This is a genomic window from Nocardioides aequoreus, assembly GCF_000720335.1.
GTDB lineage: Bacteria > Actinomycetota > Actinomycetes > Propionibacteriales > Nocardioidaceae > Marmoricola > Marmoricola aequoreus.
In genome coordinates this window covers 54,464-166,429 of the sequence record NZ_JOJN01000007.1, presented here as the reverse complement: position 1 = coordinate 166,429, position 111,966 = coordinate 54,464, and the positions used below count along the sequence as shown (strand labels likewise).

112 protein-coding genes and 1 other RNA gene (2 of these 113 only partly in view) are annotated in these 111,966 nt (G+C 73.6%); 70 read left to right on the top strand and 43 right to left on the bottom strand.

Annotated elements, in window-relative coordinates; translation table 11 throughout:
- Together IG63_RS0114045 and IG63_RS0114040 are read left to right on the top strand one after the other, a co-directional pair.
- Window positions 1–733: the 3' portion of a phospholipase D-like domain-containing protein gene (locus IG63_RS0114045; protein ID WP_030484985.1), read on the top strand. Its footprint begins 638 nt before the window's first position; only the last 733 of its 1,371 coding nucleotides appear in the window; the start codon falls outside the window, past its left edge; it ends in the stop codon at window positions 731–733.
- Between the two features lies 1 nt (window position 734).
- Window positions 735–1,934: a hypothetical protein gene (locus IG63_RS0114040; protein WP_051706824.1), complete on the top strand. Its 1,200-nt coding sequence runs from the start codon at window positions 735–737 to the stop codon at window positions 1,932–1,934.
- On the opposite strand, the gene IG63_RS20820 is transcribed toward IG63_RS0114040, so the two are convergent.
- From IG63_RS20820 to IG63_RS0114025, 3 genes are read right to left on the bottom strand one after another with little or no spacing between them, the layout of a single operon-like run.
- Entirely contained in the window at window positions 1,931–3,538 is a 1,608-nt protein-coding gene (locus IG63_RS20820; RefSeq protein ID WP_036195563.1) for a class I SAM-dependent methyltransferase, read from the bottom strand. The two genes, IG63_RS0114040 and IG63_RS20820, sit on opposite strands and share 4 nt — an antisense overlap.
- Entirely contained in the window at window positions 3,535–4,725 is a 1,191-nt protein-coding gene (locus IG63_RS0114030; protein WP_030484983.1) for a hypothetical protein, read from the bottom strand. Before IG63_RS0114030 ends, IG63_RS20820 begins: the two co-directional genes overlap by 4 nt.
- Window positions 4,726–4,733: 8 nt before the next feature.
- Window positions 4,734–5,012 carry a DUF6752 domain-containing protein gene (locus tag IG63_RS0114025; protein WP_245604437.1) on the bottom strand — a complete coding sequence of 93 codons (279 nt, stop codon included), beginning with the start codon at window positions 5,010–5,012 and terminating at the stop codon, window positions 4,734–4,736.
- 164 nt (window positions 5,013–5,176) lie between these two features.
- Between IG63_RS0114025 and IG63_RS0114020 the strand changes: the two genes are divergently transcribed.
- The 6 genes from IG63_RS0114020 to IG63_RS23855 all read left to right on the top strand — a co-directional run bounded on the left by IG63_RS0114020 (window position 5,177) and on the right by IG63_RS23855 (window position 14,255).
- Window positions 5,177–5,929 (top strand): phosphocholine cytidylyltransferase family protein, encoded by a 753-nt coding sequence (locus tag IG63_RS0114020; protein WP_030484981.1) that lies wholly within the window; start codon window positions 5,177–5,179, stop codon window positions 5,927–5,929.
- A gap of 5 nt (window positions 5,930–5,934) precedes the next feature.
- On the top strand, window positions 5,935–6,972 hold the full coding sequence (locus IG63_RS0114015; protein ID WP_211249329.1) for an iron-containing alcohol dehydrogenase family protein: 1,038 nt from the start codon (window positions 5,935–5,937) through the stop codon (window positions 6,970–6,972).
- A gap of 174 nt (window positions 6,973–7,146) precedes the next feature.
- Complete coding sequence (locus tag IG63_RS0114010) at window positions 7,147–9,189, top strand: glycosyltransferase (protein ID WP_051706818.1); 2,043 nt, start codon at window positions 7,147–7,149, stop codon at window positions 9,187–9,189.
- A complete protein-coding gene (locus tag IG63_RS0114005) occupies window positions 9,182–10,195 on the top strand; it encodes an ABC transporter permease (protein ID WP_051706816.1) in 1,014 nt (337 codons plus the stop codon). Before IG63_RS0114010 ends, IG63_RS0114005 begins: the two co-directional genes overlap by 8 nt.
- A 1-nt stretch (window position 10,196) precedes the next feature.
- The gene (locus IG63_RS0114000; protein WP_030484977.1) at window positions 10,197–10,976 is read left to right on the top strand and encodes an ABC transporter ATP-binding protein; all 780 of its coding nucleotides are present in this window, start codon (window positions 10,197–10,199) and stop codon (window positions 10,974–10,976) included.
- 171 nt (window positions 10,977–11,147) lie between these two features.
- The gene (locus IG63_RS23855; protein ID WP_051706813.1) at window positions 11,148–14,255 is read left to right on the top strand and encodes an FG-GAP-like repeat-containing protein; all 3,108 of its coding nucleotides are present in this window, start codon (window positions 11,148–11,150) and stop codon (window positions 14,253–14,255) included.
- On the opposite strand, the gene IG63_RS0113990 is transcribed toward IG63_RS23855, so the two are convergent.
- Complete coding sequence (locus IG63_RS0113990) at window positions 14,237–14,995, bottom strand: TIGR03089 family protein (RefSeq protein WP_051706811.1); 759 nt, start codon at window positions 14,993–14,995, stop codon at window positions 14,237–14,239. The genes IG63_RS23855 and IG63_RS0113990 overlap by 19 nt on opposite strands.
- Window positions 14,996–15,035: 40 nt before the next feature.
- Here IG63_RS0113990 and IG63_RS0113985 point away from each other — a divergent pair, with 40 nt between their 5' ends.
- Entirely contained in the window at window positions 15,036–16,124 is a 1,089-nt protein-coding gene (locus IG63_RS0113985) for a mannose-1-phosphate guanylyltransferase (RefSeq protein WP_030484974.1), read from the top strand.
- 33 nt (window positions 16,125–16,157) lie between these two features.
- Here the strand turns inward: IG63_RS0113985 and IG63_RS0113980 are convergent, their stop codons facing one another.
- Genes IG63_RS0113980 through cofD form a run of 3 tightly spaced genes read right to left on the bottom strand, consistent with a single transcriptional unit; the run spans window position 16,158 to window position 18,964 of the window.
- Window positions 16,158–16,892 carry a DUF3105 domain-containing protein gene (locus IG63_RS0113980; RefSeq protein WP_030484973.1) on the bottom strand — a complete coding sequence of 245 codons (735 nt, stop codon included), beginning with the start codon at window positions 16,890–16,892 and terminating at the stop codon, window positions 16,158–16,160.
- A gap of 3 nt (window positions 16,893–16,895) precedes the next feature.
- The gene (cofE, locus tag IG63_RS0113975; RefSeq protein WP_051706809.1) at window positions 16,896–17,867 is read right to left on the bottom strand and encodes a coenzyme F420-0:L-glutamate ligase; all 972 of its coding nucleotides are present in this window, start codon (window positions 17,865–17,867) and stop codon (window positions 16,896–16,898) included.
- Window positions 17,864–18,964, bottom strand: coding sequence for a 2-phospho-L-lactate transferase (gene cofD / locus IG63_RS0113970; protein WP_084597167.1), 1,101 nt, complete (start codon window positions 18,962–18,964; stop codon window positions 17,864–17,866). The genes cofE and cofD overlap by 4 nt, the downstream gene beginning before the upstream one ends.
- A 147-nt stretch (window positions 18,965–19,111) precedes the next feature.
- On the opposite strand from cofD, the gene IG63_RS0113965 reads away from it, so the two are divergent.
- Window positions 19,112–19,372 carry a WhiB family transcriptional regulator gene (locus IG63_RS0113965; RefSeq protein ID WP_030484970.1) on the top strand — a complete coding sequence of 87 codons (261 nt, stop codon included), beginning with the start codon at window positions 19,112–19,114 and terminating at the stop codon, window positions 19,370–19,372.
- 13 nt (window positions 19,373–19,385) lie between these two features.
- Here IG63_RS0113965 and IG63_RS20810 read toward each other — a convergent pair whose 3' ends face one another.
- Window positions 19,386–19,826 (bottom strand): metallopeptidase family protein, encoded by a 441-nt coding sequence (locus tag IG63_RS20810; RefSeq protein ID WP_051706807.1) that lies wholly within the window; start codon window positions 19,824–19,826, stop codon window positions 19,386–19,388.
- A 50-nt stretch (window positions 19,827–19,876) separates the two neighbouring features.
- Between IG63_RS20810 and IG63_RS0113955 the strand changes: the two genes are divergently transcribed.
- The 12 genes from IG63_RS0113955 (at window position 19,877) to IG63_RS0113900 (ending at window position 32,087) form a co-directional block, all read left to right on the top strand.
- Window positions 19,877–20,233 (top strand): DUF3499 domain-containing protein, encoded by a 357-nt coding sequence (locus IG63_RS0113955; RefSeq protein WP_030484968.1) that lies wholly within the window; start codon window positions 19,877–19,879, stop codon window positions 20,231–20,233.
- Between the two features lie 20 nt (window positions 20,234–20,253).
- The gene (locus IG63_RS0113950; protein WP_030484967.1) at window positions 20,254–21,615 is read left to right on the top strand and encodes a phosphomannomutase/phosphoglucomutase; all 1,362 of its coding nucleotides are present in this window, start codon (window positions 20,254–20,256) and stop codon (window positions 21,613–21,615) included.
- A complete protein-coding gene (locus IG63_RS22220; protein ID WP_084597163.1) occupies window positions 21,612–21,782 on the top strand; it encodes a Trm112 family protein in 171 nt (56 codons plus the stop codon). The genes IG63_RS0113950 and IG63_RS22220 overlap by 4 nt, the downstream gene beginning before the upstream one ends.
- Before the next feature lie 49 nt (window positions 21,783–21,831).
- Window positions 21,832–22,851 (top strand): SIS domain-containing protein, encoded by a 1,020-nt coding sequence (locus IG63_RS0113940; RefSeq protein WP_030484966.1) that lies wholly within the window; start codon window positions 21,832–21,834, stop codon window positions 22,849–22,851.
- A 140-nt stretch (window positions 22,852–22,991) separates the two neighbouring features.
- On the top strand, window positions 22,992–24,422 hold the full coding sequence (gene ahcY / locus IG63_RS0113935; RefSeq protein ID WP_030484965.1) for an adenosylhomocysteinase: 1,431 nt from the start codon (window positions 22,992–22,994) through the stop codon (window positions 24,420–24,422).
- A gap of 15 nt (window positions 24,423–24,437) precedes the next feature.
- Entirely contained in the window at window positions 24,438–25,157 is a 720-nt protein-coding gene (gene mtrA / locus IG63_RS0113930; RefSeq protein WP_211249328.1) for an MtrAB system response regulator MtrA, read from the top strand.
- Window positions 25,135–26,808, top strand: a complete 1,674-nt coding sequence (mtrB, locus tag IG63_RS0113925) for an MtrAB system histidine kinase MtrB (RefSeq protein WP_084597161.1) — start codon at window positions 25,135–25,137, stop codon at window positions 26,806–26,808. Before mtrA ends, mtrB begins: the two co-directional genes overlap by 23 nt.
- Entirely contained in the window at window positions 26,805–28,523 is a 1,719-nt protein-coding gene (locus IG63_RS0113920; protein WP_030484962.1) for an LpqB family beta-propeller domain-containing protein, read from the top strand. Before mtrB ends, IG63_RS0113920 begins: the two co-directional genes overlap by 4 nt.
- Window positions 28,524–28,602: 79 nt before the next feature.
- Window positions 28,603–29,313, top strand: coding sequence for a ComF family protein (locus IG63_RS20805; RefSeq protein ID WP_051706804.1), 711 nt, complete (start codon window positions 28,603–28,605; stop codon window positions 29,311–29,313).
- 168 nt (window positions 29,314–29,481) lie between these two features.
- A complete protein-coding gene (gene hpf, locus IG63_RS0113910; protein WP_030484960.1) occupies window positions 29,482–30,102 on the top strand; it encodes a ribosome hibernation-promoting factor, HPF/YfiA family in 621 nt (206 codons plus the stop codon).
- 7 nt (window positions 30,103–30,109) lie between these two features.
- Window positions 30,110–30,799, top strand: a complete 690-nt coding sequence (locus IG63_RS0113905) for a response regulator (protein WP_051706802.1) — start codon at window positions 30,110–30,112, stop codon at window positions 30,797–30,799.
- Window positions 30,800–30,860: 61 nt separating this feature from the next.
- Complete coding sequence (locus IG63_RS0113900) at window positions 30,861–32,087, top strand: winged helix-turn-helix domain-containing protein (protein ID WP_030484958.1); 1,227 nt, start codon at window positions 30,861–30,863, stop codon at window positions 32,085–32,087.
- A gap of 88 nt (window positions 32,088–32,175) precedes the next feature.
- On the opposite strand, the gene IG63_RS0113895 is transcribed toward IG63_RS0113900, so the two are convergent.
- Window positions 32,176–32,940, bottom strand: a complete 765-nt coding sequence (locus IG63_RS0113895) for an SDR family NAD(P)-dependent oxidoreductase (protein WP_245604436.1) — start codon at window positions 32,938–32,940, stop codon at window positions 32,176–32,178.
- 108 nt (window positions 32,941–33,048) lie between these two features.
- Here IG63_RS0113895 and secA point away from each other — a divergent pair, with 108 nt between their 5' ends.
- Entirely contained in the window at window positions 33,049–35,835 is a 2,787-nt protein-coding gene (gene secA / locus IG63_RS0113890) for a preprotein translocase subunit SecA (RefSeq protein WP_030484956.1), read from the top strand.
- Window positions 35,836–35,951: 116 nt separating this feature from the next.
- Here the strand turns inward: secA and IG63_RS21615 are convergent, their stop codons facing one another.
- Together IG63_RS21615 and IG63_RS21610 are read right to left on the bottom strand one after the other, a co-directional pair.
- Window positions 35,952–36,491, bottom strand: a complete 540-nt coding sequence (locus IG63_RS21615) for an Rv3235 family protein (protein ID WP_051706800.1) — start codon at window positions 36,489–36,491, stop codon at window positions 35,952–35,954.
- On the bottom strand, window positions 36,488–37,021 hold the full coding sequence (locus IG63_RS21610) for a LysM peptidoglycan-binding domain-containing protein (RefSeq protein ID WP_051706799.1): 534 nt from the start codon (window positions 37,019–37,021) through the stop codon (window positions 36,488–36,490). The genes IG63_RS21615 and IG63_RS21610 overlap by 4 nt, the downstream gene beginning before the upstream one ends.
- 181 nt (window positions 37,022–37,202) lie before the next feature.
- Between IG63_RS21610 and IG63_RS0113870 the strand changes: the two genes are divergently transcribed.
- Window positions 37,203–37,745 (top strand): hypothetical protein, encoded by a 543-nt coding sequence (locus IG63_RS0113870; RefSeq protein WP_030484954.1) that lies wholly within the window; start codon window positions 37,203–37,205, stop codon window positions 37,743–37,745.
- 20 nt (window positions 37,746–37,765) lie between these two features.
- On the opposite strand, the gene IG63_RS0113865 is transcribed toward IG63_RS0113870, so the two are convergent.
- On the bottom strand, window positions 37,766–38,005 hold the full coding sequence (locus IG63_RS0113865) for a helix-turn-helix transcriptional regulator (RefSeq protein WP_030484953.1): 240 nt from the start codon (window positions 38,003–38,005) through the stop codon (window positions 37,766–37,768).
- Between the two features lie 68 nt (window positions 38,006–38,073).
- Between IG63_RS0113865 and IG63_RS0113860 the strand changes: the two genes are divergently transcribed.
- Together IG63_RS0113860 and IG63_RS0113855 are read left to right on the top strand one after the other, a co-directional pair.
- Window positions 38,074–38,727, top strand: a complete 654-nt coding sequence (locus IG63_RS0113860; protein ID WP_036195644.1) for a hypothetical protein — start codon at window positions 38,074–38,076, stop codon at window positions 38,725–38,727.
- 4 nt (window positions 38,728–38,731) lie between these two features.
- Complete coding sequence (locus IG63_RS0113855) at window positions 38,732–39,976, top strand: CpaE/TadZ family protein (protein ID WP_157210178.1); 1,245 nt, start codon at window positions 38,732–38,734, stop codon at window positions 39,974–39,976.
- On the opposite strand, the gene IG63_RS0113850 is transcribed toward IG63_RS0113855, so the two are convergent.
- Both IG63_RS0113850 and IG63_RS21605 read right to left on the bottom strand, forming a co-directional pair.
- Window positions 39,927–41,216, bottom strand: coding sequence for a hypothetical protein (locus IG63_RS0113850; protein ID WP_030484950.1), 1,290 nt, complete (start codon window positions 41,214–41,216; stop codon window positions 39,927–39,929). The two genes, IG63_RS0113855 and IG63_RS0113850, sit on opposite strands and share 50 nt — an antisense overlap.
- Window positions 41,217–41,233: 17 nt before the next feature.
- Window positions 41,234–41,701 carry a hypothetical protein gene (locus IG63_RS21605; RefSeq protein WP_157210177.1) on the bottom strand — a complete coding sequence of 156 codons (468 nt, stop codon included), beginning with the start codon at window positions 41,699–41,701 and terminating at the stop codon, window positions 41,234–41,236.
- A 92-nt stretch (window positions 41,702–41,793) separates the two neighbouring features.
- On the opposite strand from IG63_RS21605, the gene IG63_RS0113840 reads away from it, so the two are divergent.
- From IG63_RS0113840 to IG63_RS0113820, 5 genes are all read left to right on the top strand, one after another.
- Window positions 41,794–43,248, top strand: a complete 1,455-nt coding sequence (locus IG63_RS0113840; RefSeq protein WP_084597215.1) for a WS/DGAT/MGAT family O-acyltransferase — start codon at window positions 41,794–41,796, stop codon at window positions 43,246–43,248.
- Window positions 43,248–43,604: a DUF6912 family protein gene (locus IG63_RS0113835; protein WP_030484947.1), complete on the top strand. Its 357-nt coding sequence runs from the start codon at window positions 43,248–43,250 to the stop codon at window positions 43,602–43,604. Before IG63_RS0113840 ends, IG63_RS0113835 begins: the two co-directional genes overlap by 1 nt.
- Window positions 43,605–43,673: 69 nt before the next feature.
- Window positions 43,674–46,943 (top strand): M4 family metallopeptidase, encoded by a 3,270-nt coding sequence (locus IG63_RS0113830; protein WP_030484946.1) that lies wholly within the window; start codon window positions 43,674–43,676, stop codon window positions 46,941–46,943.
- Between the two features lie 50 nt (window positions 46,944–46,993).
- Complete coding sequence (gene pruA, locus IG63_RS0113825; RefSeq protein ID WP_030484945.1) at window positions 46,994–48,625, top strand: L-glutamate gamma-semialdehyde dehydrogenase; 1,632 nt, start codon at window positions 46,994–46,996, stop codon at window positions 48,623–48,625.
- A complete protein-coding gene (locus IG63_RS0113820) occupies window positions 48,622–49,134 on the top strand; it encodes a DinB family protein (RefSeq protein ID WP_030484944.1) in 513 nt (170 codons plus the stop codon). Before pruA ends, IG63_RS0113820 begins: the two co-directional genes overlap by 4 nt.
- Before the next feature lies 1 nt (window position 49,135).
- Here the strand turns inward: IG63_RS0113820 and IG63_RS0113815 are convergent, their stop codons facing one another.
- Window positions 49,136–49,567 (bottom strand): VOC family protein, encoded by a 432-nt coding sequence (locus IG63_RS0113815; protein ID WP_030484943.1) that lies wholly within the window; start codon window positions 49,565–49,567, stop codon window positions 49,136–49,138.
- Window positions 49,568–49,641: 74 nt separating this feature from the next.
- On the opposite strand from IG63_RS0113815, the gene IG63_RS0113810 reads away from it, so the two are divergent.
- Complete coding sequence (locus tag IG63_RS0113810; RefSeq protein WP_030484942.1) at window positions 49,642–50,232, top strand: TetR/AcrR family transcriptional regulator; 591 nt, start codon at window positions 49,642–49,644, stop codon at window positions 50,230–50,232.
- Window positions 50,233–50,247: 15 nt separating this feature from the next.
- Here IG63_RS0113810 and IG63_RS21600 read toward each other — a convergent pair whose 3' ends face one another.
- On the bottom strand, window positions 50,248–50,772 hold the full coding sequence (locus IG63_RS21600) for a DUF2505 domain-containing protein (protein ID WP_051706789.1): 525 nt from the start codon (window positions 50,770–50,772) through the stop codon (window positions 50,248–50,250).
- A 47-nt stretch (window positions 50,773–50,819) separates the two neighbouring features.
- Between IG63_RS21600 and IG63_RS0113800 the strand changes: the two genes are divergently transcribed.
- From IG63_RS0113800 to IG63_RS0113775, 6 genes are all read left to right on the top strand, one after another.
- Window positions 50,820–51,653, top strand: a complete 834-nt coding sequence (locus tag IG63_RS0113800; protein WP_030484940.1) for a tryptophan 2,3-dioxygenase family protein — start codon at window positions 50,820–50,822, stop codon at window positions 51,651–51,653.
- A 66-nt stretch (window positions 51,654–51,719) separates the two neighbouring features.
- Window positions 51,720–56,561, top strand: coding sequence for an NAD-glutamate dehydrogenase (locus IG63_RS0113795; RefSeq protein WP_030484939.1), 4,842 nt, complete (start codon window positions 51,720–51,722; stop codon window positions 56,559–56,561).
- Between the two features lie 194 nt (window positions 56,562–56,755).
- Window positions 56,756–56,929, top strand: a complete 174-nt coding sequence (locus tag IG63_RS22725; RefSeq protein WP_157210176.1) for a hypothetical protein — start codon at window positions 56,756–56,758, stop codon at window positions 56,927–56,929.
- Window positions 56,926–57,177 (top strand): hypothetical protein, encoded by a 252-nt coding sequence (locus tag IG63_RS0113785; RefSeq protein ID WP_030484938.1) that lies wholly within the window; start codon window positions 56,926–56,928, stop codon window positions 57,175–57,177. The genes IG63_RS22725 and IG63_RS0113785 overlap by 4 nt, the downstream gene beginning before the upstream one ends.
- 264 nt (window positions 57,178–57,441) lie before the next feature.
- Entirely contained in the window at window positions 57,442–58,362 is a 921-nt protein-coding gene (locus tag IG63_RS0113780) for a DUF222 domain-containing protein (protein WP_030484937.1), read from the top strand.
- Window positions 58,363–58,373: 11 nt separating this feature from the next.
- Window positions 58,374–58,574, top strand: coding sequence for an HNH endonuclease signature motif containing protein (locus IG63_RS0113775; RefSeq protein ID WP_157210175.1), 201 nt, complete (start codon window positions 58,374–58,376; stop codon window positions 58,572–58,574).
- Between the two features lie 7 nt (window positions 58,575–58,581).
- Here the strand turns inward: IG63_RS0113775 and IG63_RS0113770 are convergent, their stop codons facing one another.
- The 3 genes from IG63_RS0113770 to IG63_RS0113760 form a co-directional block, all read right to left on the bottom strand.
- The gene (locus tag IG63_RS0113770; protein WP_051706786.1) at window positions 58,582–59,166 is read right to left on the bottom strand and encodes an HdeD family acid-resistance protein; all 585 of its coding nucleotides are present in this window, start codon (window positions 59,164–59,166) and stop codon (window positions 58,582–58,584) included.
- Window positions 59,167–59,245: 79 nt separating this feature from the next.
- Window positions 59,246–59,389, bottom strand: coding sequence for a hypothetical protein (locus tag IG63_RS22720; RefSeq protein WP_157210174.1), 144 nt, complete (start codon window positions 59,387–59,389; stop codon window positions 59,246–59,248).
- The gene (locus tag IG63_RS0113760) at window positions 59,376–59,864 is read right to left on the bottom strand and encodes a beta-class carbonic anhydrase (RefSeq protein WP_030484934.1); all 489 of its coding nucleotides are present in this window, start codon (window positions 59,862–59,864) and stop codon (window positions 59,376–59,378) included. The genes IG63_RS22720 and IG63_RS0113760 overlap by 14 nt, the downstream gene beginning before the upstream one ends.
- A 75-nt stretch (window positions 59,865–59,939) precedes the next feature.
- On the opposite strand from IG63_RS0113760, the gene IG63_RS0113755 reads away from it, so the two are divergent.
- On the top strand, window positions 59,940–61,334 hold the full coding sequence (locus IG63_RS0113755) for an amidase (RefSeq protein WP_030484933.1): 1,395 nt from the start codon (window positions 59,940–59,942) through the stop codon (window positions 61,332–61,334).
- Window positions 61,335–61,436: 102 nt separating this feature from the next.
- Complete coding sequence (locus IG63_RS0113750; RefSeq protein WP_084597159.1) at window positions 61,437–62,342, top strand: DNA-formamidopyrimidine glycosylase family protein; 906 nt, start codon at window positions 61,437–61,439, stop codon at window positions 62,340–62,342.
- Here the strand turns inward: IG63_RS0113750 and IG63_RS0113745 are convergent.
- The 3 genes from IG63_RS0113745 to ku all read right to left on the bottom strand — a co-directional run bounded on the left by IG63_RS0113745 (window position 62,272) and on the right by ku (window position 65,187).
- Entirely contained in the window at window positions 62,272–62,844 is a 573-nt protein-coding gene (locus IG63_RS0113745) for a class F sortase (protein ID WP_051706784.1), read from the bottom strand. The genes IG63_RS0113750 and IG63_RS0113745 overlap by 71 nt on opposite strands.
- Window positions 62,841–64,106, bottom strand: a complete 1,266-nt coding sequence (locus IG63_RS0113740) for a hypothetical protein (RefSeq protein ID WP_030484930.1) — start codon at window positions 64,104–64,106, stop codon at window positions 62,841–62,843. Before IG63_RS0113740 ends, IG63_RS0113745 begins: the two co-directional genes overlap by 4 nt.
- A gap of 106 nt (window positions 64,107–64,212) precedes the next feature.
- A complete protein-coding gene (ku, locus tag IG63_RS0113735; RefSeq protein WP_030484929.1) occupies window positions 64,213–65,187 on the bottom strand; it encodes a non-homologous end joining protein Ku in 975 nt (324 codons plus the stop codon).
- Window positions 65,188–65,312: 125 nt separating this feature from the next.
- Between ku and ligD (IG63_RS0113730) the strand changes: the two genes are divergently transcribed.
- Together ligD (IG63_RS0113730) and ligD (IG63_RS0113725) are read left to right on the top strand one after the other, a co-directional pair.
- Window positions 65,313–66,227 carry a non-homologous end-joining DNA ligase gene (ligD, locus tag IG63_RS0113730; protein WP_030484928.1) on the top strand — a complete coding sequence of 305 codons (915 nt, stop codon included), beginning with the start codon at window positions 65,313–65,315 and terminating at the stop codon, window positions 66,225–66,227.
- A complete protein-coding gene (gene ligD, locus IG63_RS0113725) occupies window positions 66,227–67,150 on the top strand; it encodes a non-homologous end-joining DNA ligase (RefSeq protein ID WP_030484927.1) in 924 nt (307 codons plus the stop codon). Before ligD (IG63_RS0113730) ends, ligD (IG63_RS0113725) begins: the two co-directional genes overlap by 1 nt.
- Here the strand turns inward: ligD (IG63_RS0113725) and IG63_RS23080 are convergent.
- Entirely contained in the window at window positions 67,147–67,299 is a 153-nt protein-coding gene (locus IG63_RS23080) for a hypothetical protein (protein WP_169741801.1), read from the bottom strand. The genes ligD (IG63_RS0113725) and IG63_RS23080 overlap by 4 nt on opposite strands.
- A 206-nt stretch (window positions 67,300–67,505) precedes the next feature.
- Here IG63_RS23080 and IG63_RS0113715 point away from each other — a divergent pair, with 206 nt between their 5' ends.
- Window positions 67,506–68,942 carry an aldehyde dehydrogenase family protein gene (locus IG63_RS0113715; RefSeq protein ID WP_030484926.1) on the top strand — a complete coding sequence of 479 codons (1,437 nt, stop codon included), beginning with the start codon at window positions 67,506–67,508 and terminating at the stop codon, window positions 68,940–68,942.
- Here IG63_RS0113715 and IG63_RS0113710 read toward each other — a convergent pair.
- The 3 genes from IG63_RS0113710 to IG63_RS0113700 all read right to left on the bottom strand — a co-directional run bounded on the left by IG63_RS0113710 (window position 68,908) and on the right by IG63_RS0113700 (window position 71,189).
- On the bottom strand, window positions 68,908–70,353 hold the full coding sequence (locus IG63_RS0113710; protein WP_030484925.1) for an aminotransferase class I/II-fold pyridoxal phosphate-dependent enzyme: 1,446 nt from the start codon (window positions 70,351–70,353) through the stop codon (window positions 68,908–68,910). The genes IG63_RS0113715 and IG63_RS0113710 overlap by 35 nt on opposite strands.
- Window positions 70,354–70,392: 39 nt before the next feature.
- Window positions 70,393–70,842, bottom strand: coding sequence for an N-acetyltransferase (locus IG63_RS0113705; protein WP_211249326.1), 450 nt, complete (start codon window positions 70,840–70,842; stop codon window positions 70,393–70,395).
- A gap of 62 nt (window positions 70,843–70,904) precedes the next feature.
- Entirely contained in the window at window positions 70,905–71,189 is a 285-nt protein-coding gene (locus IG63_RS0113700) for a type II toxin-antitoxin system TacA family antitoxin (RefSeq protein ID WP_030484923.1), read from the bottom strand.
- 181 nt (window positions 71,190–71,370) lie between these two features.
- Here IG63_RS0113700 and IG63_RS0113695 point away from each other — a divergent pair, with 181 nt between their 5' ends.
- The 7 genes from IG63_RS0113695 to IG63_RS0113665 are packed head-to-tail and all read left to right on the top strand — an operon-like array spanning window position 71,371 to window position 75,986.
- Window positions 71,371–72,669, top strand: a complete 1,299-nt coding sequence (locus tag IG63_RS0113695) for a TadA family conjugal transfer-associated ATPase (RefSeq protein WP_245604435.1) — start codon at window positions 71,371–71,373, stop codon at window positions 72,667–72,669.
- On the top strand, window positions 72,669–73,529 hold the full coding sequence (locus tag IG63_RS0113690) for a type II secretion system F family protein (protein WP_030484921.1): 861 nt from the start codon (window positions 72,669–72,671) through the stop codon (window positions 73,527–73,529). Before IG63_RS0113695 ends, IG63_RS0113690 begins: the two co-directional genes overlap by 1 nt.
- Window positions 73,526–74,452: a type II secretion system F family protein gene (locus tag IG63_RS0113685; protein ID WP_051706782.1), complete on the top strand. Its 927-nt coding sequence runs from the start codon at window positions 73,526–73,528 to the stop codon at window positions 74,450–74,452. The genes IG63_RS0113690 and IG63_RS0113685 overlap by 4 nt, the downstream gene beginning before the upstream one ends.
- A 28-nt stretch (window positions 74,453–74,480) precedes the next feature.
- Entirely contained in the window at window positions 74,481–74,657 is a 177-nt protein-coding gene (locus tag IG63_RS23075; RefSeq protein WP_169741800.1) for a hypothetical protein, read from the top strand.
- Window positions 74,658–74,668: 11 nt separating this feature from the next.
- Complete coding sequence (locus tag IG63_RS22215; protein WP_169741797.1) at window positions 74,669–75,118, top strand: TadE/TadG family type IV pilus assembly protein; 450 nt, start codon at window positions 74,669–74,671, stop codon at window positions 75,116–75,118.
- Window positions 75,115–75,549 carry a hypothetical protein gene (locus IG63_RS0113670; RefSeq protein WP_030484918.1) on the top strand — a complete coding sequence of 145 codons (435 nt, stop codon included), beginning with the start codon at window positions 75,115–75,117 and terminating at the stop codon, window positions 75,547–75,549. Before IG63_RS22215 ends, IG63_RS0113670 begins: the two co-directional genes overlap by 4 nt.
- Before the next feature lie 29 nt (window positions 75,550–75,578).
- Entirely contained in the window at window positions 75,579–75,986 is a 408-nt protein-coding gene (locus tag IG63_RS0113665) for a pilus assembly protein TadG-related protein (RefSeq protein WP_245604434.1), read from the top strand.
- Between the two features lie 21 nt (window positions 75,987–76,007).
- On the opposite strand, the gene IG63_RS20790 is transcribed toward IG63_RS0113665, so the two are convergent.
- Both IG63_RS20790 and IG63_RS0113655 read right to left on the bottom strand, forming a co-directional pair.
- Window positions 76,008–76,193: a DUF1059 domain-containing protein gene (locus IG63_RS20790; protein WP_036195555.1), complete on the bottom strand. Its 186-nt coding sequence runs from the start codon at window positions 76,191–76,193 to the stop codon at window positions 76,008–76,010.
- A gap of 10 nt (window positions 76,194–76,203) precedes the next feature.
- Window positions 76,204–77,058, bottom strand: a complete 855-nt coding sequence (locus tag IG63_RS0113655) for a histidine kinase dimerization/phospho-acceptor domain-containing protein (RefSeq protein ID WP_030484916.1) — start codon at window positions 77,056–77,058, stop codon at window positions 76,204–76,206.
- A 126-nt stretch (window positions 77,059–77,184) separates the two neighbouring features.
- Here IG63_RS0113655 and IG63_RS20785 point away from each other — a divergent pair, with 126 nt between their 5' ends.
- The 4 genes from IG63_RS20785 (at window position 77,185) to IG63_RS23305 (ending at window position 80,683) form a co-directional block, all read left to right on the top strand.
- Window positions 77,185–77,463, top strand: coding sequence for a hypothetical protein (locus IG63_RS20785; protein WP_036195553.1), 279 nt, complete (start codon window positions 77,185–77,187; stop codon window positions 77,461–77,463).
- An 11-nt stretch (window positions 77,464–77,474) separates the two neighbouring features.
- A complete protein-coding gene (gene prfB / locus IG63_RS0113645; RefSeq protein ID WP_030484915.1) occupies window positions 77,475–78,593 on the top strand; it encodes a peptide chain release factor 2 in 1,119 nt (372 codons plus the stop codon).
- Between the two features lie 9 nt (window positions 78,594–78,602).
- Window positions 78,603–79,211 carry a GNAT family N-acetyltransferase gene (locus tag IG63_RS0113640; protein ID WP_036195551.1) on the top strand — a complete coding sequence of 203 codons (609 nt, stop codon included), beginning with the start codon at window positions 78,603–78,605 and terminating at the stop codon, window positions 79,209–79,211.
- A 92-nt stretch (window positions 79,212–79,303) separates the two neighbouring features.
- On the top strand, window positions 79,304–80,683 hold the full coding sequence (locus IG63_RS23305; RefSeq protein ID WP_030484913.1) for an OmpA family protein: 1,380 nt from the start codon (window positions 79,304–79,306) through the stop codon (window positions 80,681–80,683).
- Window positions 80,684–80,702: 19 nt separating this feature from the next.
- Here IG63_RS23305 and IG63_RS0113630 read toward each other — a convergent pair whose 3' ends face one another.
- From IG63_RS0113630 to IG63_RS0113615, 4 genes are all read right to left on the bottom strand, one after another.
- Window positions 80,703–81,281: an antibiotic biosynthesis monooxygenase gene (locus IG63_RS0113630; protein ID WP_030484912.1), complete on the bottom strand. Its 579-nt coding sequence runs from the start codon at window positions 81,279–81,281 to the stop codon at window positions 80,703–80,705.
- Window positions 81,278–82,309: an NADP-dependent oxidoreductase gene (locus IG63_RS0113625; protein ID WP_030484911.1), complete on the bottom strand. Its 1,032-nt coding sequence runs from the start codon at window positions 82,307–82,309 to the stop codon at window positions 81,278–81,280. Before IG63_RS0113625 ends, IG63_RS0113630 begins: the two co-directional genes overlap by 4 nt.
- A 76-nt stretch (window positions 82,310–82,385) precedes the next feature.
- Window positions 82,386–85,166, bottom strand: coding sequence for a S8 family serine peptidase (locus IG63_RS20780; protein ID WP_036195548.1), 2,781 nt, complete (start codon window positions 85,164–85,166; stop codon window positions 82,386–82,388).
- Window positions 85,167–85,265: 99 nt separating this feature from the next.
- Window positions 85,266–85,841, bottom strand: a complete 576-nt coding sequence (locus tag IG63_RS0113615; RefSeq protein WP_157210172.1) for a hypothetical protein — start codon at window positions 85,839–85,841, stop codon at window positions 85,266–85,268.
- 96 nt (window positions 85,842–85,937) lie between these two features.
- Between IG63_RS0113615 and ftsE the strand changes: the two genes are divergently transcribed.
- The 6 genes from ftsE (at window position 85,938) to ssrA (ending at window position 90,650) form a co-directional block, all read left to right on the top strand.
- Window positions 85,938–86,624, top strand: a complete 687-nt coding sequence (gene ftsE, locus IG63_RS0113610) for a cell division ATP-binding protein FtsE (protein ID WP_030484909.1) — start codon at window positions 85,938–85,940, stop codon at window positions 86,622–86,624.
- Between the two features lie 10 nt (window positions 86,625–86,634).
- Window positions 86,635–87,552, top strand: a complete 918-nt coding sequence (gene ftsX, locus IG63_RS0113605) for a permease-like cell division protein FtsX (protein WP_030484908.1) — start codon at window positions 86,635–86,637, stop codon at window positions 87,550–87,552.
- 5 nt (window positions 87,553–87,557) lie between these two features.
- Window positions 87,558–88,799, top strand: coding sequence for a peptidoglycan DD-metalloendopeptidase family protein (locus IG63_RS21595; protein ID WP_051706781.1), 1,242 nt, complete (start codon window positions 87,558–87,560; stop codon window positions 88,797–88,799).
- Window positions 88,800–88,832: 33 nt separating this feature from the next.
- On the top strand, window positions 88,833–89,309 hold the full coding sequence (smpB, locus tag IG63_RS0113595) for an SsrA-binding protein SmpB (protein WP_030484906.1): 477 nt from the start codon (window positions 88,833–88,835) through the stop codon (window positions 89,307–89,309).
- Between the two features lie 92 nt (window positions 89,310–89,401).
- A complete protein-coding gene (locus IG63_RS0113590) occupies window positions 89,402–90,226 on the top strand; it encodes an amidohydrolase family protein (protein WP_211249325.1) in 825 nt (274 codons plus the stop codon).
- A gap of 54 nt (window positions 90,227–90,280) precedes the next feature.
- Window positions 90,281–90,650: a transfer-messenger RNA gene (gene ssrA / locus IG63_RS22210) on the top strand.
- A gap of 74 nt (window positions 90,651–90,724) precedes the next feature.
- Here ssrA and IG63_RS0113585 read toward each other — a convergent pair.
- The 5 genes from IG63_RS0113585 to IG63_RS0113565 all read right to left on the bottom strand — a co-directional run bounded on the left by IG63_RS0113585 (window position 90,725) and on the right by IG63_RS0113565 (window position 95,827).
- Window positions 90,725–91,456, bottom strand: a complete 732-nt coding sequence (locus IG63_RS0113585) for a mycothiol-dependent nitroreductase Rv2466c family protein (RefSeq protein ID WP_030484904.1) — start codon at window positions 91,454–91,456, stop codon at window positions 90,725–90,727.
- Window positions 91,457–91,496: 40 nt separating this feature from the next.
- Complete coding sequence (locus IG63_RS0113580) at window positions 91,497–92,165, bottom strand: methionine ABC transporter permease (RefSeq protein ID WP_030484903.1); 669 nt, start codon at window positions 92,163–92,165, stop codon at window positions 91,497–91,499.
- Window positions 92,165–93,190 carry a methionine ABC transporter ATP-binding protein gene (locus IG63_RS0113575; protein ID WP_030484902.1) on the bottom strand — a complete coding sequence of 342 codons (1,026 nt, stop codon included), beginning with the start codon at window positions 93,188–93,190 and terminating at the stop codon, window positions 92,165–92,167. The genes IG63_RS0113580 and IG63_RS0113575 overlap by 1 nt, the downstream gene beginning before the upstream one ends.
- A gap of 2 nt (window positions 93,191–93,192) precedes the next feature.
- On the bottom strand, window positions 93,193–94,134 hold the full coding sequence (locus IG63_RS0113570; RefSeq protein WP_030484901.1) for a MetQ/NlpA family ABC transporter substrate-binding protein: 942 nt from the start codon (window positions 94,132–94,134) through the stop codon (window positions 93,193–93,195).
- Window positions 94,135–94,402: 268 nt separating this feature from the next.
- The gene (locus IG63_RS0113565; RefSeq protein WP_051706779.1) at window positions 94,403–95,827 is read right to left on the bottom strand and encodes an alpha/beta hydrolase; all 1,425 of its coding nucleotides are present in this window, start codon (window positions 95,825–95,827) and stop codon (window positions 94,403–94,405) included.
- 162 nt (window positions 95,828–95,989) lie between these two features.
- Here IG63_RS0113565 and IG63_RS0113560 point away from each other — a divergent pair, with 162 nt between their 5' ends.
- A complete protein-coding gene (locus IG63_RS0113560) occupies window positions 95,990–96,577 on the top strand; it encodes a PepSY domain-containing protein (protein WP_030484899.1) in 588 nt (195 codons plus the stop codon).
- A gap of 15 nt (window positions 96,578–96,592) precedes the next feature.
- Here the strand turns inward: IG63_RS0113560 and IG63_RS0113555 are convergent, their stop codons facing one another.
- On the bottom strand, window positions 96,593–97,462 hold the full coding sequence (locus IG63_RS0113555; RefSeq protein WP_030484898.1) for a LysR family transcriptional regulator: 870 nt from the start codon (window positions 97,460–97,462) through the stop codon (window positions 96,593–96,595).
- A gap of 84 nt (window positions 97,463–97,546) precedes the next feature.
- On the opposite strand from IG63_RS0113555, the gene IG63_RS0113550 reads away from it, so the two are divergent.
- The gene (locus tag IG63_RS0113550; RefSeq protein WP_245604433.1) at window positions 97,547–98,467 is read left to right on the top strand and encodes an EamA family transporter; all 921 of its coding nucleotides are present in this window, start codon (window positions 97,547–97,549) and stop codon (window positions 98,465–98,467) included.
- On the opposite strand, the gene IG63_RS0113545 is transcribed toward IG63_RS0113550, so the two are convergent.
- Genes IG63_RS0113545 through IG63_RS0113530 form a run of 4 tightly spaced genes read right to left on the bottom strand, consistent with a single transcriptional unit; the run spans window position 98,411 to window position 103,516 of the window.
- Window positions 98,411–98,629, bottom strand: coding sequence for a formate dehydrogenase subunit delta (locus IG63_RS0113545; protein WP_030484896.1), 219 nt, complete (start codon window positions 98,627–98,629; stop codon window positions 98,411–98,413). The genes IG63_RS0113550 and IG63_RS0113545 overlap by 57 nt on opposite strands.
- Window positions 98,626–101,436 (bottom strand): formate dehydrogenase subunit alpha, encoded by a 2,811-nt coding sequence (gene fdhF / locus IG63_RS0113540; RefSeq protein ID WP_036195545.1) that lies wholly within the window; start codon window positions 101,434–101,436, stop codon window positions 98,626–98,628. Before fdhF ends, IG63_RS0113545 begins: the two co-directional genes overlap by 4 nt.
- A complete protein-coding gene (locus IG63_RS0113535) occupies window positions 101,433–103,028 on the bottom strand; it encodes a formate dehydrogenase beta subunit (RefSeq protein WP_036195542.1) in 1,596 nt (531 codons plus the stop codon). Before IG63_RS0113535 ends, fdhF begins: the two co-directional genes overlap by 4 nt.
- Window positions 103,025–103,516, bottom strand: coding sequence for an NAD(P)H-dependent oxidoreductase subunit E (locus IG63_RS0113530; protein WP_245604432.1), 492 nt, complete (start codon window positions 103,514–103,516; stop codon window positions 103,025–103,027). The genes IG63_RS0113535 and IG63_RS0113530 overlap by 4 nt, the downstream gene beginning before the upstream one ends.
- An 88-nt stretch (window positions 103,517–103,604) precedes the next feature.
- Here IG63_RS0113530 and IG63_RS0113525 point away from each other — a divergent pair, with 88 nt between their 5' ends.
- The 4 genes from IG63_RS0113525 to IG63_RS0113510 all read left to right on the top strand — a co-directional run bounded on the left by IG63_RS0113525 (window position 103,605) and on the right by IG63_RS0113510 (window position 108,362).
- Entirely contained in the window at window positions 103,605–105,998 is a 2,394-nt protein-coding gene (locus tag IG63_RS0113525) for an FdhF/YdeP family oxidoreductase (RefSeq protein WP_051706776.1), read from the top strand.
- Window positions 105,999–106,023: 25 nt separating this feature from the next.
- Complete coding sequence (locus IG63_RS0113520; protein WP_030484891.1) at window positions 106,024–106,434, top strand: HIT family protein; 411 nt, start codon at window positions 106,024–106,026, stop codon at window positions 106,432–106,434.
- 51 nt (window positions 106,435–106,485) lie between these two features.
- A complete protein-coding gene (gene fabG, locus IG63_RS0113515; RefSeq protein ID WP_030484890.1) occupies window positions 106,486–107,250 on the top strand; it encodes a 3-oxoacyl-ACP reductase FabG in 765 nt (254 codons plus the stop codon).
- Between the two features lie 80 nt (window positions 107,251–107,330).
- Window positions 107,331–108,362 carry a DUF3048 domain-containing protein gene (locus IG63_RS0113510; RefSeq protein ID WP_030484889.1) on the top strand — a complete coding sequence of 344 codons (1,032 nt, stop codon included), beginning with the start codon at window positions 107,331–107,333 and terminating at the stop codon, window positions 108,360–108,362.
- A gap of 45 nt (window positions 108,363–108,407) precedes the next feature.
- Here IG63_RS0113510 and IG63_RS0113505 read toward each other — a convergent pair whose 3' ends face one another.
- On the bottom strand, window positions 108,408–109,052 hold the full coding sequence (locus IG63_RS0113505; RefSeq protein WP_051706774.1) for a TetR/AcrR family transcriptional regulator: 645 nt from the start codon (window positions 109,050–109,052) through the stop codon (window positions 108,408–108,410).
- A 106-nt stretch (window positions 109,053–109,158) separates the two neighbouring features.
- Between IG63_RS0113505 and IG63_RS0113500 the strand changes: the two genes are divergently transcribed.
- The 4 genes in view from IG63_RS0113500 to IG63_RS0113485 are tightly spaced (at most 13 nt apart) and all read left to right on the top strand, a layout consistent with a single transcriptional unit that may run on beyond the window.
- A complete protein-coding gene (locus tag IG63_RS0113500; RefSeq protein WP_030484887.1) occupies window positions 109,159–109,719 on the top strand; it encodes a hypothetical protein in 561 nt (186 codons plus the stop codon).
- Window positions 109,720–109,732: 13 nt separating this feature from the next.
- Complete coding sequence (locus IG63_RS0113495) at window positions 109,733–110,011, top strand: DUF3039 domain-containing protein (protein ID WP_030484886.1); 279 nt, start codon at window positions 109,733–109,735, stop codon at window positions 110,009–110,011.
- On the top strand, window positions 110,008–111,006 hold the full coding sequence (locus IG63_RS0113490; protein WP_030484885.1) for a zinc metalloprotease: 999 nt from the start codon (window positions 110,008–110,010) through the stop codon (window positions 111,004–111,006). Before IG63_RS0113495 ends, IG63_RS0113490 begins: the two co-directional genes overlap by 4 nt.
- Window positions 111,007–111,011: 5 nt before the next feature.
- Window positions 111,012–111,966: the 5' portion of a DEAD/DEAH box helicase gene (locus tag IG63_RS0113485; RefSeq protein WP_030484884.1), read on the top strand. Its footprint extends 821 nt past the window's final position; the window shows 955 of its 1,776 coding nt (coding positions 1–955); the start codon lies at window positions 111,012–111,014; the stop codon falls past the right edge of the window.

Below are 111,966 nucleotides of genomic sequence, written 5' to 3'. Positions count from 1 at the left end.
CACCAGCACCGGCGGCGTCAAGGACGTCGTGATGGTCAGCTCGGGCAACCTCAACCTGGGCGCGGCGGTCCGCGGGTGGAACGACATGATCACCTTCACCAAGCGCAACTACCTGCGCCGTGCCTTCGCCCGCATCCACCGCCAGATGACCGAGGACCGCCCGGCGAGCCGCCAGGTCACCCGCTTCGTCGACGGCGGCGTCACCGCCCGCTTCTTCCCGCTGCGCAAGGGCAGTGCGGCCAACGACCCGACGCTGGCCGACCTCAACCGGATCAAGTGCAAGAGCGCGCTGGGGCCGACCCAGATCCGCATCTCGATGTTCTACTGGGCCCACGCCCGCGGCAAGTACCTCGCCCGCAAGGTCATCAACCTGGCCAAGGCCGGCTGCCGGGTCTCGGTGATCTACGGCGCCCCCGGCGACGCGGTGCGACGGATGCTCAACGACGCCGCCAACAAGGGTCTGCTGAGCCTCTACGACAGCCGCGTCGACCTGCTCACGTCCGGTGACGGGGCCGGCGACTACCGGGTGCGCACCCACGGCAAGTTCATGCTGGTCCAGGGCACCTACGGCAACAACCGCAAGGCGTTCCTGACCACCACGGGCTCGCAGAACTGGGCGCAGTCCTCGCTCTCCGGTGGCGACGAGGTCACGGTCAACGTGATGAGCCGCAGCGTCTACAAGCAGTACCGCGCGCACTACGACCGGATCCGCTCGCACTCACAGCGCCGGTGACGTGGAGGTAGGCGCGACCGGGAGCCGGCCACGGGTCTTCCTGCACGTCGGTGCGCCCAAGACGGGCACGACCTACCTGCAGAACGTGCTCTGGCACAACAGCGACGCGCTGGCCGCTGACGGGCTGCTGGTGCCGGGCACGGGCGCCCGGCGTCCGTGGCACCTGCACTCCCACCACGAGGCGGCGCTCCGGCTGCGACGGCTCGACTTCGCCGAGGGGCTGCCGCAGCGGCGGACGACCTGGCAGAGCCTGGCCGACGAGGCCCACGGCTGGCCGGGCGACGTGCTGGTCTCCTCCGAGCTGCTGGCGTGGACGGGGCCGCCCGAGATCGAGCAGGCCGTCACCCCGTGGCCCGGCCACGAGGTGCACCTGGTCCTCACGATGCGCGACCTGCTGCGCCAGGTGCCCGCTGCCTGGCAGGAGGAGGTCAAGAACCGCCGCACGCTCTCCTACGAGGAGTTCCTGGCCGAGGCGGTCGCCAGCGACGCGATGCACGGCGGGCCCGGCGGCGTGTGGGGCGGCCAGGACCCGCGCCAGGTCCTCGGCCGCTGGGCGGCCGACGTCCCTGCCGAGCGCGTGCACGTCGTCACCGTGCCCCCGCCCGGCGCGGGGCCGCACGTCCTCTGGGAGCGCTACTGCCAGGTGCTGGGCCTCGACCCGGCGGCGTACGACACCGACGTGGCGGGGCGCAACCCCGGCCTCGGGCTGGCGGAGGCCGAGCTGCTGCGCCGGGTCAGCCTGGCGCTGCCGGACTCCTTCGGGTGGGAGAGCTACAACCGGCTGCTCAAGCACGGCCTGGCCGAGTCGGAGGCCTTCGCCGGCGAGGTGCGCGAGAAGGTGCCCGTGCCCGACGAGGTGCGGGCGGCCCTGGCGGAGCGCACGGCGGGGATGATCGAGTACGTCGTCGCCGCCGGCTTCGAGGTGGTCGGCGACCTCGGTGACCTCGCGGTGTCCTCAGAGCCCGCCGGCCTCGACGCCGCCGCGGCCCGGCCGACCCCGGAGGCGGTGGCCGACGCCGGCGTCCGCGCCGTCGCCGACCTGCTGCTGCGCCTGGAGCGGCTGCCCGACCGCGAGCCGCCGCTGGCGGCGCTGCGGCAGCGCAGCCCGGCGGCCCACCGTCGTGCCGCGCGCGCCCGACTGCGTCGTGCCGCGCGTGCCGCGGTCCCGGCGTCGCTCCGGGCCCGGCTGCGCCGCGGCTAGCCCGCCGGGGCTGGCTCGGTAGCGGTCGGGGGGTCCCAGCGCACGTGCACCCGGTGGCGCGCGGGACGGCCGAGGTCGAGCACGGCCTCCTCCTCCACCACCGTGCCGCCGTGCGCCTCGGCGGACTCGCGCACCCACGCGGGGGTGACGCCGCCGCACCAGACGTGCACCTTGTCGCCGCCGAAGCGCACCGGCTCGGTGTGCACCTCCACGAAGAGCGACCCGCCGCCGCGCAGCGCCATCCGCGCCAGCCGCCAGAAGTCACGACCGGCCACCGCGGGCAGGTCGCAGACCAGGCCGCGGGCGTAGAGCGTGGGGCGTGGACGCCGCGACCACGCGGCGCCGAGGTAGAGCACGGTGCGCAGGTCCTGGAGGTTCAGGCACTCGACCTCGAGCGAGTCGAGGCCGGCCTTGCGCGCCCGTGCGCGGACCTGCCGCACCACGGCCGGCAGCATCTCGACCGCGGTCACGGAGCGCCCGTCACGGGCGAACCACGCGGCGTCGACGCCGTCGCCGCAGCCCAGCTCGAGCAGGTCGCCCTCGGCGGGGTCGCGTTCGGCGGTCCAGCGGGCGAAGTCGGACTCGGCCTCGCGCCGCGGGAAGTCCCGGTGCACCGGGCCCCAGGCGTCGCGCCTCGCGCGCAGCCCGCCCAGCCACCCCTCCATGCGTCGCTCGCGCGGGGGGTCGCCGCCGAAGCTGAAGCTGGGGTCCGGCACCCGCCAGCCCTCGCCGTAGCCCGCGGCCATGAGGGCCGGGGGGTCGGCCGGGGCCGGCAGCGTGCGGCCCTCGAGGACCTGCGTGCCGAGCGGCAGCACCGCCGAGCGCGGCAGCCGCGCGCGGGCGTCGTGCACGACGTGGAGCCAGCCCTGGGTGCGCCAGCAGCCGAAGACGTCCATGTTGCGCACGCTGCCGTCGGCCTGGGGCAGGAAGAGGGCGAGGAAGGCGCCGTTCTCGCGCCGGATGGTCCACCCGCGCTTGCGCAGCGCCCGCTCGATGACGAAGGACTCGCGGATGACGTCGACCGGCGCGTCGTGGTCGCTGTACCAGGCGAGGTCGGCGTCGACGTCGTGCCCGATCAGCCGACCGTCGCGCACCGCGCCCAGGAGCGTCCCCCAGGCGATGAAGGCCGGGAGCCCGCACTCCTCGCGGATGATCCGCAGCACCTCCTCGACCTGGTCGAGGTAGTGGTCCTTGGTCTCCTGGGCCAGGGAGTCGAAGGCGCGGTTGAGGCGGCCGTACTTCGTCACGGCGAGCGGCCGGCCCTCCGGGTCGGCGACGACGAGGCGGCCCTCGCCCTGCCCGAGCGTCACTTCCTGGTCGTGCACCACCAGGCCGTCGTGGTGACGGCGCACCGTGACCCGGGCGGTGCCGTGCAGGTGCGGTCGCAGCTGGTCGGGCCACGGCACCCGCCACCCGCGGCCGACGCGGTGCGTGGCGTCCGGCGTGAAGCCCCAGGTGCGCCGGTCGTCGAAGAGCAGGTCGAAGACCTCGCCCTGCCCGGCGCTCAGGGTGACCCCGGCATCGTCGACGTACGCCGTGAGCGGGGTGCGGCGGCCGAGCCGCCCCGGGAGCCGACCTGCCAGCCGGTCGAGCGGCCCGGTCATCGGCTCGCTCCGCGGTAGCGCCGTCGCAGTGCCCGCGCGCGCCGTCCGAGGGCGCGGCGCAGCCGGTGGGGGAGCGGCGGTGGCAGCGGGGCGGGCGGTGGCGGCGCGGCGCCGTGGGACGCCGTGGAGAGGCCGCGGACGTCGACGACCATCTGCTCGAGGGCGCGGGTCGCGACGGCGAGGGTCTCGCTGTCGTCGACCGTGTCCGGATCGACGGCGGCGGAGGACTGCGTGTAGCTGCGCAGCTCCTCGAGGTCACCGGTGACGGCGTAGCCGCCGGCAGCCACCTCCTCCAGCATCGCGTCGGTGACGGGTCGCAGCAGCTGCAGGTGGTGCTCGGAGAGCCCGATGCGGGCGCCGCCCTGCGGCACCAGCACCTCGTGGCCGAAGTACTGGCGCAGCCACCGGTGCCGCACCGGCAGGTCGCCGAAGTCCGGGGAGAGCTGCTGCACCACCTTCGTCAGCAGCCGCGCCTGCGTCGCGCCGAGCGACTCGTTGGCGAAGGCCAGGCTGTGGTCGAGGCCCTCGTCGTCGAGGCCCGTGACCTCGCACCAGCGCTCCCAGAGCAGGGAGCGCGGCGCCCCCGGCTGCGGCACGGTGACCAGGCGGAGACGCTCGCGCCCGACGGCCGCGCCCCACCGGTCGAGCACGGCGGCCAGGTCCTGGGTCGACCAGCCCCACGCGCGGCGGTGGGGGGTGCCCACCACGTCCTCGGAGGCGTGCGCCGCGCGGACCTCGGCTTGGTGGCCGGGGGCGAGCATCCGGTCGGCGAAGTCGCCGAGGGCGCCGGCGTTGCCCATCTTCAGCGCCTCCTGCCACACCGCGGGCAGCTGCCGCACCAGGTCGCGGGCAGTCACCACGACGACCAGCTCGGTGGGGCCCAGCTCCTCGACGAAGCGGGCCGCCTGCGCCGTGGTGGCCTGGGAGAAGAACTCGTGGGTCAGCACGACGGTGCCGTCCCAGCGGCGGGCGGCGTCGACGAGGTCGGCCCGCACCCGGTGGGAGTGGCCGTCGGGCCCGGGCAGGCCGCCGACCGAGCGGGCGGTCTCGAAGTGGTCCATCCGGTCGGAGCCGGGGTAGTGGAAGCCGCGCTGCTCCAGCAGGGCGCGCTGCTCCCACATCGTGGTCTGGAGGAAGGTGGTGCCGGTCTTGGGCAACCCGATGTGCAGGACGGTGCGCTGGGCCACGGCGTCCCTCAGAGGCCGGCGCGGTAGCGCTCGAGCGCGTCGGCGAGCCGCGCCTCGTCACGCTGCGCGATCGGCACCAGCAGCTCCTCGACCACGTCGGTGAGCTCGGCCAGCCGCCGGTGCAGCTGGCGGGCCTCCATCACGTCGTCCTCGAGCATGGCGACGCGCTCCTGGAGCTGCTGCAGCTCCACGGAGGTCTGCGCCGACGGCGATCCGGACCGGGCGCGGGCCTTGGCCACCAGGTCGAGGGCATGGCCCGCTCGCACTCGAAGGGAGCTGTTGGTCATCGGTCGGTCCCACCCACATCTCGCGGTCGTGACTGCGCGTCGGGGAGGTCGATCGCCGCGTCCACCGGGGCGTCGGCCGGTCCGGCCCCGACGCGCCGCTAGCCTGTCTCCCGCACTCTCGCACATGCGGGGGTCGCAACCTCGACCAAGGGCAGGGTGTTCACGTGATCGGTGTGGTGCTGGCAGCAGGAGCAGGACGACGGCTCCGTCCCTACACCGACACGCTGCCCAAGGCGCTGGTCCCGGTCGACGGCGAGACCACCGTGCTCGACATCGCGCTGTCCAACTTCGCGGCGAGCGACCTGCGCGACGTCGCGATCGTGGTCGGGTACGCCGCCGACGCGGTGCGTGAGCGCCAGGCGGACCTCGAGAGCCGCTACGGAGTCCGTCTCGAGCTGGTCTTCAACGACAAGGCCGAGATCTGGAACAACGCCTACTCGCTGTGGTGCGCGCGCGACGTGCTGGCCGAGGGCGCGCTGCTCGTCAACGGCGACACCGTGCACCCCGTGGGGGTCGAGCGCGTGCTGCTCGAGCGTCACGCCCAGGCCGACCGCGCCGACGACGGCATCGTGCTGGCCCTCGACACCCGCAAGCAGCTGGCGGAGGAGGAGATGAAGGTCGTGCTCGACGAGCAGGGCCACGTCTCCCGGATCACCAAGCTGATGGACCCGGCCGAGGCGGCGGGGGAGTACATCGGCGCCACGCTGATCGAGGCGCACGCGGTGCCGCCGCTCGTCGACGCGCTGCAGGCGACCTTCGACCGCGACCCGCAGCTCTACTACGAGGACGGCTACCAGCACCTGGCCACCGGCGGCTTCCGGATCGGCCACGTGCCGCTGCCCGAGGGCACCGAGTGGGTCGAGGTCGACAACCACGACGACCTCGCCAAGGCGCGGACCATCGCATGCCGATACTGACCCGCATGCTGCCCTCCCCCCTGGTGGTGGAGGTGCGGCGAGGGGCGGTCGCCGACGTGGCGCAGGCCCTGCGCGACCGGCACGTCTCGGCCTCCGGGGCCGTGGTGGTCGCCGTCGGCCCCTCGCAGGGCGAGGCGATCTGGGAGAGCATCCGCGACTCGCTGCCCGACGCGGTGCCCTTCGAGGTGCGCGACGCCTCCCTGGCCACCGCGGCGCGGCTGCAGGAGGCGATGGCCGGGCGCGGCTACGACGCCGTGGTCGGCATCGGGGGCGGACGCACCCTCGACGTGGCCAAGTACGCCGCCACCCGGGCCGGCGTCCCGATGGTCGCGGTGGCCACCAACCTCGCGCACGACGGCCTCTGCTCCCCGGTGGCCTCGCTGCAGCACGCCCACGGCAAGGGCTCCTACGGCGTCGCGATGCCCCTGGCCGTCTTCGTCGACCTCGACTACGTCGCGACGGCGCCGCGCGGGCTGGTCACCGCGGGCGTCGGCGACGTCGTCAGCAACCTCTCCGCCGTGGCCGACTGGTGGCTGGCCCACGACGTGCGGGGCGAGCCGGTCGACGGCCTGGCCTCCGCGCTGGCGCGCAACGCCGCCGAGGCCGTGCTGCGCCGCGAGGACGGCGTCGAGGACGACGACTTCCTGGTGACGCTGGCCGAGGCGCTGGTGCTCTCCGGCATGGCGATGTCGGTCGCGGGCTCCTCCCGGCCGTGCAGCGGTGCCTGCCACGAGATCCTGCACGCCGTCGACCAGCTCTACCCCGGGACCTCCAACCACGGCGAGCTGGCCGGCGTCGGCGCGCTCTTCGCGACCTACCTCCGTGGCGACACCACCCTGCTCGGCGAGCTGCGCCGGTGCCTGACCCGGCACGGGCTCGCCACCACCCCCGAGGCGCTGGGGCTCACCGAGCAGCAGTTCGTCGCGGCCGTGCTGGCGGCGCCGCAGACCCGGCCCGACCGCTACACCGTGCTGGAGCACCTGGCGCTCGACGAGGCGGGTGCGGCCGCGGCGGTCGCCGGCTTCCTCGCCGACGCCGGCTGAGCCGCTGCCCGCTCTCGGGGCCGAGAGCCCCGTCACTCGCGGCTCGCGGCCCGCCGTGCCGCGCCGGCCGACGCGGCACCTGCTGGTAACTTCGCAGGTGCTCTGCGCGGGGTGCGTGGGCGTCCGGCCCACCCCATGAGCGAGCAGACCCCTCTCCCAGCACAGGCAGGACATGTGAGCACCTCCCCGACCGCATCGCCCGACACCGCCCGGCGCGTCGTCCAGCGCACGATCCTGCGTCCCGACCAGGAGCTCGACGTCCGCACCCTCTACGTGCACGGCGTGTCGCGCTTCTTCGCCTCCGACGACGAGGGCACCGGCCAGGCCGGTGCCGACGAGAAGAAGGACGGCAGGAAGAAGACCGAGGAGACCGAGGTCGTCGAGGGGCTGCAGGGCTTCGGCTCGATCACCGACGACGGCGAGCTCGTCGTCGAGCCGACCAAGCGCGTGACGCTGGGCACCTACTTCAACGCCTTCCCGGCGAGCTACTGGCGCCGCTGGACCGACGTCGACTCCGTGCGGCTGCGGCTGCGCGTGCGCGGCACCGGCAACGTGGTCATCTACCGCTCCACCGCCCGCGGGCACGTCGTGCGCGCCGGCTCCGAGGTGGTCACCTCCGAGGAGCCGCGCGAGGTCGAGGTCGACCTCACGCTGCAGCCCTTCATCGACGGAGGCTGGTACTGGTACGACCTCGAGGCCGAAGACGGCCGGCTCGTGCTGGAGGAGGCCTCCTGGTCGGTCGAGACCGACCGCCAGGAGCGCGGCCGCGTCTCGGTGGGCATCACGACCTTCAACCGGCCCGACTTCTGCGTCGACCAGCTGCTCAGGCTGGGGGAGAGCGCCGAGGTCGCCGAGATCCTCGACGAGGTCGTCGTGGTCGACCAGGGCAACCAGCGGGTCCGTGAGCACGCCGACTTCGCCCGCGCCGCCGAGCTGCTCGGAGACCGGCTCAACCTGGTCGAGCAGCCCAACCTCGGTGGCTCCGGCGGCTTCTCCCGGGCGATGAGCGAGGCGGTCTCGCGGGGCACCTCCGACTACGTGCTGCTGCTCGACGACGACGTCGTGTGCGAGCTGCAGGGCCTGGTCCGGGCGGTCACCTTCGCCGACGTGGCCCGCGAGCCGGTGCTGGTCGGCGGCCAGATGTTCAGCCTCTACGACCGCTCGGTGATGCACGCCTTCGGCGAGACGATGGCGCCGTGGCGCTGGTTCTGGGGTCCCGCCCCGGCCACCAAGCACGGCCACAACTTCGCCCGCAGGTCGCTGCGGTCGACCTCGTGGCTGCACCGCCGCGTCGACGTCGACTACAACGGCTGGTGGATGTGCCTGATCCCCACGCGCGTCATCCGGGAGATCGGCCTGTCGATGCCGATGTTCATCAAGTGGGACGACGCGGAGTTCGGGCTGCGCGCCCGCGCCGCGGGCTACCCGACCGTGACCCTGCCCGGGTCGGCGGTCTGGCACGTGCCGTGGACGGAGAAGGACGACACGCTCGACTGGCAGGCCTACTTCCACGAGCGCAACCGCATCGTCACCGGCCTGCTGCACTCGCCGTACGACCGCGGTGGCCGGCTGGTGCTCGAGAGCCTGGAGAACCACGCCAAGCGGATGGTCTCGATGCAGTACAGCACCGGCGAGGTCATCCTGCTGGCGCTGCAGGACGTGCTCGCCGGACCCGAGCGGATGCACCGCGACATGTCGCTGCGGCTGCAGGAGGTGCGCGAGCTGCGCACCCGCTACCCCGACGGTCAGATGAAGACCGACCTCGCGGCGTTCCCGCCCCCGAAGATGAAGCGGCCCCCCAAGCGTGGCCGCGACACCGGCTCGGTCTCCTCGCGGCTGGGCGTGCTGACCAAGGCCGCCCGCGGCATGGTGCGCCAGCTCTCCTCGCCGCGCGAGCTCGCCTCGGAGCACCCCGAGGCCCTGATGCCGCACGTCGACCAGCGCTGGTGGCGGCTGGCCTCGATGGACTCCGCGGTCGTCTCGACGGCCGACGGCGGCAGCGCGTCGTGGTACCAGCGCGACCCGCAGGAGTTCCGCCAGCAGATGCGCCGCTCGGCCTCGCTGCACGCCGAGCTGCTGCGGGAGTGGCCCGAGCTCGCGCGCCGCTACCGGGAGGCCGCCGCCGAGCTGACCTCGCCGGAGCTGTGGAAGCAGACCTTCGAGGGACTGGAGGACCAGGTGGGTCCCGGGGCGTTGCCGCCGAGGACCGGTGACTGAGCGCACCGAGACCTCACCCACCCGGGAGGAGGTCCGAGCAGCGCGCCGGGCCCGGCGCGCTCGCAAGCAGGCGCGTCGCGAGGCCCGGGCGATGCCGGTGGTCGAGATGAAGGGCGAGCGGCAGACCCGCGTCGTCGACGCCGAGCTGCTCCCGCCGTCGCCCAAGGGCGGCATGCGCGAGGTCTTCCAGCAGTGGTACCTGCTCAAGCTGATCGTCCGGCGCCAGCTGGCGCAGCAGTACTCCGCCTCGCTGCTGGGTCTGATGTGGTCCTACGTGCAGCCCGCGCTGCGCTTCGTCGTCTACTACTTCGCCATCGGCCTGGTCCTGCAGATGCACAAGGACGTGCCGAACTTCGCGCTGCACCTCTTCGCCGGCATGGTCTTCGTGCACTACTTCGGCGAGACCTGGAACGGCGGCACCCGCTCGATCTGGGCCAACCGGGCGCTGGTGCAGAAGATGCGGATGCCGCGGGAGGTCTTCCCGGTCGCCGCCATGGTGACCGCGGCGTACCACACGCTGCCGCAGATGCTCGTGCTCGTCGTGGCGTGCGCGGTGCTGGGGTGGACGCCGTCGTGGGCGGTGCTGGGCGCCCTGGCGCTGGGCATCTCGCTGATCGTGACCTTTGCGATGGCGATGGGCCTGTTCTTCTCGGCGATCAACGTCTTCGCCCGCGACTTCCAGAACATCGTGGCCACGGTCATGCAGTTCATGCACTTCCTGGTGCCGATGATCTACCCCTTCGAGCGGATCTACTCCGCGCACGACTCGCACCGCTGGCTCTACGAGATCTACGTCGCCAACCCGGTGGCCCAGGGCGTGATGCTGATGCAGCGCGTCTTCTGGTACCCCACCGTCGACGAGAGCGAGCGCGCGGCCCTGGGGCAGTCCTTCCCCCCCGACCAGTGGGTGCGCGGGCTGATCACGCTGGCCATCTCGGTGGTGCTGCTGTGGCTGGCGCAGCGCTACTTCTCCCGTGTCGAGAACAAGTTCCCGGAGCGGCTCTGAGATGACGACGTCGATCCTGGTGGAGAACGTCAGCAAGCACTTCACCATGCAGTACCACCGGACGCTCAAGCAGATGGCGGTCGCGCGGATGCGAGGCATCCCCACCCACGAGCGCTTCACGGCCGTCAACGACGTGAGCTTCGAGGTGCAGCAGGGCGAGTCCATCGGGCTGATGGGGCTCAACGGCTCGGGCAAGAGCACGCTGCTCAAGCTCGTCAACGGCGTGATGCGCCCCGACGAGGGCAACCTGCGCACGCGCGGCCGGATCGCCGGGCTGATCGCCAAGGGCGCGGGCTTCCACCCCCAGCTGACCGGGCGGGAGAACCTCTACCTCAACGGCGCGATCCTGGGCATGAGCGAGAAGGAGACCGCCTCGAAGTTCGACGAGATCGTCGAGTTCGCGGCGCTGGGCAAGTTCCTCGACACCCCGGTCTCGCACTACTCCTCGGGCATGTACGCCCGGCTGGGCTTCTCGATCGCGGTCCACGTCGACGCCGACGTCTTCCTCGCCGACGAGGTCCTCGCGGTGGGCGACCGGCCCTTCAAGCGCAAGTGCCTGGAGCGGATGCAGGAGATCCGTCGCCAGGGCACCACCATCTTCTACGTCAGCCACGCCACCGCCTCGGTGCGCTCGATGTGCGACCGGGTGCTGGTGCTCGAGCAGGGGTCGCTGACCTACGACGGTCCCGTCGAGGAGGGCATCCGGCACCTCCACTACGACGACGACGGCGACAACGCCAAGTCCAAGGCGGTCGACGAGGAGCTCGGCGCCGACATCTGAGGCGTCGGGGGATTTCCCGCCATTGCGGGAAACACATTCGTGTAATTCGGGAATGCCCGTAAATACAGCAATGTAATTCGGGCATATTGGTTGCGGTCGGGCCTGTAACTGATGTGAAAATTGGTTACTCGTGTGATTTCCACTTCCCCCGCACCCCCCGGAGACACCTCCATGCGCTTGAGTCGTGCCCGCTACGTCACGGTCTGCCAGCAGTCGCTGGTGACGGCGGTGGTGCTGGCCGTGGCGGCCTCCGCTGCCGGCGTCAGGACCCTCGACATCGTCCCGACGCCGGGCGGCCCGGGTGGTCTCGGAGCCGGTCTCGGAGCGGCGGTGAGCGTGCCCGACGAGACGGTGCTGCGCGAGCGCGAGCTCGAGGCGACCGTGGAGACAGCGCCGGTCACCCCGCAGGTGCGCGAGGTGAAGGTCGAGACGACGGCGCCCGCGCCGCAGCAGCAGCGCACGGCGCCCCCGACCGAGAAGCGCGGCTCCGAGCCCGAGCGCACCCCCGGTGCGGCCCCGACCCAGGAGCCCACGCAGGAGCCCATGGAGGAGCCCGCCGAGGAGCCCGCAGAGACGGTCGACGGCCAGCGCGTCGTGGCGCAGTCGCAGCCCGAGCAGGTCGAGGGCTACGCGACCGTGGGCGTCACCTGGAAGAGCGCTCCCGACGGCACGCAGTACGACGACCACGACATCACCGTCGAGCTGCGCAGCAAGGTCGACGGCGCCTGGTCGGCCTGGACGACGGCCGAGTACCACGACGAGCACGGTCCCGACGGCGCCGAGGCGACGCGGGCGGGCGAGCGCGCCGGCACCGACCCGGTCGTGATCGGTGCGGTCGAGCGGGTCCAGATGCGGGCGAGCACCGCCGACGGCACCGCCCCGCGCGACCTGGAGCTCTCGGTCATCGACCCGGGCATCGGCACCACCGCCACGGAGGCCCCGGCGATCGACACGGGCGACCTGCCGCAGGGCGCCTCGCAGGCCCCGGCCGCCGAGTCGGGCGAGGCCGAGCCGGAGGCGGCGCAGCGGTCCGGCGAGGCCGAGGGGTCAGCCGACGACAGCGTCGAGCTCAGCGCGATGGCGGTCGCCGCCAAGCCCACGATCTACTCCCGGGCGCAGTGGGGCGCCAACGAGCGGCTGCGCGACAGCGGGTCGCTGCGCTACGGCACCGTGAAGACCGGCTTCGTGCACCACACGGTCAACGCCAACAGCTACTCGCGCGCCGACGTGCCGGCGCTGCTGCGCGGCATCTACGCCTACCACACGCAGTCGCGCGGCTGGAGCGACATCGGCTACAACTTCCTCATCGACCGCTTCGGGCGTATCTGGGAGGGGCGCTACGGCGGGGTCGGCAAGGCGGTCGTGGGGGCGCACACCCTGGGCTACAACGAGTCGTCCTTCGCCGCGTCGGCTATCGGCAACTTCGACATCGCCGCGCCGCCGCAGGCGGTCGTGACCGCCAACGCCCGCCTCTTCGCCTGGAAGCTGTCACTCGCGGGCATCCGCGCCGACGCGACCGGCCTGCGCGTCGGTGGCAGGACCTTCCAGGCGATCAACGGCCACCGCGACGCGGGGTCGACCGCCTGCCCCGGCCGCTACCTCTACGCCAAGCTGGGCGCCATCCGCTCTGCGGCCAGGAACGTGCAGCAGGCCGGTGGCGGCAGCACCCCGGCGCCCACGCCGACGCCGACCCCGACGCCTACCCCGACGCCGGCACCGCCGAGCGGCTTCGAGTCGCCGACGCAGGCACCGATCACCTGGCACACCCAGCCGAGCGACCTGACCCTGCCCGCCACGCGTAGCCTGATGGGCACGGCGCACCCCGACCTCGTGGTCAAGCGCCAGGACGGCTTGATCCAGACGATCGCCACGGGCGGTCAGGCGGGCTTCACCACCAAGACCCGCACGGCGGGCGACTGGGGCTCCAAGGACATCGTGGTCGCCGTCGGCGACGTGACGGGCGACGGCAAGGGCGACGTGCTGACGCGCGCCAAGAAGACCGGTGTCGTGCGGATCCACCGCGGCGACGGCAAGGGCCAGGTCGCGCCCGCCGGCTTCAAGCGCACCAAGCAGTTCCTCCGCGCCAAGCGGATCACCGCGGCGGGCGACTGGAACGGCGACGGCAAGGCCGACCTGCTGGTGGTCACCTCGGGCAACGCGCTGCGGGTCTGGAACGGTCGGGGCAACGGCACCTTCACCCCGGGCGCCGTGCTCGCGCGGAGCTGGGACGGCTACGGCCAGGCGGTCGTGACCAAGGACCTGACCGGTGACGGGCGCAACGACGTCGTGACCGTCGACGCGGCCCGCCGCCTCGTCGTGATGCCGGCGACCGCCTCGCGCGGCCTCGGCGCGCCGGTCTCGCGACGTGCCCTCGGCTCCTCCCCGGCCGCGGTGTCGAGCGCCCCCGACGCCGCCGGTGACCTCACCGGCGACGGCATCGGCGACGTGCTCGTGCAGCTGCGCGGCTCGCGCCACTCGATCGTGGTCGGTGGTGCGGGCAAGGGCGCCCTGGGAGCCACGCGCTTCGGCACGTACCCCGGCTCCAGCCACCTGCAGCGCCTCAGCGTCGGCCAGATGACGGGGTCCGCCCACGGCGACATGGTCGGGGTCAGCCCCGAGGGCCGTCGGCTCGTGGTGGTCTCGCACAACGGGCTGCGCAACTCGCTCCCGGCCAAGAGCAGCAACCTGACGCTGCCCGGCGCGACCCAGGTGCTCTCGGTGGGCGACTGGAACGGCGACGGCTACGGCGACATCGTGACCCGCGAGCAGGACGGCGACCGCCTCAACCTCCGGCTCGGCAACACCAGCGGTCGCTATTCCTCGGCCAAGTCCTTCGGCGACGGCTGGAAGAGCTTCACCCGCCTCGCCGCGGTGGGCGACATCAGCGGCGACGGCAAGCCCGACCTGGTGGGCATCACCTCGGCAGGGGCGGTGCGGGTCTTCCTCGGCGACGGCGCGCTCGGCCTGGCCGGGGTGCGGACGGCGCCGAAGAGCCTGCGCACCTTCAACATGGTGGGCTCGGGCACCTGGTCGCCGGCCTCCGCAGCCGGTCGCTACGCCAGCTCGGACGGCTCGTTCGTCCCTGCCGCCGGCACCGCGGCCTCGCTGCGTGGCTACGACTGGGTCGTGGGCGCGGGAGACGTCGACGGCGACGGGCGCCACGACCTCATCGCGCGGGCCTCTGGCGGCAACCTGTGGCTGCTCCCGGGCACCGGCACGGGCGTCGGCCCCCGGCGCTTCCTCGGCATCAACCTGGCGGGCTACAGCACCGGCGGCTGACCCGGCCCGCCGTGCACCAGGTCGACCCGCTCCTGACGGAGCCGGTCGTCCCAGGTGCTCGCGGCGGCGTGCCGGACGTGGACGACCGAGCCCGTGAGCAGCGGGGCCAGCAGGTCGGGCACGCCCTGCTCGTGCGCCGGGTGGGCCGTGGTGAGCAGCCGGCCGCCCTGCGGCAGGCCCAGGCCGGCTGCGCGGGCGAGCAGCTCGGACTGGCTGACGGTCACCCCCGCGGCGCGCCAGGCCACCGTGTCGGGCCCCACGGGCAGCACGGGCACGTGGACGTCGCTCTGGCCGGGCCACAGGTGCCCGTGGTCGAGCACGCCCGGCGGCAGCGGGTCGGACGACGGCAGCGCGAAGGGGTGCAGCGAGCAGGCCACGACGGTGGCCTCACCGTCGGCGTACGTCGCGGCGCCGCTCGCCTCGGTGACCACCACGTCGTACGGCGTGGCGAGGTCGGTGGTGACGGCGACCCCGGCCGCCCAGGCGCCGCCGAGCAGCACGGGGACCAGCCAGTGACCGGGCAGGTCGACGAGCACGGTCGACTCCTCCGGCTCGAGGTCGAGCTCCTCGACCCAGAGGTTGGCGTGCTTGGCGACCCAGTTGGCGTAGCTGGTCACCGAGAGCTCGGTGCGCTCACCCGTCGCGTCGTCGTAGTAGGTGACGAGCGGGGCGCCGGGGGCGTGCCGCAGCCGCGAGGCCAGCAGGTCGGGGAAGGTCGTGGGAGCAGGGGTGGCAGCCATCGGCGACCACGGTAGTGGGCGCACCTGCCAGCATGTGCGGGTGACCTCGACCCACGCCGACGAAGCGCTCGCGCGGCTCCACGCCGTCGTCCCCGCCGGAGGAGCCGGCACCAGGCTCTGGCCGCTCTCGCGGGCCGCGCGCCCCAAGTTCCTGCTCGACCTGACCGGGACCGGGCGCAGCCTGCTGCAGGGCACCGTCGACCGGCTGCGGCCGCTGGTGGGCGACCGGCTCGTCGTGGTGACGGGCGCGGCGCACGAGCGCGCGGTGCGCCGGCAGCTGCCCGGCGTCGCCCAGGTGCTCGCCGAGCCCGCGCCCCGCGACTCGATGGCGGCCATCGGGTGGGCCGCCGCCGTGCTCGAGCGCCAGGACCCCGACGCCCTCGTCGGCTCCTTCGCCGCCGACCACGTGGTGCTGCAGGACGAGGAGTTCCAGGCGGCCGTGCGCGAGGCCGCCGCCGTGGCGGCCACGGGGCTCCTGGTCACGGTCGGCATCGAGCCGACGGGCCCCGCGACGGGCTTCGGCTACGTCGCCGCGGGGGCGGCGCTCGACGGCTTCCCCACGGCGCGCGCCGTGCGCGAGTTCGTCGAGAAGCCCGACGCCACCCGGGCGGCGGCGTACGTCGCCTCGGGCGACTACCGCTGGAACGCCGGCATGTTCGTGGTGGGCGCCACTCGGCTGCTCGACCTGCTCGCCGAGCACCACCCGGAGCTCGCCGAGGGGCTGCGTGCGGTGGCGGCCGACCCCGGCAGCCTGGAGCGGCGCTGGCCCGGCCTCGAGCGGATCGCGATCGACCACGCGGTGGCGGAGCCGGCGGCGGCCGCCGGGCAGGTGGCGATGGTGCCCGGGCCGTTCCTGTGGGAGGACGTCGGCGACTTCGCCGCGCTCGCCTCGCTGCGGCCGCGCCGGCCCGGCACCGTCACGGTGCTGGGGGAGGAGGACCGCGTCGTCGTGGAGGACAGCAGCGGCCTGGTCGTCACGGGCGATCGCACCGTCGCGCTCGTGGGGGTCGACGACGTGGTGGTGGTCGACACCGGTGACGCGGTGCTCGTGACCAGCCTCGCCCGCGCGCAGGACGTCAAGGCCGCGGTCGAGCGGCTCAAGCGCAGCGGACGGGGTGGGCTGACCTGAGTCCCCGGTCGGGTCCCCGGGTCAGGCCCCGGGTCAGGGGGCGTTGGGCTCGGGAGCGTCGCTGGCGGGGTAGTCGTCCATGAACTGCTCGACGACCGCGCCGCTGGGGGCGCCGCAGTACTGCGTGATGCCGAGCTGGTCGCCGCTGTCGCCGCCGCCGGTCCAGTGCGTGAGCGCGACGTGCTTGCCCTCGGGGAAGGGGTCGCCGTCGTCGCTGGTCCAGGGGGCCGCGATGAACTTGTCGGTCTCGCCGTCGAACTTGCCGGCGATCGCGCTGACGTCGGCGTAGGCGTCGCTGTCGGGCGAGATCGTGTCGTCGTACCAGAGCACCGTGTGGCCGTGCTCCAGGCTGTGCACGAGCCGCTCGACCTCCGGCCGGTCGTCGGCGGTGTAGAGGGAGCGGATCTCGGAGCCCTGCAGGAAGTTGGCCCAGTGGGGGCCGGACGACGGGGGCGCCTGCTCGTAGTCGATCGGCTCGCCGATCGTCAGGTGCTCGTTGTTGCCCGAGGCGGCCTGCTCGGCCACGTCGTCGCACGACGCGTCGGCGGCGCTCGCGCCGATCTCGTCGAGGGGCGTGCCCGCCGCCTCGCGCTGCTCGGCGCGGTCGCGCAGGAAGGGGATCACCGCGGCGGCCAGCAGGCCGATCACGACGACCACGCAGACGCCCAGGATCAGCATGCTGCGACGTCGCTCCTGGCGCTGCTGGTCCTGGCGCAGCTTCTCCGCGATCGCGCGACGGTCGGCGTCGCGGGGGTTCTTCTTGGCCACGGGTCAGGGCTCCTCGGCTCGGGACGGGGCGAAGTCTACGAAGGCGGTGGTCGCCGGGCGCAGCCGCGTCGGCGCGGACGGCTCGTGCGCCCAGCCGTGGGCGTGCGCCACCACCCCGACCAGCGCCGCGTCGGCGTCGGCGTCCAGGACCAGCAGGTCGGGAGCCGCGAGCCCGGCCGCCAGACCGCAGGAGGTCAGTGCCTCGAGCAGCTCCTCGGCCGGGGCCGGCGCGCCGAAGTGCTCGCGCTGCACGCCGCGCACGGCGGCCACCACGGCCTCACGGGCGCCGAGGGCGAACATGTCCTGCGAGCGGGGCCGCAGCAGCGCCCGGGCGCCCGGGCCGTGGCTGCCGGCGGGGAGCACGCGGTGGCCCAGGCCCCGCACCACGCTCAGCGGCCGGCCACCGAGCTTGCCGGTGACGAGCTCCGCGACGTTGGCGAGCTCGTCGGCCACCGCGGGGGCCGTGACCAGGAGCGGGTTGCCGTAGGCGTCGACGGCGCCGCCGAGGTCCTCCACCGGCTCCAGGCCCGCCACCCCGACGGCGATCTCGGTCTGGCCGACGCGCCAGGCACGACCCGCCGTGTCGGTCACCACGACGGCCACGTCGACGCCGCCGCGCTCGTGCAGCGCCTCGCGGAGCCGCCGGGCCGAGGCGTCGGGGTCGACGGGCAGGCGGGCGACGTGGCCGGGCACGACGTTGGAGGCGTCGACGCCGGCGGCCGCCATCACCAGGCCGAGCCTGTTCTCCACGATCCGGGTGCCGCCGCGCCGTGCCACGACGCGCACGGTCTCCTCGGCCACCGCCCGGTCGCGGTCCTCCCGGGCGACGCGGCCCTCGGCCTTGCTGACCGCCTTGCTCGTCACGAGGACGACGTCGCCGTCACGCAGCCCGGCGTCGAGGAGCAGGGCGGCCAGGTCGGTGCCCGGCCCGACCTCCGGCACCCCCTCGACCGGCCAGGCCTGCAGCCCGGTCACCCGCCGGCCCGGTCGGGGTGCCGCTCCGCCGCGAGGGCGAGCGCCTCGGCCACGAGGTCCGCGGTGGTGTCGGGGTCGGTCATCCACAGCGGGACGGCGCGGCAGGCGATGCCGTGCGCCTCGACGTCCGCCACGGCGGGGGCGTCGCTGACGTCGACCAGCCAGCCGTCGAGGAAGCCCTCGCGGTCGGCGACCGTACGCCGGCCGCGGGCGCCGTAGTGGGCGGCGACGGCGGCGGCGCTCACCTCCACGCCCACGAGCGGGAGCAGCTGGCGGGCCATGCCGCGGACGTGGTCGTCGCCGATGATGCCCGACACCCCGACCACCGGTCCGCGGGCGTGGACGAGCGCGTCGCGCACGCCCGGCACCGCGAGGACGGGGCCCACCGAGACGACCGGGTTGGACGGCGGCACGAGCACGACGTCGGCCTCGGTGATGGCCTCGAGCACCCCGGGGGCCGGGGTCGCGTCGTCGACGCCGACGGCGGCCACGGCGTGCGCCGTCACCTCGGCGTGGTGGCGCACCCAGTACTCCTGGAAGTGCACCGCGCGGCGCTCCCCGGTCTCGGGGTCGTCGATCACGACGTGGGTCTCGACCCGGTCGTCGGTCATGGGGAGCAGCCGCACGCCCGGCTGCCAGCGGCGGCACAGCGCCTCGGTCACCTGCGAGAGGGGGTAGCCGGCCTCGAGCATCTGGGTGCGCACCAGGTGGGTGGCCAGGTCGCGGTCGCCGAGGCCGAACCACGTCGGCTCCACGCCGTACGCCGCCAGCTCCTCCTTCGCGTGCCAGGTCTCCTCGGTGCGTCCCCAGCCGCGCTCCTCGTCGATGCCGCCGCCCAGGGTGTACATCACGGTGTCGAGGTCGGGACACACCTTCAGGCCGTGCAGCCACAGGTCGTCTGCGGTGTTGGTGATCACGGTGACCTCCGGCGACCACCCCGGCGTACGGTCGGCCAGGCGCAGCAGACCCGTGACGAAGCGGGCGCCGCCGACGCCGCCGCTGAGCACCGTGATGGCGCGGGGAGCACGGTCGGCGCCACGGTCGGCACGAGGGTCAACGGGGGCCTTTTCGGGCACCGGGGGAGCCGTCTTCGACATGGACCACAGTGTGTACCAGTCGGTCCCAATACCACTGTTCGGCTTGACGACCCGCGTACGACAGGCATGTAATCACAGCAGTGTGGTTCACGCGGTCCGTCGGGATCGCAGGGTCGAGCAAGGGGCGTTGACATGGGGATCCACGGGATGCATGAGCTGTACGTGCTGGACGGAGAGGGTGAGGGCGACGAGCTCGGGTGGCAGGAGCGCGGGCTCTGTGCCCAGACCGACCCCGAGGCCTTCTTCCCGGAGAAGGGCGGCTCCACCCGGGAGGCCAAGAAGGTCTGCCTCACCTGCGACGTGCGCCAGGAGTGCCTGGAGTACGCGCTGGCCAACGACGAGCGCTTCGGCATCTGGGGCGGGCTCTCCGAGCGCGAGCGTCGCAAGCTGAAGAAGCGCGCCGTCTGAGCGCGCCGCCGGCTCAGTCCGGCGGCTCGTAGTCGGGGTGCAGGTCCTCGGCATGCACGCCGAGGTAGTCGGCGAGCTGCTCCACCGCCACGGTGAGGACCAGCGCCTCGAGGTCGCCGGGGCCGGTGACCCGGTGCTCCAGCGGACGGCGGAAGAGCACCAGGCGGGGCGGCGAGGTCGCGGTCGAGGCGACCATCGTGGCCAGCGGCACCCGCGGGGCGACCCAGGTGCGCGGCAGCACCGGGCACTCCTCCACGGCGAGCTCGACGGCACCCAGGGTGTCGGGGTGGCGCTCCTCGAGGTCGTCGAGCACGTCGAGCGCGATCCGGTCGAAGCGCTCGCGGCGCGACATCCTCGCGGGCACCGCGGCGCCCAGCTGCGGGCCGCGCGCGCCACGCCCGCGACGGTCCCGCGACGGGGGTCCGGAGCGGGGTGAGGGCGAGGTCGACGTCACGGCCGCGAGCCTACGGCGTGCGAGCGGTCGCAGCCGGTAGCGTCCCCGCCGTGGCCCTGCTCCGTCGATGCTCCCGTGCCGCGTGCGGCCGTCCGGCCATGACCACGCTGACCTACGTCTACGCCGACCAGACCGCCGTGGTCGGCCCGCTCGCGACCTTCGCCGAGCCGCACGCCTACGACCTGTGCGAGCTGCACAGCCAGCGACTCTCGGCCCCCCGCGGGTGGGAGGTGCTCCGGCTCGCGAGCGACGACCGCTCCGGCCCCACCAGCGACGACCTGCTGGCGCTCGCCGACGCCGTCCGGGAGGCCGCCGCCCCCCGCCCGGTGCCGAGCGAGGAGCCGCCCGCCGCGCTGCGCCACGGCGCCCGCCGTGGGCACCTGCAGGCGCTGCGCGCCGACGACTGAGCGCGCCCTACGCTGCGGGGGTGACCACGACGGACCCCGACAACCTGGCGACGGTCTTCAAGGCCTACGACGTGCGCGGGCTGGTGCCCGAGCAGGTCGACGAGACGCTGGCCCGGGCCATCGGCAACGCCGTCGTCGGGGTGCTCCCGACCGACGCCCTCGTGGTCGGCCACGACATGCGCCCCTCCTCGCCGGGCATGGCGCGCGCCTTCGCCGAGGGGGCCGCGCTCGCCGGTGCCGACGTCATCCTGATCGGCCTCGCGAGCACCGACCAGCTCTACTTCGCCGCCGGCAGCCTCGACCGGGCGGGCGCGATGTTCACCGCCAGCCACAACCCCGCGGCGTACAACGGGCTCAAGCTGTGCCGCGCGGGCGCGACGCCCGTGGGGGCGGAGACCGGCCTGGTCGAGGTGCGCGAGCGGGTGGCCGCGGGGGAGGAGCACCGCGCCGCGACGCCGGGCACGATCGAGGAGACCGACGTCCTCGACGCCTACGCGGCCCACCTGCTCTCGCTCGCGCCGGTGCGCGGACGCCGCCTCACCGTCGCGGTCGACGCCGGCAACGGCATGGCGGGGCTCACCGCCCCGGCGGTGCTCGGCCGGCTCGACGTCGACCTCGTGCCGCTCTACTTCGAGCTCGACGGCACCTTCCCGCACCACGAGGCCAACCCGATCGACGCGGCCAACCTGGTCGACCTGCAGGAGGCCGTTCGCGCGTCCGGCGCCGACGTGGGCCTCGCCTTCGACGGCGACGCCGACCGGTGCTTCCTCGTCGACGAGCGGGGCGAGCTGGTCGACCCCAGCTCCCTGACCGGGCTCATCGCCGAGCGCGAGCTGGCCAAGGACCCGGGCGCCGCGGTGATCCACAACCTGATCACCTCGCGGGCGGTGCCCGAGCTCGTGTCCGCCCTGGGAGGGCGCCCCGTGCGCACCCGTGTCGGGCACTCCTACATCAAGGCAGAGATGGCGCGCACGGAGGCCGTCTTCGGCGGGGAGCACTCGGGGCACTTCTACTTCCGCGACTTCTGGAGGGCCGACTCCGGGATGCTGGCCGCGCTGCACGCCCTGGCCGCGCTGGCCGAGGACGACCGCCCGCTCTCCGAGGTGCTCGCGCCCTACGCCCGCTACGCGGCGAGCGGCGAGATCAACTCCGAGGTCGCCGACAAGGACGCCGTGCTGGCCGAGCTGGAGGCCTCCTGGGCCGGGTCGGCCACCGAGATCGACCACCTCGACGGCATGACCGTGACCTTCCCGGGCGGGACCTTCAACGTGCGGCCCTCCAACACCGAGCCGCTGCTCCGGCTCAACGTCGAGGGCGACGACCGTGACATCATGACCGACGTCCGCGACCGGGTGCTTGCCGTGATCAGGAGAGACCGATGAACCTCGACCCGCGCCTGCTCGACGTGATCGTCTGCCCGGCGTGCCGGGGCTCGCTCGCGGTCGACGACGCCGCCGCCGAGCTGGTCTGCGACAGCTGCGGACGCGCCTACCCGGTGCGCGACGACATCCCGGTCCTGCTCGTCGACGAGGCCCGTACGCCGTCGTGACCGCGTCGCGTGCCTCCCGCAGGCGCCCGGTCCTGACCCGGGCGGGCCGATGACCTTCGACGACGGGCTGCTCGACGACGAGGCCGCGCTGCTGCGCGCCGACGTGCGGCTGCGCCACCTGGCCGAGGGCGGTGCGCGGGTGCGGCGCGAGGCCGTGGCCGGGGCGGAGGCGCTCGAGCAGGCGGTCGCGCTGCTCTCCGACTGGCAGCCCCGGGCGGTCCTGGCGGCCGGCCCCGACTCGCGCCTGCTGCGCGCGGTGCTCGAGCCGGTGTGCCCCGTCCCCTTCGTGGCCTGGCCGGGCCGGGGGATCCCGGGCTGGGCCAGCAGCCTCGACCTGGCGGTGGTGCTGGCGCCCGAGGGCGAGGACCCCGCCACTGCGGCCGCCGTCGCCGAGGCGGTGCGGCGGGGGTGCCCGACCGTGGTCGCCGCGCCCGAGGGGTCGCTGGTCGCACGCCACGCCGCCGGGCGCGACTGCATCCTCCTGCCCGTCGCGACGGGCGACCAGCTGGCGGTGGCCGTCACCGTGCTCGACCTGCTCGACCGGGTGCACCTGGGCCCCCGGACCGAGCCCGAGGTGGTCGCCGAGGCGCTCGACGAGGTCGCCGTCACCTGCGGTCCCTACCGCGACCTGGCCACCAACCCCGCCAAGATCCTGGCGATCGGCATCGCCGACGCCAACCCGGTGCTGTGGGGCGGCACGGTGCTCGCCGCGCGCGCGGGTCGCCGGATCGCCGACTCCGTGCGGCGCGCGACCGGCCGCACCGCCCTGGCGGCCGACGCCGAGCAGCTGCTCTCGGTGCTCGAGGCCACCCGGCAGGCCGACGTCTTCGCCGACCCCTTCGCCGACCCCGCGCCCGAGCGGCGTCCCGCGCTGGTGCTGCTCGACGACGGCGCCGAGGACGAGCTGGTGCGGGCCACGGCCGAGCGGCTCGAGGCCTCGGCGCGCGAGCGGGGGGTCCGGGTCGAGCGGATCACCTCCGCCGCGCCGACCGACGTGGCGCGCTACGCGGCCCTGCTCGCCACCGGCACCTACGCCGCGGCGTACCTGCAGGTCGGGCTCGAGTCGTGACGTAGCATGGGCTCGCGCCTTTCGCACGAGACCGTGGTCTGACGCCTGGCACCGAGCCCTCGTGCCCTCGAGGGCGCCCGTGTGCCGCACCACGCCCCCGAGCGTGTGCCGACCCCGTCACGACTCCTTAGGACTGCTGCATGGACTTCAAGGTCTCCGACCTCTCCCTGGCCACCTACGGCCGCCACGAGATCCGCCTCGCCGAGCACGAGATGCCCGGCCTGATGGCGATGCGCGAGCGCCACGGCGCCACCAAGCCCCTCGCCGGGGCGCGCATCGCGGGCTCGCTGCACATGACCATCCAGACCGCCGTGCTCATCGAGACCCTCGTCGAGCTCGGCGCGGAGGTCCGCTGGGCCTCCTGCAACATCTTCTCCACCCAGGACCACGCGGCCGCCGCGGTCGTCGTCGGCCCCGAGGGCACGCCGGAGGACCCGCAGGGCGTCCCGGTCTTCGCCTGGAAGGGCGAGTCGCTCGAGGACTACTGGTGGTGCACCCAGCGCATCCTCGACTGGCCGGGCGACGAGCTGCCCAACATGATCCTCGACGACGGCGGCGACGCCACCCTGCTGCTGCACCTGGGCGTGCAGGCCGAGAAGACCGGCGAGTCGCCCGACCCGGCGTCGGCCACCTCGACCGAGCAGCGGATCATCTTCGAGGTCCTCCGCGAGCAGCTCGCCAGTAGCCAGGAGCACTGGACGCCGATCGCCAACGCCGTCAAGGGCGTCACCGAGGAGACCACCACCGGCGTCCACCGTCTCTACGAGATGATGCGCGACGGCAAGCTGCTCTTCCCGGCGATCAACGTCAACGACTCGGTCACCAAGAGCAAGTTCGACAACAAGTACGGCTGCCGCCACTCGCTCATCGATGGCATCAACCGGGCCACCGACGTGCTGATCGGCGGCAAGGTCGCGGTCGTCTGCGGCTACGGCGACGTCGGCAAGGGCTGCGCGGAGTCGCTGCGCGGCCAGGGTGCCCGGGTCATCGTGACCGAGATCGACCCGATCTGCGCGCTCCAGGCGGCGATGGACGGCTACCAGGTCGACACCCTCGAGAACGCCCTGGCCGTGGCCGACATCGTGATCACCGCGACCGGCAACAAGGACGTCGTCACGCTCGACCACATGCGGGCGATGAAGCACAACGCGATCGTCGCCAACATCGGCCACTTCGACAACGAGATCGACATGGCCGGCCTCGAGGCCGAGGGCGTCGCCGAGCGCACCAACATCAAGCCGCAGGTCGACCTGTGGACCTTCCCCGGCGGCAACGCGATCATCGTGCTCTCCGAGGGCCGCCTGATGAACCTCGGCAACGCCACCGGTCACCCGTCCTTCGTGATGTCCAACTCCTTCACCAACCAGGTGCTGGCGCAGATCGAGCTCTACACGCGCACCGAGGAGTACCCGACCGGCGTCTACGTGCTGCCCAAGCACCTCGACGAGGAGGTCGCCCGGCTCCACCTCGGCAGCCTGGGGGTCAACCTCACGACGCTGAGCGACGACCAGGCGGCGTACCTGGGCATCGAGGTCGGCGGGCCGTACAAGTCCGACGCCTACCGCTACTGACCGGGGGGTCCTGACGTGGCGCAGCACGAGGCCGTGGAGCGGCCGCGGGTGCTCGTCGTCGACGACGACGCAGCGCTCGCGGAGATGCTCACGCTCGTGCTGCGCACCGAGGGCTTCCTGAGCCACGTGGTCAGCCACGGTGACCAGGCGCTGCGCGAGTTTCGGGCGTTCCGGCCCGACGTCGTGCTGCTTGACCTGATGCTCCCGGGCCTCGACGGGGTCGACGTGTGCCGCCAGATCCGCGCCGAGTCGGGCGTCCCCATCGTGATGCTGACCGCCCGCAGCGACACCGTCGACGTGGTGGAGGGGCTGGAGTCCGGCGCCGACGACTACGTCGCCAAGCCCTTCAAGCCCAAGGAGCTGGTGGCACGGATCCGGGCCCGGGTCCGGCGCTTCGAGGTGCCGGCCCCCGAGGAGCTGCGGATCGGCGACCTGAGCATCGACGTGGCGGGCCACGAGGTCTCCCGCGACGGCGACCCGATCAACCTGACGCCGCTGGAGTTCGACCTGCTGGCCTGCCTGGCCCAGCAGCCGCGCAAGGTCTTCACCCGCGAGGTGCTGCTCGAGCAGGTGTGGGGCTACCGGCACGCCGCCGACACCCGGCTGGTCAACGTGCACGTCCAGCGGCTGCGCGCCAAGATCGAGACCGACCCGGAGAACCCCACGATCGTGGTGACGGTGCGCGGCGTTGGCTACAAGGCGGGGGCCACCGATGACGTCGTCCCCGACGCCTGACCCGAGCCCGGCGGCCACCGCGCGCCCGGGGCCCTGGGAGCGGCTGCGCGCCCTGCCCTCGGCGACGGCCGGCTTCTGGCGCCGCTCGCTGCGTGCGCGGGTCGTCACGACGATCGTGGTGCTCAGCGCCCTGGTCGTGGGGTCGGTGGGCTGGCTGGTGATGCGCCAGCTCGCCGACGGCCTGGTGCAGGGGCGCGTCGACGCCTCCCTGGCCGAGGCCCGCACCGAGACCGCGATCGTGCGCGAGCGGCTCAGCTCGGCGGGCGGCAACGACTTCGACCCCGAGACCCAGCTGCGGCTCCTCGTGGAGACCCTCGTGGCCCGCGGCGACGCCAAGGGCTTCGAGGTCCTCGTCGAGGGCCCGGTGGGGGAGGGCGCCAGCTCGACCGGGGTGCGCACCACCCCCCGCGTCGACCCGGCCAGCGTGCCGCAGTCGCTCCGGGAGGCGGTGGAGGAGGCGACCGAGGGCCTGGAGTGGACCTTCACCGAGATCGGCTACACGGGCACCGCGGTGGAGGGCGAGCCGTCGCAGCAGCCCGGCGTCGCCGTCGGCTCGACCGTCGTGCTGCCCTCCGACGGCGGCACCTACGCGCTCTACTACCTCTTCCCCATGGGCGAGGAGCAGCGGACGCTGCAGCTGCTGCGCGGCGTGCTGCTCACCGCCGGCGCGCTGCTGCTGGTGCTGGTCGCCGGCGTCGCCCTGCTCGTCGTACGCCAGGTCATCACGCCGGTGCGCCTGGCGCGGCGCGTCGCCGAGCGGATCGCCTCCGGCCGCCTCGAGGAGCGGATGCAGGTCAGCGGCGAGGACGACATCGCGCGCCTGGCCGTGTCGTTCAACCAGATGGCCGAGGCGCTGCAGTCGCAGATCCGCAAGCTCGTCGACCTCTCGAGGGTGCAGCGCACCTTCGTCTCCGACGTCTCCCACGAGCTGCGCACGCCTCTGACGACCGTGCGCATGGCCGGCGACGTGCTCCACGACGCCCGGCACGACTTCGACCCGGTCACGGCGCGCGCGGCCGAGCTGCTGCAGACCGAGCTGGACCGCTTCGAGAACCTGCTGGCCGACCTGCTCGAGATCAGCCGCTTCGATGCGGGCGCGGCCGTGCTCGACCTCGAGGACGTCAACGTCGCCGACATCGCGCACCGGGTCGTCACGGCCACGGCGCCGATGGCGAGCCAGCGCGGCGTCCCGGTGCGGGTGCTCGACGAGGGCGTCTTCCTGGTCGAGGCCGACACGCGCCGCGTCGAGCGCATCGTGCGCAACCTGGTCGCCAACGCCATCGACCACGCCGACGAGCAGGGCGTCTCCATCCGCCTGGCCAGCGACGAGCAGGGCACCGCGCTCACGGTGCGCGACCACGGCGTCGGCCTCGAGCCCGGTCAGTCGGCCATGGTCTTCAACCGCTTCTGGCGGGCCGACCCCGCGCGCGCCCGCACCACGGGCGGCACCGGCCTCGGCCTCTCGATCGCGCTGGAGGACGCCCGGCTGCACGGAGGCTGGCTGCAGGCCTGGGGCACCCCCGGGGGCGGGGCCCAGTTCCGCCTCACGCTGCCGCGCCACGCCGGCGACGCGCTCACCCACAGCCCGCTGCCCCTGGTGCCGGAGGACCTGCGGATCCGGCCACGACGGCCCCGGCCGGTGTCGCGATGAGGCGCCCCGCCGCTGCGCTGCTCGCCCTGCTCACGGTCCTGGCGGTGGTGCTGAGCGGCTGCGCCCAGCTCCCGACGTCGGGACCCGTGCGCCACGAGTCCGCCGCCGCCCCCGACGAGCCCCTCGACGCGCCGTACTTCGACCCGCCGGGGCCGGCCGAGGACGGCTCACCCTCGGCGATCGTCTCCGGCTTCTTCGTGGCCCAGCAGGCCAACCCGCTGTCGACGCGGGTGGCGCGCCAGTTCCTCTCCGAGCGGGTGCGGGCCACCTGGCAGCCCAACCGCGGCACGGTCGTCTACGACGCCCTGACCGTGCTCCCGACGAGTGGCGGGGCGACCGTGCGCCTCTCCGACGTACGCCGCCTCGACGCCCGGGGCGGCTGGCGCGGGGGTGAGCCGGGGGAGACCGAGGACCTCGACATCGACCTGGTCTCGGAGGACGGCCAGTGGCGCATCGACAACCCGCCCCCGCAGCTCGTGGTGCCCGCCTCCTTCTTCGACCGCGCCTTCGAGCGCACCAACCTGCACTTCTTCGACCAGACCGGCACGGTGCTGCTGCCCGACCCCGTCTTCATCCCGCGGGGGGAGCAGTCGGCCACCAACCTGGTGCGCGGCCTGCTGGCCGGGCCTGGTGAGGCGCTCGCAGAGGTCAGCCGCTCGGCCTTCCCGCGAGGCACCGACCTCGAGCTCTCCGTGGTGGTCACCGAGAGCGGCGTCGCCGAGGTGCCGCTGACCCGTGAGCTGCTCCAGGCTCCCGCCGCCGAGCTCGAGCGGGCGGCCGACCAGCTGGTCTGGACCCTCGGGCAGCTCCCGGGCATCGAGAGCGTCCGGCTCACCGTGGGCGGCACGCCCGTGCCGATGCCGTCGGGGGGCATCGACACCCCCGTGACCCGCGCCCCGAGGCTCGACGCGGCCGGGAGCGCCGACCCCACCCTCTACACGCTGCGGGACGACAGGCTGCTGCGCACCACGCCCGCGGGCAGCGAGCCCGTCGCCGGTCCGCTGGCCGACCATCAGCTGCCCGCCAGGTCGTTCGCCGTCGCCTCCGAGCCGCGCCGCGTGGCCGCCGTGCTCGACGGTGGCCGCCGCCTGGTCGAGGTCCCGCTCACCGACGAGGGCGAGCAGCGCGAGCTGCTGACGGGGCAGGACCTCGCGCGCCCGTCGTACGACATGTTCGGCGACCTGTGGGTGCTCGACCGCGGCGCCGCCCGCGTGCTGCTGGTCAGCGACGGCCGGGTGCGCGAGGTGGAGGTGCCGCGGGTGACGGGGGAGCAGGTGAGCTCCCTGGAGGTGGCCCACGACGGCAGCCGGCTCGTGGTCGGCTACCCCTCGGCACCGCAGGTGCGCGTCGTCGACGTGCTGCGCACCGACGAGGGGGAGGTCTCCGGGGCACGTCGCTCCCGGGCGCTGTCGGTGGGAAGCGACCCGCCTGCCGTCGACGTCGGCTGGCGCGACCCGGCGACGCTGGCGGTGCTCACCCGCCCCACCGAGGAGACCAGCGCGGTCGACTTCGTCTCCGTCGACGGGTCGCCCCTGGGGGCCAGCACCCAGGAGCCGACCGCCTTCCGGGAGGCCGCGAGCGCGATGGTGGTCTCGCCGCGGTCGGGCACCGCGCTGCGCCTGCTCACCCCCGACGAGCGCGCCTACGCGCTCAGCGCCGAGGGCACCTGGCCGCGCTCCGCGTCGGGCGTGACGGCCGCCGCCTACGGTCCCTGACCCCTCGGCAGCAGCCGGTCGTCCACAGGGCAGGTGCCGGGCATGGCGCGGCCGGCCGGGGCGGGGCAACCTCGGCGAGGTGATCGACGCGTGGCTCGACCTGGTCCACGGCGGGTGCTGCGCCGGGTGCGGGGCGCGCGGCCGCTCGCTGTGCGCGTCGTGCCGCAGCACGCTGCCGAGCGCGGCGCTCGAGGTGTCACCGTCGCCACGCCCCGCGGGCCTGGCCCCCTGCTTCGCCGCGACGGCGTACGACGGGGTGGTGCGGGCGCTGCTGGTCGCCCACAAGGAGCGGGCGGTGCATGGCCTGTGCGACCCGCTCGCCCGCTGCCTGCTCCTCGGGCTGGCCCCGGCGCTGCCGGACCACGGGCGGACCCTGCTGGTCCCGGTGCCGAGCACCCGGCGCGTGGTGCGCGCCCGCGGGCACGACCCGCTGCTGCGCGTGGCCCGCCGCACGGCGCGGCTGGCGGGACCAGCGGTGCGGGTCGCCTCGCTGCTCGCGCAGGTCGGGGAGGCCGCCGACCAGTCGGAGCTCGGCGCCGAGGCGCGCCGGAGCAACCGCGCCGGGACCCTGGCCGTGCGGCCCGCGGCGCGCGAGCGGCTGGCCCGCAGCGGCGAGGAGGTCTCGCTGGTGGTGGTCGACGACGTGCTCACGACCGGCAGCACCGCGCGCGAGGCGCAGCGCGCGCTGGAGACCTCCGGACTGCGGGTCCGGGCGGTCTGCGTGGTCGCCGCGACCCGGCGCAGGCACCCGGCCAGGCGCCCGGCGCAGGCACCTGGGGTGCATAGGTGACCGAATGCTCTTCCCGCGGTTGCCCCACCCGACTAACGTCGGCACATGGAGATCGCGCAGAGCGTCCGCGGCCACTCGAAGGGGTCCGGGCTCTGCCCAGTCATCGGATAACCGACAGTCGTGGCCCTGCCGACGCTGTCGTCGGGGTCCGGAGACAGGAGGTCACAGGTGGACGTTGTGGTCAGCAGCAAGAACTGCGAGGTCTCGGACCGGTTCCGTGAGCACGTCGCCGACAAGCTCATCCGGTTGGAGAAGCACGACCACCGCATCATCCGGGTGGACGTGCTGCTGGCCAAGGAGGCCCGTCCGCGCGAGCCCGAGCGCAACGTCCGCATCGAGCTGACTGCGAGGTCCAAGGGTCCGATCGTGCGGGCCGAGGCCAGCGCCGAGGACAAGATGGCCGCGCTCGACCTCGCCGTCGACAAGATGGCGGCCCAGATGCGTCGCGCCGCCGACCGGCGCAAGGTGCACCGCGGTCAGCACAAGCCGGAGTCCGTGGCCGAGGCGATGGCGCGCAGCCGGCCGCCGGCCGCCCCGACGGTCGACCCCGACGCCGAGGCCACGACCGAGCGCCAGGTCGGCCCCGTCGCGGTCACCGGCGACGGCCCGCTCGTGGTGCGGCAGAAGACCCACCAGGGGTCGCCGATGACGCTCGAGCAGGCCCTCTACGAGATGGAGCTGGTCGGTCACGACTTCTACCTCTTCGTCGAGAAGGAGACCGAGCAGCCCTCCGTGGTCTACCGCCGGCGCGGGTACGACTACGGGGTCATCGCCCTCGACGTGACATAGTGAGGCCATGGTGGAGGGTGACGCCGCGGAGGCCGGTGAGGGCGAGCCGATCCGCGTCGTCGTCGTCGACGACCAGGAGCTCTTCCGCCGCGGCATGACCATGCTGCTGGGCGTCGAGCCCGGCATCGACGTCGTCGGCGAGGCCGGCGACGGCATCAGCGCCACCGACCTCGTCGTCAGCACCGTGCCCGACGTGGTGCTGCTCGACGTGCGGATGCCCAAGCGCTCGGGGCTGCAGGCCTGCGTGAAGATCAAGGAGCTGGTCCCCAGCGTCAAGATCATCATGCTGACCGTCAGCGACGAGGAGGGCGACCTCTACGAGGCCGTCAAGAGCGGCGCCTCGGGCTACCTGCTCAAGGACTCCTCCATCGACGAGGTGGCCCAGGCGGTGCGCGTCGTCGCGGAGGGACAGTCGCTGATCAGCCCGTCCATGGCGGTCAAGCTGATCGACGAGTTCAAGGAGATGTCGCGCGCCGAGCGCGAGCAGGTGCCCACCCCCAAGCTCACCGAGCGAGAGCTGGAGGTGCTGCGGCTGGTGGCACGTGGGCTCAACAACCGCGACACCGCGCGGGAGCTCTTCATCTCCGAGAACACCGTGAAGAACCACGTGCGCAACATCCTGGAGAAGCTCCAGCTGCACTCCCGCATGGAGGCCGTGATGTACGCCGTGCGCGAGAAGCTGCTCGACATCCCCTGACGCGTCCCGGCGGGTGACGGGCGGGGTCCGCGCTGTCGGTCGGCGCCGCTAGCGTGCGCCCATGACCGAGGTCGTCGCGCTCAGCCGTCCGCAGGCGCGGCGCGTGGCCCTGGCCGCGCAGGGGTTCTCCGATCCCCGCCACGCCGTGCCGACGATGCGCACGCTGCAGCGCGCGCTGCGGCGCACCGGGGTGCTGCAGGTCGACTCGGTCAACGTGCTGCAGCGGGCGCACTACATGCCGCTCCACTCGCGCATGGGTCCCTACGACGTCGGGCTGCTGCAGCGGGCCTCCGAGCGGCGTCCGCGTCGCATGGTCGAGTACTGGGCGCACGTCCAGGCCTTCATGCCGGTCGACCTCTGGCCGGTGATGCGCCCGCGCATGGAGCACCACCGCCGCAGCCCGCGGTGGCACACATGGCTCGGCACCAACGCCGGCCTGGCCGAGCGCGTGCGCGAGGAGGTGCGCGAGCGGGGCGCGTCGACGGCGCGCGACCTCGACGACGGCGCCCCCCGGGTCAAGGAGCACTGGGGCTGGAACTGGTCGGAGTCGCGCAAGGCCCTCGACTACCTCTACACCGTCGGCGACCTGGTGATCGCGGGCCGCAACCAGCACTTCGAGCCGATCTACGACCTCCCCGAGCGGGTGCTGCCACCCGAGGTCCTCGAGGCTCCCGTGCCCTCCGAGGCCGACGCGGTGCTCGAGCTGGTCCGCCGGGCGGCCCGCAGCCACGGTGTCGCCACCCTGCGGTGCCTCACCGACTACTACCGGCTGCAGATGGTGCGCGGCCAGGGCCAGCGCGCCGCCCGGGCCGCCGTCGACCGCCTGGTCGAGGCGGGCGAGCTGCTCCCCGCCCGGGTCGACGGCTGGCCGCGCGAGGCCTGGCTGCACCGCGACGCCGCCCGGCCGCGCCGGGTCCGGGCCCGGGCGCTGCTCAGCCCGTTCGACCCGGTGGTGTGGGAGCGCGAGCGCACCGAGCGCCTCTTCGACTTCCACTACCGCATCGAGATCTACGTGCCGGCGGAGCTGCGACGCCACGGCTACTACGTGCTGCCCTTCCTGCTCGGCGACCAGGTGGTCGGTCGGGTCGACCTCAAGGCTGACCGCGCCGGTCGCTCGCTGCTGGTGCAGGGGGCGTACGCCGAGCCGGGCGCGCCGCCGGAGACCGCCCACGAGCTGGCGGCCGAGCTGCACCAGGTCGCCCGCTGGCTCGACCTCGACGACGTGGTGGTGCGACCGCGCGGCGACCTGGCCGCGCCACTCCTGGCCGAGGTCACCGCCGCACGGTGAACCACGGCGCCGTGGTGCCCGACGTGCGGTGCAGCCGCACGGGCTCCGCCCTCGGGCGGGGCGGCGTACTCATCGGGTTGGGCGGGCCTCAGTGCACCGAGAAGCCGCCGTCGACCGCGAGCAGGTGCCCGGTCACGAAGCCCGCGGCGGGGGAGGCCAGGAAGACGACCGCGGCGGCGAAGTCCTCGGGCACGCCGTTGCGGCCGACCATGTGGCGCGCAGCCAGGGCCTGCTCACGTCCCGGCTCGGCCACGGTGGCCCGCGTCATGGGAGTGACCACGAAGCCGGGCACCAGCGCGTTGGAGGTCACCCCGGACGCCGACCAGGCCTCGGCCTGCGAGCGCGTCAGCCCGCCCACCGCGGCCTTGGTCACGCCGTACACCCCGGAGCGGCCGAAGGCGCTCCAGGTCTGCTGGGAGCCGACGTTGACGATCCGTCCGAAGCCGCGACCGACCATGCGTGGTCCCACAGCCTGGCCCAGCCGGTAGGGCGCGAGCAGGTTGACCGCCATCGTCTCCTGCAGCTCGTGCTCGGAGGTCTCGTGCAGCTCGGGGCGGTGGTTGACCCCCGCACAGGTGACGAGCACGTCGCAGTCGGCGACCTCGGAGGAGGTGCAGAGCGCGTCGAGCGCGGCCGGGTCGCCCAGGTCGACCGACGCGGCGGTGGCGGCGACGCCGTGGTCGAGCAGCCGGGTGCGGGCCGCCTCGAGCCGCCCCGGGTCGCGCGCCACCAGGTGCACCGCGGCGCCCGCGCGTCCGAGCGCCTCGGCCGCGGCGGCCCCGATGCCGGAGCTGGCGCCGGTGACGACCGCGCGCCTGCCCGCGAGGGAGAAGAGCTCCTCGAGATAGGTCATGGGCCCCAGCATCGGCGGTCCGGCGGTGGCAGGCCACCCTGCCCGTTACAGTGGTCGGCGGGCTGCCGCGCCCTGGTCCGTCCCCCGTCTTCCAAGGAGTTGTCCCGCGTGACGCTCATCGACAAGGTCCTGCGCATCGGCGAGGGCAAGATCCTTCGCCAGCTCGAGGCGATCGCGAAGGCGGTCAACGCGATCGAGGACGACTTCGTCGCCATGTCCGACGACGAGCTCCGCGGCATGACCGACGAGTTCAAGCGTCGCCTGGCCGACGGCGAGTCGCTCGACGACCTGATGCCCGAGGCCTTCGCGACGGTCCGCGAGGCCGCCAAGCGGGTGCTCGGCCAGCGCCCCTACGACGTCCAGATCATGGGTGGCGCGGCGCTGCACCTGGGCAACATCGCGGAGATGAAGACCGGTGAGGGCAAGACCCTGGTCTCCACGCTGCCCGCCTACCTCAACGCGCTGTCGGGCAAGGGCGTCCACGTCGTCACGGTCAACGACTACCTGGCGAAGTACCACGCGGAGTGGATGGGCCGGATCCACCACTTCCTGGGTCTCACCGTGGGCGTCATCACCCCCGACCTGCGTCCCGACGCCCGCCGCGAGCAGTACCTGTGCGACATCACGTACTCGACCAACAACGAGGTCGGCTTCGACTACCTGCGCGACAACATGGCGACCTCGCTCGACAACTGCGTCCAGCGCGGCCACAACTTCGCGATCGTCGACGAGGTCGACTCGATCCTCATCGACGAGGCCCGGACCCCGCTGATCATCTCCGGTCCGACGCAGGACGAGGTGCACTGGTACGCCGAGTTCGCCAAGGTCGCCGAGCGGCTGCAGAAGGACACCGACTACGAGGTCGACGAGAAGAAGCGCACCATCTCGATCCTCGAGCCCGGCATCACCAAGGTCGAGGACTACCTGGGCATCGAGAACCTCTACGAGTCGGCCAACACCCCGCTGATCTCCTTCCTCAACAACTCCATCAAGGCCAAGGAGCTCTTCCGCAACGACAAGGAGTACGTCGTCCTGGGCGACGAGGTGCTCATCGTCGACGAGCACACCGGCCGCGTGCTCTCCGGGCGCCGCTACAACGACGGCCTGCACCAGGCGATCGAGGCCAAGGAGAAGGTCACCGTCCGCGAGGAGTACCAGACCCTCGCGACGATCACGCTGCAGAACTACTTCCGGCTCTACGACAAGCTCGCCGGCATGACCGGCACGGCGATGACCGAGGCGTCGGAGTTCGACAAGATCTACAAGCTCGGCGTGGTGCCCATCCGCACCAACAAGCCGATGGCCCGCGTCGACCAGAAGGACCTCGTCTACCGGACCGAGGAGGCGAAGTTCGCCGCCGTCGTCGACGACATCGCCGAGCGGCACCAGACCGGTCAGCCGGTGCTGGTCGGCACCACCTCGGTCCAGAAGTCCGAGCTGCTCTCGGGCCTGCTCAAGGAGCGCGGGGTGCCGCACGCGGTGCTCAACGCCAAGCAGCACGCCGACGAGGCCAAGGTGGTGGCCGTGGCCGGCCACCGGGGCGCGGTCACCGTGGCGACCAACATGGCCGGTCGAGGCACCGACATCATGCTCGGTGGGTCGGTCGACTTCCTCGCCGACCAGGAGCTGCGCGCCAAGGGCCTGGACCCCGTCGAGCACGCCGAGGAGTACGAGGCGGCGTGGCAGGAGACGCACGACCGCGTCGCCGAGCAGGTCAAGGCCGAGCACGACGAGGTCGCCGCGCTCGGTGGTCTCTACGTCCTGGGCACCGAGCGGCACGAGTCGCGGCGCATCGACAACCAGCTGCGTGGTCGCTCGGGCCGTCAGGGCGACCCCGGCGAGTCGCGCTTCTACCTCTCCCTCGGCGACGACCTGATGCGGCTCTTCAAGTCCGACTGGGTCGAGCGCGTGCTGCTGGCGCTGAAGGTGCCCGACGACGTGCCGATCGAGAACAAGTCGGTGACCAAGTCGATCCAGTCGGCGCAGGGCCAGGTCGAGTCGCAGAACTTCGAGTCCCGCAAGAACGTGCTGAAGTACGACGACGTCATGAGCCGCCAGCGCGAGGTCATCTACGCCGAGCGTCGCGCGGTCCTCGAGGGCGAGGACCTCACCGACCAGGTGCGCCAGATGATCGACGGGGCGATCGAGACCTACGTCCTGGCCGCCACCGAGGGCTTCCCCGAGGAGTGGGACCTCGACGCGCTGTGGACGGCGCTGCGCACGATCTACCCGGTCAGCCTCCGGGTCGACGACCTCGAGCGCGAGGCGGGCGGGCGCGACGGGCTCGACCGCGGCACGCTGGTCTCCGACCTGCAGGCCGACGCCCAGAAGGCCTACGACGCCCGCGAGGCCTCGGTGGGCCCCGACCGGATGCGCGAGGTGGAGCGCCAGGTGCTGCTCTCGGTGCTCGACCGCAAGTGGCGCGAGCACCTCTACGAGATGGACTACCTGCGCGAGGGCATCGGCCTGCGCGCCTACTCGCAGCGGGACCCGTTGGTGGAGTACCAGCGCGAGGGCTACGACATGTTCAACGCGATGAAGGAGGGCATCCGCGAGGAGACCGTGGGCTTCCTCTTCAACGTCGAGGTGCAGGAGGTCGACGAGGACGAGCTCGAGGACGAGCACGACCACGACGACCACGAGCACCACGACCACGAGCACGACCACCGGCACGTGCGCGCCAAGGGCTTCGAGCCCCACGCCGAGCCGCAGCAGCTGAGCTACTCCGCGCCCAGCGAGGACGGCGAGGTGGAGGTGCGCACCGAGCGCGGCGACGACTCGCCGTACGCCAACGCGGGTCGCAACGAGGTGTGCCCGTGCGGCTCGGGCAAGAAGTACAAGCGCTGCCACGGCGCCCCCGGCGGCCCCACCGGCCAGATCAGCCGGGTCGGCTGACCGCACCTCACCGTCGCCGAGGCGTCACTCCCTGACCGCCGAGGCGTCACTCCCTGACCTCCCAGGCGTCACCCGATGACGTCTCGGAGGTCAGGGAGTGACCTCTCGGCGGGCTGCTAGCCGAGCTCGAGGGCGGTGCAGACCCAGGCGGCGCGGAGCTCGCCCCGGTGGCGCTCCAGCCGGTGCTCGAGCCGGGCGGCGACGGCATGGGAGCGCTCGCCGCGCACGAGGTGGACGGCGAGCTCGAGCACGCCGGGTCGTGGGCGCCCGACGTGCACGCTGCGGATGCGGGAGCGCAGCCGCCGCACCCGGCGGTCGGCCGGGACCGTGCGGCCGAGCAGCGTCGCGCGCTGCTGGAGCACGGCGTAGACGTCGGGCGTCGCCCACCGCAGCAGCTGGCCGGGGCCGCGCTCGCCCCCGAGGACCTCGACCAGCGCCTGGGCGAAGTGCTGTGCGACCTCGTCGACCTCCGCCGCACGGCCACGGGGCGCGACCACGACGGGGCTGCCGTGCTCCGCGGCGAGGGCCTCGCTCGGGTGCGGCGGCGCGGGCGCCGGCGCCTCCCAGGGTTGGGCGAGGTCGAGCGCCAGCGTGCCCTGGACGCTGGCGACGGGGACCCGGTCTCGGGGGATGCGGCTCAACGGGAGGGTCTTCATCGGGAGGCTCCTGGGGTGTCGGAGGGCAGCCGCAGCCGCTGCCCGGGATGGATGAGGTCGGGGTCGGCGCCGACGAGGTCGCGGTTGGTCGCGTGCAGGCGCGCCACCAGGGCCTGGACCTCGCGATCGCTGGCCCGAGGGAGCAGGCCGCGTGCCAGCGACCACAGCGAGTCACCCGGCCGTACGACGAGGTGCTCGGCGCCCTGGTCCCGGTCGGGCGCTGTCGTCGGCGCGCCCACGCTCCGCGTGGAGGTGGGCGCGTCGCTGGTGCGCTCGGGCGCCGGGAGCCAGCCGGTGCCGGCGGAGGCGGGCACCGCAGGCAGTGCGACCACCGCCGAGGCCACGAGCAGCACCGCGGGTCGCCACGCGCGGGGGCAGCCCACCCAGCGCAGCGACGGGCAGCGCCCGGCGCTGAGCCGCTCCAGCACCCCGGCCAGCAGCAGGAGCAGCGCCCACCCGGCCAGGGCGGCCAGGACCCACGAGGCGCCCTCGACGAGGAGGTCGTCGAAGTCGCGATCGTGCAGTGCCATGCGTTGACCCCCGATTCATGCGTTTGCTTGCGTTTGCGTCAGACAACGCGCAGAGTGGCGCGGTGTCAATCGACTGTCCACAGCAGCCCCAGATCGGTTTGGGAACCCGTCTCGCCGGGGATGCCACCTGCGTGGAGGCCCGGCGGGCCATCCATCGGGCCATCGGACGGGGGAAGCAGACATGACCGGTACGAGCTGGGAGTCCCGGCTCCTGGAGCTCTTCGACGACCTCGAGCAGCAGGCGGCCGGCCTCGACCTCGTCGAGCGCGAGCTGCAGGTGAGCGACCTCGCGCACTCCGAGTACGCCCAGGTCACGCTGGGTGACCGGCTGCGCGCGGCCGTCGGTCTCGACGTGACGCTGCTGCTCCCGGCCGGGCTGCAGGTCCGGGGCGTGCTCACCCGGAGCGGGGAGGGCTGGGTGGTGCTCCGCGACGCGGGGGACGCCGCCTGGGTGGTGCCGACGTCGCACCTGCTCGGCGTCGGTGGCCTCGGGCCCCGCGCAGCGCACCCGTCGACGGGCTCGGTCGCCGACCGGCTCCCGCTGCGTGCGCTGCTGCGCCGGGTCGCGGAGGGTGGGCGGCCGTGCCTGCTGCACCTGCGCGACGGGTCACGCCGCGAGGGAGTCCTGCGACGGGTCGGGCAGGACTTCGTCGAGGTCGACGCGGCCGGCTCGACGCTGCTCGTGCCCGCCGAGGCCCTGGTCGCGGTGCGGTGGACGCCGTGAGGCGCGCGAGCGCCCGCGGCTCACTCGCCGGGCAGGGTGCCCTCGACGAAGGGGTGGTCCCTCACGAAGCGCTCGGACTCGGTGTACATCCGCTGGATGTAGGCCTCGAGCTCGCTGGCCTCGACGCGCCACTGCCCGCGACCACCGATCTTGATCCCCCGCAGGTCGCCGCGGCGTACGAGCGCGTAGGCCTGGGCGCCGGAGATGTTCAGGATCTCGGCCACGTCGGGCAGCTGCAAGAAGCGCGGGGTCGCGTCCACGTGCCCCACTGTGCCACCGGAGGCGTCCTGTCGCGAAGCGACCTCGCCCAGAGCCTGTGGACGGCACCGTGAGCGCCCCGGTGGTCACCGCTCCGGCCGCCTCGCGCAGCCGGCGTCCGGGCTGGCGCAACCCGCGGCTGCTACTGGGCCTGGCCCTCGTCGCCGGGTCGATCGTGCTCGGTGCGCGGGTGGTCGCGTCGGCCGACGACACGGTGCCGGTGTGGGCGGCCACGACGACGCTGCCCGCCGGTGCCGTGGTGCAGGCCGACGACGTGCAGCGACGCGACGTCCGCTTCCCCGACGGCGACACGGCGGCGGCGTACGTCTCGGCGGGCGAGGCGCTGCCCGAGGGCACCCGGGTCGAGCGCGAGGTCGCCGCGGGCGACCTGCTGCCCCGGAGCGCGGTGGCCACCGGTGCCGTCGAGCCCCTGGTGGAGGTGCCGCTCAGCGTGGCTGCCGACGACCTGCCCCGCACCGTGCGACAGGGGTCGGTGGTCGACGTGTGGGTGGCCGCAGGCCCCGAGGGCGGCGACGGCGAGCCGGCCGTGCGCGTGCTGGAGGGGGTCGAGGTGGTGGAGGTCCCCGGCGGTGACGCCGACGGGCTCGCGCCGCAGCAGACGCGCCAGGTGATCCTCGGCCTCCCCGACGACCGCACCGACGAGCTCGGCGACGCGCTCGGGCGGCTGGCCGACGGCCGCGTCGTGGTCGCACGGACGGGATGAGCACGTGAGCCCGTCGGTGCCGTCGCCGACCTCCGGACCGATCTCGGTGCTGCTCGCCGCGGGCGGTGAGCCCTGGGAGACCGAGGCCCTGCGCCTCCTGCCCACCGAGGGGATCGCGGTGCTCAAGCGCTGCGTCGACCTGGCCGACCTGCTGGGGACGGCGACCACGGGCACGGCGTCCGTGGCGGTGGTCAGCGGGCTGCTGCCCGGCCTCGACGCCGACGCCGTCGTGCGGCTGCTGCGCGACGACGTGCGCTGCGTGGCCGTCGGCGGCGACCGTGAGGTGCTGACGCGCCTGGGCGTCGTGCACTGCCACGACCCGGGCGAGGTGGCGTCGCTCGCGGAGGCGGTGCGCGGCGCGGGATCGCGGAGCTTCGTCGTCGATCCCGTCCCGCCGGAGGCCGAGCTCCGCGAGCCAGCCGCTGAGGCGGGCCGCGTCGTGGCCGTGCACGGGGGCGCCGGCGCCCCCGGCCGCACCACCACCGCGATCGCCCTCGCGACGCTCCGCGCGCGCACGGCGTCGACCGTGCTCGTCGACGCCGACCCCCACGGCGGTGCCGTGGCCCAGCACCTGGGCGTGCTCGACGAGACCAGCGGGCTGCTGGCGGCGGCCCGGGCGGCCAACGCCGGCACGCTCGACGCCGCGGCCTTCGCCCGGTGCCGGCGACGCCTGCGCGACGGGCTGGAGGTGCTGACCGGCCTGCCGCGACCCGACCGCTGGGTGGAGGTGCGGCCGGGCGTGCTCGACGTGATCCTCGACGAGGCCGCGTCGGTGGGCGACGTGGTGGTCGACACCGGCTTCAGCCTCGAGGACGACGGCGACACCGGCCGCAGCCTGGCCCGCAACCAGATGACGCTCGACGCCCTGGCACGGGCCGACCACGTCGTCGCGGTGGGCAGCGCCGAGCCCACGGGCCTGGCCCGGCTGGCGCGCACGCTGGTCGACCTGCGCGACCTGGGGCCGGCGCCGGTGACGGTGGTGGTCAACCGGATGCGTGACTCGCTGGGGTGGAGCCGGCGCGACATCGTCGGCATGGTCGAGGGCTACCTGCGGCCGGAGCGGGTGCTCTTCGTGCCCGACGACCGGGCCGCCGCCGACCGTGCGCTCGTCACGGGCGCGGCGGTCGTCGAGCACGGCGACGCGCTGCGCCGGGCCTTCGCCGAGGTGCACGACGCGGTGTGGCCGGCGTCGGCGACGGTCAGCCCGCCATCAGCAGGGAGAGGCCGGTGGCGGTGTAGACGACCATGATGCCCACCATCGCGAGCTGGCTGCTCACCCGTCGTCGCTCCGGGGCGAGCGCGACCACGCGGTCGTGCGAGGCGATCGCACCGACCACGTGGCCGGTGACGATGGCGAGCACCTTGACCCACGCGAGCAGCGTCGGGTGGAAGGAGAGCCAGTAGTTGACGGTCGCGTCGCCGATCCCGAGGAGGTCGTCGCCACGCACCAGCGGGTCGCTCAGCTGCAGCAGCGTCGACTGCCCCTGCTCGACGAAGTAGGTGAGGTAGTGCGCGACCAGGTAGCCCACCACGATCGGCACCAGGGCGTGCGCCAGCCGTCGGGCCGGGATGCGACCCGACGCCAGGGCGAAGCTGACTCCCACCACCAGGCAGAAGGACAGCAGGGCCAGGCTGTCGAGCGGGACGTCGGGCACCGGCAGGTCGAGCCGGACGCGCTGCCACAGCAGGGTGTCGCCGAAGCTGTCGAAGGCCGTGGAGCCGAACATCACCGCCACCACGGCCAGCAGCCCGGGTCGCGGGGTCGCCGTGGCCAGGTTGGCCAGGGGGCTGCGCACCACCAGGGCGCCGTCGGCGTCGCGGCCCCAGGGCGAGAGCCGCGCCAGCAGGTCCGACCAGGCCTCGAAGGGGTCGGCCCGCGAGAGCCAGGTGTCCCCGTAGATCGCGGCCCCCACCAGCATCACCGCGACGTACGCCGCCAGCCAGACCCGTACCGAGCCCAGGTAGGCGCTCTGCGGGTTGACCAGCTCCTGCCAGGTGAAGGCGTAGAGCCCCACCGCCGCGGGCCAGTAGCCCCAACGCGCGGGGTACGTCGCCACGCCCTGCGCGGGGTCGCTGCGCAGCAGCGTGGCCAGCAGCAGGTTGAGGGTGCGGACGGGGGAGAGCGCCCGCACCACCCGCCCGCCGACGAGGGACGCGGGCACCAGGCCCACCCAGACGAGGACGTAGAAGGTGCCGAGCACCGGGTTGGTGACCAGGTCGGGGCCCCACACCAGGGGCCAGACCAGGAAGCCGAAGAAGACCAGCCCGACGACGCGCCAGGTCCAGGCCCAGGCCGGGTGGTCGACCAGCCGGCCCAGCCACGGGGGAGCGGGCCGCTGAGGTCGGCCGTCGACGTAGCGGGGCCGCTGCCAGGCCAGGGCGAGCACGGCGAACGACGCCACCAGCGCGGCGACGGCGCCACCCACGACGAGCGGGAAGGGCAGCGGGAGGTCCTGGGAGCCCCCGAGCCCGTGCTGCGGGACGAACACGCCGAGGACCCCGGTGCTCAGCGGACCTCGAAGCGCACCAGCACGACGCCCAGGTCGTGCGACTCGACGTCGACCACGCCGGGCCTGTCGAGGGTCAGCTGGTGCTCCGAGCGGCCGGCGGGGTAGTCGAGGTCTTGCTCGGGGGTGCTGTGCACGTGCAGCTCGCCGGCCGTGTCGGCCTCGACCACCAGCGTGACCGGCTCGCCCGAGGTCACCTCGACGGACTGCGCGTCGGGGGTGCCCCCGCCCGTCAGGTCGACCTCGACCTGCTGACCGGACGCCTCGTTGGTGGGGCTGGGCGTGGCCGTGGTCTCGGGCGACTCCGCGGTCGGGCTGGGTGAGCTGCTGGGCGACTCGTCGCCCGGCTCGGCGGCCGCCGAGCCGTCGTCGCTCCCGCAGCCGGCCAGGAGCACGGCACAGAGTGCCGCGGCGACGCCGCCGAGCGCCGTACGACGAGGGCGGACGGGGTGGCGCAGGGCTGGCACGGGTTCCTCCCGGGTGTGTGCTCGACGGTGCCTGGCTGGGCTCTGCCACAATCCCATGCGGTCCCTCAACCGGATGAGCGGAGGTGGTCTCGGTGCCGACGTCGGACAGGCTGCGCCGCAGCGACCTCGCCCTGCTCGCGGAGGAGACCGACCAGACCCCGCTGCACAACGCGACGCTCGAGATCTTCGACCCCGCCGACTCCGGGCTCGACTACGACGTGCTGCTGCGCCACATCGACGACCGGATCGCCTTCGTGCCGCGCTACCGGCAGCGGCTCCGCGGCGTCCCGGGCCGGCTGGCCAACCCGGTGTGGATCGACGACGAGTCCTTCGACCTCGCCTACCACGTGCGCCGCTCGGCACTGCCCCGCCCGGGCAGCATGGAGCAGCTGCGCGAGCTGGCGGCCCGGATCGTGTCGCGCCGGCTCGACCCCTCGCGGCCGCTGTGGGAGGTCTACTACGTCGAGGGGCTCGAGGGCGGCCGCGTCGCGGTGCTCTCGAAGTCGCACCAGGTGCTGGTCGACGGCATCGCCACGGTCGACCTCGGCCAGGTGCTGCTCGACGTCGACCAGGGTCCCCGGCAGCTGGTCCACGAGGGCTGGGTGCCCCGGCAGGAGCCGACGCAGGCCTCGCTGCTGCTGAGCGCCCTCGGCGAGACCGTGCGCGACCCTCGCGTCGCGGCGGCGTCCGCCCGCAGCAACGCGGAGGCCGTGGGCCGCGTGCTCAGCGGCAGCCTCGCGGCTGCCGGCTCCCTGGCCGGCGGGCTCACCGGCAGCCTCGGGCGGCGGCAGCTGCCGGAGTCGCCCTTCAGCGTCGAGCCCTCCGCGCAGCGCCGCCTGGTGTGCGTGCGCACCTCGCTCAAGGACTACCGCAAGGTCCGGCGGGTGCACGGCGGCACGGTCAACGACGTCATCCTGGCGACGCTGGCCGGGGCGCTGCGCGCCTGGCTGATGACCCGCGCGGAGCCGGTGAGCGCGAGCCGACGGCTGCGGGCGCTGGTGCCCATGAGCGTGATCGACGAGGAGCTCGAGCCCACCTCGCTCGGGTCCCAGGTCGTCGGCCACCTGGTCGACCTGCCGATCGGCGAGGGCTCGCCGGTGGTCCGCCTGCACCAGGTCTCCTACGCGCTGCGCGCCCACAGCGAGACCGGTCGCGCCGTCGCCGCCGACCGCATCGCCGGCGTCGCCGGCTTCGCCCCGACCACCTTCCACGCCCTGGGGTCGCGCGTCGCCTTCGCCGAGGCGCGCCAGGCCGTCAAGCTCGTGGTCACCAACGTGCCGGGTCCGCAGTTCCCGATGTACCTCGCGGGGGCCGAGATGCTGGAGACCTACCCGGTGCCGCCGCTGCTCCCCGGCTTCTCGATGTCGGTCGGCGTGACGTCGTACGACGGCGCCGTCTACTACGGCATCGCCGCCGACCGTGACGCCCTGCCTGACATCGACGTGCTCGGGCAGTGCGTGCGCGAGGCGCTCGACGAGCTGGTCGACAGCGCCAGCGACGCCCGGCCCCGGGCGCCGCGCGGGCGGCGTACGCCGAGGGACGACTGATGCCGCGGCTCTACCTCCCGCTGACCTGGGCGCAGCTGCGCGAGCTGCACGAGACCGGCGAGGTGCCGGCCGGCGCCGCCCGGCTCCGCGCCGAGGGCGACGACGAGGAGGCGGAGTACGACGCGCTGCAGGACGCCGCCGACGCCTCCGCGGCGCTGCTCGACGGCCCCGGCCGGCGGGTGGTCGTGGTCGCCGAGGTGGCCGACGCCGAGGCTCCGGTGGCGCTCGCCCGGGTCGTGGCGGTGCACGCCGACGACGCCCCGCTCGACCCCGGCTCGGCGGCGTACGACGACCCTCCGGAGCTCGGCTGGTGGGCGACGCAGGAGATTGCGGAACTCCTCGGTTCCGGAAGATAGAAAATTCGGGTCGTCACCGACATTTCCGTCAACTAGCATGAGCCCCACACCTGAGCAGCGGGGGCGGCGATGAGCGGACGTCACCGGCGGGGGCTGCTGCCCCGCGTCGTGGCGTTGACGGCCGTCCTGGCCGTGGTGGCCAGCCCCCTTGCGGTGAGCCCGGCGGTGGCCGCGGAGGCCGACCCGCCCCGCCCGGCCGACGCAGCGGAGGCGGCCCTCGCCGACCTCCGCGACGAGGCGTCCGGCGACGTCGAGGTCGCCCGCGACGACGCCGGTGCGGTCACCTCGGTCGTCTCGGCCGACGGGTCCGCGGTGCTCGAGACGGCGTCGGGCTCGCCCACGCGCGCGACCGCCGAGGTGCTCGACGAGCACGGCGAGGCCTTCGGTCTCGACGGCGAGGTGTCCGAGGCGGTCGTCACCCAGGCCGTGCCCTCCGCGACCGGCGGCACCGTCGTCCGGGCCCAGCAGGAGGTCGACGGTGTCCCCGTCTTCGGTGGGCAGGTCGTCACCGTGCTCGACGAGGACGCCGACGTCGTCTCGCTGGAGGCCGCGACCACCCGCGAGCCCGTCGAGGCGTCCCGCCCCGAGGTGGCGGCCGCGACCGCGGTCCGCACCGCCGTGCGCGCCTCGGCGCGCGCCCACGACCTCGACGCCGACGCCCTCGAGGGCGAGCTGCTCGGCCGCCGCCTCTTCGACCCGGCGCTGGTCGGCGTCACCACCCCCGGCGGCACCCGCCCGGTGTGGGAGGTCGAGGTGCGCGACGGCGCCGCTGTGCGCGACACCGTCCTCGTCGGCACCGACCGCGGCGAGGTCGCGCTGCGCTTCGACAACGCGCCGCGCGCCACGAGCCGGTGGGTCTGCGACAACGCCGGTACCGAGCGGACCTCCGAGAGCAGCACCACGGCCTGCGCCGAGGCGGCCGGCACCGAGGCGGAGCCTCCGGTCCGGGGGGAGACCCGCCGCGCCTTCGCCCACCTGGGTGCGACCGCAGCGACGTACGACGAGCTGGCCGGCATCGACCTGACCGGGATGCTGGGAGTCAGCGGGGTCGGTGGCAAGCGCCTGCTCGCCACGGTCAACTGGTGCGAGAGCAACGCCTGCCCCTACCGCAACGCCTTCTGGGACGGCACCGGCGTCGTGCTCGGGGCGGGCTACGCCGTCGACGACATCGTGGCCCACGAGCTCACGCACGGCTACGTCGAGCGCACCTCCGCACTCTTCTACTGGCAGCAGAGTGGGGCCATCAACGAGTCGCTCGCCGACGTGATCGGCGAGGTCGTCGACCAGCGCGCGCCGGCGCTGGACCCCGACCCGACGGAGGACCCCGACCCGACGGAGGACCCCGACCCGACGGAGGAGCCGAGCCCGACGGAGGAGCCGAGCCCGACGGAGGACCCGAGCCCGACGGAGGACCCGAGCCCGACGGAGGACCCGAGCCCGACGGAGGACCCGTCCCCGACCGACGAGCCGTCCCCGACCGATCCGCCCGCCCCGAGCGACAGCCCGTCGCCGACGGCGGGGCCGATCCCCACCGGTGACCCCGGCATCGCCGCCGGGTTCGCCGCGGCCGTCGTGGGCGCCACGGATCCAGCGGTCGACGACGACTGGCTCATGGGGGAGGACCTGACCCGTGGCGCGCTGCGGTCGCTGGCTGACCCGACGGCCCACGGCCAGCCTGACCGGATGCGCAGCCCGCTGTGGAAGGACGAGGCCGCCCTGTGGGGCTCCGACCGTGGCTTCGTGCACCACAACCTCGGCGTGGGCAACAAGGCCGCCTACCTGATCTCGCAGGGTGGCCGGTTCAACGGCACCACGGTGACCGGCATCGACGGTGACGACGCCGGCCTCACCAAGACTGGGACGCTCTACCTGCAGGTCATCCCGCGGCTGACCTCGGGGTCCCAGTACGCCGATCTCGCCCGGGTGCTCGCCTCGACCTGCGACGAGCTGGCGGTGACTGGCACTGCCGGCTTCACCGCCGCCGACTGCACGTCGGTCCGCGCCGCCACCAAGGCGACCGAGATGACCGCCGCCCCGGCTGCCGCAGGCGCGGCGGCCCCCGAGGTGCCTGCGAGCTGTCCGACCGCGAGCGTGCGGCGCAAGCTGCTCCTCGATGCCGAGCGGACACGCGAGTTCGGCTGGCAGGTCACCGAGGGGCTGTGGGTCCGCCCCGGAGCCGACGCCGGCTGGAGCTCCTACGCCTACGCCCGCAGCGGCAAGGAGTCGTTGCTCGGCCTCTCGCCCTCGCCCTTCGAGTACGGCGACGAGCCCGTCTCGTCTGCGACGAGCAAGTCCTTCGCCGTGCCCCTGACGGCGGGGGGCGCCTACTTCCACTTCTCGCACGCGTACGCCTTCGACCACGACGTGGCACGCGGCAAGTACTACGACGGCGCCACCGTGCAGGTGCAGAGGTCCGTCGCAGGAGAGTGGCAGGAGGTCGCCCTGCCGAGCTCGGCCTGGGCCAACGGTCCCGACAAGCAGGTGGTCGGAGACCGAGAGCCGGGTTCCTTCACCGGCTTCAGCGGCGACAGCCGTGGCTGGGGGTCCAGTCGGCTCGACCTGACCTCGCTGCAGGGGCAGACCGTGCGCCTGGTGCTGCACCTGGAGAGCGACGAGGCCTACCACGACATCGGCTGGTGGCTCGACGACCTGCAGGTCTACGCCTGCGACGCCCCCGCGCCCAGCGCCCCGGCGTCCTTCCGGGCCACCGCGGGCACGTCGACGGTGAGCCTGGCGTGGCAGCCGCCGGCCACCGGCGCAGCGCCTGCCCGCTACGAGGTCTGGCGCGACGGTGCGATCACCCGGCTGGCCCCCTCCGCGCGCAGCTGGCAGCTGACCGGGTACGCCGCCGGGGCCAGCACGACCGTGCGGGTGCGCGCCGTGGCCCGGGGCGGGCTCCCCGGAGCCTGGGCCAGCAGCAACCTCAGGCTGCCGGTGACCCCCAAGCCCACGCCCACCCCGACGCCCACGGTGAAGCCGAGCGTGCGGCCGACGGTGAAGCCCACGGTCAAGCCGGCGCCGATCGTGCGCAAGGCGGTGCGCGCGGTGACGACGTCCTCGAAGTCCCGGGTGCGGCGCAACCAGGCCTTCGTGGTGCGGGGCACCGCCGTCGTGCGCGGCACCGGCGCCAAGGTCCGCGGCGTGCGGATCACGTTGCAGCGACGGGTGGCCGGCACGTCGCGGTGGCGCACCGTCTCGGCGCGCACCACGCGCGCCGACGGCACCTACCGCTGGAAGGTGCGGCAGACGCGCTCCACGGCCTACCGCGTGGTGGTCGCGGGGGGCAAGACCACGCTGCGCAGCGTGAGCCCGACGCGCGGCGTACGCCTCGTCAGGTAGCCGCGGAGCCGGGTGGAGCGGCTCGGGGCGACATGACAGCATCGCTGTCCATGGACGCCGTCACGAGCCCACCTCCCGCCGTCAACGAGCCCAACCTGCACTACGCCCCCGGCAGCGCCGAGCGCACCGAGGTCGAGGCCGCCCTGGCCCACCTGGCGGCGGCACCGCGTGACCTGACGGCCACGATCGGCGGGACCAAGCGACTCGGCGGCGGCGCCGAGATCCCGGTGGTGCAGCCCCACGCCCACGCGGAGGTCCTCGGTGTGCTGCGGAACTCGACCAAGGCCGACGCGCGTGCTGCCGTGGCGGCGGCGTCCGACGCGGCGCCCTCCTGGCGGGCGATGTCCTTCGACGACCGCGCGGCGATCATCCTCAAGGCGGCCGACCTGCTGGCGGGGCCGTGGCGGGCGACCCTCAACGCCGCCACCATGCTCGGGCAGTCCAAGACGGTCTGGCAGGCCGAGATCGACGCGGCGTGCGAGCTGATCGACTTCTGGCGCTTCAACGTGCACTTCGCCCGCGAGATCCTCGAGCAGCAGCCGCCGGCCAACTCGCGGGGGGTGTGGAACCGCACCGACCACCGCCCGCTCGAGGGCTTCGTCTACGCCATCACGCCCTTCAACTTCACCGCCATCGCCGGCAACCTGCCCACCGCGCCGGCGTTGATGGGCAACACCGTGATCTGGAAGCCGTCGCCGACCCAGCAGCTCGCCGCGCACCTCACGATCGAGCTGCTGGAGGAGGCCGGCATGCCCCCGGGCGTCATCAACATGCTGCCCGGCGACGGCCTCGAGGTCTCCGAGGTGGCGCTGGCCCACCCCGACCTCGCCGGCATCCACTTCACCGGCTCCACCCCGACCTTCCAGTCGCTGTGGAAGACGGTGGGCGACAACCTCACCGGCTACCGCTCCTACCCGCGCGTGGTGGGGGAGACCGGCGGCAAGGACTTCATCGTGGCCCACCCGTCGGCCGACGTCGACGTGCTGCGGGTGGCGATGATGCGCGGCGCCTTCGAGTTCCAGGGCCAGAAGTGCTCCGCGGCCTCGCGTGCCTACGTGCCGGAGTCGCTGTGGCGGCGGATGAAGGACCAGCTGGTCGCCGAGACCGACAACCTCACCATGGGTCCCACCACCGACCTGTCCAACTTCATGGGCGCCGTGATCGACGACCGGGCCTTCGCCAAGCACAAGCGCGCGATCGCCCGGGCGAAGCGGTCGAGCAAGCTCGACGTCGTCGCCGGCGGCAAGGTCGACGACAGCGTCGGCTACTTCGTGCGCCCGACCATCGTCGAGGCCAGCGACCCCACCGACGCCATGTTCACCGAGGAGTACTTCGGTCCCATCCTCGCGGTGCACGTCTACGCCGACGGCGACTACGAGGCCGTCGTCGACCAGATGGAGTCGGTGGCGCCGTACGCCCTGACCGGTGCGGTGATCGCGCAGGACCGGCGGGCGATCGCCTGGACCACCGAGCGGCTGCGCTTCGCCGCCGGCAACTTCTACGTCAACGACAAGCCGACCGGCGCGGTCGTGGGGCAGCAGCCCTTCGGCGGTGCCCGCGCCTCGGGCACCAACGACAAGGCGGGTGCACCGCAGAACCTGATGCGCTGGACCTCGCAGCGCTCGATCAAGGAGACGCTCGACCCGCCGAAGGATCACCGCTACCCGCACATGGGCGCGTGAGGACCGAGCCGCCGCCGTCCGGGAGCGAGGCCGAGGTCCTGCTCGGCTTCCTGGACTTCCACCGCGAGACGGTGCTGGCCAAGTGCGCGGACCTCGACGACGTCGGCCTGGGGACGCCGTTGCCGCCGTCGACGATGACGCTCGGTGGCCTGCTCACGCATCTCGCCTTCGTCGAGGACTACTGGCTCGGCCACGTGGTCGCCGGGCGTGACCCGGTCGAACCCTGGCGCAGTGCCGACTGGGAGGCCGACGCCGACGCCGACTGGCACCTCGACGTCCCCCGGGCCGAGCGCCTCGCGCTGCTGGCGGACGCGGTGGCGCGCTCGCGCGAGGTGACCACGGAGCTGCTCGCGTCGCCGGACGGCCTCGGCACGCTCTCGCAGCGGCTGCGCGGTGAGCACCGCGTCTCGCTGCGCTGGGTGCTGGTGCACCTGGTCGAGGAGTACGCGCGGCACAACGGCCACGCCGACCTGATCCGCGAGTCACTCGACGGCAGCGTGGGGGAGTAGCTCAGGTCCCCGTCGCGGCCTGGTCGAGGGTCACGGTCATGCCGTCGAAGTCGCCCGCCGGGGGGATGGGCGTGATGACGTCGACGAGCACGCCGGCAGGTCCTCGCACGATGAAGTGCCGCTGCCCGAAGTCCTCGGACCGCAGCGACAGCAGCTCCTCGCAGGCGCCGGAGCCCACGAGCCGCTCGTGGGCGGCGTCGACGTCGTCGACCTCGACGTTGACCAGGAGGTGCTGCGAGCTGGCGCCACGGTGTCCCACCGGGATGGTGGGGTGGTCGCGGTCGACCAGCGCGAGCTCCTGGCGGCCCGAGGCGAGGCTGACGTACCACGGCGTCTCGAAGACGACGGAGAAGTCGAGCAGGTCGACGAAGAAGGCGGCCGAGGCCGACACGTCGTCGGTCATCAGGACGGGGTAGAGGCTGACGACGTGCACGGGGTCCTCCCGGTGATAGAAACGGTCTGTCTCCAAACCGTATAGATACATCGTGTCTCTATCAAGGGGGTCCCGTGCCACGAGCCAGCCGAGCCGACAGTGCCGCCACGCGCGAGCGCGTGCTCGACGTGGCGAGCCGGTGCTTCGGGGAGCAGGGCTACGCCGCCGTCGGCGTCGCCGCCATCGCCGCCGCCGCGGGGGTCACCCGGGGCGCCGTCTACAACCACTTCCCCGACAAGCAGGCCCTCTTCGCCGAGGTGCTCCGGCGCGCGCACGCGAGGGTCGCCGCGCACATCGAGGCCGAGACCGCCGGTCTCACCGACCCGTGGCGCGCCCTCGCGGTGGGCTGCGAGGCCTTCCTGGTCGCCGCCACCGACCCCGCCCTGCGCCGCGTGCTCCTCGTCGACGGTCCTGCCGTCGTCGGCTGGCGGTCGTGGCGCGAGGCCGACCGGGAGGCGTCGGAGAGCAGCCTGGACCGCGGGCTCGCGGCTGCCGGCGTCACGCTGCCGGCCGCGACCGCCGCGCTGTCGGGGGCGATGAACGAGCTGAGCGTGTGGGTGGCCGCCCACGACGACCCGACGGAGGCGCTCGCGTCGGCCACCTCCACCGTGCGGCTGCTGCTCGCAGGCCTGCGCGCAGGCTCCGACCCGTCCGGCGACGGGTGAGCGGCGCGGGCGGGGTCAGGCGAGGTAGCTGGCGCCGACCCTCGCCTCGGTGCGCAGCGCCTTGACGAGCATGTCGGCGATGAGGCCCTCGACCTTGCCGCCGACGAGCGGGATGTTGACCCGGACGGCGAGGTTGACCGTCTCGGTGACGCCCTGCGGGTCCTCGGTGAGGTGGGCGGTGCCGGTCATCTCGCCGGGCTTGCCGGGGATGACGACCTCGATGTCGCCCTTGGCGGGGGAGAGCCAGTCCTCGCGCGCCACGATGTTGATCTCCTCGCCGACGAACTTGCGCGCGAAGCCGGGCAGGCCGGCCGCCGACTGCACCTGGTCGACGGTGACCTTGAGGCGGTCGCCGTCACGCTCGGTGGTGACGTCGTGCCGCACCACGTGCTGGGCCTCGCAGACCTGCTCGCGGAAGGCGGCGTCGGAGAGCATGTCGTAGACCTGCTCCAGGGTCGCGCCCTCGTAGCGCCACTCCTCGTGGATCTGCTTCATCGGCTGCTCCTCGCGTACGTCGGTCGGGGTGGCGTGCCGCATCATGCCGCACGGGTGCGCCAACGAGGCGGCGTACGGCTAGGTTCTGGGGCATGGAGGAGACCTTCGTCTCGTTCGGCGAGGACGTCGCCGGCCACGAGTACGCCGGCACGCAGCTGACCTACGGCAGCTACCTGCAGCTGCCGCGGCTGCTCGACGCCCAGCGCCTGGAGTCCGACCCGCCCGCCCACGACGAGCTGCTCTTCATCACCATCCACCAGGTCTACGAGCTGTGGTTCCAGCAGCTGCTCCACGAGGCCGAGACGGTGCGCGACGCCCTGGTCGGCACCCTGGCGGAGAGCGGGGGGCGCGACCTGTGGTTCTCCCGCCACCTGCTCACCCGGATGCACGTCATCGCGCGCACGCTGGTGCAGCAGGTCGACGTGCTGGAGACGATGACGCCGCAGGACTTCCTGGTCTTCCGGCAGCGCCTCGCCCCGGCCAGCGGCTTCCAGTCCGTGCAGTTCCGCGAGCTGGAGTTCCTCTCCGGTGCCAAGGACCCCGGCTACGTCGACCGCTTCCGCGGGCTCACCGCCGAGGAGCGGCAGCGGCTCGCGCGTCGCCTGGAGGAGCCGTCGCTGTGGGACGGCTTCGTGCACGTGCTCGGCGAGGCGGGGCTGGCCACCGACGACGACGAGGCACTGACCGCCTCCCTGCGCACGGTCTTCCATCACCGCTCCGACTACGCCGAGCTGTGGGGCCTGGCGGAGGCCCTGCTGCAGCACGACGAGCTCGCCGCGGCCTGGCGGGGCCGGCACGTGGTGATGGTGGAGCGCATGATCGGCGCGAGGTCCGGCACCGGCGGGTCGAGCGGGTCGACCTACCTGTGCAGCCGGCTCGACCTGAAGTACTACCCGCTGCTGTGGGAGCTGCGCTCGTCGCTCTGAGCGCGCCGCCACCGGGCGCCGCGCGGGTGGTGTCGGACGGGTCGCCCGGGGCGTTAGCCTGCCGGAGTGACGACGCTTGACCAGAGCAAGTCCGAGCTCCTCACCGAGCTGGCGCAGTACGCCGAGTCCAAGGGCGTGCCCCTGGCGGCGGACGTCGACGTGCCCGCGATGCTGCGCACCTTCTACCGGCACGTGGTCGCCGAGGACCTCGTCGACCGCGAGCGCGGCGACCTCTTCGGCGCGGGCGTCTCGATGCTCAAGCTTGCCTCCGAGCGGCCGCAGGGCACCGCGGTGGTGCGCGTCCTGACCCCGCGCGTCTCCACCCACGGGTGGTCGGCCAACGGCCACACCGTCGTGGAGGTCGTCACCGACGACATGCCCTTCCTGGTCGACTCGGTCACGATGGCGCTCGACCAGCACCACCACGACGTGCACCTCGTCATCCACCCGCAGCTGGTCTGCCGCCGCGACGTGAGCGGCAGCCTGCAGGAGGTGCTCGACGACCAGGCCGACTCGACGCCCCACGACGTCACCCGCGAGTCGTGGATGCACCTGGAGATCGACCGGGTGCCCGACGAGGAGCTGCCGCAGATCGAGGAGCAGCTCGCCAAGGTGCTGCTCGACGTGCGCGACGCGGTCGAGGACTGGTCGCGGATGCACGCCCGCGCCGCCGGGCTCGTCACCGAGCTGCGCGAGCAGCCGCCCGTGGGGCTCCCGCCGGCGGAGGTGGAGCAGGCCGCCGCGCTCCTGGAGTGGCTGGCCGACGACCACTTCACCTTCCTCGGCTACCGCGAGTACGCGCTGGAGGCGCACGACGGACAGGACGTGCTGGTGGCCCGTCCCGGCACCGGCTTCGGCATCCTGCGCGCCGACCCGGGCGCCCCGCGTCCGCTCCCGGAGGCCGTGGCGGCGTACGCCCGCGAGCCCCGGGTGCTCGTCCTGGCCAAGGCCAACTCGCGCGCCACGGTCCACCGCCCCGTCTTCCTCGACTACGTCGGCGTGAAGCAGTTCGACGAGTCGGGCGCCGTCGTGGGGGAGCGGCGCTTCCTGGGCCTCTTCTCCTCCGCCGCCTACACCGAGTCGGTCAAGCGGATCCCCGTGCTGCGCGAGAAGGCCGCCGAGGTCATCGACGCGGTGGGGCTGGAGCCGCTGAGCCACGCGGGCAAGGCGCTGATGGACGTGCTGGAGACCTACCCCCGCGACGAGCTCTTCCAGACCCCGGTCGCCGACCTGGTGCCGATCGCCTCGCAGGTGATGCACACCCGCGAGCGCCGCACGCTGCGACTCTTCTGCCGCCGCGACACCTACGGCCGCTACCTCTCCGTGCTCGTCTACCTCCCCCGCGACCGCTACAACACCGCGGTCCGCGAGCGGATCGCCGAGATCCTCAAGCGCCAGCTGCACGGGGAGTCCGTCGAGTACACCGCCCACGTCGGGGAGTCCTTCGCCGCCCGGCTGCACTTCGTCGTGCGGCCACCGCGCGGCGAGCTCGCCGCCGAGCCGGACGTCGCCGACCTGGAGCGTCGCTGCGCCGAGGCGGCGCGCTCGTGGTGCGACGACTTCGCCGCGGCCGTGGTCGCGGCGTACGGCGAGGAGCTGGGCAGCCGCTACGCGCGCGCCTACGCCGACTCCTTCCCCGAGGCCTACAAGGAGGACTACCCGGCCGCGGCCGCCGCCGTCGACCTCGGCAGGCTCGAGGAGATCGAGGCCGAGGGCACCGCCGGCATGACCCTGGCGCTCTACTCCGACGTCACCTCGCGCCCGGGGGAGGCCCGGCTCAAGGTCTACCGCGTCGGGACGCCGCTCTCGCTCTCCGAGGTGCTGCCGATCCTCTCCACGACCGGCGTCGAGGTGGTCGACGAGCGGCCCTACGCGCTCGAGGGGCTCTCGCGGCCGACGTACATCTACGACTTCGGCCTGCGTCACTCCGGGGACCTGCCCGACAGTGCGCGCGAGCTCTTCCAGGACGCCGTGAGCGCGGTGTGGCAGGGCCGCAACGAGAGCGACGGCTTCAACGCACTGGTGCTGTCGGCTGGGCTGAGCTGGCGGCAGGCGATGGTGCTGCGCGCCTACGCGAAGTACATGCGCCAGGGGGGCACCCCCTTCGCCCAGGACTACATCGAGGGTGCGCTGCGCCTCAACGTCGACATCACGCGGCTGCTCGTGCAGCTCTTCGAGGCGCGCTTCGACCCTGGCAGCCGCCGCGAGATCCCCGCCGACGGCGAGGCGCGACAGGCCAGCTGCGGCGAGCTGGAGGAGCGGATCACCCAGGCGCTCGACGCCGTCAGCAGCCTCGACCACGACCGGATCCTGCGGTCCTACCTGGCCATCATCAAGGCCACGCTGCGCACCAGCTACTTCATGACCGGCCCCGACGAGGAGCCGCTGGACCGGCTCTCGCTCAAGCTCGACCCCGCCGCCATCCCCGACCTGCCGGCGCCCCGGCCGAAGTTCGAGATCTTCGTCTACTCGCCGCGCGTCGAGGGCGTGCACCTGCGCTTCGGCGCCGTCGCGCGCGGCGGCCTGCGGTGGTCGGACCGTCGCGACGACTTCCGCACCGAGATCCTGGGCCTGGTCAAGGCGCAGATGGTCAAGAACACCGTGATCGTGCCCGTGGGCGCCAAGGGTGGCTTCTTCGCCAAGCAGCTGCCCGACGGTTCGGAGGAGCAGGGCGGCCGTGAGGCGTGGCTCGCCGAGGGCGTGGCGTCCTACCGCACCTTCATCTCGGGCCTGCTCGACCTCACCGACAACCTGGTCGAGCGCGACGGCCGCCGCGAGGTGGTCCCACCGACCCGCGTGGTGCGCCACGACGGCGACGACCCCTACCTCGTGGTCGCGGCCGACAAGGGCACCGCGACCTTCAGCGACCTGGCCAACGAGGTGTCGCAGGAGTACGGCTTCTGGCTCGGCGACGCCTTCGCCTCCGGCGGCTCGGTCGGCTACGACCACAAGGCCATGGGCATCACCGCCAAGGGCGCCTGGGTCTCGGTGCGGCGGCACTTCCGGGAGATGGGCGTCGACTGCCAGACCGAGCCCTTCACCGCCGTCGGCATCGGCGACATGTCGGGCGACGTCTTCGGCAACGGCATGCTCTGCTCCCGCACCACCCGCCTGGTCGCCGCCTTCGACCACCGCGACATCTTCGTCGACCCCACGCCCGACGCCGAGGCGTCGTACGCCGAGCGCGAGCGGCTCTTCGCGCTGCCGCGCTCGTCGTGGCAGGACTACGACGCCTCCCTGATCTCCGCGGGCGGGGGCGTGTGGCCGCGGTCGGCGAAGTCGATCCCGATCAGTGCGCAGATGCGCGAGGCGCTCGGGCTCGACGAGGGCACCCTGCGGCTGACGCCGGCCGAGCTGATGCGCGCCATCCTGCTCGCGCCGGTCGACCTGCTGTGGAACGGCGGCATCGGCACCTACGTGAAGGCCTCCCACGAGTCCCACGCCGATGCCGGCGACAAGGCCAACGACGCGATCCGGGTCGACGGTGAGCAGCTGCGGGCGCGCTGCGTCGGTGAGGGCGGCAACCTCGGGCTCACGCAGCTCGGGCGCATCGAGTACGCCCGGTTGGGCTGCGGCGGCGAGGGCGGGCGGCTCAACACCGACTTCATCGACAACTCCGCCGGCGTCGACACCTCCGACCGCGAGGTCAACATCAAGATCCTGCTCGACCGCGTGGTCGCCGAGGGCGACCTCACCCGCAAGCAGCGCAACCAGCTGCTGGCCTCGATGACCGACCAGGTCGCGGAGCTCGTGCTCACCGACAACTACGACCAGAACCTCGCGATGGCCAACGCCGAGGCGCTCGCGCCCGCGCTGCTGCACGTGCACGAGGACTGGATCCGGACGCTCGAGCGGCGCGGCGTGCTCGACCGCGAGCTGGAGGGACTGCCCTCGCGCCGCACCGTCGCCCGGCGGCGTGACCGGGGCCAGGGCCTCAGCGGCCCGGAGCTCGCGGTGCTGCTGTCGTGGACCAAGATCGTGCTCGCCGACGAGCTGCTCGAGACCGACCTCGCCGACGACCCCTTCGTCCGCTCCGAGCTCTACTCCTACTTCCCGGCGGCGATGCGCCAGGGCTACCGCGGCCAGATGGAGGCCCACCAGCTGCGTCGGGAGATCGTCGTGACGCAGCTGGTCAACAACCTGGTCAACAACGCCGGCATCACCTACCTGCACCGGCTCTCCTCCGAGACCGGGGCCGGGTCCGAGGAGCTGACCCGCGCCAACTTCCTGGCGCGCGAGATCTTCGGCGCCGACCGGCTCCAGGCCGAGATCTGCTCCTTCGACAACCAGATCCCCGCCGACCTGCAGACCCGGATGCGGCTCGAGGTGCGCACCCTGGCCGAGCGGGCCTCGCGCTGGCTGCTGGGCGGCCGCCGGCTCGAGGCCGGCAGCGAGGCCGTGGTCGACGCCTACGAGGTCGTCGTGGAGAAGGTCGTCGCCGAGCTGCCCTCGCTGATGACCGGCCTCGAGCTGGAGGCCTTCGAGGGACGCCGTGACCGGCTCGTCGCCGCGGGGGTCCCGGAGACGCTCGCGATCCGCGTGGCCACCTGCCCGCCGGCGTACATGGTGCTGGGGATCGTCGAGACCGCCACCCGCACCGGGCGCGAGCCGCTCGAGGTGGCGCGCACCCACTTCGAGGTCGGCGAGCGCTTCGAGCTGCCGAGGCTCGTTGGGGCGATCCTGGCCCTGCCCCGCGACGACCGCTGGCAGACCATGGCCCGCGCCGCGCTGCGCGACGACCTCCACGTCGTCCACGCGCAGCTGACCGCCGCGGAGCTGCAGGACCGCGCCCCGGGCGATAAGGACGCCCAGCAGGCCGTCTCCACCCTCCGGGAGATCCTCGACGAGGAGGAGGTCGACCTCGCCCGCCTCTCCGTCGCCCTCCGCGTCGTCCGCGCGCTGCTGTAGCGACTCTCGCCGTCGTCGCGCCGACCCTCGTGCCGCGCGGCGCAGACCGCGACGTTTGAACGCCAGGCGATCGGGCATCCCTACTGACCGCGCCTGCCCGCGCCGGAGCAGGCACACCGGCTGCGACCCACGCTGCTGGACGACATGACGCAGCGGGCGACCCCCCCTGTGTCGACGGTGACCGGAGGCGAAGCATGAGCGACAGCACGATCAGGTCGGCCCTGGAGGTGGCCTGCGACGGCTACGAGACCCTCGCGGTGGCCGACGTGCCCGACGACGTGGACGACCCGGCCTCCTACATCGCCGGGGCAACCACCGCCGCCCGCATGATCGCCCTGCCCACCCTCGAGGGCGGGCGGCGGCCATGACCGGCAAGGCTCTCGCCCGCGTCGACCCCCACCTCATGCCCCGCGGTCCCATGGGGTTCTACGACCGCCGCGTGCTGCACGCCTACACCCGGACGTGGGCACGGTCCCTGAGTCCCGAGGAGTACGCCTGGCGCTTCGGTGGCGGGCACGGCGGCGGGGCGGCCGACGACCTCGAGGCCACGGCACTGGCCGACGAGAGGGCCGAGGACGAGCACGAGTGGCAGGAGTTCCTGGCGGGGCGCGACTGAGCCGAGCAGCCCGAGGGCTCGAGCCCCTCGCGGCCCCTTCGGGTGGTCGAGGAGGTCGCGCCGCACCCCGGGTGGTCGAGGAGGTCGCGCGACCGTCTCGAGACCCCGTACGACGCCCGCCCCCCGCACCCCGTCGGGTGGTCGAGGAGGTCGCGCAGCGACCGTCTCGAGACCCTGCCAAGAACTTCCCGACAGGGTCCGGATGGTGGACGAAACCGCAGGTCAGCGGCCTGGACTGTCGGTGGTCGCGGGTTCAATGGACCTATGAGCGAGCAGGTCGGGGACGGCACCGGAGACGGCTCGCTGGCGCCTGCCGCGCACCCGGTCGCGGACCTCGCCGCCCGGCTGCGGCGCCGGCTCGAGGACCTGACCACCAGCCCGGTGCCGGTGTGGGCGATGAGCAGCGACGAGAAGGCCCAGACCCTGCTCGACCTCGCCGTCGCCCAGGCGCAGCTCGACGCACTACGGCTCCAGGTCCTGGCCGAGGCCGACCGCGACCCCGACGTCACCGACCCCGGCGACCGCACCGTCGCGGAGTGGGTCGCCCGGCGGACCCGGCAGACCCGGCCGGCCGCACGCGCCGACCTCAAGCTCGCCCGCGCCCTGGACTCCGACCGACCCGTCCTGGCCGCGGGGATGGCGGCCGGTCGGGTGAACCTCGCCCAGGCCCGGGCAATCAGCCGGGCGCTGGACCTGCTCCCGGTCACCGGACGCTTCGCCACCACCCCCGACCAACGCGCGACCGCGGAAGCCCACCTGGTCGACCTGGCCGGCGACTTCGACGCCACCGCGCTCGAGCAGCTCGGCCGCCGCATCTACGCCGTCATCTGCCCCGACGCCGTCGATGCCTACGAGGGCACCCTGCTCGAGGCCGAGGAAGCCCGCGCCGCCCGCAAGACCAGCCTCGAGATGTGGCAGGACCACCACGGCACCTGCCACGGCCGCTTCCGCATCCCCCAGCTCCACGGCCAGATGCTGAAGAAGGCCCTGCAGGCACTGACCAACCCGACCCGGGTCTCGACACCAGAGCCGGTCGAGCCTGTCGAGACCACCCCGGCGCCCGTCCTGCGCGGGCAGGCGCGGCCCGCCACCGGCTCATCCCCGCCGTGCTCGGCGGGGCCGGTCAGGTCCTCGACCTCGGCGCCACCCAGCGGCTCTTCACCAAGGCCCAGCGCCTCGCCCTGACCCTGAGCCAGGTGACCTGTCGCGCTGAGCACTGCACCGTCTCCGCCGCGATGTGCCAGGTCGACCACGCCATCCCCTGGGCCCGCGGCGGACCCACCGACCTCACCAACGCCCGGCTGCTGTGCGGACCCCACCACCGCCGCCTGACCCACCCGGCGTACCGCCACGAGACCATCCCCGAGGGCCGCGTCCGCTTCCACCGACGTGAGTGACGTGGAGTCAGGCAGGCGCGGGGTGGGTGTCGTCGCCCTGATCGGGGGCGGGGTGGACGTCGTCGGCCGTGGGGGTCTTGCGGACCGCGAAGGCCATGGCGACGAGGACCCCGCCCCAGAAGAGCGCGAGGACGCCGAGGACCACCGTCAGGCTGAGGGCGGCGCGGCCGGGGTTCGCCACGAAGAGCACGCCCAGCACCAGGTCGAGCACGGCTCCGAGGCCGAGCAGGAGCCGGGCGCTGCCGGCGAGGCCGGGACGGAAGGCGCCGACCCCCTCGAAAACGCCACGCACCAGCAGCCAGATGCCGAGCACCCACGTCAGGATGAGTGCGGTCGCACCAGGGCGGGTGATGGCGTAGAGGCCGGCCAGCACGGCGACGAGTGCCATCGCGAGCGCCAGCGCCTTCTGGCCGCCACTGCCGTGGCGGAAGGCCTCGACTGCCAGGCCGATGCCGTCGGCCAGGGCCCAGATGCCCCACAGCAGCGCGAGCGCGATGACGGTCGAGACCGGCCACACGATGGCCACGAGTCCGAAGATGATGCCGACGACGCCGCGGAGCAGCAGCATCGTCCAGGGAACGCCGAGGTTCATGACGACCTCCGAGGACGGGGCCCCGCCGGGTTGGAGGCCCGGATGCTGAGACTCTAGACCCGGGCGGGCTCCCGTGGCGTCACGCGCACTCCAGGGCGCCCTGGAGCAGTGAGGGCCCCACCCAGGTGACGTCGTCGTCGCGCTCGAGGAAGTCGCGCATCGTGGTCAGGTCCCGCACGCCGCGGGGCGCGACGATCGGCTCCTCCTGCTCAGGCGACTTCATCGAGCTTGCCCGTCGCCACGTCGAAGACGAACCCCCGCACCTGGTCGCGGTGCGGGATGAAGGGCGAGGCCTGGATCCGGGCGATCGACTGGCGCACGTCCTCGTGCAGGTCCGCGAAGGCCTCGGCCGCCCACTCGGGCTTGATCCCCGTGTCGTCCTGGATGCTGCGCTTGAAGTCGTCGTCGGTGAAGGTCAGCATCCCGCGGTCGGTGTGGTGGACCAGCACGATCTCCTCGGTGCCGAGCAGCCGCTGGCTGATGGCGAGCGAGCGGATCTCGTCGTCGGTCACGACGCCGCCGGCGTTGCGGATGACGTGTGCCTCGCCCTCGGCGAGGCCCAGAGCGCGGTAGACGTCGAGGCGAGCGTCCATGCAGGCGACCACGGCGACGTGCTTGGAGGGCGGGAGGGGCAGGGGGCCCTGGAAGCTCTCCGCGTAACGGGCGTTGTTGGCGAGCAGCTCGTCGGTGACGGTCATTGTTAACAACTCCTATCGAGTAAAGACAGTATGAGCGTACGCCGCCCGGCCACGGGCCGTCGCTACTCTCACGCCGTGGACACCGACCTCATGGATCTCGACGCGGTCTCGCTCGTGCGGCGTACGACGAGTGGGGAGGTCACCGCCGTCGAGCTGGTGGAGGCCTCGCTGGCGCGCATCGCGGAGCGGGACCCAGGGCTCAACGCCTTCTCGGTCGTCCGTCGCGACGCGGCCCTCGCCGAGGCGGCCGAGGTCGACGCCCGCACCGAGCGCGGTCCGCTGCACGGGCTGCCCGTCGCGATCAAGGAGGAGCTCGACGTCGCCGGCTGCGTGACGACCTTCGGGGGCCGGGGCAACAGCACGCCCGCGACCGTCGACTCCGAGATCGTGCGCCGCCTGCGCGCGGCCGGCGCCGTCGTGGTCGGCAAGACCCGGATGCCCGAGTTCGGCCAGTGGCCCTTCACGGAGTCCGCCGACGGCGGCATCACCCGCAACCCGTGGGACCCCACCCGCACCCCGGGTGGGTCCAGCGGCGGCACCGCCGTCGCGGTGGCTGCCGGGATGGTCCCGGTCGGGATCGGCGGCGACGGTGGCGGCTCCATCCGCGTCCCCTCGGCGTGCTGTGGCCTCTTCGGGCTCAAGCCGCAGCGCGGTCGCGCCACGACCTCGCCCATGGAGCACCTGTGGTGGTCGCTGGGCACCGTCGGGCCGCTGACCCGCACGGTCGCCGACTCGGCCCTGGTGCACGACGTCATCGACGGCAACCTCCCCGGCGACCGCTGGACGGCCGAGCCGCCCCCCACCGACTTCGCGACCGCGGCGGCCAGCGAGCCGGGCCGGCTGCGCGTCGGCGTCGTCACCAGGGGCTCCAGCCCTCTGGTCCGGCTCGACCCCGTGCAGGCCGAGGTGGTCCAGGAGTACGCCGCGCTGCTCACGGAGCTGGGTCACGAGGTGCGCGAGCTGGGTGGTCGGCTGCCGGACCCGACGGTGGCCTTCCTGCCCCAGTTCTTCGGCGGCGTGCGGGCCGAGGCCGAGATGGTCGAGCACCCCGAGCGGCTCGAGCCCCGCACCCGCGAGGTACGCCGCCTGGGCGGGTGGGCGCGCCGCGGCGTCGTCGAGCGGGCCATCCGGGCGGGGGAGCGGCTGGGCGACAAGGTCGACGAGCGCTGGTTCGAGGGGTCCGACGCCGTCGACGTGCTGCTCATGCCGACGCTCGCGCACCGTCCGTGCGAGGTGGGTGCGGTCGCGGGTCGTGCCGTGACGATGATGCTGCGCTCCCTGCCGGTCATCGACTTCTGCGCGCTGTGGAACATCACGGGCCATCCCGCCGCGGCCGTGCCCGCGGGCGTGGGTGGCGACGGGCTGCCGCACTCGGTGCAGCTCGTCGGACGCCGTCACGACGAGAGCACGCTGCTCTCGCTCTCCGCCCAGCTCGAGCGCGCCCGGCCGTGGTCGATGCCGGTGCTGTGACGCTGCGGGCGGGTGCGCGAGGGGATGCCGACCGCTGCGGCGGGCACTGGATCGGGGTGAGCCGGCGAGACTGGCCGGCCGGAGCGTGGTGGGAGGTGCGGCGTGCCCGAGGGTGACAGCGTGTGGCTGGTCGCGCGCAAGCTCGACCGGGCGCTGCAGGGGGCGACGGTCACGCGCTCGGACTTCCGGGTGCCGCGGCTGGCCACGCGTGACCTCGCCGGGCGGAGCGTGCTCGAGCACGCCACCCACGGCAAGCACCTGCTGACCCGCTTCTCCGACGACGTCACCCTGCACTCCCACCTGCTGATGGACGGCTCGTGGAAGACGACCGGACCCGGCAAGCGCCTTCCCGGGCGCTTCATGCCGCAGGTGCGGGTGCTGCTGTCCGTCGACAGCGGGCACACGGCGTACGGGCTGAAGGTGCACCGGCTCGAGCTCGTGCGCACCTCCGAGGAGCACCGCGTGGTCGGTCACCTCGGCCCCGACCCGCTGCGCGACGACTGGGACCCCGCGGAGGCCGTACGCCGCCTGCGCGCCGAGCCGGAGCGGCCCTTCGTGGCGGCGCTGCTCGACCAGCGGCTGATGGCCGGGCTGGGCAACCTGTGGGTCAACGAGCTCGCCTTCCTGACCGGCGTGAGCCCGTGGACGCCGATCGGCGAGGTCGACGTGGAGCGCCTGGTCGTGCGGGCCGCCGACGCGCTGCACCGCTCCGCGACCACCAACGGCGCCTACCAGGTCACGACGGGCAACCCGACGCGTGGCGAGACCCACTGGGTCTCGGGCCGGCAGCGCAAGCGGTGCCTGCGGTGCGGCGACCAGGTGCAGATGGTCGAGGAGGTCGCCAACGACCCGGAGCAGCGGCGTACCTGGTGGTGCCCCACGTGCCAGCCCGGCCCCGCACCCGACCCGAGCCGCTCCAGCGTCCCGAGGAGCAGTGCTACACGGTCCGCTTCGCGGTCTGCTTACGCAGGCCCAGCTGCTCGGCGTACACCACCACGTTCTCGGTGAAGTCCTGGCCGTCCCAGCCGGTGCAGGTGATGAGGACGAGCCGGTTGCCGCCGTGGTCCTGGGCGAAGATCTCCTTGTTGGCCGCCGCGAGCTCGGCCTTGGTCAGCGTCTCGGTGCGCTCGACCTCGTAGACCACGCGGCCGGCCTCGGTGCCCAGCGCGATCCGCTCGCCGGCGTCGAGGCGTCCGAGCCGGTCCATCACGCCGCCGCCGTCGTGCACCGTGTGGCCGGTCAGCACGGTCTGGCCGCCCTCGGCGCCGGGCCGGCGCGAGCCCTGCCACCAGCCGACCACCCGCTCGTCGTCGGGCGGGTCGAGCACGCCGTCGTCGTCGAGGCGCACCGGGACGACGGGGGCACGCAGGTCGAGCGACGGCACCACGAGTCTGGTCGGCGTCGCGGGCGCCGACATCGGCGCGAACTCGTCGTCCTCACCGAAGCCGAGCGCGAGCCCGCCCACGAAGAGCGCGACGAGGACGAGCCCGCCGAGCAGCCGGTCGCTCATGCCCGGTGGCGTCGCAGCGCAGACCAGCCGGCGGCTCCCGCGGCTCCGGCACCGACGGCCAGGGTCAGCCAGGGCAGCAGCCCCAGGCCCTGCTCGTCACGCTCGCCCGCCACACCGGCGGAGACCGCGGTCGGGATGCGGGGCTGCGCCGCCGGCGGGGGGGCCGCCTCAGGCTCGGGTGCGGGGGCCGCCTCGGAGACGACCCGGTCGGCCGGGCCGCAGCCCACGGCGCCGACCCGGGCGTCGACGAGCGGGGCGTCGATCGCCTCGGCGGCGGCCGGCAGCACCTGCGCGTGAAGTGCCGTCACGCGGATGGAGTCGCTCGTGGGTCGAGTCTGCTCGTTCAGCGTGATCCGGAGCAGGTTCTCCTCCAGCGGCGCGAGCTGGTCCTCGAGGTTGTCGCGGACGCCGGCGACGAGCTGCTCGCGCAGCTGCGCGACCACGGCCTCGTCGACGTCGGCCAGAGCGCCGTCCAGCCCTACCTGCAGCTGGGTGCTGACGGCGCCGAGCAGGACGTCGAGGACGTCGCTGAGGTCGGTGACCACCTCGGTGTTCGGGGGCGGGTTGGCCGGAAGGCTGACGACCGGGAGGGTCTGCCCGCCACCGACCAGCACGACGCCGGCGTTGGCGATGCTCGCCGAACCGGAGGGCTGGCCGTCGTCGACGGTGCAGCGGCCCTCGATCGCGTCGAAGCGGGCCACCAGGCCCAGCTCGCCGAACTGCTCCTCGAGCGGACCGCGGACCTGGTCGATCGCGGCGTCGACCTGGTCGCGCACGGCGTCGAGCTGATCCGCGCCCTCCAGGACCGGCTCCAGTGCGTCGACCAGCTCCGGCGGCAGCTCGTCGGTGGGAGGCGCCTCCAGTCCGAGGCCGTCGAGGCTCAGGTCGGTCAGCGACCCACTGACGGTGTCGCCGGGAGTCAGGCAGGAGCCGTCGCCGATCTGCACCACACCGCCGCCGGCCCCGGCGACGCCGGCACAGGCGGCCGAGCGGCCGTTGGTCGCGGTGGCCTGCTGGGTCAGCACGCCGAGCTCGACGAAGCCGCCGGAGGGGATCGCGGGCGTGGTCTCGCCCGAGACGCTCTCCTGGCCGTCGTAGGTCGCGGTCACGGTGCCGCTGTCCTGGCCGTTGTCGGCGACGGCCACGGTGAGGGCCGTGGCGTCGGAGCGTGACGTGACGCCGTCGGCGTACGCCGCGACGGGCGCACCGACGACGAGCGCGGCGAGGCCGGCGACCAGGAGTGGTCGTGGACGACGAAGCATGGTGAGTTCCTCCCCGGACGGCGCGCAGCGCGCGCGCCTCCTGCCTGCCCCAACGGCGGGGGGCGGCGGAGGTTACGCCCGGGTAGCACCTCGTGGTGCGCGGACGTCAGCTCGCCTTCTTGGCCTGCTTCTTCGAGGCGGTCTTCTTCGCCGTCTTCTTGGCGGCGGCCTTCTTCGCCGGCGCCTTCTTGGCCGCGGTCTTCTTGGTCGCCTGCTTCTTGGCGGCGGACTTCCTGGTCGCCGGCTTCTCGTCCTCGTCGTCCTCGTCGTCCTCGGCGGAGGCGGCCTCGTCCGCGCTGCCACCCCGCGCCGACTTGGCTGCGTCGACGCTGCGCTGCAGCGCCGCGAGCAGGTCGACGACCTCGCCGCCGGACTTGGTGCTCTCCGGCGTGCGCTTGACCTCGCCGCCCTCGACCTTGGCGGTCACCAGCGCCTCGAGCGCCTCGCGGTAGTCGTCCTCGTACTCGTCGGGTGCGAAGTCGCCGGCGAGCGTCTCGACGAGCATCTTGGCCATCTTGACCTCCGCCGGCTTGGCGTCGGAGGTGTCGACCGAGGCGAAGTCGGGGGAGCGGATCTCGTCGGGCCACATCATCGTCTGCATCACGATGACGTCGTCGCGCACGCGCAGCACGGCCAGCGACATCCGGTTGCGCAGCGAGACCGTCACGAGCGCCATCCGGTCGGCGTCCTGGAGCGCCTCGCGCAGCAGCGCATAGGGCTTGGCGCCGGTGCCCTCGGGCTCGAGGTAGTAGCTCTTCTCGAAGAGCATGGGGTCGACCTGCTCGACGGGGACGAACTTCTCGACGCTGATCTCGCGGCTGCTCTTGGAGGGCAGCTCGGCCATGTCCTCGTCGGTGAGGATGACCATCTCGCCGTCCTCGGTCTGGTAGCCCTTGGCGATGTCGGCGTACTCGACCTCCTCGCCGTCGAGGCTGCAGAGCCGCTGGTAGCGGATGCGGCCGCCGTCCTTGGCGTGCACCTGGCGGAAGGTGACGTCCTTGCTCTCGGTGGCGGCGTAGAGCTTCACGGGCACGCTGACGAGCCCGAAGCTCACCGCGCCCTTCCAGATCGCACGAGGCATCGCTGGTCCGTCCTCTCCCTCAGTGACCCCATAGTGACCCATCCGGGCCTGCACATTCATCCGTCCGGGGCACCGGTGTCGGCTCGGGTGTCGGCCCCGGCTGCCACGATGGCCCGGTGCTGCCGATGCTCGCGACCCGAGGCGACCACGTGCCCACCGGCTCCGGGTGGGCCCACGAGGTCAAGTGGGACGGCATGCGGGTCCTGGTCGAGCACGCGGGCGGTCGGCTGCGGGTCTGGTCGCGCAACGAGAACGACGTGTCGGTCAGCTTCCCCGAGCTGCAGGACCTCGCCCCGCTGCTGCCCGAGGGCACCGTGCTCGACGGCGAGGTGGTCGCGCTCGGCGAGGGCGTGCCGTCCTTCGGCGCGCTGGCCGACCGGATGCACGTGCGCGACGCCACCCGCGCCCGCCGGCTCGCGACCACCAACCCGGTCACACTGCTCGTCTTCGACGTGCTCCGCGTGGCCGGCGACGACCTGCTCGCCCGGCCGCTCGCGGAGCGGCGCCAGCGGCTGCTGGCGCTGGGGCTCGACGACGTCGCCTGGCAGGTGCCCCCGCAGTACGCCGACGGGCCGACGCTGCTGGCCGCGGCCGAGGAGCAGGGCCTGGAGGGCATCGTCAGCAAGCGGCTCGCGGCGGCGTACCACCCGGGGCGGCGCAGCCGCGACTGGCTGAAGTTCCCGATCCGCCCGACCGCGTCGTACGTCGTGGGCGGCTTCCGGTGGGAGACCGGCTCCGCCCACCGCCTGGGCGCGCTGCTGGTGGGGGAGCCCGGACCCGACGGCCTGCGCTACCGCGGCCGGGTGGGCAGCGGCGTGAGCGGGCGCGCCGGCGTGCTGCTGGCCGAGCTGCTGGAGCCGCTGCGCACCACGACCGCGCCCTTCGCCGACGAGGTGCCGCGCGTCGACCGGGCCGGCACCGAGTGGGTCGAGCCGCAGCTCGTGGTCGACGTGCAGTACCTCAAGCTGACCACCGACGGCCGGCTGCGGCAGCCGGCCTACCGCGGCGTACGCCGCGACCTCGAGGCAGGAGACCTGTAGTGGCCAAGCAGGAGCGCACCGAGACCCCGGTCGAGGTCGACGGCCGCGTGCTGACGCTGGTCAACCTCGAGAAGGTGATGTACCCGCGCACCGGCACCACCAAGGCCGAGGTGCTGCAGTACTACGCCCAGGTCGCGCCGGTGATGCTGCCGCACCTCGCCGACCGCGCGGTCACCCGCATCCGCTGGCCGCACGGCACCGGCGACAAGTCCTTCTTCGAGAAGAACGCGCCCTCCGGCACGCCGTCGTGGGTGCGCACGGTGACCGTGCCCACCACCGGCTCGCGCACGGCGTCGAAGGAGGAGGGCGAGCTGCGCTTCCCGGTGGTCGACGACCTGGCCACCCTCACCTGGCTGGTCAACCTCGCGGCGCTGGAGCTGCACGTGCACCAGTGGACCGTCACCGCCCGAGGCCGCCCCCGCAACCCCGACCGGCTCGTCGTCGACCTCGACCCCGGCGAGCCCGCCGGCCTGGGGGAGTGCGCCCAGGTGGCGCTGCTGGTGCGGGAGCGGCTGGCGGCAGACGGGCTGCGCTGCACGCCGGTGACCAGCGGCTCCAAGGGTCTGCACGTGTACGCCGCCCTCGACGGCCGGCGCAGCACCGACGAGGTGCGCGACTACGCCAAGCAGGTCGCCGAGGAGCTCGAGGGCTCCCACCGGCAGCTGGTGGTCTCGCAGATGACCAAGGCGCGGCGCGGCGGCAAGGTCTTCCTCGACTGGTCGCAGAACACCGGCTCCAAGACCACGATCGCGCCGTACTCCCTGCGGGGCCGCGAGCTGCCCCTGGTGGCCGCCCCGCGCACCTGGGCCGAGGTGGAGGCGGGGGCCGACGACCCGCTGGCACTGGAGCACCTGCGGATGGAGGAGGTGCTGGAGCGGGTCGCCGACCTCGGCGACGTCTTCGACGCGGAGGCCGATGCCTAGGAGCGCCGGGTCATCACCATGGCCACGAGACCACCGGCGAAGATCAGCAGGCCGACGAGGGCCAGGAAGAGCAGGCTCGCGGGCGCGCCGACGTCCGGCAGGACCGTGGTCAAGGAGTGCGCGGGCAAGGTGTGCGCCAGGGATGGCACGTGCCGCTCCTCTCCACCCCCCACGAGTGTGATCGGCGCCACCCTAGGTCGAACTCGTCGATCTGCGGCGATGGCACCGCAAGAATCTCGAAAGTACCCCGAACCTCGCGCGGACGAAGCCATCGACATCGGGAGGAATCCGCCCGTCGTAGTGTGGTGACCGTCACGTCGAGTGCGGCCCCGGGGCCGCGCGGAGGAGGTCCACCGTGCAGCTGCGCGACCAGGTCTACGTCGACGGCACCTGGGTGCCCTCGACCGGGAGCGGCGTCATCGACGTCGTCGACGCCAGCACCGAGGAGGTCTACGGCCAGGTGGCCGACGGCACCGCCGACGACGTCGACCGTGCCGTCGCGGCGGCGGTCGCGGCCTTCGAGGGCTGGTCCCAGGCGCCGCGCGACGAGCGGCTGAAGGTGATGCAGGCGGTCGCCCAGGGCCTGGCCGACCGCAGCGACGACATCGCCGAGACGATCGCCCACGAGGTCGGCATGCCCGTGAAGTGGGCCCGCCGGATCCAGGCCGGGCTGCCGGTGGCCAACGCGCAGGCCCAGGTGCAGCTGCTGTCGGACCTGGAGACCGAGCAGCGGATCGGCAGCTCGCTCGTGGTGCGCGAGCCCATCGGCGTGGTCGGGTGCATCACGCCGTGGAACTACCCGCTGCACCAGGTCGTCAACAAGGTGCTGCCCGCCATCGCGGTCGGCTGCACCGTCGTCCTCAAGCCCAGCGAGGTGGCGCCGCTCTCGGCGTACCTCTTCGCCGAGGTGCTCGACGAGGCCGGCGTGCCGCCCGGCGTCTTCAACCTCGTCAGCGGCACCGGCGCCGTCGTGGGGGAGGCCATCGCCTCGCACCCCGACGTCGACATGGTCTCCTTCACCGGCTCGACCGCCGCGGGCAAGAGGGTCAGCGAGCTGGCCGCGCAGACCGTCAAGCGCGTCGCGCTCGAGCTCGGCGGCAAGTCGGCCAACGTCTTCCTCGACGACGCCGACTTCGCCAGGGCCGTGCCACCGGGGGTGCGCCACGGCTGCTTCATCAACTCGGGCCAGACCTGCTCGGCGCTGACGCGCATGCTGGTGCCGCGCGAGCGCCAGGCCGAGGTCGTCGAGCTGGCCCGGCAGACCGCCGAGTCGATCGTGCTCGGCCCGGCCGCGAGCGAGGAGTCCGACCTCGGGCCGCTCGTCTCGGCCACCCAGCGCGACCGCGTGCGCGGCTACATCCAGCGCGGCATCGACGAGGGCGCCACCCTCGTCACCGGTGGCGTCGAGCCACCCGACGGCCTCGAGACCGGCTACTTCGTGCGGCCCACCGTCTTCGCCGACGTCACCAAGGACATGACGATCGCGCAGGAGGAGATCTTCGGCCCCGTGCTCGTGGTGATGCCCTACGACGACGAGGAGGAGGCGCTCGAGATCGCCAACTCGACCGTCTACGGCCTCGCCGGCGGGGTGCAGTCGGGCTCGCTGGAGCGGGCCACGGCCTTCGCGCGGCGGATGCGCACCGGCCAGGTCGAGGTCAACGGCGGCGCCTTCAACATCCAGGCGCCCTTCGGCGGCTACCGGCAGTCCGGCAACGGTCGCGAGCTCGGCCCCTTCGGGCTCGAGGAGTTCCTCGAGGTCAAGAGCCTGCAGCTGCCGAAGTCGAAGGGCTGACCACCCGCAGGGTCGCGAGGGTCGGGTCGGCGGCGTAGGCGATGCGGACGCCGGAGGCACGTGCCTCGCGCAGCTCCGCCAGCGCGGCGGCGGTGACCCGCTCGCCGGGGGCGAGCACCGGGATCCCCGGCGGGTAGGGCGCGACCAGCTCGGCGCACACGTGCCCGACCGCCTCGTCGGACGGCACGGTCTCGTGCGCCGCGAAGTACGCCGTGCGCGGCGGCAGCACGGGCTCCGGCGTCACGGCGTACGCCGCAGGTCCGACGACCGCGCGCGGCTCGCCGCGGTAGCGCTCGACCGACGCCACCAGCACGGTGGTGAGCGCGTCGAGGGACTGCGTCGTGTCGGCGAGCGAGACCACCGCCACCACCAGGTCGCGCTCGGCCGCCTCCACCGGCAGCCCGGCCGCCAGCAGGTCGCGCTCCACGGCGATGCCGTCGGCGCCGGTGCCGTGCAGCAGCACCGTCAGCTTGAGCGGGTCGACATTGGGGCCGTGGAGCACCGCCAGCCCCTCGACCTCGGCGAGCCGGCGCCGCGCCACGCGGGTCGCCTCGACGACCGGGCCGAGCAGGCGCTCGCCGTCGCGCTCGAGCAGGGCGCGGGCGGCGTCGATGCTGGCCAGCACGGCCCCCGCCGGGCTGGTGGTGGCGGTGGCCTCGACCCCGGCGTCGAGCCGGGCGGCGTCGACCCGCTCGGTGCGAGCGAGCACCAGCGCCGCCTGGCTCCAGGCGGGCAGGGTCTTGTGGGCGCTGGTGACCACGACGTCGGCGCCGAGCTGGAGCGCGTGGCGCGGCAGGTCGGGGTGGAAGCCGAAGTGCGCCGCCCAGGCGGCGTCCACCACGAGCGGGACGCCGTGGCGGTGCGCCACGTCGGCGAGACCGGCCACGTCGCCGACCGTGCCGACGTACGACGGGTCGCCGACGAGCACCGCCACGGCCTCGGGGTGCTCGGCCAGCACCCGCGCCACCTCCGCGGGCGGCACGCCGAGCGGCAGGCCCGTGGCCGGGTCGACGTCCGGGCGCACCCAGACCGGCTCCAGGCCCGCCAGCACCAGGCCGAGCAGCAGCGAGCGGTGCAGCGTGCGGCTCACCACGACGCGGTCGCCCTCGCGGCCCAGCGCGAGCGCCACCGCCTGGTTGGCGTGGGTGGCGCCCCCGGTGGAGAAGCGGCACAGGTCGGCGCCCCACAGCCGCGCCGCCCGCGCCTCGGCCTCGACCAGCACCCCGGCGGCGAGCTTCATCGTGTCGAGCCCGGCGTAGAGCGGCACGTCTCCGGCCACCACGTCGCCGACCAGGTCGTGCCGCTGCTTGTGCCCCGGGATCGTGAAGGGCGTGGGCGCCTGCTCGTGGAAGCGGAGCCAGGCGTCGAGCAGCGGCGCGTCGTCGCGCAGCCCGCGCGGGTCAGTGGGCATGTGGTCCATCCTCCCCGCGGGGTGCCCGGTAGGCGGCGGTCACAGGCCCGCGATGGTGCGCTTGATGTCCTTGAGCATCAGCACCAGGTGCAGGTTGTCGGTCGGGCTCTGCTCGAGCTCGGGGACGAGATGCCGGTAGAAGGCGCGAGCGTCGGCCGACTCCGCGTGCACGAGCAGCCCGCGGCACCCGATCTCGGCCGACAGGGCAGCCACGCGGGTGATGACGTCGACCAGCAACCCCGCACCGAGTCCCTGGCCCTCGTGGTCCACGTCGACACCGAGGCGGGCGAGGAGGGCCACTGGCTGCGGGTACCGCCCGGCGCCCTTCCGCATCCGCTCCGGAGTGGCGGCGGCGACCAGCTGGGCCATGCACCAGGCGTAGTACGCCACCACGCGGTCGTCGCCAGGCTCGGTGACCACGAAGACCTTCGTGGTCCCCATCGAGGCCGACTGCCGTGCGAAGCGCCGCAGCCAGGCTGTCTGCTCCACTGAGCCGCACGTGAAGTCGGCGATGTCGTGAGAGGAGTCGAGTGGGACCGGTCCCCTGTAGGTCACGGGGCGAAGGGCGACGGGCGGGTCAGCAGCTGAGCCAGACCGGGCAGCTCGCGTGCCGGCCGCTCGTTGAGGGCGTCCCACGCCTCCAGCGCCGTGGGTTCCAGTCCGAAGGACTGCCGGTCGCTGAGCACGCGTCGCGCTGCCTCCGAGGCGTGGGCGACCACGAACTCGGTGAGGTCGGTGCCGGACGCCGCAACCGCGCGGTCGATGAGCGCACGCTCCTCCTCCGTGGTGCGCAGCTCCAGTCGACGATTGCGCCGGCGCGTGGCCCCCTCGGTCATGCCGGGTTCCTTCCTCACTCCAGTTCAACGTACGGCCAGTGTACGTCCATCTGGAGAATGTCGGGGACGCGTGATCCAGGAGTGGCGGCTCGGCACGCGAGTGGTGCCTGGGACCGAGAGTTGTCCACAGATCGGTCGGAGGTGGTTTCGGCCGCGTCGGGCCGCGGGTAGACCTGCGCGCATGTCGGTGCAGGTCACAGGGGTGTCCGGGGGTGCGGGGCGACGTCCCCGTGCGTCGGTCGGCGACCTGATGACGCTGCTCGACGACGAGGTGCGTGCCGTCGTACGCCGTGACGGCGTCGACCCGCAGGTCGATGCCGCTCGCGTACGACGCATCGCCGAGCAGGTGGTCGCCGCCCACGACCAGCGCAGCCTCACCGGCGTGGTGGCGCCGGTGCCGGACCCTGACGGCGCGGTCTCCGAGCTGGTCGCGCGGGTCTCCGGCTTCGGTCCGCTGCAGCGCTTCCTCGACGACCCCACGGTCGAGGAGATCTGGATCAACCAGCCGCACCGCGTCTTCGTCGCGCGTCACGGCCGTCACGAGCTGACCAACGTCGTGCTCACGCGGGTGGAGGTGCAGGAGCTGGTCGAGCGGATGCTGAAGGCGAGCGGACGCCGCATCGACGTGAGCCAGCCCTTCGTCGACGCGATGCTGCCGCAGGGCCACCGGCTGCACGTCGTGCTCGAGGGGATCAGCCGCGACTTCGCGGCCGTCAACCTGCGCAAGTTCGTGCTGCGCGCGGCGCGTCTCTCCGACCTCGTGGCGCTGGGCTCGCTGACCGAGCAGGCGGCGCGCTTCCTCGAGGCCGCGGTGCTCGCGGGGCAGAACATCCTGGTGGCGGGGTCGACCCAGGCGGGCAAGACCACGATGCTCAACTGCCTGGCAGCGGCGATCCCGGGCGGGGAGCGGGTGGTCTCGGCCGAGGAGGTCGCGGAGCTCAACTTCGTGCACCCCGACCACGTGCAGCTGCAGACCCGGCAGGCGGGTCTCGAGGGAACGGGCGAGGTGACGCTGCGCGATCTCGTGCGCGAGTCGCTGCGGATGCGCCCGACCCGGATGATCGTCGGCGAGGTGCGCGGGCCGGAGAGCCTCGACCTGCTGCTGGCGCTCAACTCCGGTCACCCGGGCATGGCGACGCTGCACGCCAACAGCGCCCGGGAGGCGCTGGTCAAGCTCTGCACCCTGCCGCTGCTGGCGGGGGAGAACATCTCCTCGCGCTTCGTGGTGCCCACGGTGGCGAGCTCGGTCGACCTGGTCGTGCACCTGGGCATCGACACCGGCGGCACCCGACGGGTCCGCGAGATCGTCGCCGTGCCGGGGCGGGTGGAGCACGACATCGTCGAGACCGAGCCGGTCTTCGACCGCAGCGACGGCGAGCTGCGGACGACGGGCGGGATGCCCGGACGGCTCGAGTCCTTCGCCCGCGCGGGCATCGACGTCCACCGGCTGCTGCACGACACCACGGTCGGGGGGCAGTGATGGGCGCGCTGCTGGGTCTCGTCCTCGGGCTGGGGCTGCTGCTGGTCTGGTCGTCCACCTGGCCTCCGCAGGTCGTGACCGGCACGTCGGGTCGGCGGCGTACGCCGCGGCTGCGACCGCTGCTCGTCAGCGCCGGGTTGCGCGACGTCGGCGTCGGGGCGTTCCTCACCGTCTGCGCGGTCTCGGCCACGGCCTGCGCCACGGTGGTGCTGCTCGCCTCGCGCACGCCGCCGGTCGCGCTGGTCTTCGGCCTGATGGGTGGCTACCTCCCCGTCGCGCTCGTGCGGGGCCGTGCCGAGCGACGGCTCCGCGAGCTCGCCGAGGTCTGGCCCGAGGCGGTCGACAACCTCGCCTCGGCGGTCCGCGCCGGTCTGTCGCTGCCCGAGGCCCTGGGCGGCCTCGCCGAGCGGGGCCCGGAGCCTCTGCGCCCGGCCTTCCGCGACTTCGCGGTCGACTACCAGGCGGGTGGACGCTTCTCCGACGCCCTCGACCGGCTCAAGGAGCGGCTCGCCGACCCGGTCGGCGACCGCGTGGTGGAGAGCCTGCGCGTCGCGCGCGAGGTAGGCGGCGGTGACCTCGGGCGACTGCTGCGGACGCTGTCGGGCTACCTGCGCGACGACGCCCGCACCCGTGCGGAGCTGCAGTCGCGGCAGTCGTGGACGGTCAACGGCGCCCGGCTCGCGGTGGCGGCGCCGTGGCTGGTGCTGCTGATGCTCTGCTTCCAGCCGGAGGTGATCCAGCGCTACGCCACACCGGCCGGGGTGGTCGTGCTCGGCACCGGCGCAGCGCTGTGCGCGGTCGCCTACCGGCTGATGGTGCGGATCGGCCGGCTCCCGTCGGAGCGGAGGATCCTCGCGTGAGCGCGCTGGTCGGCGGACTGCTCGGGCTAGCGCTGGGCGTCGGCCTGCTGCTGGTGGCCCTCGCCGTGCTCGACGCGCGGCGTACGCCGATCGAGGTGCGGGTGCTGCCCTATCTCCGCGACCTGCCGCGCCCCTCGACGCTGCCCGCGCCCGTGCGTCCGGGCAACGCCTTCGCCGCCGTCTTCGGGCCGCCGCTGGCAGCCGCGGGCCGGACCGTGGAGCGGGTGCTCGGCGGCGCCACGTCGATCCGCCGTCGGCTCGAGCGAGCCGGGTTGGCGACCGACGTCGCGCAGTTCCGCGTCGAGCAGGTGCTGTGGGGACTCGCGGGCTTCACCCTGCTCGCGGTGCCCTCCGGGGTGGTCGCGGCGGCGTCGCCGGAGCGGGCCGTACCGCTGATGGTCGTGTGCCTGATCGCCTTCGCGCTCGGCGTGCTGCTCCGGGAGAACAGGCTGACCGCGCAGGTGGCTGCTCGGGAGCGCGCGATCCTGCAGGAGTTCCCGACGATCGCCGAGCTGCTCTCGCTCGCGGTGGCCGCGGGGGAGAGCCCGGTCTCGGCGCTCGACCGGGTCTGCCGCCGCAGCCGCGGTGCGCTCTCCGAGGAGCTTCGCCGCGTCCTCGCCGACGTGCGCACCGGCACCCCGCTCACCCGGGCCTTCGACGAGATGGCCGCCCGCTCCGGGCTCGCCGTGGTCTCGCGCTTCGCCGAGGGCCTGGCCGTCGCCGTCGAGCGCGGCACACCGGTGACCGACGTGCTGCACGCCCAGGCCGGCGACGTGCGTGAGGCCTCGCGGCGCGCGCTGATCGAGTCCGGTGCCCGCCGCGAGGTCCTGATGATGGTCCCGGTGGTCTTCCTGGTGCTCCCGACCGTCGTCGTCTTCGCCTTCTGGCCCGGCCTCGTCGGCCTGCGGCTCGTCGTCCCCTGACCTTCCCGCACGATCCCTGGAGGAACCCATGCACGACCTGACCCGACTGCTGCGGGGCACGCGCCCGCGTGACGAGCGCGGCGACGTGCCCGGATGGGTGCTGATCACCGTGATGACCGCCGGCCTCGTCGCCGGCATCTGGGCGATCGCCGGGAGCCAGCTCGGCGCGATGCTGCGTGCTGCGCTCTCGTCGGTCACCGGCTGAGACCCCACGTCGTGACCGCTCGGCGCGAAGGCTGTGCCGTCTGGCTCTCTCGTCGGTCACCGGCTGGGGCCGAGCGCGAGGACGGTGCCGCCGTCGTCGACTTCGTGCTCGTCAGCCTCGTGCTCGTGCCGCTCGTGCTCGGCCTGCTGCAGGTCGGGCTGGTGCTGCACGTGCGCAATACCCTCGTCGCCGCCGCCACCGAGGGGGCGCGCTACGGCGCCACCGTCGACCGCAGTCCCGCCGACGGCGCCGCCCGCACCCGCACCCAGGTCGACGACGCCGTGGCCGCCCGCTTCGCGCGCGACGTGAGCGCCTCGCGCACCACCGTCGACGGCGTCCCCGCCGTCGTGGTGCGGGTGCGCGCCGACGTGCCCCCGCTGGGGCTGTGGGGACCGCCCGTGCGCCTCGACGTCGCCGGCCACGCGGTGCAGGAGCCCGACCTGCCGGTGGGGGAGCCGTGAGGCGAGAGGAGCAGGGGACGGCGCTCGTCGAGATGGTGTGGCTGGCGATCCTGCTGCTCGTGCCCCTGCTGTACGTCGTGCTGACCGCCTTCGAGGCCCAGCGCGAGGCGTACGCCGCGTCGGCCGCGGCGAGGAGCGCGGGACGTGCCTTCGTCACCGCCCCCGACCAGGGGTCGGCGCACGCGCGGGCCCGGGCCGCCGCCCGGCTCGCCTACCAGGACCAGGGCATCGAGGAGCCGCCCGCGCTCCGCATCACCTGTGACCCTTCCCCGCGCGCGTGCCTGACGCCGGGGTCGGTGGTGCGCGCGGAGGTGCAGTCGAGGGTCACGCTCCCGCTGCTGCCGGCGGTCTTCGGGTCGCAGTCGCCGGGGATCGAGGTCGACGCCGCGCACGAGGCGCCGTACGGCGAGTTCCGAGAGGCCCGCCCGTGAGGCGAGCCCCCAGGGATGAGCGCGGGTCGGTGACGCCGCTGATCATCGGCTTCATGCTCGTGGTGGCGATGCTCGTGGCGGTCGTGGTCGACGCCTCGGCGGCCTACCTTCGACGTCAGTCGCTGCACGCCACGGCCGACGCCGCGGCGTTGGCCGCGACGGAGGCGTTGGAGGGCGAGCGGGTCTACACCGAGGGGCTCGGGCGCACGGCCGAGCTCGACCCGGTCGCGGCGCGGGGGCACGTGGCGGCGTACGTCGCGAGGAGCGGTGCGCAGCAGCGCTGGCCGGGGCTGGATTGGCGCGTGCGCACGGCGGGCGACACGGTGGTGGTCCGCCTGACCGCCCCCCTGGACCTGCCGTTGCAGGTGCCGGGTGTGGGGGACGGGTGGCGGATCAGCGGTGAGGCTGCGTCGGTCGTCGTGGTCGACGACCGCTGAGCCCCAGGACCTGCGGGTCCGTCAGGCGGCGAGGGCGACGACGATCGCGCCGTCGACGGCCGCGAAGACCTCGGGAGTGATCTCGGTGATGCCGTGGTCGGCGGCGGCGTGCGAGGCCACCGAGGCGAGCAGGGCGTTCTTGTCGGTGTTCTCGAAGCTGCTGGCGCAGCCGGGCATGACGTCGCCGCAGGCGAGACGGAAGATCACGATGTACTCCTCAGGGGTTGGTGGTGGGTGAGAGTGGAAGTCGGAGCCAGAAGTGGCCATGGCGGTCGTCCTGCTCGAGGCCGAGCGTGCCGCCGAGCGCCACGGTGAGCGCGCGGGCGAGGTAGAGGCCGATGCTGACGCCGGTGCCGTCGTCGTTGGCGTCGAAGGGCTCGAAGAGGGCCTGCAGCACGTGCGGCTCGATCGGGTCGGCGGTGCGCGCGATGCGCAGCTCGAGCCAGGCGCCGTGGTGCGTCGCCGCGAGGTGGCACGAGGCCGGCGCGGGCGGGAGCTGGGCGGCGTCCCACAGGTCGTGCACCGCGCGGGCGGCGAGCTCGGGGTCGGTGACCAGGGCGTGGTCGAGGTCGGCAGTGGCGTGGACCGCGACCCCGGCCAGCGTCGCGATCTCCCGCAGGCTGGTGGCCCGCGGGGTGGGCTCGAGCCGGCCGAGGGAGGCGGCGGCGAGGTACTGCACGTCGGCGACGCGGGCGGCCACGTCGCCGAGGGCTGACTCGAGCTTCTCGGCGGTCGACTCCAGCATCGAGGGCGGCAGGTCGCCGTCGGCGAGCATCGAGGCCCAGCCGCGGGCGACGGCCAGCGGCGTGCGCAGCTCGTGGGCGAAGCCGGCCAGGAAGCGGTCGCGCTGGCGGGCGACGTCGGCCTCCGGCCGGTTGGTCAGCGCCGCGGTGCCGGCGTCGGTGAAGGCGCGCACCCAGCGGCGCAGCAGCACCTGCTCCACGCCGCTGCGCACCGCGACCTCGGGGAGTGGGGTGCCCGACATGACGTCCAGCACGGCGGCCACGCGCGCGTCGGTGGGCGCGGCGGGCTGCGAGGACACCAGCCCCAGCCGGGGCCCCGAGGAGGTCATGGACACGGGAAGAACGGTAAGGAGACGATCCGACGGGTTCGCGCGGTTTGGGGCATTTTAGCGCGCAAGGTCTAGACCAGCAGGTGTGAACGACGTCGTTCGAACACCTGTGCGATCATCGTCTCCATGCGAGGTGGGTACGGCGCGGGCGAGCACGGCACCCTGGCCGAGCGCGTCGCCGCCACCCAGCGGCGTGCGACCGAGCCCGCGCCGGCGCCGGTCACCCCGGCCCGCCACTGCCTCGTCGACGGCGAGCCGAGCCTGCTGGTCGAGTGGACCCGCACCGACCGGGGCTGGGAGGGCCGGGTCGTCTCGGTGATGTGGCTCGACGCCGTCGGCTGGGCGACGGTGGAGCGATGGCTGCCTGCGGCGGCCATCCGGCCGGTCACCCAGCCGGTCACGTAGCCTTGCCGGTTGTGGCGGCCACCGACTTCGACTCCGAGATCAAGCAGCTCCAGGCGACGATGAAGACGATCGGAGCCGTGCTCGGCCTCGACGAGCTGCGCCGCGAGATCGACGACCTCGGCGAGCAGGTCGCCGCGCCCGACCTGTGGGACGACCAGGCCAACGCCCAGCGGGTCACCGGCCGGCTCAGCGCGCTGCAGGGCACCGTCGAGCGCTTCGAGTCGCTGGAGTCGCGCATCGACGACCTCGAGGTGCTGGTGCAGCTCGGGCGCGAGGAGGGCGACGCCGACTCGATGGCCGAGGCCGAGACCGAGCTCGCCCGGCTGCACAAGTCGGTCGAGCAGCTCGAGGTCCGCACCCTGCTCTCCGGGGAGTACGACGTCCGCGAGGCGCTCGTGACCATCCGCGCGGGCGCCGGCGGCGTCGACGCCGCCGACTTCGCCGAGATGCTGATGCGGATGTACACCCGCTGGGCCGAGCGCAACAAGTACGGCGTCGAGGTCTTCGACACCTCCTACGCCGAGGAGGCGGGCCTGAAGAGCGCCACCTTCGCGATCCACGCGCCCTACGCCTACGGCACGCTCTCGGTCGAGGCCGGCACCCACCGGCTGGTGCGGATCAGCCCCTTCGACAACCAGGGACGCCGCCAGACCAGCTTCGCCGCCGTCGAGGTGGTGCCGGTGCTCGAGCAGACCGACGAGATCGACGTGCCCGACGAGGAGATCCGCGTCGACGTCTACCGCTCGAGCGGCCCCGGCGGTCAGAGCGTCAACACCACCGACTCCGCGGTGCGCCTCACGCACATCCCCACCGGCACGGTCGTCTCCTGCCAGAACGAGAAGAGCCAGCTGCAGAACAAGGCGAGCGCGATGGTGATCCTCAAGGCCAAGCTGCTCGCGCTCAAGAAGGCCGAGGAGCGCGCCCACCTCGACTCGCTGCGCGGTGACGTGCAGGCCAGCTGGGGCGACCAGATGCGCAGCTACGTGCTCAACCCCTACCAGATGGTCAAGGACCTGCGCACCGAGTTCGAGGTCGGCAACCCGCAGGCGGTCTTCGACGGCGACATCGACGGCTTCCTCGAGGCCGGCATCCGCTGGCGCCGCGGCGCCGAGGCTGCCGACCAGAACTAGGCGTACGCCGTGGCGCTCGAGGTCGTGCCGGCCCACCGGGCTGCGTGGGAGGACCTCGTGCAGGTCTTCGGCACCCGCGGCGCGGGTCAGCGCTGCTGGTGCCAGCGCTACAAGCTCTTCCCGCGCGAGTCCTTCGGCGGCTTCCCGGCCGAGGAGCGCGCCGAGCGGATGCGCGAGCAGGCGGGCTGCGAGGTCCCCGGCTCCACGGAGACCTCCGGGCTCGTGGCGTACGACGACGGCACGCCCGTCGGCTGGGCGGCCGTCGAGCCACGACCCCGCTTCCACGGCCTGGTGCGCAACCAGAAGGTGCCCTGGGCCGGCCGCGACGAGGACCGTGCCGACGAGTCGGTCTGGGCGATCACCTGCCTCTTCGTCCGGGCTGGCCACCGCCGGCGGGGCGTCAGTCGGGAGCTCGCGCACGCCGCTGTGGCCCACGCCCGCGAGCGCGGTGCCCGCGCCGTCGAGGCCTACCCGATGACCACGACGCGGGCGATCGACGAGGAGCTGCACGTGGGTCTCCTCGAGGTCTACCTCGAGGCGGGTCTCCGCGAGGTCTCGCGGCCGACGCCGCGGCGGGCCGTGGTGCGGCTCGACCTGCGCGACGACGGGACGCCCTAGCCCGTCCCGCACATTCGCTCAGGACGGTGATCAGCCGGCCGATGAGCACGCCGGCGCCCCGACCGGGACGCTGCCCCCTGTCCAGGAGCATCATGACCCTCCGCCTCTCCCGCGCCGCCGGTCTCGCACTCGCCGGCGCGCTGGCCCTGACGCCCCTGTCGGTGACGTCGGCCCAGGCCTCGCCCCCACCGGCGCCGCAGACCTCTGAGCCCGACACGTCGTGGTTCAAGGATCCGCTGACCAAGAAGCAACGTCGCGCACTCGTCGCGGTGCCCTCACGGCCCCACCTCGTGCCCGGCAGCCCGAGGGTGCGCGCCACCCAGGCGCTGTACACCTCGCGCGACGGCAGCCTCGCGGTCCCGGCACGTCGCGCCGTCGGCCACGACCTGGTCGTGGGCCAGGCGCTGACCTTCACCGGCTCCGCGCTCTTCGCCCAGGGGAGCCCACGACTGACCCCGACGGCGCGCGCGCTCGTCGCGCGGCTGCAGGGCAGCCTCGAGGGACTCTCGCGGGTGCGCTGCGAGGGGTACACCGACTACGGCCGCGCCCGGCTCGGCCACCACAAGAGGCTGAGCGCCGCTCGGGCCCAGAGCCTCTGCGACGCACTGGCCGCGCAGCACCCCGGGCTGCGCACGAGCGTCAAGGGCTACGGGCTGGGCCGTCCGGCACAGCTGGGCGCGCGGGCCAAGGACCGGGCGGCCAACCGTCGGGTGGTGCTGGTCGCCCAGCGCGCGGCGGTCCCGACCCCGACCCCGACGCCGACCCCGACGCCGACACCCACGCCGACCCCCACGCCGACACCCACGCCGACCCCCACCCCGACCCCGACACCCACCCCGCTGACCGCACCCGGTGCCCCCGGGGCCCCGAGCGCCCATCTCGAGAGCGGCGACGTCACGTCCTCGTGGAGTGCACCCGCCACCGACGGCGGCAGCGCGGTGACCGGCTACGAGTACTCCCTCGACGCCGGCCAGACCTGGGTCGCCTACGCCTCGTTCGTCGACACCGCCGGTGTCCTCACGGGCACGTTCGCCGCCGCCGACCTGCCGTGCGTCGACGGGTCACAGGACCTGCTGGTGCGCGCGGTCAACGCGCAGGGTGCCGGTGCGGCGTCCACGGCGACCGACGTCTCCGACCTCTGCCCGGCCCCGGTGACGGGTCCCTCGGCCCCTCGGGACCTCGCGTCGATGTACTGGCACGCCTTCCACTGGCACGGCGGATCGTGGCGGGTGCCGGTGACCGACGGCGGCAGCGCGATCACCGGCTACCAGTTCGCGCTCGACGGGACCTCAGCGTGGACCGACCACGAGACGGCCACCGCGGACGACACGGTGATGCCCATCGGCTGGACGTTCGAAGCGTGCGACGGTGCCTCCTTCATGGAGACCGTGCAGGTGCGCTGGCGCGCCGTCAACGCCGTCGGGCCGGGTGAGGCCAGCGACCCGGTGGACGTCGTCTGCGACAACATGTAGCAGGCGTCCTCACGGTGCCTCAGCGCCGCAGCCACCACTCGAAGCGCCTGGTCATCCAGGGCAGCAGGCCGTAGACCATGACCGGGGTCGCGGCCAGGGTGGTGGCTGCGGTGCGCAGCACCAGCTCGAGGTCGGGGCCGGTGCCGTGCACCAGCAGGCCGTAGAGCACGCCGAGCAGCAGGCTGAGCGGGAAGAAGGCCAGCCAGATGACGGTGCCCTGCTTCCACCGCGGCGGTCCGGGCGCCGGGGGCCGCAGGTCCTCCACGTCGTACGACGCGGGCTCGTCGAACCAGCCCTCAATGCCGGTACGCCGCTCGAGCCGGGTCTCGCCGACCAGTCCCTGCGACGACGCCAGCCACCACGCCCGCTGCGAGGAGGACTCCCAGGCGTCGAGCGACTCCTGGTCGGCGAAGCGGTAGAGCATGTGCCACTCCTCGGAGTCCGCCGCGGGGCGGACCCAGCCGACGCCGAGGAAGCCCTCGAAGCGCTCGGCCAGCGAGGCGCCCGCGCGCAGCCACGCGACCATCTGCGCCGCGTGGTCGGGCGCGACGGTGCGCACGACCGAGACGGTGACCGGCCCGCTCGCCGTGGCCGTCACGACGTCGGGTCCTCCGAGACGCGCACCACCAGCTTGCCGAAGTTGCGGCCGGTGAGCAGGCCGCGGAAGGCCTCGGGAGCCGACTCCAGGCCGTCGACCACGTCCTCGCGGTAGCGCACCGTGCCGTCGGCGAGCCAGCCCGACATCTCGCGCACGAAGTCGCGCCCGTGGCTGGCCGTGAACTCGTCCTGGATGAAGCCGCGCACGGTCAGGCTCCGGCGCAGCACCAGGCCCAGGAAGCCGGGCAGGCGGTCGGGGCCCTCGGGTGCCTCGGTGGCGTTGTAGCCCGAGACCAGGCCGCAGACGGGGATGCGGGCGAAGGTGTTGACGTGGCGCAGCACCTGGCGGGTCACCTCGCCGCCGACGTTCTCGAAGTAGACGTCGACGCCGTCGGGCACGGCGCCCGCCAGCTCGTCGGCGAAGTCGGGGGAGCGGTGGTCGAGCGCGACGTCGAAGCCGAAGTCGTCGAGCAGGGCCTGGCGCTTCTCCGGGCCGCCCGCGATGCCGACGGCGCGGGCGCCGCGGGCGCGCGCGATCTGGCCGACCGCGGAGCCGACCGGTCCGGTCGCGGCGGCGACCACGACGGTCTCCCCGGGCTGCGGCCGGCCGATCTCGAGCAGGCCGGCGTACGCCGTGAAGCCGGGCATGCCCATGACGCCGAGGGCGGTGGAGATCGGCGCGCGCTCGGGGTCGAGCCGCCGCAGGCCGGTGCCGTCGCTGATCGCGCGGGTCTGCCAGCCGGAGTACGACAGCGCCACGTCGCCGGGGGCCCACTCGGGGTGGCGCGACTCCTCGACGACGCACACGGTGCCGCCGACCATCACGTCGCCGATCCCGACGGGGGCGGCGTACGACGGGGCGTCGCTCATCCGGCCGCGCATGTAGGGGTCGAGGGAGAGGTAGACGACCCGGAGGAGCAGCTGGCCCTCCACGAGGGCGGGCAGCTCGACGCGGCGCACCTCGTAGGTGTCGTCGGGGGGCTCGCCGACGGGCCGCCTGGCCAGGGTGATCTGGGTGGTGTCGCTCATCCTTCGAGTCTCCCGCAGCGCCGACCCCTCCCTCCAGCCGGGCGGCGCTGCGGGCGATCCCGTGTGACCCAGGGAACTAGCCGAAGACCGCGGTCTCGGCGTCGACCAGCCCGTGGCCGTCGAGCGGGGTCCAGCCGCGCCCGAGGTCGTTGCGCATCACGCCGTAGACCTTCCGGCCGTCGGTGCGCACGCCCTCGAAGGCCATCCCGATCGGCACCGGCAGGTCCTGCGGGTAGAAGACCGCGCCGCCGAGCTCGTCGGCGCCGTTGCCCTCCTCCGCGCCACTGAAGCCGGAGACGGCCAGGTCGCGGTCGATCCCGAAGCGCACCTGCTCGCCCTTGCGCAGCCCGCCGTCGAAGCGCAGCGTCATCCGCCGGAACTGCCCGTCGCCCGCCGCGCGGGAGTACGACGCGCTCACCTCCGTGGCGCGCACCCCGCCGGCGACGCCGCCGACGGTGAAGGGGAAGCCGCCCTCGCGCCAGGTCCCGGGCTCCGTGGGGAGCGGACGCGGGTCGAAGACGAGGCCGTCGGAGAGCAGGCCCCGCTCGCCGGGCGCGGTCGGGCTGGCGGTCTCGCCGTAGAGCGTCAGCGAGCGCAGCGGCACGCCGCCGGAGTAGTCGAGGGTGAAGAACTCGTCGTCGACCATCGACAGCGGAGCGCTGGGCCGCAGCTCGTAGCCCTGCCCGCCCGACGCGCTCAGCTCGATCCCGCCCGACCGGCCCGACGACTCGTTCGGGTCGAGGTCGTGCAGGAAGGCGGTGCGCTCGAGCCGCTTGCGCAGCTGCGCCGGCGAGAGCCGCTGGCCGCCGCCGGCGCGGTCGAGCACGAGCGCGGCGATGGCGGCCGCGTGCGGGGCGGCGGCGCTGGTGCCGAAGAAGTTGGGCTGGTCGTCGTCGTCGCGGGCGTTGTCGATGCCGAAGAAGGTGTTGTTGCCCCCGTCGGTGGCCGCCACCTGCGGCACGCGGCGTACCTCGGTGCGGCGCAGGCGCTCGCCCTGGGAGTCGAACATGACCGGCAGGTCGCCCCCGGGCGAGGTGATGAAGTTGGTGCCGAAGGGCCGGAAGGCGTCGTACGCCGCCACGGCGGTGGAGCCGCGGGCGTAGGCGTGGCCGATCGTGGCGGGTGCCATCGGGTCGACGTGCTCGGTCATGGCGGCGTCGCCGAAGATCAGGTGGCGCATCCGGGTGGCGGTGAGCGGCCCGGTGCCCGAGCGGGAGACCACGACCTGCACCTGGCCCTCGCCCTCGACGAAGCTGAGCTCCTGCGGCCGGCCCGTCAGCTCGTTGTCGTCGGAGAGCGAGAAGAGGTAGTCGCCGGCCCGGTCGAAGAAGAGCAGGTTGAGGTCGGTGCCGACGTCGGAGGGCTCCGCGACCGGGGCCACCGTGAGCGAGAAGGGCCCGCTCGCGCCGTAGCTGTACTCGAAGACGTAGACGGTGTAGGTGCCCGCCTCCGCGAAGCTGGTCGCCAGCGTCTCCGGCGAGGTCGCCTGGTCGACCGTGGCGACCTCCTCGCCGTCCTCGTCGTACACCGCGAGGACCAGGTCGGCGGCTCCGGAGGGCAGCGAGTCGGCGCGGATCACGACGGGCTCGCCGACGCGGTCGGGCGTGACCTCCAGCTGGTACTCCGCGAAGGGCTCCTCCTCGCTGGTCTCGCCCTGCACGTCGAGCCAGGGCTCGCCCAGGGTGGGTCCGTCGAGGTCGACCGGGTCGTCCCACTGCAGGTTGAACCACGAGCCGCTGGGCCCGAGGTCGAGGTCCTGGGCGACGTCGGTGCCGGCGCTCTGGTCGAGGTCGACCAGGCCGCCGTCGTAGAGCTCGGGCGGCACCTGCGAGAGGTCGACCGAGCGTGCCGCGCGCGGGCCCACGAGGCGCAGCCGCCCGTCCCACGCGGCCTGCTCGCCCTGGTTGCCGATCGCGCTGAAGTAGTGCACGCCGTCGGCGGCGACGTCGTCGATGGCGTCGGTGAGCACGGAGTCGGAGAAGGCCGGCTCCTCGAAGTAGACGATGTCGTCGACCAGCACGTCGGCGCCGCAGTCGTCGTCGGGGTCGGCGAGTCGACGCACGTTGTCGGCGAAGCCCAGCAGACCCGTGTACGCCGTCGCGAAGCACAGCCGGGCGCCCGGGGCCACGTCGTGGGCGATCTGGAGCATCGCGCGGCCCTCGTCGACCACCGACTCGGGGTCCTCGTAGTCCTCGAGCACCACCACGTCGTCGGGTAGGTCGCCGCTGGTGACGTCGTCGGCGGCGCGCACGGTGAGCTCCTCACCGGTGACGGTGTAGGCGGCCTGGTCGTAGGAGTCGGAGAGCGCGCCGATGGTGATGCCGGAGCCGTCGATCCCGCGGCGCTGCACGCGGTCGGCGCGCTGCAGCCGCACGCCCTGGCTGGTCGCGTCGCCCCGCATCGCGGCCGGCGCGGTGGAGAGGTTGAGGGTGCCGGTCTCGGCCAGCCCGGCGAGGGTGGCGACGGTCTCGTCGGTGGCGAAGCCCTCGAGCGAGCCCTGGGCGTCGTCGGTGGCCGTGACGCGCAGCCCGGCGTCCTCGGCCAGCCCGCGGTACGCCGCGTGGTCGACGCCGTCGGCCGGGGTCGCGGTCACCCGCAGCCGGCCGCGGGCGTCACGCGCGGCGAGCTTCTCCGGCGCGAGCCGCACGCCGGCCGCGCTGGAGCCGCGCGGCGCGGCGACGTCCTCGCCCTTGCCGACGAGGTCCTGCAGCCCGAGTCCCAGTGACGGGCGGGTGGCCCCGGGGTCGGCGGCTGCCGGGTCGGGCTCGGCGGCTCCGGTCGGCGACTGCGTGGTCAGGGTGAGGCAGGTGGCGAGCACGGCGGCGCCGCTGAGTCCCGCGAGGGCACGACGGGGCATGGGGGTGTTCCTTCGAGCAGGCAGCGGGGGATCCGAGAGGGTCCTGACGCTAGGCGCTCCGCGGCGGCTGCGGGTCGTTTCCGCCGAAGAGCCGCGGTCTCAGCCGGCGGTGTCGAGGACGTCCGCGACCTGGGCGCACCACGCGTCGGCGCGCGGGGCGAGGCCCTCGGCGGGCCCGGCGAGCTCGCAGGTCAGCCAGGTGTCGTCGAAGAGCCCGGCGCGCCGGTCGCGCACGCGGTCGTCCCCGAGCCGGCACACCTGGTGCACCGAGGGACGACCGAAGGCGTCGTCGACCTCGGCGTCGCACCCCTCCCGGTCGGCCGCCTGCTCGGTGGTGCGCGTCGCCAGCCGCTCGCCGACGGGCCGCGCGAAGATCCAGGCGCGGGCCACCGTGCCGCCCGCACGCCAGGTGCACCCGGACTCCTGCACGTCGAGGTCGGAGGCGCGGCGGGCCGAGCGCTGCGGGGCGTCGTCCAGCGCGGCGGCCACGGACTCCTCGGGCACCAGCTCGCAGAAGTCGATGCGCGGCAGCGCCATCTCGGCGGGGTCGAGCTCCGTCACGCTCTCGGGGGGCGGGTCCGGCGCCGGCTCCTCGGCCGTGCCCGAGCAGCCGGCAGCGAGCGCGGCGACCAGCAGCGCCGGCACGACACGGCGACGGGCCGAGGAAAGCGACATGCAGGGCACCGTACGGATCAGGACCTACTCTGGCCAGCGGTCGGACCCTTCCCCCGCGAGACCCTTCCCCGTCCCCGTCTCCGGCCACCCCATGCCGTGATCAGATTCGAGAGCGTCACCGCGATCTACCCGGGCCACACCGCCCGCGCGCTGGACGACGTCGACGTCCTCGTCGACGAGGGCGAGTTCGTCTTCCTCGTCGGCGAGTCGGGCTCGGGCAAGAGCACCTTCCTGCGGCTGGTCCTGCGCGAGATGAAGGCCGCGCGAGGCAAGGTCTACGTCGCCGGCAAGGACGTCGGACGGCTGCGCTGGGGCGTGCCGAAGCACCGCCGCCGCGTGGGCACGGTCTTCCAGGACTTCCGCCTGCTGCCGACCAAGACGGTGGCGCAGAACGTCGCCTTCGCGCTCCAGGTGATCGGCAAGCCGCGGGCGCAGATCCAGCAGCTGGTGCCCGAGACCCTCGAGCTGGTCGGGCTCTCCGGCATGGGCCAGCGGCTGCCCGACGAGCTCTCCGGTGGCGAGCAGCAGCGCGTCGCCATCGCCCGGGCCTTCGTCAACCGGCCGCAGATCCTCATCGCCGACGAGCCCACCGGCAACCTCGACCCCCACACCAGCGACGAGATCATGGGTCTCCTCGACCGGATCAACCGCACCGGCACGACCGTGCTGATGGCGACGCACGACGTCGGGGTGGTCGACCAGATGCGCAAGCGCGTGGTCGAGCTCGACGGTGGCCGCGTGGTCCGCGACCAGCTGCGCGGCGTCTACGGCCACAGCTACTAGAGGAGCTCCCGTGCACCTGCGCTACGTCTTCTCCGAGACCCGCACCGGCCTGCGCCGCAACGTCTCGATGTCGATCGCCCTGATCGTGACCATCTTCGTCTCCCTGACCCTCGTCGGGATGGGGCTGCTGCTGAACTCCCAGGCCGACAAGGCCGAGCGCTTCTGGGGCGACAAGCTCCAGATCACCGTCTTCATGTGCAACGCCAACAGCCAGGTCGACACCTGCGAGGGCGAGGTCACGGCGGCGCAGAAGGCCACGATCGAGTCCACCATCGCCGCGAGTCCCGAGGTCGACTCCTTCTACTTCCAGGGCAAGGAGCGCGCCTTCGAGACCTGGAAGGAGGTCTACCTCTCCCAGGACAGCGAGCAGCAGGAGATCTACTCCACCGTCACGGCCGACGACATGCAGGAGTCGTACTGGATCAAGCTCAAGGACCCCGAGCAGTTCCAGGGCATCAAGGCCGCGCTCGGCGAGGAGCAGGGCGTGGCCGCCGTGCGCGACCTGCGCGAGGTCCTCAAGCCCATCTACTTCTGGATGACGGCGATGAAGTGGGGCGCCATCGCGGTGGCCGGCTTCCTGCTGATCGCCGCGATCATGCAGGTCGGCAACACCATCCGGATGGCGGCGTACGCCCGGCGCAAGGAGATCGGCATCATGCGGCTGGTCGGCGCCTCCCGGCTCTATATCTCATTGCCCTTCCTGATCGAGACGCTGGTCGCCGCCACCATCGGCGTGGCGCTCGCGGCCGCCGCGATGCTCACCTTCATGTACGTCGTGATCTACGGCATGCTGCGGCCCACCTCGACCATCGTGGAGTGGGTCGACTGGCAGGACTCCTTCCTGGCCATCGGCGGCGTGGCGGCGCTCGGCCTGGCGCTCACGCTGCTGCCCACCCTGCTCATGACACGCAAGTACCTGAAGGTCTGAGGCCTGTGCGACCACGCTCCCGGACCTCCCGCTCGCTCGCCGCGGCGGCGACGCTCGCGCTGACCTGCGCCCTCGTGGCGCCCGCTGCCGGTGCCGACGACCTGCGCGACCGCGACAAGCGGGCCAAGAGCCAGGTGCGCGACGCCCAGGGGGCGCTGCAGGAGTCGAGCCGGCGGGTCAGCAAGGCGCAGGCCCGGCTGGCGGCCGCGCGCGAGCAGCTCGCCGGTGCCCAGCAGCGCCTCGGCGAGGCGCGGGGCGCGCTCGGCCGCGCCCAGGCGCACGACGCGGCCATGGCCGAGCGGCTGGTCGAGGCCGAGGCCGAGCTGGAGCAGGCCCGCACCGAGCTCGAGCGCGCCAAGGCCAAGGTGCGCTCCCAGCGCGGCGACATCGGCCGCCTCGCGGCGTCGATGTACGCCAACGGCGACCCGCAGCTGGTCGGGCTCTCGATCATGCTCGACTCGCAGGACCCCGCCGAGGCGACCACGCAGCTCAACACCGCCAACGCGCTGATGGACCGCCACACCGTGGTGCTGGCCGAGCTCAGCGAGGCCCGTGCCGAGATGGTGCGCCAGGAGCGCCGCGTCGAGACGGCGACCGAGCGCGTCGCCGACGAGCGCGCCGCCGCCGCCGAGCGGCTCGCCACCACCGCGACCCTCGAGGCCGAGGCCACCGAGGTCGCGACCGAGGTCCGGACACTGGTGGGGGAGCGGCGCTCCGCCCGGGCGAGCGCCGTCCGCATCAAGGCGGCCGACCGGCGGGCGCTGGCGGCGGCGGAGGCGCAGGCCGCCGCGATCCGCAAGCTGATCCTCGAGCGTGCGGCCAAGCAGCGGGGCGGCTTCCGGGGCGACAGCGGCGGCTTCCTCGGGCGCCCCGTGCCGGGCGGCATCACCTCGCCCTACGGCTACCGCACCCACCCGATCTACGGCTACTGGGGGCTGCACGACGGCACCGACTTCCGCGCCCCCTGCGGCACCGCCAACGTCGCGGTGGGCGCCGGCACGGTGATCTCGCAGCAGTGGAGCGACGTCTACGGCAACCGGCTCTACCTCGACGTCGGGCAGGTCAACGGCAAGAACCTCACGGTGGTCTACAACCACCTCTCCGGGTACGCCGTCAGCAGCGGCGCGCGGGTCAGCCGCGGCCAGACCCTCGGCTACTCCGGCAACACCGGCTGGTCGACCGCCTGCCACCTGCACTTCTCGGTGCTCGAGAACGGCAGCCCCGTCGACCCGATGAAGTACCTCTGAGGCCGGTGCACGGCCCTCTGGGATGATGGGCAGATGCCCAAGGAGCAGGGACGCAAGCTGGTCGCGCAGAACCGCAAGGCGCGCTACGACTACCACATCGACGACACCTTCGAGGCCGGCCTGGTCCTCCAGGGCACCGAGGTGAAGTCGCTGCGCGCCGGCCGGGCCACGCTCGTCGACGGCTTCGCCGAGATCGACGGCGGCGAGGCATTCCTGCACGGCGTGCACATCCCGGAGTACACCGAGGGGACCTGGACCAACCACGAGCCGCGACGGGTGCGCAAGCTGCTGCTGCACCGCGCCGAGATCGACAAGCTCGAGAGCCGGGTCAACGAGCGTGGCTACACGCTGGTGCCCACCGCGCTGTACTTCAAGGACGGCAGGGCCAAGGTCGAGCTCGCGCTCGCCCGCGGCAAGAAGTCGCACGACAAGCGCCACGCCATCGCCGCCCGCCAGGCCGACCGGGAGAAGCAGGAGGCGCTCGGCCGCCGCATGAAGGGCATGTCCTGACCGCGGAGCCCGGGGGCCTGCTGCCGGCCGACGAGCCCGGCGTCGAGGACCTCTGGCGCGCGCTCGGTCTCCCCGGGATCGTCGACGCCCACGTGCACTTCCTGCCGCCGCAGCTTCAGGAGCGGGTGTGGGCGGTCTTCGACCAGGCCGGCCCCAAGATCGGCCGCGAGTGGCCGATCCGCTACCGCTACCCCCACGAGCAGCGTGTCGAGCAGCTGCGCTCCTTCGGCGTGCGGGCCTTCCCGACGCTGCCCTACGCCCACCGGCCCGGCATCGCCGCGTGGCTCAACGCATGGTCGCGCGACTTCGCCGCCGAGGTGCCCGAGTGCCTGGCCTCGGCGACCTTCTACCCCGAGCCCGGTGCGGCGGCGTACGTGAGCGAGGCGGTGGCGGCCGGTGTCCAGGTCTTCAAGGTGCACGCGCAGGTGGGGGAGTTCGCGCTCGACGACCCGCTGCTCGACGAGGTGTGGGGGCTGGTCTCCGACGCCGGCGTGCCGGTCGTGACCCACGTGGGCTCCGGGCCGGTCGGCAACGCCTTCACCGGCCCCGACCACCTGGCCCGGCTGCTGCGTCGTCACCCGCGGGTGCCGGTCGTGGTCGCCCACATGGGGGCGCCGGAGTACGCCGAGTTCCTTGGCCTCGCCGAGCGCCACGCCGCCGTCAGGCTCGACACGACGATGGTCTTCACCGGCTTCTTCGACGTCGACGCGCCCTACCCCGACGGGCTGCTCGCCCGGCTGGCCGACCTGGGGGAGAAGGTGCTCTTCGGCAGCGACTTCCCGACCATCCCCTACCCCTACCGCGAGCAGGTCGAGGGCGTGGTGGGCCTGCGCGAGCGGCACCCCCGGCTCGACGACGCGTGGCTAAGCCGGGTGCTGTGGCACAACGGCGCCGAGCTGTGGGGTCTGTCGAGCTGAATCGGGAATGCTCCTGCCGGTCCGGGTCGTTACACTGGCCGAGACAACTCAAGAGGGGCTGATTGGTTTCGACTGGGGACGTTGGTCCCAGGAGAAGCGGGTCGAGAAGCCAGCGTCATCTCGTAAACGATCGCTGGAACCCATAAGTGCCGACTCCAATCGCACTGACTTCGAACTCGCTGCCTGAGCAGTGATCGGAGCGTCAGACCGGGCATCCGCCCTCGTCCCGGACCCTGACGTCATCTAGAGGGCTTGCTGACCACTCTCTGTCAGGAGGGGTGGTCGGGACTCAATCCTGACTGGGCCCGTCGGCGACCTGTTCGTGGGAGCGCCGGGGCCGAGAAAAGCGACATCACGAACTGCACCCGGAGAAGACCTGGCACGGCGCTCTAGGACGCGGGTTCGATTCCCGCCAGCTCCACCAGCCCTCACGACGCACGGGGAGGACCACGGCACCAGCTGCCGGGTCCTCCCCGTTCGTCGTTCCTCGCGTCGCGGCTACTTCTTCTGGCGGCGGCTGCCCCCGTGCCAGTCCTCCTGGGCACCCACCTCGCCCTGCGCGACGCCGAGGCCGCGCAGCTGGGGGAGCTCACGCAGGCTGCGCTTGAGCTCGGCAAAGCCGGGGAAGCCGGCCAGGCCGACGACGTGCTCCCACAGCCGGACGGCGTCCTGGGGCTCCGGCAGGCGCGAGATCACCGGGCCGAAGAAGGCGAGGCCGTCGGGCGGCCGCACGTGCAGGATCGGCGTGCCGACGTCCTTGCCGGTGAGCGCCAGCGCCTCGTCGGTCTCGGCCCGCAGCGCCGCGTCGCGGTCAGTGTCCTCGAGGGCGTCGACCAGGTCCGCTGGCAGGCCGACCTCCTCGAGTGCCGGGGCCAGGAAGTCGGCCGTCCCGCGGACGTCGGGCTCGCCGGCGGCGGGCCGCGGCAGCGGGTCGGACTCGAAGATCCGCGCACCCAGTGCGGCGTACAGCGGTCCCACGGCCTCGCGACCGTGCTCCTCGCGGACGCGGTGCAGCACCCGCAGCAGGCGCAGGCCCGCGGTGTGGCCGGCCTCGTACTCCGGCGGGAAGTGGCTGTCGTAGTCGACCTCGGCGTTGAGCAGGCGCAGCGAGATCAGCCGCCAGTCGACGGCGTAGTCGCGCTGGTCCTGCACCAGCCGCACCCACTGGCTGGTCATCCACGCGAAGGGGCACACGGGGTCGAGGTAGAAGTGCAGGTCGGCGTCGCTCACCCCGACCTCGTACCCGACCGGGGCGCTGCCGACTCCGGGGCTACCGGCGCAGCACGCGGCGAGCGAGGGTGTTGCCCGTCAGCTGCACCACCTGCACCAGCGCCACGATGATGAGCACCGCGGTCCAGGTGACGACCGTGTCGAACTGGCGGTAGCCGTACTGCAGCGCGAAGTTGCCCAGCCCCCCGCCGCCGATGACGCCGGCGATCGCCGACATGTCGACCAGGGCGACGAAGACGAAGGTGTAGCCGAGGATCAGCGGGCCGAGCGCCTCGGGGATGAGCACCGTCCGGATGATCCGCGGCCGGCTGGCCCCCACGGAGCGGGCCGCCTCGATCACGCCGGGGTCCACCGTCACGAGGTTCTGCTCCACGATCCTGCTGATGCCGAAGGCCGCCGCGAGGGTGAGCGCGAAGATGATCGCGCGGTTGCCGATCCCGATGCCCACGACCACGCGCGCCAGCGGCTGCACGGCGGCGATGAAGATGACGAAAGGGATCGGGCGGAAGAAGTTGACGAAGACGTTGAGCACCGCGTTGGCCACGCGACTCTCGTAGAGGCCGCCGCGCCGGGTCACGTAGAGCGCCAGGCCGAGCAGCAGGCCGAGGAGGCCGCCCAGCACCAGGGTGATCGCGACGATGTAGAGGGTCTCGTAGGTCGACTGCCACACCAGCGGCCAGAGCTGGGAGAGGTTGGTGTCGAGGTCCATCAGCCGAGCTCCTTGGTGGGCACGAGGTCCTGCACGTCCCGGATGGCCGCCTCGACGGCCGCGGGGGCGCCGTCCAGGGCCAGGGTGAGGTTGCCGAAGGTGTCGCCCTGCACCTCCTCGATGCCGCCGTAGACGAGCTCGAAGCGGACGTCGTGGCGCAGCAGCCGGCCGAAGACCTCCGACTGGCGTACGTCGTGCCCGCGGAAGGACAGCTTCACGAAGCGGCCGGGGTGCCGCTCCCGCAGAGCCGCGAGCGTCTCGGCGTCGGGCTCGTCGTCGACGATGGTGCCGACGAAGCGGCGGGTGACCGGGCGCTGCGGCTCGGAGAGCACGTCGAGCACGCGCCCCTCCTCGACCACGCGCCCGGCCTCCATCACCACGACGCGGTGGGCCAGCGAGCGCACCACCTCCATCTCGTGGGTGATGACCACGATGGTGATGCCCAGCTCGCGGTTGACGCGCCGCAGCAGCGCCAGGACCTCCTCGGTCGTCTCGGGGTCGAGCGCGCTGGTCGACTCGTCGGCCAGGAGCAGCGACGGCGAGGTCGCCAGGGCGCGGGCGATGCCGACCCGCTGCTTCTGTCCGCCGGAGAGCTGGTCGGGGTAGCTGTGGGCCTTGTCGGCCAGCCCCACGAAGTGCAGCAGGTCGGAGACGCGCTGGTGCTGCTCCTGGCGCGGGACGCCGGCGACCTCGAGGGGGTAGGCGATGTTGCCCCACGCCGTGCGCGAGCTGAACAGGTTGAACTGCTGGAAGATCATGCCGATCCCCAGCCGCACCTGCCGCAGCTCGCGCTCGCGCAGGGTCGTGATCTCCTGCCCGTCGACCCGCACGCTGCCCGACGTGGTGCTCTCGAGCGCGTTGATCAGGCGCACGAGGGTCGACTTGCCGGCCCCCGAGTAGCCGACGATGCCGACGATCTCGCCCGCCTCCACGGTGAGGTCGACACCGCGGACCGCCTCCACGGCCTGCCCGCCACGCACGGCCGGGAAGGTCTTGTAGACGTCGCGCAGCTCGAGCAGTGCCACGGCTACTGCCGCGACTCGGTGTCGGCCTGCACCTTGTCGAGCGCCTCCTGGAGCTCGGCCTGCGGCACCTTGACGAACTCCGCCGTGCCGCCGGAGACCTCGTCGACGCCGTCGAGCACGGCCTGGGTCTCCTGGTAGACCTCCACCAGCTTCTGCAGCGTCGGGTCGTCCTTGTCCTCGGCCTTCACGGCGAAGACGTTGACGTAGGGCAGCGCGTTGGGGTCCGAGGGGTCGTCGGTGGCGATCGCGTCGTCGAACTGCAGCCCCGCCTTCTCCACGAAGTCGTTGTTGATGATGGCGGCGGTGACGTCGGGCAGCGAGGTGGGCGTGAGGTCGGCCTTGATGGCCTTGACCTGCACCTTCGAGGCGCTCTCGTCGATGTCGGCGATCGTGGAGTAGATGCTGCCCCCGCCCTCGAGCGTGATCAGCCCGGCCGACTGCAGGATCAGCAGTCCGCGCGCCTGGTTGCTGTCGTCGTCGGGCACGACGACGGTGTCGCCCTGCTCGATCTCCTCGACCGAGTCGACCTTGCTGGAGTAGAGCGCGAGCGGGTAGATCGCGGTCGAGCCGAGCGGCACGAGGTCCTCGTCGTTGGCGACGTTGTACTCCGCGAGGTAGACCAGGTGCTGGAACTGGTTGACGTCGAGCTCGCCCTCGCTCAGCGCGGGGTTGGGCTGGGTGTAGTCGGCGAAGTCGGTCACCTGGAGGTCGATGCCCTCCTCGGCGGCGGCGTCGGTCAGGACCTGCCAGTAGGGGTCGCTCGCGCCCACGGTGCCGAGGGTCACCGTGGTGGTCTCCTGGCCGTCGGCGGCCGCGCCGCCGCTGTCACGGCCCAGGAACCAGACGGCGCCGGCGATGACGAGGGCGACGACGACGGCGACCGCGAGGACGACGGGCGTCCTGCTGCGCTCGGGAGGTGCGATCTGCGGGTGCTGCTCGGACATGGTGAGGCCTTTCGGGGTTCGCGAGGGTGAGCGCTGGGCGCGCGCGGTGCTTCCTGGTGTCGCGTCCGCAGGGACGCCGGGGCGGGTCCTGGCCTCAGCCAGGACCCGGCCGACACGCCACGCCCTTAAGGCGAGCATGTATATGCACAAACTCAGGAATCACCTGCACGACACTAGGCGCCCCAACGCCTCGGACTCCACTTCAGGTGCTCGCTGCGGCGTGTGTCCTTGCTCACCGCGGCCCCACCGTGGCGGCCGAGGTCGCTCCTCAGGGGGCGATGCCGATGCCGGGCACGCGGCTCCAGTGCCGCTCCTGGCGCTCGGTGAGGGCCGGCCAGCGGCGGCCGCCGGGGCGGGCCTCGACGCGACTGGCGTAGGAGCCGGGCCGGAAGGCCGGGTCGACGAAGCAGCCCGCGCCGTACGTCGCGTCGGCGCGCTCGCAGCCCCGGGCGACGGCGCGCGGCGTCGGCTTGCTCCCGCCGTCGGCCCAGCGGCCCAGCGCCCGCACCGCGGCGGCGTAGCCGGAGTCGCTGAGCGCGCTGTGCTCGCTCTCGCGCGTGAAGACCTGCACCAGCGACCGTGCGGTGCCGGCTGCCTCGCGGGTGGCCCGGTAGGCCGACTCGTGCTCGACGAAGGCGGTCGGGTCGTCGATCGCGTGCAGCGTCAGCGTGGGCAGGGTGGTCGCGCCGGTCAGGTCGCTGTCCCACGAGAGGTCACGCCGCGCGCTGCGGTCGGGGGAGAAGCGCTCCACGCCCCGGTTGAGTGCCCGGTCGTCGTGCGACCCGGAGTAGCGCACGCCCCGGTTGCCGAAGGGGTTCCGGCCGTCGAGCCGCTCGGTGACGATGTCGCGGAAGGTGAAGACCGAGAAGCGCAGGTGCGACTCCAGGGTGCGCTCGGGGACCCGGGTGACGGCCAGGATGTCGTCGAGGTTGCGCTGCTGCAGCGCCGTGCGGTCCGCGGGCTCGGAGGCGTAGCCGGTGCACTCCTGGAGCCGGCTGCGCAGGCCGGCGCTGGTCAGCGTGGAGCCGGCACGCAGGCCCTGCCACAGCGGGTACTGCGGCTCGGTGGGCCGGGGCAGGTTGCGGCAGTAGTACTGGTAGACCACGCGCAGGTCGACGCGGTAGTCGTAGCCGCGCGTGCCGCCGCCGAGCACCCCGTTGGTCAGCAGGACGCCGTCGTAGGCGCGCGGCCGGGTCTCGGCCAGCTTGGCGGCCACGTCGCCGCCCCACGACTGCCCGTGCAGCAGGGTGTGGTCCGGCCGGCCCACCTCGCGCACGAAGGTGCGGCGTACGGACTCGGTGTCGGCGGCGGCCATCCGTGCGCCGTAGCCCCCGCGCCGGTAGGTCGAGCCGGCCCAGGCGTAGCCCTCCCGGACCATCACCGACCAGCGGTCGAGGTCCTCGAGGCTGCGTGAGGCGTCGACCGGGTCCTCCAGGTCGGGCCCGCCGTGGGCGTGGACGACCAGGTCGCCGTTCCAGTCGTGCGGCACGGCGATGGCGTAGTTGGCGCCGGCGGCGTCGCGCCCGGTCAGGCAGTCCGCCAGGGCGGCCACCTGCTCGGGGCAGGCCGTGGGCGCCGGTGCGGCCGGTCCGGTCGCGGGGGCAGGGGTCGTCAGGCCGGCGAGCAGGCCGGCCGGTGCCAGCGCCAGGGCCAGGGCCGCGGCGGTGGTGCTGCGTGCGAGGGTGCGATGCATCCGTCCTCCAGGGGTGAGAGGCGCCGGAGCGCCCGAGATCTGTGGAGTACGTCACACCTCGACGGGGTGGCGCCAGGTTCTGTTCACAACGTTCACAGCCCTCCGGCGCGGCACTCGCGCCTTTCTCACATGACTCTCATCGCGCTGGGGCACCGTGGAGCCATGACGCGATCTCGAGCCCTGCTGGCCACCGCCGGCCTGTCCCTCTCCGCGCTCCTGCTGACCGCCTGCGGCGGCCTCAGCGACGAGGACCGCGAACGCGCCGAGGAGGCCGCGCTCGCGGCGGTCGGCGACGGGCGGGTCACCGAGGTCGACGAGGGTGACGACGACGAGACGGCGGCCTTCAACGTGGAGGTGGCGCTCGACAGCGGCCAGGACGTTGACGTCGAGCTCGACGAGGACTTCGAGGTGCTCAACCAGGGCGAGATCGACACCTTCCTCGCCGGCCAGTCCGGCAGCGGCGGCGCGGACGACGGCGGCGCCACCGAGTCGCCCGCGCCCGACGACGGGGTCGACGACGGCACCCAGGGCGACGTCGACGACGACACCCCGCTCGAGGGCCGGATCAAGCAGCAGGCCGAGCGGGCGGCGCTCGACGAGGTCGGCGAGGGCCGGGTGACCGAGTCGACCTACGCCGACCGCGACGAGGACCACGTCTACGCGGTCGAGGTCGAGACCGGCTCGCGCGACGACGACGACGTCACCGTGGAGCTCGACCGCGACTTCGGGGTCGTCCGCGTCGACCGCTGAGCGAGCGCCGTCGGCTCAGGTGTGCAGGGCCGCCACGAGCGCGCGCAGCGGCGCCCACTGCTCGCGTCCGCGCCGGGTGACGGCGTACGCCGTGAGCACGACACCGCGCCCCGGGAGCCGCAGCACCCGCACCTCGGGGCGCGTCGGTCGATCGAGCGGGAGCAGACCGACGCCGTGTCCGGCGACGACGAGGTCCTCGACGAGGTCGAGGCTGTCGATCGAGTGCCGGGTGCGGGGCGTGAAGCCGGCGAGGCGGCCGAGCGTGCGCAGCGCCTCCTCGTCGGCGGTGTTGCGCGAGTTGACGATCCAGGTGGCCTCGGCCCACCGGCCCAGGTCGTGAGCGTCGTCCGGGGCACCGGCCGCGGGCACGCCGAGGCCCCACGTCGTGCGCCACAGCGGCTCGGCCCGCAGCGTCGCCGGGAGCAGCGCCGGCGCGAGGTCGTAGTCGTAGGTCAGCGCGAGGTCGAGCGCGTCGTCCTCGAGCAGCGCGAAGGCCTCGCGGGGCTCGTACTCGTGCACCACCACGTCGAGGCCGGGGTGGGAGGACGCCAGGTCGGCGACGGCCGGCAGCAGCGCGCGCCGGATCGCGGTGGCGAAGCCACCGACCCGCACGGTGCCGCTCGGGTCGGCCGAAGGGTCGAGGTCGCGCCGGGCGGCGTCGACGGCCGCCAGGATGGTCACCGCATGGTCGGCGAGGCGCTGCCCGGCCGGCGTGAGCCGCACCCGGCGCCCGACGGGCTCCAGGAGCGGGGTGCCCGCCTCCCGTGCGAGCGCGGCCAGCTGCTGCGAGACCGCCGAGGTGGAGAGGCCGTGCTCGTCGGCCACGGCACGCATCGAGCCCAGGCGCGAGAGCTCGAGGAGCAGGTGGAGCCGGCGGGTGTCCATGGGACACATCGTCCTACATCCGTGGACGATGGGTGAAGCACATCCGCGTGGACGTGGACGATCGACGTGGGGTGCACTGGTGCCGTGACCACCTCCTCCCAAGGCCCCTCCACGGTCGACAGGGGCGCGCTGATGGCGTGCGCCGCGATGCTCAGCGTGCAGGTGGGCCTCGCGGTCTCCGTGGGGCTCATCGACCTGGTGGGCGCCGAGGGGGCGGCCTGGCTGCGACTGGTGTGGGCGGGCGCCCTGATGCTCGTCATCGGCCGACCGTGGCGGATCCGGTGGCGACGCGAGGCGCCCGTGGCGGCCGTGCTGCTGGGCATCGTCACCGCCGGTGTCACGCTGCTCTTCATGCAGGCGGTGGCCCGGCTCCCGCTGGGCACCGCGAGCGCCCTGGAGTTCCTCGGACCGCTGGGCGTGGCGGTGCTGCGCGGCCGGGGCAGTGCGCGGTGGGTGTGGCCGGGGCTCGCGGCCGCCGGCGTGCTGCTGCTGACCGAGCCGTGGTCGGGCGGCGCCGACCCCGTCGGCGTCGGCTTCGCCCTCGCCGCGGCGTGCTGCTGGGCGGCGTACATCCTGCTGACCCAGCGGGTCGGTGACCAGGTCGCGGGGCTGGCCGGTCTCGGCGTCTCGATGCCGGTGGCGGCCGTGACCGCCTCGCTGGTGGCCGGCCCCGCGACGCTGCCGCAGATGACGCCCGGGCTGTGGCTGGTCGGGCTCGGGCTCGCGCTGCTGCTGCCGGTGCTGCCCTTCAGCCTGGAGCTGCTGGCGCTGCGACGGCTCACCGCGGCGGCCTTCGGCACCCTGATGAGCCTGGAGCCCGCCTTCGCCCTGCTCGTGGGGCTGGTGCTGCTCGCCCAGGTGCCCGGACCGCTCGCGGTGCTGGGCATCTGCCTCGTCGTGGCCGCCGGCGTGGGGGCCGAGCGCACCGGCGCGCGGGAGCCGGAGGGCTCAGCGGGGGAGCAGGGCGGCGGCCCGCGCGACCACGGGGTCGCAGTCGACGCCTGAGTCGACCGCCTCGCGCAGCCGGGTGCGCATCCGCGGGTCCCAGAACATCCGCAGGTGGGTGGCCACGCGCTCGGCCGCCTCCTCCTCGGGGAGGTGGCGGAACTGCAGGGCGATGTCGGTGGCCAGCCGCAGCGGGGCGCCCCCCGGGGCCGCGACGCTCATCGGTCCGCGCGCCCGGCGAGCTCGTGGTCCGCGGTCGCGGTCACGCCGACCGTGACCTGCACCGCCGTCACCTTGTACTCCGGGCAGTTGGTGGCCCAGTCGGAGCTGTCGGTCGTGACCACGTTGGCGCCGGTGAGCGGGTAGTGGAAGGTCGTGTAGACGACCCCCGGCGGCATCCGGTCGGAGATCAGCGCCCGCAGCACGGTCTCGCCGGTGCGGCTGGCGATGGTGACCTGGTCGCCGTCCCGGATGCCGCGCAGCTCCGCGTCGCTGGCGTGGATCTCGAGCACGTCCTCGGCGTGCCACACGACGTTGGGCGTGCGCCGTGTCTGCGCCCCCACGTTGTACTGGCTCAGGATCCGTCCGGTCGTGAGGATCAGCGGGTAGCGCCGCGTGGCCCGCTCCTGCGTCGGCACGTACGCCGTGACCACGAAGCGGCCCTTGCCCCGGGTGAACTCCTCGACGTGCATCACCGGGGTGCCGGTGGACGCCTCGTCGCGGCAGGGCCACTGCACGCTGCCCAGCCGGTCGAGCTTGTCGAAGGAGACGCCGGCGAAGGTGGGGGTGAGCGCCGCGATCTCCGCCATGATCTCGCGCGGGTGCTCGTAGTGCATCGGGTAGCCCATCGCCTGGGCGATCTCGCACGCGACCTGCCACTCGTGCCTGCCGGTGCGCGGCTCCATCACGGGGCGCACGCGGTTGATGCGGCGCTCGGCGTTGGTGAAGGTGCCGTCCTTCTCGAGGAAGGACGTGCCCGGGAGGAAGACGTGCGCGAGGGCGGCCGTCTCGTTGAGGAAGAGGTCCTGCACCACCAGCAGGTCCAGCGACCGCAGCGAGGCGTAGACGTGGCTGGTGTTGGGGTCGGACTGCGCGATGTCCTCGCCCTGCACGAAGAGGCCGCGGAAGCTGCCGTCGAGCGCGGCGTCGAACATGTTGGGGATCCGCAGGCCGGGCTCGGGCGAGATCGTGCTGCCCCACAGGCCCTCGAAGCTCTCGCGGACGGCGTCGTCGGAGACGTGCCGGTAGCCCGGGAGCTCGTGGGGGAAGGACCCCATGTCGCAGGAGCCCTGCACGTTGTTCTGCCCGCGCAGCGGGTTGACCCCGACCCCGCTGCGCCCGATGTTGCCGGTGGCCATCGCGAGGTTGGCCATGCCCATCACCATCGTGGAGCCCTGGCTGTGCTCCGTGACGCCGAGGCCGTAGTAGATCGCGGCGTTGCCGGCGCCGGCGTAGAGACGGGCGGCGGCGCGCACGTCGCCCGCCGGCACCCCGGTGACCTCCTCGACCGCCTCGGGGCTGTGCTCGGGACCGGCGATGAAGGCGGCCCACGCGTCGAAGTCCTCGCACCGCGCGTCGACGAACTCCCGGTCGACCAGCCCCTCGGTCACCACCACGTGGGCGAAGGCGTTGATCATCGCGACGTTGGTGCCCGGCGCCAGGGGCAGGTGGTATGCCGCCTCGACGTGCGGTGAGCGCACCAGGTCGATGCGGCGCGGGTCGACCACGACGAGCTGGGCGCCCTCGCGCAGCCGCCGCTTCATCCTCGAGGCGAAGACCGGGTGGCCGTCGGTGGGGTTGGCGCCGATCACGACGATCACGTCGGCGTCGGCGACCGAGCGGAAGTCCTGCGTGCCCGCGGACTCGCCGAAGGTCTGCTTCAGGCCGTAGCCGGTGGGGGAGTGGCACACCCGCGCGCAGGTGTCGACGTTGTTGTTGCCGAAGGCCGTGCGCACCATCTTCTGCACGACGTAGACCTCCTCGTTGGTGCAGCGCGAGGAGGTGATGCCGCCGATCGAGCCCGGGCCGTGCTCTCGCTGGATCGCCCGCATCCGCTGGGCGACGTGCGTGATCGCCGTCTCCCAGTCGACCTCCTGCCACTCGTCGGTGATCGACTCGCGGACCATCGGGGAGAGCACCCGGTCGGTGTGGGTGGCGTAGCCGAAGGCGAAGCGTCCCTTGACGCACGAGTGGCCCTCGTTGGCGCCGCCGGCCTTCTCCGGCACCATGCGGACCAGCTCGTCGCCGCGCAGCTCGGCGCGGAAGGAGCAGCCCACCCCGCAGTAGGCGCACGTCGTCAGCACCGAGCGGGTCGGCATCCCGAGCTGCACCACCGACTTCTCGGTCAGCGCCGAGGTCGGGCACGCCTGCACGCACGCCCCGCAGGAGACGCACTCGGAGTCCATGAAGCTCTCGCCGGCGCCGGCGGAGACCTGGGAGTCGAAGCCGCGGCCCTCGATGGTCAGGGCGTAGGTGCCCTGCACCTCGCCGCAGGCGCGCACGCAGCGCGAGCAGGCGATGCAGGCGGAGGGCTCGAAGTCGAAGTAGGGGTTGCTGTCGTCGGCCGGGAGGTCGAGGTGGCTGCGGCCCTCGCGGCCGTATCGCACCTGCTCCAGCCCGACATCGGCCGCCAGCAGGCCCATCTCGCAGGCGCCGCTGGCGCAGCCCGAGCACTCGGCGGGGTGGTCGGAGAGGTAGAGCTCCATGACCCCCTGCCGCAGCCGCTCCAGCCGGGGCGAGCGGGTGCGGACCTCCATGCCGGCCTCGACCGGCGTGGTGCACGAGGCCGGCGCGCCCTTGCGGCCGTCGATCTCGACCAGGCACAGCCGGCAGGAGCCGAAGGCCTCCAGGCTGTCGGTGGCGCACAGCTTCGGCACGTCGACGCCGCGCAGCGCGGCGGCGCGCATCACCGAGGTGCCCGCGGGGACGCTCACCTCGACGCCGTCGACGCTCAGCGTGACGGGAGGTGCGGCGGGGTCGGCGGCCGCGGGGGGCGGCGTACCGAGGTCGGGCTCGCGCTGCAGCGTCATGGTGTCCCCTGAGGTGGTGCCGGTGAGGTGCGGGCGGTGAAGTCGTCGGGGAAGTGCCGCAGCGCGCTGCGCACGGGGTTGGGCGTCAGGCCGCCCATGGCGCACAGCGACCCCTCGGTCATCAGGTCGCAGAGGTCGCCCAGCAGCGTGAGGTTGTCGTCGGGGTCGACACCGGCCGTGATCCGGTCGATCACCTCGACCCCGCGCACCGCGCCCACCCGGCAGGGGGTGCACTTGCCGCAGGACTCCTCGGCGCAGAACTCCATGGCGAAGCGCGCCATCGAGGCCATGTCGACGGTGTCGTCGAAGAGCACGAGGCCGCCGTGGCCGAGCATCGCGCCGGCTGCGGCCAGCGCCTCGTAGTCGGTGGGCAGGTCGAGCCCGTCGGCGGGCACGTAGGAGCCCAGGGGTCCGCCGACCTGGACGGCGCGCAGGGGGCGGCCGCTGCGGGTGCCGCCGCCCCAGCCGTGCACCAGGTCGTGGAGGGTGACGCCGAAGGGCGTCTCCACCAGGCCGCCGCGCGCCACGTTGCCGGCGAGCTGGAAGACCTGGGTGCCGCGCGACCGCTCGACGCCCAAGGCGGCGTACGCCGCCCCGCCGTCGGCCAGGATCGCGGGCACGCTGACCAGCGTGAGCAGGTTGTTGACCACCGTCGGACGACCGAAGAGGCCCACGAGCGCCGGGATCGGGGGCTTGGCCCGCACGGTGCCGCGCCGCCCCTCGAGGCTCTCGAGCATCGAGGTCTCCTCGCCGCAGATGTAGGCACCGGCGCCCATCCGCAGGTGCAGCTCGAAGCCGAAGCCCGAGCCGAGGACGTCGTCGCCCAGCCAGCCCCGCTCGTGGGCCAGGGCGATCGCGCGGCGCAGCACCGCCGCGGCGTCGGGATACTCCGAGCGGAGGTAGACGTAGCCCTCGTGGGCGCCGACGGCGTAGCCGGCCACCACCATCCCCTCGATCAGCGCGAAGGGGTCGCCCTCGAGCACCACGCGGTCGGCGAAGGTGCCGCTGTCGCCCTCGTCGGCGTTGCAGCAGACGTACGTGGTCCCGCCACCCTGGGCCTCCTCGGCCTCGGCGACGGTGCGCCACTTGATGCCGGCCGGGAAGCCGGCGCCGCCCCGACCGCGCAGACCCGACTCGACGACCTCCTCGACGACCTGGGCGGGCTCGAGCGACAGCGCCCGGCGGAGACCGGCGAGCCCACCGTGGGCGAGGTAGTCGTCGGGGGAGAGGGGGTCGACGACGCCGACGCGCGCCAGGCAGAGGCGGTGCTGGTCGCGCAGCCACGCGATCTCCTCCACCGGCCCGTGCGCCGGACCGGTCGGCACGCCGTCGAGGAGGCCGTCGGCGACGAGCCGGTCGACGTCGCGGGCGGCGACCGGGCCGTAGCCCACCCGCCCCGCCGGGGTCTCCACCTCCACGAAGGGCTCGAGCCAGAGCATCCCCCGGGTGCCGGTGCGCACCAGGCGCACGTCGCGCCCGTGCGCCGCGGCCGCGGCCTTGAGGGCGGCGGCGACCTCGTCGGCGCCGACCGAGACCGCCGCCGAGTCGCGCGGCACCCAGACGGTCACCGGCCCGTTCGAGGGCGCGCTCACGGGCGTGCCCTCGCGACCAGGTCGAGCACGCGGTCGGCGTCGAGGCGCCCGTGCACCCGGCCGTCGACCTGCCCGGACGGGCCGAGCGCGCAGTTGCCGAGGCAGAAGACCTCCTCGAGGGAGACCTGGCCGTCGGGGGTGGTCCCCCCGAGCCGGGCACCCAGGCGCTCGCCGACGTCGCTCACCAGTGCCTCGGCCCCCACCGAGGCGCACGCCTCGGCACGGCACAGCCGCACCCGCACCGGGGCGGGCGGGGTGGTGCGCAGGTCGCGGTAGAAGGTGATGACGCCGTGCACCTCGGCCCGCGACAGGTTGAGCTCGTGGGCGACGACGGGCACCAGCGCGGGGTCGAGGTGCCCCAGGCGCTGCTGCAGGTCGAGCAGGACGACGAGCAGGTTGCCGGGTTCGTGCCGGTGCTCGTCGACCACCGCCCTGACGACGTCGGCATGTGCGTGAGGGCTGGGTGTGGCCTGGGTCACATGCTCCACCTCGCGAAGGTAGGTCTCGCCCCGAGGCCAGTCAAGGAAGCGGCACCCCGGCAGGGGATCGCGACCGACACTCGGGTACACACGTGCCATGGCTCGGATCCAGTGGCGACGCTCCGCCCCCCTCGACGACATCGACGAGTCACGGCTGGAGGTGCACGGCCCCAAGGACGAGGCGGCCGGTGCGACCGCCGTGGCCGTGGCCATGAAGCGGGCGGTGGAGGAGATGGGGCCGGTCCGCACGGCCCGGACGCTGCTGCGTCTCAACCAGGTCGACGGCTTCGACTGCCAGGGCTGCGCCTGGCCCGACCCGGCGCCGGGTCACCGTCACACCGCGGAGTTCTGCGAGAACGGCGCGAAGGCCGTCGCCGAGGAGGCCGTCGACCGCTACGTGGGCCCGGAGTTCTTCGCCGCGCACAGCCTGGCGGACCTGGCCGACAAGACCGACTACTGGCTGGGCCACCAGGGCCGGCTGACCCACCCCGTCGTCCGCCGTGCCGGCGCGACGCACTACGAGCCGATCGAGTGGAGCGACGCCTTCGCCATGATCGGCGAGCAGCTGCGCGCGCTGCAGAGCCCCGACGAGGCGGCGTTCTACACCTCGGGCAAGACCTCCAACGAGGCGGCGTACGTCTACCAGCTGCTGGCACGCAGCCTGGGCACCAACAACCTGCCCGACTGTTCCAACATGTGCCACGAGTCGACCAGCATGGCGCTGGCCGAGACCATCGGCATCGGCAAGGGCTCGGTGAGCCTGGAGGACGTGCACCGCGCGGAGCTGATCGTCATCAGCGGCCAGAACCCGGGCACCAACCACCCGCGCATGCTCAGCGCGCTCGAGGTCGCCAAGCGCAACGGCGCCAAGATCCTCGCCATCAACCCGCTGCGCGAGGCCGGGCTGGTGAAGTTCAAGAACCCCCAGACCCCGCGGGGCATGACGGTCGGCCAGGAGCTGGCCGACCTCTTCCTCCCCGTGCGCGTCAACGGCGACCTGGCGCTGTGGCGCGGCATCGCCGCGGTGCTGCTCGAGCGCGAGGCCGCCGAGGGCGGCGTCGTCGACCACGACTTCATCGCCGGCCACACCGTCGGCTTCGAGGACTGGCGCAAGGAGGTGGAGGCCACCGACTGGGACTTCGTCGAGCGCGCCACCGGCCTGTCGCAGGCGCAGATCCGCGAGGCCGCGGAGATGCTGATCGCCTCCGAGGCCACCGTGCACTGCTGGGCGATGGGCATCACCCAGCACCGCAACGCCGTGGGCACCATCAAGGAGTTCGTCAACGTCGCCTTCCTGCAGGGCAACATCGGCAAGCCGGGGGCGGGGCTGTGCCCCGTGCGCGGTCACTCCAACGTGCAGGGCGACCGGACCATGGGGATCTGGGAGCGCGTGCCCGACCACTTCCTCGACGCGCTGCGCGACCACCACGGCATCGAGCCGCCGCGCGAGCACGGCTACGACACCGTCGACACCATCCGCGCCCTGCGTGACGGCAAGGTCCGCTTCTTCATGGGCATGGGCGGCAACTTCGTCTCCGCGGCGCCCGACACCGAGGTCACCGAGGCGGCGATGGAGCAGGCCGAGATGACCGTGATGGTCGCGACCAAGCTCAACCGCTCGCACGTCGCCATCGGCCGTACGGCGCTGATCCTGCCGCCGCTCGGACGCAGCGAGAAGGACCTGACCGGCGGTCTGGAGCAGCGCGTCACCGTCGAGGACTCCATGTCGGCGGTGCACGCCTCGAAGGGGCCGCTGCAGCCCGCGAGCCCGCACCTGCGCTCCGAGGTCGACATCGTGTGTCGCATCGCCGAGGCGACCTTCGGCCCCGACCACCCGGTGCGCTGGTCCGACTACCGCGCCGACTACCGCGAGATCCGCCGTTCGATCGGCATCGTGGTGCCCGACTGCGCGGCGTACGAGGAGAAGGTGGAGCAGCCGGGTGGCTTCGTGCTGCCGCACCCGCCCCGCGACACCCGGACCTTCCCGACCGAGCAGGGCAAGGGCGTCTTCACCGCGGTCCCGGTCAGCGTGCTGCATGTGCCCGAGGGCCGCCTGGTGCTGCAGACGATGCGCAGCCACGACCAGTTCAACACCACCATCTACGGCCTCTCCGACCGCTACCGCGGCGTGGAGAACGGTCGCCGGGTCGTCTTCGTGCACCCCGACGACATCGTCGCCTTCGGCCGTCGCGACGGCGACCTGGTCGACCTGGTCAGCGAGTGGGAGGACGGCACTGAGCGCTCGGCCCCGGGCTTCCGGATCGTCTCCTACGACACCCCGCGCGGCTGCGCGGCGGCGTACTACCCGGAGACCAACCCGCTGATCCCGCTCGACTCGACCGCGGAGGGCAGCAACACCCCGACCTCCAAGGGCGTCATCGTGCGCTTCGAGGACCCGCGGGGCGGGGGGAGCACCTCCGAGGGCGGCGGTGACGCCGTGGGCTCCGACGAGGGCCACAAGTCGCGGCCCGAGCCGCACCAGCTGAGCTGACCGCGACGGGCGACGGGGGAGACCGATGGCGGACTGCGCCTTCTGCGCCATCGTGGCGGGTCGCGCTGCGGCGTCGGAGGCCTACCGCGACGGGCACCTCGTGGCGTTCCTCGACACCCGGCCGCTCTTCAAGGGCCACGTCCTGGTCGTCCCCGTCGACCACGTGGTGACGCTGCCCGACCTGCCCGCGGAGCAGCGCGACGGCTTCCTCGCGCTGGTGCAGCGTCTGGCCGCGGCGATGGTCGACGGGCTCGGCGCGCAGGGGTCCTTCGTGGCGATGAACAACACCGTCTCCCAGTCGGTGCCCCACCTGCACTGCCACGTGGTCCCGCGCACCAAGGGAGACGGGCTGCGCGGCTTCTTCTGGCCCCGCACGACCTACGCCGACACCACCGAGCGCGACGAGTACGCCGCCCGCCTCGCGGCCGTCCTGTGACCCTTCGCTAACGTGACCCGCGAGTAACCAGAGACGAAGCGAGGAGTGCAGATGGGCCGCTACGAGGGACGGATCGCGATCGTGACGGGCGCCGCCCGGGGGATCGGGGCGGCCATCGCCGCCCGGCTCGCCGAGGAGGGTGCCTCGGTCGCCGTGCTCGACCTCGACGAGGCCCAGGCCGCCCTCACCGCGAGCGGCCTGCCGCTGCAGGGCGACGCCCGCGCCATCGGCGTCGGCTGCGACGTGGCCGACGAGGAGTCCTCCGCGGCCGCCGTCGCACGCGTCGTCGAGGAGCTCGGCGGGGTGCACGTGCTGGTCAACAACGCCGGCATCACCCGAGACAACCTGCTCTTCAAGATGAGCGTCGCCGACTGGGACTCCGTCATGGGCGTGCACCTCAAGGGCGCCTTCCTGATGAGCCGGGCCGTGCAGAAGACCTTCGTCGACCAGAAGTACGGCAAGATCCTCGGGCTCTCCAGCGTCTCGGCCAACGGCAACCGCGGTCAGGCCAACTACTCCGCGGCCAAGGCCGGCGTCCAGGGCTTCACCCGGACCCTCGCCCTGGAGCTCGGCAAGTTCGGCGTCAACGTCAACGCCATCGCCCCCGGCTTCATCGCCACCGACATGACCGACGACACCGCCCGGCGGGTCGGGATGGACGTCGAGTCCTTCCGTGCCGCCGCCGCGGAGTCCAACCCCGTCAAGCGCGTGGGCTTCCCCGAGGACATCGCCGCGGCGGCCGCCTTCCTGTGCAGCGACGAGGCGTCGTACATCACCGGCCAGACGCTGTACGTCGACGGCGGCGCCAAGATCTGAGAGGCCACGATCCGGGTCGCGGCGACACCCCGGGTGTGGACGTGCGCGGATCGGGCACGGCAGTGGGTCATCCTGGCCTCATGCGTGCCGCTTCCCCCCGCGCCCTGCGCTCCGGCCTGCTGACGGCCGTCGTCGCCACCACGGTGCTGGCCCTGGCCGGCTGCAGCGCGGGCGGCGACGACGCCCCTGCCGCCGAGCCCGACTCCCAGCCGGTCGAGGGCGGGGCCGAGCTGGCCGCGCTCTGGCCGCTGACCGGCGAGCCGGTCGAGGGGCGCACCCCGGACCACCCGGTGACGGTGGTCAAGATCGACAACTCCGCGAGCAGCTCCCCGCAGGTGGGGCTCGGCAAGGCCGACCTGGTGACCGAGGAGCTGGTCGAGGGCGGCATCACCCGGCTCGCCACCTTCTTCTACCAGCAGCTCCCGACGCAGGCCGGTCCGGTGCGCTCGATGCGCGCCACCGACATCGGCATCGTCAAGCCGGCCCACGCGCTGCTGCTCGCCAGCGGCGGCGCGCCGCCCACGGTGCGGCGCATGGCCGACTCGCTGGTCGAGGTCCGCACCGAGGGCGAGGGTCCCGGCTGGGCCCGCGACGGCGCGCGCCGGGCGCCGTACAACCTCATGGTCAACGTGCGTCGCGCGGCCGAGGCCGAGAAGGACCTGGCCAAGGTCCCCGCGAGCTACCTCCCCTGGGGCTCCGCCGACGACGTGGAGGGCGGCCGGCCCGCCAAGGCCTTCGACGCGGTCTTCAGCCCCGCGCACACGACCTCGTGGCGCTTCGACGGCACCCGCTACGTCAACGAGAACAGCTACGCCGCGCAGGGCGACCGCTTCAACCCCGACACCGTGCTGGTGCTGCGGGTGCAGCAGGGCGACGCCGGCTACCTCGACCCGGCCGGCTACCCGGTGCCGGAGTCGATCTACGAGGGCGAGGGCAACGCCGTGCTCTTCCACGGCGGCACGATGGTGCGCGCGACCTGGAAGAAGCAGACCCGCCAGGAGCCGCTGCAGCTGGTCACCGCCGACGGCGAGGAGCTCAGCGTGCCCGCCGGCCGCACCTGGATCGAGCTGCTGCCGCGCGACGCCGACGGGGGCAGGCTCGCCCTGCGCTGAGACGTGCGCTGACGCCTGCGCCGGGACCTGCGCCGGGACCGGTGCTCAGGGGGCCGCGACGGGGTCCGTGAGGCGCAGTCCCGCCGTGGCCTGCTGCCGCAGCCCGTCGAGGACGACGCCGAGGGCGCACTCCACGCGCAGCGTCTCTGCGGTCGGGTCCGCCGCGCTCGCGACCTGCTCGCCGGCGGCGGAGACGGCGCCGTACAGGATGCGGCTGAAGGTGTCGACCATGGCGGGGTCGACGACCTCGGCCGAGGCCACGAGCACGCGCTCGGTGACCTCGTGCACCAAGGCACGGCTGGTGCGCTCCTCCTGCTCGCGGAAGCGCTCGTGCCCGAGCACCGCCGGGCCGTCCTGCAGCACCACGCGGCGGTAGGCCGGCTCGCGCACGACGTCGAGGAAGGCCCGCAGCGCGCTGCGGGCCTGGTCCCATGGGTCGCCGGCGGACGTCATGGCGGCGCGGATCCGCGCCGCGGCGTCCTCCTCCACCCGGGCGAAGACGTCCTCGAAGAGCGCCTGCTTGCCGGCGAAGTGGTGGTAGAGCGCGCCCTTGGTGACCTGCGCGCCGGCGACCACGACGTCGAGGCTGGTGCCGGCGTAGCCGTGCTCGGCGAACTGGGCCGCGGCGACGTCGAGCAGCGCCCGCTTGGTGGCGGCCGAGTAGCGGCGTCGCAGGGGGGCTGGTGGCACCGGCGAAGCATAGGCCCGACGCGGGGGCGATGTGGGTGACCTCACGCCCGGCGGAGCGCGGGGTCGGTCCGACCGCGGGTACATACTGAAAGTACGTACCGTGAGTATGTCCGACTCGGAAGGCATCACCATGACCTCCTCGACCTCGACCTCCAGCCAGCTGCGGGGCCAGGTGCTGCGCGACGCCCGCAGCCGGCTCGACGACGCGGTGGCGACCGCGACCGCGCCCGCCGACCTGCTCGACGTCGCACTCGCCACACCGGGTGCCGAGGCTGCCTTCGCCGACGCGGTCGACCTGGTGGGGGCGCTGCTGCTGCGCTGGCACGCGAGGCTCTCCGCCGAGGTCGAGCGCGGCCTCGCACGTGAGCCGCGGGACCTGCCGGGCACCGTCGTGCACGCCTGGGCCGAGACGGCGCGACAGCTCCCGGGGCTCCGGGCCCTGGTGGAGGCCGAGCTGGCGCACCCCTCCTCGGAGCCGCTGCTCGCCCTCCTCGAGCGCGCCCGGCGCCGAGAGCGGGCACGGCTGGCCTGGGCGGCGGGGCTCGCCGCCGGCGAGGGGCCCGCGGCCGTCGCCGCCGGGGCCCGCCTGCAGCGGGCGGCACGCCGGCTGTGCCCCGACGGCTCGCCGAGCCTGGGGCGACGACTCCGTGTCCTGCTCGCCTCGTGAGTACCATCGGGGGGTGAGCAGCCCCCAGACGACCGGTTTCGGGACCGGTGTCCTCGAGGACACCAGGGTCGACGAGCGCACCGTGCCCACCCACGACGGTGACCACGAGCGCTTCTCGCACTACGTCCCCAAGGACAAGCTGATGGAGGCGATGGTCACCGGCACCCCCGTCGTCGCGCTCTGCGGGAAGGTGTGGGTCCCCAGCCGGGACCCGCAGAAGTACCCCGTGTGCCCTGCCTGCAAGGAAGTCTGGGACTCCTTGCGGGGCGGCAACGACGGGGACGACGCATGAGGAGCCGTCTCCTCGGTCTCTCGCTGACCACGGCCCTCGCCGTGCTGCTGCCGCTCCTCGCGGCCGAGGGTGCGTCCGCGGCCGTCACCGCCACGGCGGGCAGCGCGCGCATCTCGGCCGGCGCGCTCGACGCGCTCTGCCAGCCCGACACCGCGTCCGCGCGCAGCACGCCCACGGCCTGGCGCGAGCACCCCGACCACCCCGAGGTCTCGCACGCCGACCAGGAGGCGCTCGACCCCGTCGCGTCCCCCGACCAGATGCGCCGCGCCGAGCGGGCGCTGCCCGGTCGGGTGCGCATCCCCGTGCACGTCAGCATCGTGCGCGGGACCCACCGCACCGACCGCACGGTGCCGATGCGCGCCTCGCGCAAGTACGTCGAGCGCCTCAACAAGTCCTTCGCGGGCGAGAAGTCCTCGCTCGGGCCCGGCACGCGCTACCGCTTCTGGCTGGCCTCGGTGCGGGTGGTCAAGAACGACACCTGGTACCACGCCGTCGGCAACAGCAAGGCCGACCGGACCATGCGGCGCAAGCTCCACCGCGGTGGCGCCCACAGCCTCAACCTCTACCTGACCCGCCCGGGTCGCCCGGGCGAGTTCAGCGGCATCCTCGGCTACGCCCGCTTCCCCTGGCAGCACAAGTACCCCAACCGTCGCCTCGACGGCGTCACGGTCAGCGTCGACGGCCTGCCCGGCGGGCGGGCCAAGGGCTACGCCACCGGCGACACCCTGGTGCACGAGGTGGGTCACTGGATGGGGCTCTTCCACACCTTCCAGGGCGGCTGCGAGGGCCGGGGCGACCACGTCGCCGACACCCCGGCCGAGGCCGAGCCGAGCTTCCGCTGCCAGGTCGGCCGCAACACCTGCAAGGCCCCCGGCGTCGACCCCGTGCGCAACTTCATGAACTACTCCTACGACGCCTGCATGAACCACTTCACGCAAGGCCAGGTCGACCGGATGGACCTCGCCTGGTTCCGCTACCGCGACAAGGACCGCTAGACAGCTTGAGCGACCCACGCCAGCCGGGGCAGATCGATCTGCCGCCGGCCTATCCCGACCGCGCCGCGTGGGGCACCGCCCCGAGCCTGCGCGCCTGGCAGACCGCTGCCCTGGCGGCGTACGCCGAGACGAGCCCCCGCGACTTCCTGGCCGTGGCCACCCCCGGCGCCGGCAAGACGACCTTCGCCCTCTCGCTGGCCAGCGACCTGCTCTCGCGGCGCCTGGTCGAGCGGGTCACCGTGGTGGCCCCGACCGAGCACCTCAAGCACCAGTGGGCGCAGGCCGCCGACCGGGTCGGCATCCCGCTCGACCCCGACTTCTCCACCCGGCGCCGCAGCAGCAAGGACTTCCTCGGGGTGGCGCTGACCTACGCCGGCGTCGCGGCCAACCCACTGGCCCACCGCGTGCGCACCGAGCGCTTCCGGACCCTGGTGATCCTCGACGAGGTGCACCACGCGGGCGACGCGCTGTCGTGGGGCGAGGCGGTGCGCGAGGCCTTCGAGCCCGCCCGGCGGCGGCTGGCGCTGACCGGCACGCCCTTCCGCTCCGACATCAACCCGATCCCGTTCGTCACCTACGCCCCCGGTGACGACGGCGTGCCGCGCTCGGTGGCCGACTACACCTACGGCTACGCCCACGCCCTGGCCGACCACGTCGTGCGCCCGGTGCTCTTCATGGCCTACAGCGGCCAGGTCGAGTGGCGCACCCGCGCGGGCGACGAGGTGGCGGCGCGGCTCGGTGAGCCGCTGACCAAGGACATGACCGCGCAGGCGCTGCGCACGGCGCTCGACCCCCACGGAGCGTGGATCCCCGCGGTGCTGCAGGCCGCCGACCGCCGCCTGACCGAGGTACGGCGCCACGTCCCCGACGCCGGCGGTCTCGTGATCGCGACCGACCAGGAGCACGCCCGCGCCTACGCGGCGCGCCTGGCTGAGGTGGCGGGGGAGAAGCCGACGCTGG

Bases quoted from the DNA above. Each gene is read 5' to 3' on its own strand.
- IG63_RS20820 (WP_036195563.1), bottom strand. From the start codon at position 3,538: ATGACCGGGCCGCTCGACCGGCTGGCAGGTCGGCTCCCGGGGCGGCTC.
- IG63_RS0114025 (WP_245604437.1), bottom strand. From the start codon at position 5,012: ATGACCAACAGCTCCCTTCGAGTGCGAGCGGGCCATGCCCTCGACCTG.
- IG63_RS0114015 (WP_211249329.1), top strand. From the start codon at position 5,935: ATGCTGCCCTCCCCCCTGGTGGTGGAGGTGCGGCGAGGGGCGGTCGCC.
- IG63_RS0114000 (WP_030484977.1), top strand. From the start codon at position 10,197: ATGACGACGTCGATCCTGGTGGAGAACGTCAGCAAGCACTTCACCATG.
- IG63_RS23855 (WP_051706813.1), top strand. From the start codon at position 11,148: ATGCGCTTGAGTCGTGCCCGCTACGTCACGGTCTGCCAGCAGTCGCTG.
- IG63_RS0113990 (WP_051706811.1), bottom strand. From the start codon at position 14,995: ATGGCTGCCACCCCTGCTCCCACGACCTTCCCCGACCTGCTGGCCTCG.
- cofD (WP_084597167.1), bottom strand. From the start codon at position 18,964: ATGTCGAAGACGGCTCCCCCGGTGCCCGAAAAGGCCCCCGTTGACCCT.
- IG63_RS0113965 (WP_030484970.1), top strand. From the start codon at position 19,112: ATGCATGAGCTGTACGTGCTGGACGGAGAGGGTGAGGGCGACGAGCTC.
- IG63_RS22220 (WP_084597163.1), top strand. From the start codon at position 21,612: ATGAACCTCGACCCGCGCCTGCTCGACGTGATCGTCTGCCCGGCGTGC.
- IG63_RS0113940 (WP_030484966.1), top strand. From the start codon at position 21,832: ATGACCTTCGACGACGGGCTGCTCGACGACGAGGCCGCGCTGCTGCGC.
- ahcY (WP_030484965.1), top strand. From the start codon at position 22,992: ATGGACTTCAAGGTCTCCGACCTCTCCCTGGCCACCTACGGCCGCCAC.
- mtrB (WP_084597161.1), top strand. From the start codon at position 25,135: ATGACGTCGTCCCCGACGCCTGACCCGAGCCCGGCGGCCACCGCGCGC.
- IG63_RS0113920 (WP_030484962.1), top strand. From the start codon at position 26,805: ATGAGGCGCCCCGCCGCTGCGCTGCTCGCCCTGCTCACGGTCCTGGCG.
- IG63_RS0113905 (WP_051706802.1), top strand. From the start codon at position 30,110: ATGGTGGAGGGTGACGCCGCGGAGGCCGGTGAGGGCGAGCCGATCCGC.
- IG63_RS0113900 (WP_030484958.1), top strand. From the start codon at position 30,861: ATGACCGAGGTCGTCGCGCTCAGCCGTCCGCAGGCGCGGCGCGTGGCC.
- IG63_RS0113895 (WP_245604436.1), bottom strand. From the start codon at position 32,940: ATGACCTATCTCGAGGAGCTCTTCTCCCTCGCGGGCAGGCGCGCGGTC.
- IG63_RS21615 (WP_051706800.1), bottom strand. From the start codon at position 36,491: ATGAAGACCCTCCCGTTGAGCCGCATCCCCCGAGACCGGGTCCCCGTC.
- IG63_RS21610 (WP_051706799.1), bottom strand. From the start codon at position 37,021: ATGGCACTGCACGATCGCGACTTCGACGACCTCCTCGTCGAGGGCGCC.
- IG63_RS0113870 (WP_030484954.1), top strand. From the start codon at position 37,203: ATGACCGGTACGAGCTGGGAGTCCCGGCTCCTGGAGCTCTTCGACGAC.
- IG63_RS0113835 (WP_030484947.1), top strand. From the start codon at position 43,248: ATGCCGCGGCTCTACCTCCCGCTGACCTGGGCGCAGCTGCGCGAGCTG.
- IG63_RS0113830 (WP_030484946.1), top strand. From the start codon at position 43,674: ATGAGCGGACGTCACCGGCGGGGGCTGCTGCCCCGCGTCGTGGCGTTG.
- pruA (WP_030484945.1), top strand. From the start codon at position 46,994: ATGGACGCCGTCACGAGCCCACCTCCCGCCGTCAACGAGCCCAACCTG.
- IG63_RS21600 (WP_051706789.1), bottom strand. From the start codon at position 50,772: ATGATGCGGCACGCCACCCCGACCGACGTACGCGAGGAGCAGCCGATG.
- IG63_RS0113800 (WP_030484940.1), top strand. From the start codon at position 50,820: ATGGAGGAGACCTTCGTCTCGTTCGGCGAGGACGTCGCCGGCCACGAG.
- IG63_RS22725 (WP_157210176.1), top strand. From the start codon at position 56,756: ATGAGCGACAGCACGATCAGGTCGGCCCTGGAGGTGGCCTGCGACGGC.
- IG63_RS0113785 (WP_030484938.1), top strand. From the start codon at position 56,926: ATGACCGGCAAGGCTCTCGCCCGCGTCGACCCCCACCTCATGCCCCGC.
- IG63_RS0113780 (WP_030484937.1), top strand. From the start codon at position 57,442: ATGAGCGAGCAGGTCGGGGACGGCACCGGAGACGGCTCGCTGGCGCCT.
- IG63_RS0113770 (WP_051706786.1), bottom strand. From the start codon at position 59,166: ATGAACCTCGGCGTTCCCTGGACGATGCTGCTGCTCCGCGGCGTCGTC.
- IG63_RS22720 (WP_157210174.1), bottom strand. From the start codon at position 59,389: ATGAAGTCGCCTGAGCAGGAGGAGCCGATCGTCGCGCCCCGCGGCGTG.
- IG63_RS0113760 (WP_030484934.1), bottom strand. From the start codon at position 59,864: ATGACCGTCACCGACGAGCTGCTCGCCAACAACGCCCGTTACGCGGAG.
- IG63_RS0113745 (WP_051706784.1), bottom strand. From the start codon at position 62,844: ATGAGCGACCGGCTGCTCGGCGGGCTCGTCCTCGTCGCGCTCTTCGTG.
- IG63_RS0113740 (WP_030484930.1), bottom strand. From the start codon at position 64,106: ATGCTTCGTCGTCCACGACCACTCCTGGTCGCCGGCCTCGCCGCGCTC.
- ku (WP_030484929.1), bottom strand. From the start codon at position 65,187: ATGCCTCGTGCGATCTGGAAGGGCGCGGTGAGCTTCGGGCTCGTCAGC.
- ligD (WP_030484928.1), top strand. From the start codon at position 65,313: ATGCTCGCGACCCGAGGCGACCACGTGCCCACCGGCTCCGGGTGGGCC.
- IG63_RS0113710 (WP_030484925.1), bottom strand. From the start codon at position 70,353: ATGCCCACTGACCCGCGCGGGCTGCGCGACGACGCGCCGCTGCTCGAC.
- IG63_RS0113700 (WP_030484923.1), bottom strand. From the start codon at position 71,189: ATGACCGAGGGGGCCACGCGCCGGCGCAATCGTCGACTGGAGCTGCGC.
- IG63_RS0113695 (WP_245604435.1), top strand. From the start codon at position 71,371: ATGTCGGTGCAGGTCACAGGGGTGTCCGGGGGTGCGGGGCGACGTCCC.
- IG63_RS0113690 (WP_030484921.1), top strand. From the start codon at position 72,669: ATGGGCGCGCTGCTGGGTCTCGTCCTCGGGCTGGGGCTGCTGCTGGTC.
- IG63_RS23075 (WP_169741800.1), top strand. From the start codon at position 74,481: ATGCACGACCTGACCCGACTGCTGCGGGGCACGCGCCCGCGTGACGAG.
- IG63_RS0113655 (WP_030484916.1), bottom strand. From the start codon at position 77,058: ATGACCTCCTCGGGGCCCCGGCTGGGGCTGGTGTCCTCGCAGCCCGCC.
- IG63_RS20785 (WP_036195553.1), top strand. From the start codon at position 77,185: ATGCGAGGTGGGTACGGCGCGGGCGAGCACGGCACCCTGGCCGAGCGC.
- IG63_RS23305 (WP_030484913.1), top strand. From the start codon at position 79,304: ATGACCCTCCGCCTCTCCCGCGCCGCCGGTCTCGCACTCGCCGGCGCG.
- IG63_RS0113625 (WP_030484911.1), bottom strand. From the start codon at position 82,309: ATGAGCGACACCACCCAGATCACCCTGGCCAGGCGGCCCGTCGGCGAG.
- IG63_RS20780 (WP_036195548.1), bottom strand. From the start codon at position 85,166: ATGCCCCGTCGTGCCCTCGCGGGACTCAGCGGCGCCGCCGTGCTCGCC.
- IG63_RS0113615 (WP_157210172.1), bottom strand. From the start codon at position 85,841: ATGTCGCTTTCCTCGGCCCGTCGCCGTGTCGTGCCGGCGCTGCTGGTC.
- smpB (WP_030484906.1), top strand. From the start codon at position 88,833: ATGCCCAAGGAGCAGGGACGCAAGCTGGTCGCGCAGAACCGCAAGGCG.
- IG63_RS0113580 (WP_030484903.1), bottom strand. From the start codon at position 92,165: ATGGACCTCGACACCAACCTCTCCCAGCTCTGGCCGCTGGTGTGGCAG.
- IG63_RS0113570 (WP_030484901.1), bottom strand. From the start codon at position 94,134: ATGTCCGAGCAGCACCCGCAGATCGCACCTCCCGAGCGCAGCAGGACG.
- IG63_RS0113565 (WP_051706779.1), bottom strand. From the start codon at position 95,827: ATGCATCGCACCCTCGCACGCAGCACCACCGCCGCGGCCCTGGCCCTG.
- IG63_RS0113560 (WP_030484899.1), top strand. From the start codon at position 95,990: ATGACGCGATCTCGAGCCCTGCTGGCCACCGCCGGCCTGTCCCTCTCC.
- IG63_RS0113555 (WP_030484898.1), bottom strand. From the start codon at position 97,462: ATGGACACCCGCCGGCTCCACCTGCTCCTCGAGCTCTCGCGCCTGGGC.
- IG63_RS0113545 (WP_030484896.1), bottom strand. From the start codon at position 98,629: ATGAGCGTCGCGGCCCCGGGGGGCGCCCCGCTGCGGCTGGCCACCGAC.
- fdhF (WP_036195545.1), bottom strand. From the start codon at position 101,436: ATGACGCTGCAGCGCGAGCCCGACCTCGGTACGCCGCCCCCCGCGGCC.
- IG63_RS0113525 (WP_051706776.1), top strand. From the start codon at position 103,605: ATGGCTCGGATCCAGTGGCGACGCTCCGCCCCCCTCGACGACATCGAC.
- IG63_RS0113520 (WP_030484891.1), top strand. From the start codon at position 106,024: ATGGCGGACTGCGCCTTCTGCGCCATCGTGGCGGGTCGCGCTGCGGCG.
- fabG (WP_030484890.1), top strand. From the start codon at position 106,486: ATGGGCCGCTACGAGGGACGGATCGCGATCGTGACGGGCGCCGCCCGG.
- IG63_RS0113510 (WP_030484889.1), top strand. From the start codon at position 107,331: ATGCGTGCCGCTTCCCCCCGCGCCCTGCGCTCCGGCCTGCTGACGGCC.
- IG63_RS0113500 (WP_030484887.1), top strand. From the start codon at position 109,159: ATGTCCGACTCGGAAGGCATCACCATGACCTCCTCGACCTCGACCTCC.
- IG63_RS0113490 (WP_030484885.1), top strand. From the start codon at position 110,008: ATGAGGAGCCGTCTCCTCGGTCTCTCGCTGACCACGGCCCTCGCCGTG.